General features: G+C 63.5%; 93 protein-coding genes (2 of these 93 cut by a window edge). 44 read left to right on the top strand and 49 right to left on the bottom strand.

Annotation, left to right across the window (positions count from 1 at the left end):
• Positions 1-773: the end of a TonB-dependent siderophore receptor gene (locus EXN22_RS15220; protein ID WP_130264839.1), read on the top strand. Its footprint begins 1,669 nt before the window's first position; only the last 773 of its 2,442 coding nucleotides appear in the window; its start codon lies off the left edge, out of view; the stop codon is at positions 771-773.
• 39 nt (positions 774-812) lie between these two features.
• Here EXN22_RS15220 and EXN22_RS15215 read toward each other — a convergent pair whose 3' ends face one another.
• Genes EXN22_RS15215 through EXN22_RS15205 form a run of 3 tightly spaced genes read right to left on the bottom strand, consistent with a single transcriptional unit; the run spans position 813 to position 2,567 of the window.
• Positions 813-1,361 carry a LysR substrate-binding domain-containing protein gene (locus tag EXN22_RS15215; protein WP_233281737.1) on the bottom strand — a complete coding sequence of 183 codons (549 nt, stop codon included), beginning with the start codon at positions 1,359-1,361 and terminating at the stop codon, positions 813-815.
• Positions 1,362-1,405: 44 nt separating this feature from the next.
• A complete protein-coding gene (locus EXN22_RS15210; RefSeq protein WP_130264838.1) occupies positions 1,406-1,792 on the bottom strand; it encodes a hypothetical protein in 387 nt (128 codons plus the stop codon).
• A 40-nt stretch (positions 1,793-1,832) separates the two neighbouring features.
• A complete protein-coding gene (locus EXN22_RS15205) occupies positions 1,833-2,567 on the bottom strand; it encodes a hypothetical protein (RefSeq protein WP_130264837.1) in 735 nt (244 codons plus the stop codon).
• 114 nt (positions 2,568-2,681) lie between these two features.
• Between EXN22_RS15205 and EXN22_RS15200 the strand changes: the two genes are divergently transcribed.
• From EXN22_RS15200 to EXN22_RS15190, 3 genes are all read left to right on the top strand, one after another.
• On the top strand, positions 2,682-3,242 hold the full coding sequence (locus EXN22_RS15200; protein WP_233281633.1) for a MarR family winged helix-turn-helix transcriptional regulator: 561 nt from the start codon (positions 2,682-2,684) through the stop codon (positions 3,240-3,242).
• Between the two features lie 7 nt (positions 3,243-3,249).
• Positions 3,250-3,948 carry an MOSC domain-containing protein gene (locus EXN22_RS15195; RefSeq protein WP_130264835.1) on the top strand — a complete coding sequence of 233 codons (699 nt, stop codon included), beginning with the start codon at positions 3,250-3,252 and terminating at the stop codon, positions 3,946-3,948.
• A 140-nt stretch (positions 3,949-4,088) separates the two neighbouring features.
• A complete protein-coding gene (locus EXN22_RS15190; protein ID WP_130264834.1) occupies positions 4,089-4,727 on the top strand; it encodes a hypothetical protein in 639 nt (212 codons plus the stop codon).
• Positions 4,728-4,854: 127 nt separating this feature from the next.
• Here EXN22_RS15190 and EXN22_RS15185 read toward each other — a convergent pair whose 3' ends face one another.
• Positions 4,855-5,670 (bottom strand): gamma-glutamyl-gamma-aminobutyrate hydrolase family protein, encoded by an 816-nt coding sequence (locus tag EXN22_RS15185; RefSeq protein WP_130264833.1) that lies wholly within the window; start codon positions 5,668-5,670, stop codon positions 4,855-4,857.
• A gap of 367 nt (positions 5,671-6,037) precedes the next feature.
• Between EXN22_RS15185 and hpaR the strand changes: the two genes are divergently transcribed.
• Entirely contained in the window at positions 6,038-6,460 is a 423-nt protein-coding gene (hpaR, locus tag EXN22_RS15180) for a homoprotocatechuate degradation operon regulator HpaR (protein ID WP_130264832.1), read from the top strand.
• A gap of 161 nt (positions 6,461-6,621) precedes the next feature.
• Positions 6,622-6,915, top strand: a complete 294-nt coding sequence (locus EXN22_RS15175) for a hypothetical protein (RefSeq protein WP_130264831.1) — start codon at positions 6,622-6,624, stop codon at positions 6,913-6,915.
• Positions 6,916-6,957: 42 nt separating this feature from the next.
• Here EXN22_RS15175 and EXN22_RS15170 read toward each other — a convergent pair whose 3' ends face one another.
• The 7 genes from EXN22_RS15170 to EXN22_RS15140 all read right to left on the bottom strand — a co-directional run bounded on the left by EXN22_RS15170 (position 6,958) and on the right by EXN22_RS15140 (position 13,513).
• A complete protein-coding gene (locus EXN22_RS15170; protein ID WP_130264830.1) occupies positions 6,958-8,103 on the bottom strand; it encodes a DUF1624 domain-containing protein in 1,146 nt (381 codons plus the stop codon).
• Between the two features lie 151 nt (positions 8,104-8,254).
• Positions 8,255-9,043 (bottom strand): amino acid ABC transporter ATP-binding protein, encoded by a 789-nt coding sequence (locus tag EXN22_RS15165; RefSeq protein ID WP_130264829.1) that lies wholly within the window; start codon positions 9,041-9,043, stop codon positions 8,255-8,257.
• 18 nt (positions 9,044-9,061) lie between these two features.
• Entirely contained in the window at positions 9,062-10,303 is a 1,242-nt protein-coding gene (locus EXN22_RS15160; protein ID WP_130264828.1) for an NAD(P)/FAD-dependent oxidoreductase, read from the bottom strand.
• A gap of 25 nt (positions 10,304-10,328) precedes the next feature.
• A complete protein-coding gene (locus EXN22_RS15155; RefSeq protein ID WP_130264827.1) occupies positions 10,329-11,039 on the bottom strand; it encodes an ABC transporter permease in 711 nt (236 codons plus the stop codon).
• Entirely contained in the window at positions 11,036-11,755 is a 720-nt protein-coding gene (locus EXN22_RS15150) for an ABC transporter permease (RefSeq protein ID WP_130264826.1), read from the bottom strand. Before EXN22_RS15150 ends, EXN22_RS15155 begins: the two co-directional genes overlap by 4 nt.
• 98 nt (positions 11,756-11,853) lie before the next feature.
• Entirely contained in the window at positions 11,854-12,612 is a 759-nt protein-coding gene (locus EXN22_RS15145; protein WP_130264825.1) for a transporter substrate-binding domain-containing protein, read from the bottom strand.
• Positions 12,613-12,643: 31 nt separating this feature from the next.
• A complete protein-coding gene (locus tag EXN22_RS15140; protein WP_130264824.1) occupies positions 12,644-13,513 on the bottom strand; it encodes a MurR/RpiR family transcriptional regulator in 870 nt (289 codons plus the stop codon).
• Positions 13,514-13,663: 150 nt separating this feature from the next.
• Between EXN22_RS15140 and EXN22_RS15135 the strand changes: the two genes are divergently transcribed.
• The 9 genes from EXN22_RS15135 to EXN22_RS15095 all read left to right on the top strand — a co-directional run bounded on the left by EXN22_RS15135 (position 13,664) and on the right by EXN22_RS15095 (position 29,700).
• Positions 13,664-14,689 (top strand): Ldh family oxidoreductase, encoded by a 1,026-nt coding sequence (locus tag EXN22_RS15135; RefSeq protein ID WP_130264823.1) that lies wholly within the window; start codon positions 13,664-13,666, stop codon positions 14,687-14,689.
• A gap of 127 nt (positions 14,690-14,816) precedes the next feature.
• Positions 14,817-16,010, top strand: coding sequence for an amino acid aminotransferase (locus tag EXN22_RS15130; protein WP_130264822.1), 1,194 nt, complete (start codon positions 14,817-14,819; stop codon positions 16,008-16,010).
• A 211-nt stretch (positions 16,011-16,221) separates the two neighbouring features.
• On the top strand, positions 16,222-17,499 hold the full coding sequence (locus EXN22_RS15125; protein WP_130264821.1) for a serine/threonine transporter: 1,278 nt from the start codon (positions 16,222-16,224) through the stop codon (positions 17,497-17,499).
• A gap of 160 nt (positions 17,500-17,659) precedes the next feature.
• Positions 17,660-18,160 (top strand): thiol peroxidase, encoded by a 501-nt coding sequence (gene tpx / locus EXN22_RS15120; protein WP_130264820.1) that lies wholly within the window; start codon positions 17,660-17,662, stop codon positions 18,158-18,160.
• Between the two features lie 203 nt (positions 18,161-18,363).
• Positions 18,364-19,641: an MdtA/MuxA family multidrug efflux RND transporter periplasmic adaptor subunit gene (locus tag EXN22_RS15115; RefSeq protein WP_130264819.1), complete on the top strand. Its 1,278-nt coding sequence runs from the start codon at positions 18,364-18,366 to the stop codon at positions 19,639-19,641.
• Positions 19,638-22,739, top strand: a complete 3,102-nt coding sequence (locus tag EXN22_RS15110) for an MdtB/MuxB family multidrug efflux RND transporter permease subunit (protein ID WP_130264818.1) — start codon at positions 19,638-19,640, stop codon at positions 22,737-22,739. Before EXN22_RS15115 ends, EXN22_RS15110 begins: the two co-directional genes overlap by 4 nt.
• On the top strand, positions 22,736-25,843 hold the full coding sequence (locus tag EXN22_RS15105) for an efflux RND transporter permease subunit (protein ID WP_130264817.1): 3,108 nt from the start codon (positions 22,736-22,738) through the stop codon (positions 25,841-25,843). Before EXN22_RS15110 ends, EXN22_RS15105 begins: the two co-directional genes overlap by 4 nt.
• A complete protein-coding gene (locus EXN22_RS15100) occupies positions 25,840-27,327 on the top strand; it encodes an efflux transporter outer membrane subunit (protein ID WP_130264816.1) in 1,488 nt (495 codons plus the stop codon). Before EXN22_RS15105 ends, EXN22_RS15100 begins: the two co-directional genes overlap by 4 nt.
• A 288-nt stretch (positions 27,328-27,615) precedes the next feature.
• On the top strand, positions 27,616-29,700 hold the full coding sequence (locus EXN22_RS15095) for a putative bifunctional diguanylate cyclase/phosphodiesterase (RefSeq protein WP_130264815.1): 2,085 nt from the start codon (positions 27,616-27,618) through the stop codon (positions 29,698-29,700).
• Here the strand turns inward: EXN22_RS15095 and EXN22_RS15090 are convergent, their stop codons facing one another.
• The gene (locus tag EXN22_RS15090) at positions 29,701-29,961 is read right to left on the bottom strand and encodes a DUF1652 domain-containing protein (protein WP_130264814.1); all 261 of its coding nucleotides are present in this window, start codon (positions 29,959-29,961) and stop codon (positions 29,701-29,703) included. It lies immediately after the preceding gene.
• 308 nt (positions 29,962-30,269) lie between these two features.
• Here EXN22_RS15090 and EXN22_RS15085 point away from each other — a divergent pair, with 308 nt between their 5' ends.
• Positions 30,270-31,526 carry a pyridoxal phosphate-dependent aminotransferase gene (locus EXN22_RS15085; protein WP_130264813.1) on the top strand — a complete coding sequence of 419 codons (1,257 nt, stop codon included), beginning with the start codon at positions 30,270-30,272 and terminating at the stop codon, positions 31,524-31,526.
• Here EXN22_RS15085 and EXN22_RS15080 read toward each other — a convergent pair.
• A complete protein-coding gene (locus EXN22_RS15080) occupies positions 31,452-32,099 on the bottom strand; it encodes a DUF1345 domain-containing protein (RefSeq protein WP_130264812.1) in 648 nt (215 codons plus the stop codon). The genes EXN22_RS15085 and EXN22_RS15080 overlap by 75 nt on opposite strands.
• A gap of 118 nt (positions 32,100-32,217) precedes the next feature.
• Between EXN22_RS15080 and EXN22_RS15075 the strand changes: the two genes are divergently transcribed.
• The gene (locus EXN22_RS15075) at positions 32,218-33,021 is read left to right on the top strand and encodes a hypothetical protein (protein WP_130264811.1); all 804 of its coding nucleotides are present in this window, start codon (positions 32,218-32,220) and stop codon (positions 33,019-33,021) included.
• Positions 33,022-33,203: 182 nt separating this feature from the next.
• A complete protein-coding gene (locus EXN22_RS15070) occupies positions 33,204-34,118 on the top strand; it encodes a site-specific integrase (RefSeq protein ID WP_130264810.1) in 915 nt (304 codons plus the stop codon).
• 182 nt (positions 34,119-34,300) lie between these two features.
• Here EXN22_RS15070 and EXN22_RS15065 read toward each other — a convergent pair whose 3' ends face one another.
• The 3 genes from EXN22_RS15065 to EXN22_RS15055 all read right to left on the bottom strand — a co-directional run bounded on the left by EXN22_RS15065 (position 34,301) and on the right by EXN22_RS15055 (position 37,783).
• On the bottom strand, positions 34,301-35,494 hold the full coding sequence (locus EXN22_RS15065; protein WP_130264809.1) for a hypothetical protein: 1,194 nt from the start codon (positions 35,492-35,494) through the stop codon (positions 34,301-34,303).
• Between the two features lie 92 nt (positions 35,495-35,586).
• Positions 35,587-36,054 carry a VOC family protein gene (locus tag EXN22_RS15060; RefSeq protein WP_130264808.1) on the bottom strand — a complete coding sequence of 156 codons (468 nt, stop codon included), beginning with the start codon at positions 36,052-36,054 and terminating at the stop codon, positions 35,587-35,589.
• A gap of 109 nt (positions 36,055-36,163) precedes the next feature.
• On the bottom strand, positions 36,164-37,783 hold the full coding sequence (locus EXN22_RS15055) for an NADP-dependent glyceraldehyde-3-phosphate dehydrogenase (RefSeq protein ID WP_130264807.1): 1,620 nt from the start codon (positions 37,781-37,783) through the stop codon (positions 36,164-36,166).
• 140 nt (positions 37,784-37,923) lie between these two features.
• Here EXN22_RS15055 and EXN22_RS15050 point away from each other — a divergent pair, with 140 nt between their 5' ends.
• On the top strand, positions 37,924-40,152 hold the full coding sequence (locus EXN22_RS15050; protein ID WP_130264806.1) for a putative bifunctional diguanylate cyclase/phosphodiesterase: 2,229 nt from the start codon (positions 37,924-37,926) through the stop codon (positions 40,150-40,152).
• A gap of 97 nt (positions 40,153-40,249) precedes the next feature.
• Here EXN22_RS15050 and EXN22_RS15045 read toward each other — a convergent pair whose 3' ends face one another.
• The 18 genes from EXN22_RS15045 to EXN22_RS14960 form a co-directional block, all read right to left on the bottom strand.
• Positions 40,250-40,612, bottom strand: a complete 363-nt coding sequence (locus EXN22_RS15045) for a profilin (protein ID WP_130264805.1) — start codon at positions 40,610-40,612, stop codon at positions 40,250-40,252.
• Between the two features lie 130 nt (positions 40,613-40,742).
• The gene (locus EXN22_RS15040; protein WP_130264804.1) at positions 40,743-44,558 is read right to left on the bottom strand and encodes a leucine-rich repeat domain-containing protein; all 3,816 of its coding nucleotides are present in this window, start codon (positions 44,556-44,558) and stop codon (positions 40,743-40,745) included.
• 416 nt (positions 44,559-44,974) lie between these two features.
• On the bottom strand, positions 44,975-45,763 hold the full coding sequence (locus tag EXN22_RS15035) for a ChbG/HpnK family deacetylase (RefSeq protein ID WP_130264803.1): 789 nt from the start codon (positions 45,761-45,763) through the stop codon (positions 44,975-44,977).
• The gene (locus EXN22_RS15030) at positions 45,735-46,907 is read right to left on the bottom strand and encodes a GNAT family N-acetyltransferase (protein ID WP_130264802.1); all 1,173 of its coding nucleotides are present in this window, start codon (positions 46,905-46,907) and stop codon (positions 45,735-45,737) included. The genes EXN22_RS15035 and EXN22_RS15030 overlap by 29 nt, the downstream gene beginning before the upstream one ends.
• A 4-nt stretch (positions 46,908-46,911) precedes the next feature.
• A complete protein-coding gene (locus EXN22_RS15025) occupies positions 46,912-47,601 on the bottom strand; it encodes a GNAT family N-acetyltransferase (protein ID WP_130264801.1) in 690 nt (229 codons plus the stop codon).
• Positions 47,602-47,635: 34 nt separating this feature from the next.
• Entirely contained in the window at positions 47,636-49,555 is a 1,920-nt protein-coding gene (locus EXN22_RS15020; RefSeq protein WP_130264800.1) for a hypothetical protein, read from the bottom strand.
• On the bottom strand, positions 49,552-50,856 hold the full coding sequence (locus EXN22_RS15015) for a lipopolysaccharide biosynthesis protein (RefSeq protein ID WP_130264799.1): 1,305 nt from the start codon (positions 50,854-50,856) through the stop codon (positions 49,552-49,554). The genes EXN22_RS15020 and EXN22_RS15015 overlap by 4 nt, the downstream gene beginning before the upstream one ends.
• Complete coding sequence (locus tag EXN22_RS15010) at positions 50,853-51,863, bottom strand: polysaccharide deacetylase family protein (RefSeq protein WP_130264798.1); 1,011 nt, start codon at positions 51,861-51,863, stop codon at positions 50,853-50,855. Before EXN22_RS15010 ends, EXN22_RS15015 begins: the two co-directional genes overlap by 4 nt.
• 9 nt (positions 51,864-51,872) lie before the next feature.
• Positions 51,873-53,009 (bottom strand): glycosyltransferase family 2 protein, encoded by a 1,137-nt coding sequence (locus tag EXN22_RS15005; RefSeq protein ID WP_130264797.1) that lies wholly within the window; start codon positions 53,007-53,009, stop codon positions 51,873-51,875.
• Positions 53,002-53,967, bottom strand: a complete 966-nt coding sequence (locus tag EXN22_RS15000; protein ID WP_130264796.1) for a glycosyltransferase — start codon at positions 53,965-53,967, stop codon at positions 53,002-53,004. Before EXN22_RS15000 ends, EXN22_RS15005 begins: the two co-directional genes overlap by 8 nt.
• A complete protein-coding gene (locus EXN22_RS14995) occupies positions 53,964-55,334 on the bottom strand; it encodes an O-antigen ligase family protein (protein ID WP_130264795.1) in 1,371 nt (456 codons plus the stop codon). Before EXN22_RS14995 ends, EXN22_RS15000 begins: the two co-directional genes overlap by 4 nt.
• Positions 55,331-56,419 carry a glycosyltransferase family 4 protein gene (locus tag EXN22_RS14990; RefSeq protein ID WP_407691929.1) on the bottom strand — a complete coding sequence of 363 codons (1,089 nt, stop codon included), beginning with the start codon at positions 56,417-56,419 and terminating at the stop codon, positions 55,331-55,333. The genes EXN22_RS14995 and EXN22_RS14990 overlap by 4 nt, the downstream gene beginning before the upstream one ends.
• Positions 56,416-58,005 carry a GumC family protein gene (locus EXN22_RS14985; RefSeq protein ID WP_130264794.1) on the bottom strand — a complete coding sequence of 530 codons (1,590 nt, stop codon included), beginning with the start codon at positions 58,003-58,005 and terminating at the stop codon, positions 56,416-56,418. The genes EXN22_RS14990 and EXN22_RS14985 overlap by 4 nt, the downstream gene beginning before the upstream one ends.
• Positions 58,006-58,025: 20 nt before the next feature.
• Complete coding sequence (locus EXN22_RS14980; RefSeq protein ID WP_130264793.1) at positions 58,026-59,048, bottom strand: polysaccharide biosynthesis/export family protein; 1,023 nt, start codon at positions 59,046-59,048, stop codon at positions 58,026-58,028.
• Between the two features lie 22 nt (positions 59,049-59,070).
• Positions 59,071-59,718, bottom strand: a complete 648-nt coding sequence (locus EXN22_RS14975) for a CpsD/CapB family tyrosine-protein kinase (RefSeq protein WP_130264792.1) — start codon at positions 59,716-59,718, stop codon at positions 59,071-59,073.
• Positions 59,719-60,465: a sugar transferase gene (locus EXN22_RS14970; protein ID WP_130264791.1), complete on the bottom strand. Its 747-nt coding sequence runs from the start codon at positions 60,463-60,465 to the stop codon at positions 59,719-59,721.
• Entirely contained in the window at positions 60,462-61,532 is a 1,071-nt protein-coding gene (locus EXN22_RS14965) for an NAD-dependent epimerase (RefSeq protein ID WP_130264790.1), read from the bottom strand. The genes EXN22_RS14970 and EXN22_RS14965 overlap by 4 nt, the downstream gene beginning before the upstream one ends.
• Positions 61,529-62,881, bottom strand: coding sequence for a UDP-glucose dehydrogenase family protein (locus EXN22_RS14960; protein ID WP_130264789.1), 1,353 nt, complete (start codon positions 62,879-62,881; stop codon positions 61,529-61,531). Before EXN22_RS14960 ends, EXN22_RS14965 begins: the two co-directional genes overlap by 4 nt.
• 402 nt (positions 62,882-63,283) lie before the next feature.
• On the opposite strand from EXN22_RS14960, the gene EXN22_RS14955 reads away from it, so the two are divergent.
• The gene (locus tag EXN22_RS14955; RefSeq protein WP_130264788.1) at positions 63,284-64,990 is read left to right on the top strand and encodes a sulfatase-like hydrolase/transferase; all 1,707 of its coding nucleotides are present in this window, start codon (positions 63,284-63,286) and stop codon (positions 64,988-64,990) included.
• Positions 64,991-65,002: 12 nt separating this feature from the next.
• Here the strand turns inward: EXN22_RS14955 and EXN22_RS14950 are convergent, their stop codons facing one another.
• Complete coding sequence (locus tag EXN22_RS14950; protein WP_130264787.1) at positions 65,003-65,938, bottom strand: LysR substrate-binding domain-containing protein; 936 nt, start codon at positions 65,936-65,938, stop codon at positions 65,003-65,005.
• Between the two features lie 146 nt (positions 65,939-66,084).
• Between EXN22_RS14950 and EXN22_RS14945 the strand changes: the two genes are divergently transcribed.
• A complete protein-coding gene (locus tag EXN22_RS14945) occupies positions 66,085-67,461 on the top strand; it encodes an L-serine ammonia-lyase (RefSeq protein ID WP_130264786.1) in 1,377 nt (458 codons plus the stop codon).
• A gap of 129 nt (positions 67,462-67,590) precedes the next feature.
• On the top strand, positions 67,591-68,889 hold the full coding sequence (locus tag EXN22_RS14940) for a serine/threonine transporter (RefSeq protein WP_177414020.1): 1,299 nt from the start codon (positions 67,591-67,593) through the stop codon (positions 68,887-68,889).
• Between the two features lie 185 nt (positions 68,890-69,074).
• Here the strand turns inward: EXN22_RS14940 and EXN22_RS14935 are convergent, their stop codons facing one another.
• The 5 genes from EXN22_RS14935 to EXN22_RS14915 form a co-directional block, all read right to left on the bottom strand.
• A complete protein-coding gene (locus tag EXN22_RS14935; protein WP_130264785.1) occupies positions 69,075-70,733 on the bottom strand; it encodes an alkaline phosphatase D family protein in 1,659 nt (552 codons plus the stop codon).
• Between the two features lie 89 nt (positions 70,734-70,822).
• Positions 70,823-71,500, bottom strand: a complete 678-nt coding sequence (locus EXN22_RS14930; protein ID WP_130264784.1) for a DUF3313 family protein — start codon at positions 71,498-71,500, stop codon at positions 70,823-70,825.
• A gap of 135 nt (positions 71,501-71,635) precedes the next feature.
• Positions 71,636-72,382: an enoyl-CoA hydratase gene (locus EXN22_RS14925; RefSeq protein ID WP_130264783.1), complete on the bottom strand. Its 747-nt coding sequence runs from the start codon at positions 72,380-72,382 to the stop codon at positions 71,636-71,638.
• Positions 72,383-72,406: 24 nt separating this feature from the next.
• Positions 72,407-73,009 carry a helix-turn-helix domain-containing protein gene (locus EXN22_RS14920; protein WP_130264782.1) on the bottom strand — a complete coding sequence of 201 codons (603 nt, stop codon included), beginning with the start codon at positions 73,007-73,009 and terminating at the stop codon, positions 72,407-72,409.
• A gap of 46 nt (positions 73,010-73,055) precedes the next feature.
• Positions 73,056-75,005, bottom strand: coding sequence for an oxidoreductase (locus EXN22_RS14915; protein WP_130264781.1), 1,950 nt, complete (start codon positions 75,003-75,005; stop codon positions 73,056-73,058).
• A gap of 184 nt (positions 75,006-75,189) precedes the next feature.
• Between EXN22_RS14915 and EXN22_RS14910 the strand changes: the two genes are divergently transcribed.
• The 17 genes from EXN22_RS14910 (at position 75,190) to EXN22_RS14830 (ending at position 101,931) form a co-directional block, all read left to right on the top strand.
• Positions 75,190-76,227 carry an ABC transporter substrate-binding protein gene (locus EXN22_RS14910; protein WP_130264780.1) on the top strand — a complete coding sequence of 346 codons (1,038 nt, stop codon included), beginning with the start codon at positions 75,190-75,192 and terminating at the stop codon, positions 76,225-76,227.
• 42 nt (positions 76,228-76,269) lie between these two features.
• Positions 76,270-77,046, top strand: coding sequence for a class II aldolase/adducin family protein (locus tag EXN22_RS14905; RefSeq protein WP_130264779.1), 777 nt, complete (start codon positions 76,270-76,272; stop codon positions 77,044-77,046).
• 124 nt (positions 77,047-77,170) lie between these two features.
• Positions 77,171-77,815, top strand: a complete 645-nt coding sequence (locus EXN22_RS14900; protein WP_130264778.1) for a TetR family transcriptional regulator C-terminal domain-containing protein — start codon at positions 77,171-77,173, stop codon at positions 77,813-77,815.
• Positions 77,816-77,887: 72 nt separating this feature from the next.
• Positions 77,888-78,604 (top strand): response regulator, encoded by a 717-nt coding sequence (locus EXN22_RS14895; RefSeq protein ID WP_130264777.1) that lies wholly within the window; start codon positions 77,888-77,890, stop codon positions 78,602-78,604.
• Positions 78,605-78,608: 4 nt separating this feature from the next.
• Complete coding sequence (locus EXN22_RS14890) at positions 78,609-79,376, top strand: substrate-binding periplasmic protein (protein ID WP_130266831.1); 768 nt, start codon at positions 78,609-78,611, stop codon at positions 79,374-79,376.
• Complete coding sequence (locus EXN22_RS14885) at positions 79,373-81,628, top strand: ATP-binding protein (protein ID WP_130264776.1); 2,256 nt, start codon at positions 79,373-79,375, stop codon at positions 81,626-81,628. Before EXN22_RS14890 ends, EXN22_RS14885 begins: the two co-directional genes overlap by 4 nt.
• 204 nt (positions 81,629-81,832) lie before the next feature.
• Positions 81,833-83,236 (top strand): amino acid permease, encoded by a 1,404-nt coding sequence (locus EXN22_RS14880; RefSeq protein ID WP_130264775.1) that lies wholly within the window; start codon positions 81,833-81,835, stop codon positions 83,234-83,236.
• Positions 83,237-83,400: 164 nt separating this feature from the next.
• Positions 83,401-89,673 (top strand): hypothetical protein, encoded by a 6,273-nt coding sequence (locus EXN22_RS14875; protein ID WP_130264774.1) that lies wholly within the window; start codon positions 83,401-83,403, stop codon positions 89,671-89,673.
• Between the two features lie 356 nt (positions 89,674-90,029).
• Positions 90,030-90,821, top strand: a complete 792-nt coding sequence (locus EXN22_RS14870; protein WP_130264773.1) for an enoyl-CoA hydratase/isomerase family protein — start codon at positions 90,030-90,032, stop codon at positions 90,819-90,821.
• Between the two features lie 31 nt (positions 90,822-90,852).
• Positions 90,853-92,013 carry an acyl-CoA dehydrogenase family protein gene (locus EXN22_RS14865; protein WP_130264772.1) on the top strand — a complete coding sequence of 387 codons (1,161 nt, stop codon included), beginning with the start codon at positions 90,853-90,855 and terminating at the stop codon, positions 92,011-92,013.
• Between the two features lie 14 nt (positions 92,014-92,027).
• Complete coding sequence (locus EXN22_RS14860) at positions 92,028-94,118, top strand: acetate--CoA ligase family protein (RefSeq protein ID WP_130264771.1); 2,091 nt, start codon at positions 92,028-92,030, stop codon at positions 94,116-94,118.
• A 4-nt stretch (positions 94,119-94,122) separates the two neighbouring features.
• The gene (locus EXN22_RS14855) at positions 94,123-95,739 is read left to right on the top strand and encodes a 5-guanidino-2-oxopentanoate decarboxylase (RefSeq protein WP_233281632.1); all 1,617 of its coding nucleotides are present in this window, start codon (positions 94,123-94,125) and stop codon (positions 95,737-95,739) included.
• A gap of 28 nt (positions 95,740-95,767) precedes the next feature.
• Positions 95,768-96,958: a pyridoxal phosphate-dependent aminotransferase gene (locus EXN22_RS14850; RefSeq protein WP_130264769.1), complete on the top strand. Its 1,191-nt coding sequence runs from the start codon at positions 95,768-95,770 to the stop codon at positions 96,956-96,958.
• Positions 96,951-98,366, top strand: a complete 1,416-nt coding sequence (locus EXN22_RS14845; RefSeq protein ID WP_130264768.1) for an aldehyde dehydrogenase family protein — start codon at positions 96,951-96,953, stop codon at positions 98,364-98,366. The genes EXN22_RS14850 and EXN22_RS14845 overlap by 8 nt, the downstream gene beginning before the upstream one ends.
• 36 nt (positions 98,367-98,402) lie before the next feature.
• Positions 98,403-99,104, top strand: a complete 702-nt coding sequence (locus tag EXN22_RS14840) for an NAD(P)H-dependent oxidoreductase (protein WP_130264767.1) — start codon at positions 98,403-98,405, stop codon at positions 99,102-99,104.
• A 273-nt stretch (positions 99,105-99,377) separates the two neighbouring features.
• Entirely contained in the window at positions 99,378-100,481 is a 1,104-nt protein-coding gene (locus tag EXN22_RS14835) for a polyamine ABC transporter substrate-binding protein (protein ID WP_130264766.1), read from the top strand.
• A 31-nt stretch (positions 100,482-100,512) separates the two neighbouring features.
• Positions 100,513-101,931 (top strand): aminotransferase, encoded by a 1,419-nt coding sequence (locus tag EXN22_RS14830; protein ID WP_130264765.1) that lies wholly within the window; start codon positions 100,513-100,515, stop codon positions 101,929-101,931.
• Positions 101,932-102,242: 311 nt separating this feature from the next.
• Here the strand turns inward: EXN22_RS14830 and EXN22_RS14820 are convergent, their stop codons facing one another.
• On the bottom strand, positions 102,243-102,560 hold the full coding sequence (locus EXN22_RS14820; protein ID WP_130264764.1) for a hypothetical protein: 318 nt from the start codon (positions 102,558-102,560) through the stop codon (positions 102,243-102,245).
• Between the two features lie 57 nt (positions 102,561-102,617).
• The gene (locus tag EXN22_RS14815) at positions 102,618-103,064 is read right to left on the bottom strand and encodes a hypothetical protein (RefSeq protein ID WP_130264763.1); all 447 of its coding nucleotides are present in this window, start codon (positions 103,062-103,064) and stop codon (positions 102,618-102,620) included.
• A gap of 305 nt (positions 103,065-103,369) precedes the next feature.
• On the opposite strand from EXN22_RS14815, the gene EXN22_RS14810 reads away from it, so the two are divergent.
• The 3 genes from EXN22_RS14810 to EXN22_RS14800 all read left to right on the top strand — a co-directional run bounded on the left by EXN22_RS14810 (position 103,370) and on the right by EXN22_RS14800 (position 108,296).
• Positions 103,370-106,465, top strand: a complete 3,096-nt coding sequence (locus tag EXN22_RS14810) for a TrlF family AAA-like ATPase (RefSeq protein ID WP_130264762.1) — start codon at positions 103,370-103,372, stop codon at positions 106,463-106,465.
• Between the two features lie 230 nt (positions 106,466-106,695).
• Complete coding sequence (locus EXN22_RS14805; protein WP_130264761.1) at positions 106,696-107,517, top strand: helix-turn-helix domain-containing protein; 822 nt, start codon at positions 106,696-106,698, stop codon at positions 107,515-107,517.
• 23 nt (positions 107,518-107,540) lie between these two features.
• Positions 107,541-108,296, top strand: coding sequence for a phytanoyl-CoA dioxygenase family protein (locus EXN22_RS14800; protein ID WP_130264760.1), 756 nt, complete (start codon positions 107,541-107,543; stop codon positions 108,294-108,296).
• 2 nt (positions 108,297-108,298) lie between these two features.
• Here EXN22_RS14800 and EXN22_RS14795 read toward each other — a convergent pair whose 3' ends face one another.
• From EXN22_RS14795 to EXN22_RS14770, 6 genes are read right to left on the bottom strand one after another with little or no spacing between them, the layout of a single operon-like run.
• Positions 108,299-109,195, bottom strand: a complete 897-nt coding sequence (locus EXN22_RS14795) for a universal stress protein (protein WP_130264759.1) — start codon at positions 109,193-109,195, stop codon at positions 108,299-108,301.
• 47 nt (positions 109,196-109,242) lie between these two features.
• Positions 109,243-110,367: an AI-2E family transporter gene (locus EXN22_RS14790; protein ID WP_130264758.1), complete on the bottom strand. Its 1,125-nt coding sequence runs from the start codon at positions 110,365-110,367 to the stop codon at positions 109,243-109,245.
• A 30-nt stretch (positions 110,368-110,397) separates the two neighbouring features.
• The gene (locus EXN22_RS14785; protein ID WP_130264757.1) at positions 110,398-110,949 is read right to left on the bottom strand and encodes a PqiC family protein; all 552 of its coding nucleotides are present in this window, start codon (positions 110,947-110,949) and stop codon (positions 110,398-110,400) included.
• Positions 110,950-110,965: 16 nt separating this feature from the next.
• Positions 110,966-112,618: a PqiB family protein gene (locus tag EXN22_RS14780; protein WP_130264756.1), complete on the bottom strand. Its 1,653-nt coding sequence runs from the start codon at positions 112,616-112,618 to the stop codon at positions 110,966-110,968.
• Positions 112,611-113,237: a paraquat-inducible protein A gene (locus tag EXN22_RS14775; RefSeq protein ID WP_130264755.1), complete on the bottom strand. Its 627-nt coding sequence runs from the start codon at positions 113,235-113,237 to the stop codon at positions 112,611-112,613. The genes EXN22_RS14780 and EXN22_RS14775 overlap by 8 nt, the downstream gene beginning before the upstream one ends.
• Complete coding sequence (locus EXN22_RS14770; RefSeq protein WP_130264754.1) at positions 113,234-113,833, bottom strand: paraquat-inducible protein A; 600 nt, start codon at positions 113,831-113,833, stop codon at positions 113,234-113,236. Before EXN22_RS14770 ends, EXN22_RS14775 begins: the two co-directional genes overlap by 4 nt.
• 142 nt (positions 113,834-113,975) lie before the next feature.
• On the opposite strand from EXN22_RS14770, the gene EXN22_RS14765 reads away from it, so the two are divergent.
• Together EXN22_RS14765 and EXN22_RS14760 are read left to right on the top strand one after the other, a co-directional pair.
• Complete coding sequence (locus tag EXN22_RS14765) at positions 113,976-114,725, top strand: DUF2092 domain-containing protein (RefSeq protein WP_130264753.1); 750 nt, start codon at positions 113,976-113,978, stop codon at positions 114,723-114,725.
• Between the two features lie 12 nt (positions 114,726-114,737).
• Positions 114,738-115,313, top strand: a complete 576-nt coding sequence (locus EXN22_RS14760) for a hypothetical protein (protein WP_130264752.1) — start codon at positions 114,738-114,740, stop codon at positions 115,311-115,313.
• A 15-nt stretch (positions 115,314-115,328) separates the two neighbouring features.
• Here the strand turns inward: EXN22_RS14760 and EXN22_RS14755 are convergent, their stop codons facing one another.
• On the bottom strand, positions 115,329-115,343 hold the 3' portion of the coding sequence (locus EXN22_RS14755; RefSeq protein ID WP_130264751.1) for a cytochrome c3 family protein. The gene runs 582 nt beyond the window's last position; 15 of the gene's 597 nt are visible here — the last part of the coding sequence; its start codon lies off the right edge, out of view — the gene reads right to left on this strand; it ends in the stop codon at positions 115,329-115,331.

The raw sequence follows: 115,343 nt of genomic DNA, 5'->3' as shown, positions 1-115,343 counted from the left end.
TTGCCGGCAATCACACCAACGTCAAGGACGAGAAGTTCACCGGCCGTGCAGGGCTTGGTTATGGCTTTGACAATGGCGTGACGCCGTATGTCAGTTACTCCGAGTCGTTCCTGCCGCTGAGCGGCGCCGACTATGCGGGCAAGGCGTTCGAACCCTCCACCGGCAAGCAGGTCGAGGCCGGTATCAAGTACCAGCCGCCTGGCCAGGACAGTTTCATTCAGTTGTCGGTGTATGAGATCAAGCAGCAGAACATCCTCACCGCCGACGTCGGCAACCCCGGCTTCAACAGCCAGGTTGGCGAACTGCGTTCACGCGGGGTCGAGCTTGAAGGCAAGGCCAACCTGACCGATAACCTGGGCCTGATTGCATCGGTGTCGCGTAACGATGTGGTCTACACCAAGGACAACGATGGCCGCGAGGGCCGCCACCCTTCCGGTACGCCGCCGATGACCGCCTCGCTGTGGCTGGATTATCACTTTACCGGCGACACGCCGCTTGCCGGCATCGGTATGGGCCTGGGCGCGCGTTACGTGCGCGGCAGTGACGGTACCGACTGGGCCGAGGATCACTTCAGCATTCCGTCCTACACCGTGTACGACGGTATGGTCTCCTACGACTTGCAGCAGTCGCCATTGCGCCTGAAAGGGGTGAAGTTGCAGGTCAATCTGCAGAACCTGGAAGACAAGGTGTATGTCAGCCGTTGCACCAGCGACGTGGATTGCTACTACGGCGAAGGGCGGACCATTACCACTGACCTGACCTATAACTGGTAAGACCGACTTGCCCGGCGATGGGCTGCAAAGCAATCCCTGCTAGCGACAAGCCAGCAACCACTGACGAAACCCGGCCACCTGCGGCCGTTCCAGTGCCGTCGCCGGGTACACCAGGTAATACGCCAGCTCACTGGCGATGCCCTGTGCAAAGGGCGTCACCAGCATGCCTTCATCCAGCTCCCGCTGCACAAAGCCGCGGCGCACCAGCGCCACGCCGAACCCCGCCTTGGCCGCTTCAATCGTGCCGTTGCTGTCTACGAACAAGGTACCGCCACTGGCCTGCACCTGTGGCGCCCCGGCTGCATCCAGCCACATCCGCCAGTCATGGCGGTGCTCATCGTGCAGCAGGTGTACGCTGGCAAGGTCGTTGGGGTGGTGCAGGGTGTGGATGGTGCGCAAGTGCGGGCTGCACACCGGCACCAGATCATCGTCCAGCAAGCGTTCGGCGACCAGTCCGTCATAGCGGCCATAGCCATGACGCACCGCCAGGTCGATGCCGTCGCGGGCGAAATCCACCAGGCGCTTGCAGGCACTGATGCGTACATCGACACCGCTCTGCTGCGCCTCGAAACCGCCTAGCCGTGGCAGCAGCCACTGTACGGCAAACCCGGGTGTTACCCCGCGCTGCTGTGTCAGGCATCGCGCAACAGGTCATGGGCATCGAGCAGCCGGTAGGCAATCTCCGGCTGCTTCTCCAGCGCCCGGCGGATAGCCGCCGGAATATTCTGTCGGGTCTTGCGGCACAAGCCCGGCAGCTCCTCGATCTGGATACTGATACCGCGCATGGTCCGCACCTCATTGAAGCTTGGGGTGATCTGCACACGAATCCCCAACTGCTCATACAAACGTTGCCGCATGTGCTCCAGGTCCGCCAGGCTCTGCACATTTTCCAGGCGCTGGAGCAGGCGCTTTTCTTCCTCGCGGGTCAGTCGCAGGATGCGCGGATCCTGCAGCGTTTCGCGGCCGCAGTCACAGGCGCCGGGCGGGCAGGGGGTGCGGGTGGGGAGGGTGGCGTTCATGCTGTGCAGCATAGCGAATCCACCACCCTCTGCCATAGGCTCACTCCTGCTTGAGCTTCCAGGTGCCCGGCAGCGACAGGTCGCCGGAGCTGATGTCCCACACGCTGCTGACGCACAGCAGCGGGTTGTGCAGGTCGGCATTGACCTTCAGCGCCGCGGTCACGCCGTCGTAGTTGAAACTTTGCGGGAAGCCCACGGCGGCCAGCGGCACGCTGATACGCGCGGCATTCTCATTGACGCGCAGGTCATAGCCGGGTGAGTCGATGTAGATCGGCGCGCCGGGCCAGGTAGCGGGCAGCTTGGGTTTGGCCCCCTCGGGAATGTCGCGCACCTTGAGCCCGCCCGGGCGGCAACTGTCATCCTTGCTCAACACCACCCAATGCGAATGCCAGAGGCCACCGTCGTTGTCTTTCTTGCCGTCGCGGTTTTCATCCAGTTGCGGGGTGTCGTCGAAGTCCGGGTGCGAGGTCAGGGCCAGGGCAAGAATCCCGGCCTTGGCCTCGAAGCCGACACTGCTGCTGTCCAGGCTGGTGGGCCAGACATAACTGTAGACCTCGGCGCCGGCAAAGCTGCCCTTGGCCGTGGGCAGGCGGCTGCCGGCCTGGCCATCGACCAGTTGTTCGAACACCAGGTTGTCGCCTTGCTTGAAGACCCGGGTCTGGACCAGGTCGAAGGCGGCCTCGGCATTGCCTTTGGCGCTGCTGATGCCGGGCGTTTCATGGGCCCAGGCCTGGGCGGCGATCAGGCTCAAGGTGAGGGCGAGGGTGCGTTTCATGGTTATCTCCTGTTGGTATCGGATCGATACCGTTTATCCTATGCCGCTGCTGCCCTTTGTCAATATAGTTTCTATCCGATACTATTTATCAACGTCATTGATCGAGGCTCACGCGTGCTATTCGACCTGTTGGAACGGCTCTCCAGCCTGACCCGCGTCTGGTTTCGCCAGCACCCGCTGCTGGCCGACCTGCAGCCGATACAGCTCAGTGCCTTGCTCTACCTGGCGCGCTGCAATCGCTACTCCAACACACCGTTGGCGGTCACCGAGTACCTGGGGTTGACCAAGGGCACGGTCTCGCAATCGCTCAAGGCCCTGGAAACCAAGGGCTTGCTGGTCAAAACCCAGGATGCGCGGGACAAGCGCAGCGTGCACCTGGCGCTGACGCCAGCGGCCCGGGAGCTGCTGGCTGCGGTGATGCCACCGGACTTTCTCGCGGCAGCAGCCCAGCGCATGGGCACACAGGCGCAGGCCCTCGAAGGCCTGCTCAGCGACTTGCTGCGCAACATCCAACGCCATGAAAACGTGCCGGGCTTTGGCCTGTGCAAGACCTGCCGTTTCCATCGCACCACCGCCAAGGGCGGCTTCTGTGAACTGACCCAGGAGCCGTTGACCGCGCCAGAGCGCGAGCTGATTTGCCGAGAGCATCAGCTGGCCGAACCTGTAGAGGAGTGAATCACCCATGCTGGGACAGCACCTGCAACTGCAAAGCGTATTGACCGGCCGCGCCGTGGCCTTTACCCGCCCCGGCTCCTCCAGCGCCATCGCCAAGACCCCGCGCGACGGTGAGGTTGCAGTCACCGCACTGGGCCTGGCTGGTGATGAGCAGGGCGACTTACGGGTGCATGGCGGGATCGAAAAGGCCATCCATCACTACCCGCGCGAACACTACGCGGCCTGGGCGGCAGAGTTGGGTGAGCTTGCACTGTTGCAAGCGCCGGGTGCCTTCGGTGAAAACCTCAGCACGGTTGGCCTGACCGAACAGAACGTATGCCTGGGCGACCGCTTTCGCGCAGGCACTGCGGTGCTGGAAATCTCTCAAGGGCGCATGCCGTGCTGGAAGCTCAATGATCGCTTTGGGGTAAAGGACATGTCGCTGCGTGTCCAGCAGAGCGGCCGCACCGGCTGGTACTACCGGGTGCTGAAAGAGGGCGTGCTGGCGGCAGGGAGGAACATCGAACTGATCGAGCGACCGCACCCGCAGTGGTCGGTGGCGCGTTTGTCGTCGGTGCTGTTCGACAAGCAGGTCGACCTTGAGGTGATTCGCCAGTGCCTGGAACTGCCGCTGGTTGAGTCCTGGCGCAGGACCTTGTCACGACGTCTGGAGAAGGTTGAGGTGGAGGACTGGGCGCCGCGTTTGCAGGGGCCTGGGCAGGGATAAGATTGCCCTCACGCTGGAAATGACTTGAAACAAGTCGGCGTATCAAATTGCCAGCACTCTTGGAATTTTTTCCATGGCTGTGGTCTTTAGAGAGTGCCGCCAGACGGTATCTCTCTATTCCACAGGATCTGGAATACCCCATGAAGAAAGTCATGCAAGTGTTGCTGGGTGCAGTCGTACTTGGCCTGGGCACCACCGTGTTTGCTGCAGGTGGTTATGTAGGTGCCGGGGCAAGCCTGGGCAGTGGTTACGAGCCAGACGGGCGTGGTGGTTTCAAAGGCACCGGCAGCAACACCGGTGGCGATTACGAGTTGCAGGCCGACGGCTCGCTCAAAGGCACCGGGCGCAACTGGGGAGGTGGTTACACGCCAGATGGCCAGGGTGGCCTGCGCGGTACTGGCAGTAACAGCTACAGCGATTTCAGGTCTGATGGCCGAGGCGGCTATGAAGGCACCGGGCGCAACTATGGCGAGCATTACAAGCCTGATGACAGCACGCGATACTCCGGCAGCCGTGAAGCCTTCGGGGGTGGCTGGCAGGCCGACGGCCAGGGCGGCTTCCAGGGTAACGGGTTGTACACCGGGCGCGGCTACAAGCCAGACGGCCGTGGTGGTTACGAAGGTACTGGCATGAACAAGGGGCGAGGCCTTGAGCCAGATGGACGCGGTGGTTACATCGGTACCGGCGACAATGCGGGCAGCGGCTGGCGCTCGGATGGCAAGGGCGGGTTCAAGGGGACTGGTGAGGCGAAGGGGGAGCGGTGGGGGCTGGGCAACTAAGTCGTCGCTTATCGCGGGTCAAGCACTGTTTATACACAGTGCATTGACTGGATAAAAGCATAGCTTTTTGCTTAATGGGACTTGAACTGGCTCCAACCAATCACGAAGGAACCAGGTCAATCAACAATCAGGCAGCAGTCCCCAACTTCCTGACCACCTGCCCCTTGGCCGCCTGCTTGCGGCACGCATCACCAAAGGCCTGGAACATCTTCACCGAGTCCGGGTTCTTTGCGGCTTGCCATTCCGGATGCCATTGCACGGCGAAAAGAAAAGACGACAGGCTCGGGGCGTGGATGGCTTCGACCAGGCCGTCTTCGGCGTGGGCCAGCGCTTCGATGCCTTCGCCAAGGTTTTTCAGGCCCTGGCCGTGCAACGAGTTGACGCGGATTTCATCGCTGCGCAGCAGTTTGTGCAACCAGCTGCCTTGCTCCAGCTTGACGCTGTGCACCGCGCTGTACTGGACATCGACCGGATCGTCGGGGTTTTCCCGGTGGTCGTTGTAGCCAGGCTCGGCGTAGACCTTTTGGTAGATGTCGCCACCCAGGGCCACGTTGATTTCCTGCATGCCACGGCAAATGCCAAAGATCGGCAGGCCACGGGCGATGGCCAGTTGCACAAGCGGCAGGTCGAACAGGTCGCGGTTACGGTCCTGGGACTTGCCCGGGGTTTCATTTTCCTGGCCGTACAGGGCCGGGTCGATGTTGCTGCCGGCGCCGGTCAGGTAAACACCGTCCGCCATGTCCAGGTAGGCTTCGAGGTCGTCGGTACCGCAGCAGGTTGGCACCAGTACAGGTACGCAGCCGGCGTGTTCTACCAGCGGTACGATGTATTTGTGGGTCATGACCTGGTAGTCGTGGCCTTTGCGCTCCTGGGAGCCCATGGTCATCAGCACGACAGGTTTGCGAGGGGTTTGATTCTTATTGCCAATGTTGCTGTTGGGCATATGTCACCTTGGGACAGGCGCAGCCTGTCATTATTGTGCAGGCGCGCAGTTGAAACCTTTGCGCTGCCTGAGGTTTCGAGCACTGCCGGTACGCCAAGCAAGGGGCTGTATCCGGTCGAAACCTGTCATCTAGCTTGCCAGAGCCGTTTAATATGTCAAACGACTTCAGATTGCACAGGCGAAGCTTGAGATTGCCTGAATGCAATTATGGGCGCGCAGCCCCCGGCAACCCGCGTACTGCCAGCTACGGCCAGTTCATTATATTTGACAAGCGTCCGACATATGGCCGAAGCAGCGCCCGCGCGGCTTTGCTGCATCGCGCGGTTTCTCTTAAGCTGGCTGTCACCGATGACTACCAGCCTGAACCATGCCCACTCCAAGACCGTCCCTGACCCTGACCCTGTTGCAAGCCCGCGAAGCCGCCATGGCGTTCTTCCGCCCCTCGCTCAATGCCCATGGCCTGACCGAACAGCAATGGCGGGTGATCCGCATCCTGCGCCAGCAAGGCGAACTGGAAAGCCATCAACTGGCCGAGCAGGCCTGTATCCTCAAACCGAGCATGACCGGCGTACTGGCGCGCCTGGAGCGCGACGGCCTGGTGCGGCGCAAGAAGTCCAGCCAGGACCAGCGTCGGGTGTTCGTCGGCCTGACCGAACAGGGCCAGCAGTGCTTCGTCGGCATGAGCGAAGACATGGAGCACAACTATCAGCGCATCCTCGAGCAGTTCGGCGAAGATAAGCTGCAAGAACTGCTGGGCTTGCTCAACAGCCTGAAAAACATCAAACCCTGAGCACCGTTTTGGCTTACTTGCGGTTGGCTACCTATACTGTGCCCATCCGCAACAGTGTGCCGTCGTTGACCGGAGCCAGGCGCCTCTGTTCCCGTGGTCGTGACTGTCTGAAGTAGCAGGACGCGAGTCGTCAATTCTCAACGCTACAAAGGGGTTGGATCATGGATATTGTCAGTCTGATCATTCAGATTGTTGCCGGTGTGGTGGGCGGTAACGCAGCCGGCATGAGCAAGCAAAGCATGGGGCCGCTACTCAACTCGATTTTCGGTGGGGTGGGCGGGGTTATCGTCGGGCAGATAATCGCGGCGGTTACCGGTGAGCCCGGCGCGGCGGTGGCAGCGGGTGGTTCACTGGACCTGCCGGCGCTGATCAGCAGTATTGTCGGCGGCGGTGCGGGTGGTGCGGTACTGACCTTCATCGCCGGGTTGATCAAGTCGAAAATGCAAAGCCAGTAAGCGCGGTTCGGGCCGCCCCTGGCTGCAGGGGCGTGCCTGTGCTCAGAAGTACTTGAGCCAGCCGATGTCCCGGCGCCGGGCCTTGAGCGCGGCGAACCAGCGTACCGGCGGGTAGAGCGCAACGCTCAAGACCATTGCCGTCAGCCATACCGCCCAGATTGCGTCGAAGCCAAAGTAGCTGCCCTGGTTCAGGCCAATGGCGGCGACGGCGATCAGGTACAGCAATTTCAGTATGTACAGGTGCAGCAGGTAGAAAAACATCGGCGCTGCACCGAACACGCTCAGCAGCTGGATCGCGCGGCTGCCCTGCAGCTGTTCGAACCTGCGCAATAGCAACAGGCCAACGCCCAGTGTCAGGGCCAGAAACAGCAACGACGGTGGGTACTTGGTGATATTGAAGAAACTCATCAGGGTGCGCAGCGTGGTTTCACCAACCTGCCAGGGCGCCTCGCCATAAGCGTTGAGCAGGCGTAGCAGCAAGAACACGCCAAGGGCGCCGACACTTGCCAGCAGCAGCTTGCGCTGACGTGTCAGTGCCTGCGTCCCCCGAGCAAACCATGGCCCCATGGCGTAGCCCAGGGCAATCACGCCGATCCATGGCAGCAGTGGGTAGGAGGTGCGCAGGCGCAGGCCGTCCGTAACCTCCAGCCAACCACGGTCATGCAGGATCGCCCAAGGGATGTGCATCGCCGACTCTTTTGCGAAATGCAGCGGGTCGAGCAGGTTGTGTGCGGCAACGATCAGTGCACCGAGTGCCAACAGCAATGGCCGAGGCAACCACACCAGGCCGGCCAGGGCGAGCATGCTCAGGCCGATGGCCCAGATCACCTGTAGGTAGATCACCTTGGGCGGCAGCTCAAGGGTCCAGGCCAGGCTGACCAGGGTGAACTCAAGCAGCACCAGCACCAGGCCGCGCTTGAACAAGAAGGCCGAGACCGCAGCTTTACCCTGGTGCTTTTCGCCATACAGGTAGGCCGACAATCCAGTCAGCAGCACGAACACCGGTGCGCACAAGTGAGCGAGGGTGCGGCTGAAGAACAACCAGGGGTCGGTGTTGGCGACGTCCATCGGGTCGCTTACCTGATGGTGCAGGAAGAAGGTTTCGCGCACGTGGTCGAGTAGCATGAAGACGATGACCAGGCCGCGCAGGGCGTCGATGTAGAGCAGGCGTTGGTGGGTGAGTGGCATGTTGGGAGTGGACGTGAGTTAGTTATTTGGATCGTTATAACATAACTGTGATGTTTTTGGAGAATCTGGGCTAATCGCGGGGCAAGCCCGCTCCCACAGGAGAAGTGCAGGGCCTGTAGGAGCGGGCTTGACCCGCGATCGTCATCCCGGATTAGTGCAGTATCTGCGCCAGAAAGCCCTTGGCCCGCGCACTCTGCGGGTTGTTGAAGAACGCCTCGGGGCTGGCGTCTTCGATGATCTGCCCGCCATCGAGAAACAGCACGCGCTCGGCCACCTGGCGGGCAAAGCCCATTTCATGGGTGACGCAGAGCATGGTCATGCCGGTGTCGGCCAGTTTCACCAGCACATCCAGCACTTCGGCCACCATCTCCGGGTCCAGCGCCGAGGTCGGCTCGTCGAACAGCATGATCTTTGGCTTCATGCACAGTGCCCGGGCAATCGCCACCCGTTGCTGCTGGCCGCCAGATAGCTGGCTGGGGTATTTGCCGGCCTGGCTCTCGATCCCCACCTTGCTCAGGTAAAAGCGCGCGCGGTCTTCGGCTTCCCTGCGCGACAGGCCGCGCACGCTCATGGGCGCCAGGGTGCAGTTGTCGAGCACACTCATGTGCGGGAACAGGTTGAAATGCTGGAACACCATGCCGATCTCGCTACGCACCTCGGCGGCCTGGCGGGTGGTCAGGGCCAGGTCGGTGTCGTTGACGCGGATGTTGCCCTGTTCGGCAATTTCCAGGCGGTTGATGCAGCGGATCAGCGTCGATTTACCCGAACCGGACGGCCCGCAGAGGACGATGCGCTCACCCTCGCGCACCTGCAGGTTGATGTCGCGCAGCACATGGAAGGCGCCATAGTGCTTGTTCAGGCCCTCGACGGTCACCACGACCTTGCGCGGGTCGGCCTGTGGGGCAGGGGTTGGGGTGGCAAGGCTCAAAGTAGCGGTCATATTGTTATTCTCCCGCGATCAGTCGAAGCGGCTCGCGCGGTAAGGCGCAGGGTCGGTGAATGGGGTTTGGCTGGTGATCATTTCCGCCAGCAGGCGGCCGGTGACCGGGCCCAGGGTCAGGCCGTGGTGGGCATGGCCGAAGTTGAACCACAGGCCCTTGTGGCGGGCGGCCGGGCCGATTACCGGGCGCATGTCCGGCAGGCACGGGCGGCGCCCCAGCCAGGGCTCGGCATCGACGCGTTCGCCGAGAGCAAAGACCTTGCGCGCCAGGGTTTCGCAGCGTTGCAGCTGGATCTGGTTGGCGGCATCGCTGCTGGCGGCAAACTCGATGCCGGTGGTCAGGCGAATGCCCATGGCCATGGGTGCGAGCACGTAACCGCCCTGGGCATCGCAGATCGAATGCGTGAGTTGGGCGCCGTCACGGCCACGGTAATGCATGTGATAGCCGCGCTTGATCTCCAGCGGAATGCGATAGCCCAGCGGCTTGAACAGCTCGGCCGACTGCGGGCCGAGGGCGATTACCACGTCGGGAGCGGTGATCGGCCCCTGGCGGCTGTCGACCTGCCAGTCGCTGGCGACCTGGCGCAAGGTGCGGGCGTCGCCATGAATGAACTGACCGCCGCGCTGGACGAACAGCTTGGCGTAGCCACGGGTCAGGCCGCCGGGGTTGCTGACGGTCTTGGGGTCGAGCCAGTGGATGCCGCCGACCACCGTGTCGCTGAGGTCGGCTTCACGTGCGTGCAACTGCTGGCGGTCGAGGATTTCGTACTTCAAGCCATAGGCTTGCAATGCATGGGCATCGGCCACGGCTTTTTGGTAGGCGCCCTCATTGCGGTACACCTCGATCCAGCCATTGGCCTTGACCAGCTCGCCGAGGCCTGCCGCGTCGATCAAGGCGTCGTGTTCTTCGACACAGCGCTGCACCAGCGGCAGCATGGCCTGGGTCGCCACGGCAATGCCGGCAGGCGAGGAGTTCTTCCAGTACTTGAACAGCCAGGGGCTGATCTTCGGCAAGTGGGTGAAGCTGTAGCGCACGTCGGGTTGGCGGTTCAGGCCATAGCGCAGCAGGCTCGACAACTCACGGGGGAAGGCATAGGGGATGACACTGGAGCGCTCGATCAGCCCGGCGTTGCCATGGCTGGTGCCACTGCCGGGCTCTTCGCGATCGATAAGGATGACCTTGCGCCCGCGCGCTTGCAGGTGCAGGGCGGTGCACACGCCGACGATACCGGCGCCCAGAACGATGGTTTGACAATGCATTGGAACGGTCCTCACAAGCAGGCGGTCAGCGCAGGTGGCGGCCCAGGCGGGCTTCGATGTGTTTCAGGCTGCGGCGCACTATCTCGACGATCAGCAGGTAAAGCACGGCGGCCCACAGGTAGATCTGGAAGTCGAAGCTGCGCGAGAAGGCAAGCTTGGTCACACCCATCAGGTCATAGATCGTTACCAGCGAGGCAATGGCGCTGGCCTTGATCATCAGGATCAGCTCGTTGCCCAGCGGGCCGATGGCAACGATCAGCGACTGCGGCAGGATCACCTTGAAGAAGGTGGTCGAGCGTTTCAGACTCAGGGCCCTGGCAGCTTCATATTGCCCCGGGGCGACCGCCAGCAGGCTGCCGCGAAAGATCTCGGCCTGGTAGGCGGCGGTGTTGAGGGTGAAGGCCAGTACCGTGCAGTACCAGGCATCCCGGAAGAACCACCACAGGCCGACCTCCTGCCAGAAGCCCTTGAGCGAACCCAGGCCGTAGTACAGCAGGAACAGCTGGGCCAGCAACGGCGAGCCGCGGAAGAAGTAGATGTAGCCGGCGCTCAGGCGTTGCAGCACCAGGTTGTTCGACAGCCTGGCCAGGGCCAGCAGCATGCCGAGCAGGGCGCCGAGGGTGAAGGACAACGCCACCAGCTTGCCGGTCACCAGTAGCCCGTCGATAAAGCGCGGGCCGTAGCGCTCCAGCAGGTCGGGGTCGAGCACCAGCGCCAGCAGTTGATCGAAGCTCATGTGCGTGCCCCCCGCAGATGGCGGCTGAAGTACTGTTCGATGAAGGTGAACACTCGCCCCGACAGCGCCGAGAACAGCAGGTAACCCAGGCAGGCAACGCCGTAGAAGAACATCGGCTCCTTGGTGACGCTGACTGCAAGGTTGGTCTGGCGCATCAGGTCGACCAGGGAGATGGTCGACACCAGCGAGGTGTCCTTGAGCAGCGACAGCCAGTTGTTCGACAGGCCCGGCAGGGCAATGCGCACCAGTTGCGGGAACACCACCTTGCCAAAGGTAGTGGCCCTGCTCAGGCCCAGCGCGGCCGAGGCTTCGTACTGGCCCTTGGCGACGGTCTTGAACGCGGCCAGCCAGATCTCGCTGGAGAACGCGGCGAACACCAGGCTGAAGGCAATCATCGCGGCCAGGAAGGTGTTGATCAGTACTTCGCCCTCATAGCCCATGGCCAGGAGGATTTTTTGTGCGGCGATCTGGCAGCCGTAATAAATGATCAGTAGCGTGAGCAGTTCCGGCAGGCCGCGAAACACGGTGGAGAACACCGTGGCGGCAGCGCGCGGAAAGCGCTTGGAGGAGCGGGCGGCGAGGGCCACGCCCAGGCCCAGCGGCAGGCCGATGGGCAGGCAGGCCAGGGCCAGGGAAATGGTCACCAGGGCGCCGGCCAGCAACGCCTGGCCCCAGCCGCCGCTGGCGAAGGAAAGCAGTGACAGTTGTTCGAGCATGGGCGAACCCTCTCGGTTCTAGAGTGATGGTGTTTTGCAGGGTGTCATCGCGGGGCAAGCCCGCTCCTACCGTGGGAGCGAGCTTGCCCCGCGATCAGTCACTGATAGATATCGAAGGCGAAGTAACGACTGGCGATCTTCTGGTAGGTGCCGTTGGCGACGATGGCGTCCAGGGCCGTGTTCAGGCGCTCGCGCAGGGCCTGGTCTTCCTTGCGCACGGCAATCGAGGCGTCTGCCTTGGTGTCGTTGACGTCGCCAAGGATCTTGCAGCAGTCCTTGCCGGCCTTGCCCAGCCATTCGGTCAGCGGGAATTTGTCGGCAATTACCCCATCCAGGCGGCCGGCGGCAAGGTCGGCGTTGGCTTCGTCGAGGGTCGGGTAGAGTTTGACGTCGGCACCGGCCTTGCCATAGACGTCTTCGGCATAGATGGCCTGGGTCGAGGACGCTTGCGCACCGACCGTGTAGCCCTTGAAGTCGGTCTGTGCGTCGGTGATTTCACTGTCCTTGGCCACGGCTACCGACAACGGGGTCTTGTAGTAGTGGTTGGTGAAGGCGATTTTCTTGCGCCGCTCTTCGGTGTTGATCATCGACGCCACCACCGCGTCGTACTTCTTGGCCATCAGCGCCGGAATGATGCCTTCCCAGTCCTGGGCGACCAGGGTGCACTCGACCTTCATCTGCTCGCACAGGGCATGGGTGATGTCGACGTCGAAGCCGTGCAGCTTGTTATCCGAATCGACGTAGTTGAACGGAGGGTAGGCGCCTTCGGTGGCGATCTTGAGGGTTTCGGCCTGGGCCATGGTCGAGCCGGCGAGCAGCAGGGCGCAAGCCCCTGCGAAGCGGATAACAGGTTTCATGACACACCTCGATCTGTTGTTTGCACTCTTGCTATTGTTTGCTCGTTGACGTGTAGCCAACGAATTCGTTGTGTAGAGCTGCAGTTGCTTCCAAGCGTTTTTCAACATCGGGTCCAAGCTTCTTGCAGACCTCGTTGACCATCAGGTGTACCCACGACAGCATCGTCGCGGTGGACTCCCAGAACAGATTGAATTCGGTGGGGATGCGAAACACCTCACTGGCGTTGCCATCAGCCCAGTCACAAAACGTGTCGGTCACCAGGGTGACGGCAATGCCAGCCGCCTGCGCCTTGCGGCACAGGGTCAGGGCATGGCGCGAGTAACGGCGTGCCTCGAACACCACCAGGGCGCAGTCGGCCGGGTCACTGAGCAGCACCTCGCCAAAATGCCCGGCACTGCCGTCGACCACCTGCACGCCGTCGCGCAGGTACTGCAGCAGGTGGACCATGCACTGGGCGATGCCGCGCTCGGTCTGAAAACCTGCGACGAACACCTTGCGCCGCTGCGCCAGGCGCTGGCTGACCACCTGCCAGGCCGGGGTACGGCTGTACTCGTAAACCCGCACCAGCGCACCGACTTCCTGCTCCAGGCTGCGGGCCAGGCCGGCGGCATCCTGGCCGTGCTGCTGGCGAAATTCTTGCAGACGATCACCGACCAGCCAGGGGCCTTCGCCCAGGTCGTCTTTAAGGTCGTGTTTGAGCGCCTTGAGGTGTTCGTAACCCAGTGAGCGGCAGAAGCGCCCGACGCTCGACTCGCTGACGCCGATTTTTGCTGCAAGGCTTGCGGAGGTTTCGAAGGGCAGGTCGGTGAGGTTGGCGAGCATGTGGCTGGCGATCTTGCGCCCGGACGCCGCTGCGTGCTGCAGGCTGTGTTCCAGGCGCTGTTTGATCGGTTGGCTCACAGGGCGATACTCGAAGGCAGTGGCACGTGGAAACAGAAAATGAATGTTTTCTGTCATCAAGTCAATATTTGACAGTTTGCTGTCACAAGAGGAAAGTCAAGCCATTGCCCATCGCTGTCGCCCATTCCAATTCCAATAAGGGAGCTTCAGATGTCCGCACGTCCCGACACTGCTGTCGCGCAGATTGCCTTTGCCGACTTGCAGGCCTTGTTGCAGCGCATTTTTCTCCGTCATGGTTGCAGCCAGGCGGTGGCCCAGGCCCTGGCGTTCAACTGCGCCAGCGCCCAACGCGATGGCGCCCACAGCCACGGCGTGTTCCGTATTCCCGGCTATGTTTCGACCCTGGCCAGCGGCTGGGTCAACGGCCAGGCCGTGCCTGAAGTGACCGACGTTGCCAGTGGCTATGTGCGCGTCGATGCCGGTGGCGGTTTTGCCCAACCGGCCCTGGCGGCGGCCCGCAGCTTGCTGGTAGAAAAGGCCCGCAGCGCCGGGATTGCCGTGCTGGCGATTCACAACTCGCACCACTTCGCCGCCTTGTGGCCGGACGTCGAGCCCTTCGCCGATGAAGGCCTGGTGGCCCTGAGCGTGGTCAACAGCATGACCTGCGTGGTACCCCACGGTGCCCATCAACCCTTGTTCGGTACCAACCCTATCGCCTTCGCCGCGCCGTGCGCCGGCAGCGACCCGATCGTCTTCGACATGGCCACCAGCGCCATCGCCCATGGCGATGTGCAGATCGCCGCGCGCAAGGGGGAGCGTTTGCCTGAAGGCATGGGCGTGGACAACAAGGGTGAGCCGACCTGCGATCCGCAGGCGATTCTCGACGGCGGCGCCTTGCTGCCGTTCGGCGGGCACAAGGGCTCGGCGCTGTCGATGATGGTCGAACTGCTGGCCGCGGCGCTGACCGGTGGCCACTTCTCCTTCGAGTTCGACTGGTCGCAGCACCCGGGGGCAAAAACGCCCTGGACCGGGCAGTTGATCATCGTCATCGACCCGAGCAAGGCCCAGGGCAACCGCTTTGCCGAGCGCAGCCGTGAACTGGTGCGGCAGATGCAGGCGGTGGGCTTGCAGCGTATGCCGGGTGATCGGCGTTACCGCGAGCGCGAGCAATCGGCGAAGGTCGGGGTGACCCTCACTGTGGCAGAGCTTGAGCAATTGCAGGCATTGGCCGGGTAGGGCGTGCAATCACTGTGCACCCATGCACTAATCAGTTGCACCCAGGGTAATGTTCCTCGGCCTCCGGTACAGGTATCCTCGACACAGCTTTTAGTCCGAATTGTCCTGACCCAAGGAGCTGTGCGCTGTGTTCAAACATGTCGATGCCTATGCCGGCGATCCGATTCTCTCCCTGATGGAGACCTTCAAGGCCGACCCACGTGCCGCCAAGGTCAACCTGAGTATCGGCCTGTATTACGATGCCGCAGGCGTTGTGCCACAGCTGGATGCGGTGCGCGAAGCCGAGCAGCGCTTTGCCGCCCAGCCTCACGAAGCCTCGATGTACTTGCCGATGGAAGGCCTGAACAGCTACCGCCAGGCGATCCAGGCACTGTTGTTCGGTGCAGGCCACCCAGCGGTTGAAAACGGCCGCGTGGCCACCGTGCAGACGGTGGGTGGCTCTGGCGCGCTGAAGGTCGGCGCCGACTTCCTCAAGCGTTACTTCCCCCAATCGCAAGTCTGGGTCAGCGATCCGACCTGGGATAACCACCGGGCGATCTTCGAAGGCGCAGGTTTTACGGTCAACACCTACCCGTACTTCGACCAGGCCACCCGCGGCCTGGACTTCGACGCCATGCTCGCCACCTTGCAGGGCCTGGCACCCAACAGCATCGTCCTGCTGCACCCGTGCTGCCACAACCCGACCGGGGTCGACCTGAGCCAGCAGCAATGGCAACAGGTGATCGAAGTGCTCAAGGCGCGCCAGTTGATCCCGTTCCTCGACATCGCCTACCAGGGCTTTGGCGAAGGCCTGGCGGACGACGCCTACGCCATTCGCGAAGTGGCCCGTGCCGGCGTGCCGTGCCTGGTGAGCAACTCGTTCTCGAAGATCTTCTCGCTGTATGGCGAGCGGGTCGGTGGCCTGTCGGTGGTCTGTGACGACGCCGACAGCGCGCAAAGCGTGCTCGGCCAGCTCAAGGCCACCGTGCGCCGCAACTACTCCAGCCCGCCAAATTTCGGTGCCCAACTGGTGGCGGCGGTGCTCGGCGATGTGCAACTGAACGCCCAGTGGCAAGTGGAAGTCGAGAAGATGCGCCTGCGCATCCTCGACATGCGCCAGGCCCTGGTCGATACCCTGGGCGAGCTGCTGCCGGGCCAGGACTTCCAGTTCTTCCTGCGCCAGCGCGGCATGTTCAGCTACACCGGCTTCAGCGTCGAGCAGGTGCGCCGGCTGCGTGACGAGTTCGGTGTGTACCTGATCGACAGTGGCCGGGTGTGCATGGCGGGCCTGCGTCCGGACAACCTGCAGCAGGTGGCCAAGGCGTTCGCTGCGGTTCAATAAGCAACATCTATCGCGGGGCAAGCTCGCTCTATGGGAGCGGGCTTGCCCCGCGATGCTTTTAGCCCAAGGTGCAACCACTCCTCGGCCAGGGCTTTGCAAGTGCAACCAAACGGCGCACAATCGCGCCCCTCTTTGTGTGGCTAAGAGGGGCGAAGCGTCTGTTTCGCCACTCTCAGCTCTGTTGCAGTCTTGCGAGTGGAGTTGCACCCGGATGAATGAGCAGGCCCCAAGCGTTGAACAACGCTTCGAATCGACCCCCGCCGCCCTCGGCAGCTGGGCCCGTCAGGACACGACCTGGATGCTGGGTCTGTTTGGCACGGCAATTGGTGCGGGGACCCTGTTCCTGCCGATCAACGCCGGTCTCGGCGGCTTCTGGCCGCTGCTGATCCTGGCGCTGCTGGCCTTCCCGATGACCTTCTACGCACACCGCGGCCTGACCCGCTTCGTGCTTTCCGGGCGCGATGGCGCCGATATCACCGAGGTGGTCGAAGAGCATTTCGGTATCAGTGCCGGTGCGCTGATCACCCTGCTGTACTTCTTCGCCATCTTCCCGATCCTGCTGATCTACAGCGTGGCCCTGACCAACACCGTCGGCAGCTTCATGGAGCACCAGTTGCACATCGAGCCACCACCGCGCGCGGTGTTGTCGTTCGTGCTGATCCTTGGCCTTTTGGCTATCGTGCGCTGCGGCGAACAGGCCACGGTCAAGGTCATGAGCTGGCTGGTCTATCCGTTCATCGTCGCCCTGGCGTTCCTCGCGGTGTTCCTGATCCCGCACTGGAGCGGTGGCATCCTCACCACCGCGACCCAGATGCCCTCGGGCTCGGCGTTCCTGCACACCTTGTGGCTGGCGATCCCGGTGATGGTCTTCTCGTTCAACCATTCGCCGATCATCTCGGCCTTTGCCGTTGACCAGAAACGCCGCTATGGCGTGCACGCCGATGAGCGCAGCGGGCAGATCCTGTGCCGCGCCCACCTGCTGATGGTGGCCATGGTGATGTTCTTCGTGTTCAGCTGCGTATTGACCCTGACCCCTGCGCAACTGGCCGAAGCCAAGGCGCAGAACCTGTCGATCCTGTCGTACCTGGCCAACCACTTCAGCAACCCGACCATCGCCTTTGCCGCGCCGCTGATCGCCTTCATCGCCATCGCCAAGTCGTTCCTGGGCCACTACATCGGTGCCAGCGAAGGCCTCAAGGGCCTGATCGTCAAGACCGGCAAGCGCCCGGGCGCCAAGGCCCTGGACCGCATGACCGCAGCCTTCATGCTGATCATTTGCTGGATCGTCGCCACCCTCAACCCGAGCATCCTCGGCATGATCGAGACCCTCGGCGGCCCGGTGATCGCTGCGATCCTGTTCCTGATGCCGATGTACGCCATCCGCAAGGTGCCGGCCATGAGCAAGTACCGCGGGCAGATGTCCAACGTCTTCGTCGTCGCCGTGGGCCTGGTGGCCATCTCGGCGCTGGTTTACTCGCTGCTGAGCTGAACCGCTTGATTCGGGAGCCGGCAATCGGCTCCCGAACAACTAAAGATTGTCCACAAAAGTTGTCTGGCAATTCAACAATTTAACACTGGCCCATAGGTAGACGGGCACTTTCATGGTTAACTCTGGTCCTTTACTTAACCCCCGCATAAGGACTTCGTTCATGGCTCAAGTGACTCTTAAAGGCAACCCGGTTCAGGTCAAAGGCGAACTGCCGAAAGTGGGCGCCCAGGCACCTGCATTTTCCCTGGTTGGTGCAGGCCTGGCCGACGTGACCCTGGCCTCCCTGGCCGGCAAGCGCAAAGTGCTGAACATCTTCCCAAGCGTCGACACCCCGACCTGCGCAACTTCCGTACGCAAGTTCAACGCCCAGGCCAATGATGTCGCCAACACTGTTGTGCTGTGCATCTCCGCCGACCTGCCATTCGCGCAAGCGCGTTTCTGCGGTGCTGAAGGCCTGGAAAACGTGCAGAACCTGTCGACCCTGCGTGGCCGTGAGTTCATCGAGAACTACGGCGTTGCCATCGCCGACGGTCCGCTGGCCGGTCTGACTGCCCGCGCCGTGGTGGTGCTGGATGAAAACGACAAGGTGCTGCACAGCGAGCTGGTTGGCGAAATCGCCGACGAGCCGAACTATGACGCTGCTCTGGCAGTGTTGAAATGATCTGATCGCGGGGCAAGCCCGCTCCCACATGCCCTGCGAAATTGCTAAGAGTTGTTGCGGCCTGGACATAGTTCAGGCCGTTTTTATTTATAGTTCATTACTTTAGCAACGTAAGCTCAAGGTAAAGTGCCGGTAAAGGCGCTTTGCTTATCCTTCATCAGTGCTTATCGTTCAGCCTCCTCAAAAGAATTCTTTCCCGCACAATGGTCGATCAACCCATGCTTTCTCGTTCCCGTTCCCCTCGTCGCTGGCTTGTCGGCCTGCTGATCCTGCTGCTGGCCGCGGCCCTGTGCTGGTGGCTGTGGCCGTCGTCGGCCGCGCCCAAGACCGGCGCAGCAGGCAAGGGCGGACGGCCGGGCTTTGGCGCCTTCGCCGGGCCCGTGCCGGTACGGGTCGAGCCTGCCATCGTGGGGGATTTTCCGGTCTACCTGAAAGCCCTCGGCACCGTTACCGCCACCAACACGGTCAACGTGCGCAGCCGGGTGGGCGGCGAGCTGGTCAAGGTCAACTTCCATGAAGGGCAGAAGGTCAAGGCCGGCGACCTGTTGGCCGAGATCGACCCGCGCAGCTACCAGATCGCCCTGCAGCAGGCCGAAGGCACCCTGGCGCAGAACCAGGCGCAACTCAAGAACGCCCAGCTCGACCTGCAGCGCTACAAAGGCCTGTACGCCGAAGACAGTATCGCCAAGCAGACCCTCGACACCCAGCAGGCGCTGGTCGGCCAGTACCAGGGCACGATCAAGACCAACCAGGCGGCGGTCGGTGACGCCAAGCTCAACCTCGACTTTACCCGCATCCGCGCGCCTATCAGCGGCCGCCTGGGCCTGCGCCAGCTCGACCTTGGCAACCTGGTGGCGGCCAACGACACCACCGCGCTGGTGGTCATCACCCAGACCCAGCCGATCACTGTGGCCTTCACCTTGCCCGAATCGGAGCTCAACACCGTGCTGGCCCGCTACCGCAGCGGTGCCCAGTTGCCCGTCGAGGCCTGGGACCGCAGCGACATCAAGCAACAGGCGCTCGGCGTGCTGCGCAGCCTCGACAACCAGATCGACACCACCACCGGCACCCTGAAGTTCAAGGCTTTCTTCGAAAACCAGGACGAGGCACTGTTCCCCAACCAGTTCGTCAACGTGCGGCTGCTGGCCGACACCTTGAAGGACGTGGTGCTGGCGCCTTCGGCGGCGATCCAGTTCGGCACCGACGGCTCGTTCGTCTATGTCATGGAAGGCGACAACAAGGTGCGTATCCGCAAGCTCAAGCTGGGTGCCAGTGATGGCGACCTCACCGTGGTCAGCGAAGGCCTGGCCAAGGGCGAGCGGGTGGTGCTCGAAGGCACCGACCGCCTGCGCGATGGCAGTGACGTCGAGGTGGTCAACGACAGCGCCGAAGTACCGGTCACCCCAGGCCAGCACCTGCAGGGCCAGGACAAGAAGGAAGCCTCGGCCGTTAATGGCGCACAGGGCAAGGCCGGCGCATGAACCTCTCGCGGCTGTTCATCCTGCGCCCGGTGGCGACCACCCTGAGCATGCTGGCCATCGTCCTGGCCGGCCTGATCGCCTACAAGATGCTGCCGGTGGCGGCCTTGCCCCAGGTCGATTACCCGACCATCCGGGTCATGACCCTGTACCCTGGCGCCAGCCCCCAGGTGATGACCAGTGCGGTCACCGCGCCCCTTGAGCGTCAGTTCGGGCAGATGCCCGGGCTGACCCAGATGGCCTCGACCAGCTCCGGCGGCGCCTCGGTGCTGACCCTGCGCTTTAGCCTGGACATGAACATGGACGTTGCCGAGCAACAGGTGCAGGCGGCGATCAACGCTGCCAGCAATCTGCTGCCCAGCGACCTGCCGGCACCGCCGGTGTACAACAAGGTCAACCCGGCCGACACCCCGGTGCTGACCCTGGCGATTGCCTCGCAAACCATGCCGCTGCCCAAGCTCAACGACCTGGTCGACACCCGGGTGGCGCAAAAAATCGCCCAGATCGGAGGCGTCGGCATGGTCAGCATCGCCGGCGGCCAGCGCCAGGCGGTGCGGATCAAGGTCAACCCCGATGCCCTGGCCTCGGCCGGGCTGAACCTGGCCGACGTGCGCAGCCTGATCGGCGCGTCCAACGTCAACCAGCCCAAAGGCAACTTCGACGGCCCGACCCGGGTCTCGATGCTCGATGCCAACGACCAGCTGCGCTCGCCCGAGGAGTACGCCAACCTCATCCTCGCCTACAACAACGGCGCGCCGCTGCGCCTCAAGGACGTCGCCGAGATCGTCGACGGCGCCGAGAACGAGCGCCTGGCGGCCTGGGCCAACCAGAATCAGGCGGTGCTGCTGAACATCCAGCGCCAACCCGGGGCCAACGTCATCGAGGTGGTCGACCGGATCAAGGCCATGTTGCCGTCGATCACCGACAACCTGCCGGCGGGCCTGGACGTCACGGTACTCACCGACCGCACCCAGACCATCCGCGCCTCGGTCAAGGACGTCCAGCACGAGCTGCTGATCGCCATTGCCCTGGTGGTGATGGTCACCTTCGTGTTCCTGCGCCGGGTCAGCGCCACGATCATTCCGTCGGTGGCGGTGCCGCTGTCGCTGATCGGCACCTTTGCGGTGATGCACCTGGCGGGCTTTTCGATCAACAACCTGACGCTGATGGCGCTGACCATCGCCACCGGCTTTGTGGTCGACGATGCCATCGTCATGCTGGAGAACATCTCGCGGCATATCGAGGAGGGCGAAACGCCGATGCAGGCAGCGCTCAAGGGCGCCCGGCAAATCGGTTTCACCCTGATCTCGCTGACCTTCTCGCTGATCGCGGTGCTGATCCCGCTGCTGTTCATGGCCGATGTGGTTGGCCGGCTGTTCCGCGAGTTCGCCATCACCCTGGCGGTGGCGATCCTGATTTCCCTGGTGGTGTCGCTGACCCTGACGCCAATGATGTGCGCGCGCTTGCTCAAGCGCGAGCCCAAGGAGCACGAGCAGGGCCGTTTCTACCGGGCCAGCGGCGCCTGGATCGACTGGATGATCGACTATTACGGCCGTGGCCTGCAGTGGGTGCTCCGGCACCAGCCGTTGACCCTGCTGGTGGCCGTGGCCACCCTGGGCCTGACCGTGCTGCTGTACCTGGTGGTGCCCAAGGGCTTCTTCCCGGTGCAGGACACCGGGGTGATCCAGGGCATCTCCGAGGCACCGCAGTCGGTGTCGTTCAGCGCCATGAGCCAGCGCCAGCAACAGCTCAGCGCGGTGATTCTCAAGGACCCGGCGGTGCAGAGCCTGTCGTCCTATATCGGCGTGGATGGCGACAACGCCACACTCAACAGCGGCCGCCTGCTGATTAACCTCAAGCCCCATGGCGAGCGCGACCTGACCGCCGCCCAGGTGATTGCCCGGTTGCAGCCGGAGGTCGACAAGCTGCTTGGCATTCGCCTGTTCATGCAGCCGGTGCAGGATTTGAGCATCGAAGACCGGGTCAGCCGGACCCAGTACCAGTTCAGCCTGTCATCGCCCGATGCCGAGCTGCTGGCACAGTGGAGCGGCAAGCTGGTCGATGCCCTGCAGCAGCGCCCGGAGCTGACCGATGTCGCCAGCGACCTGCAGGACAAGGGCCTGCAGGTGTACCTGGTGATCGACCGCGATGCAGCCAGCCGCCTGGGCATCAACGTCGCCGACATCACCAACGCCCTGTATGACGCCTTCGGCCAGCGGCAGATCTCGACTATCTACACCCAGGCCAGCCAGTACCGCGTGGTGCTGCAGGCCGAGGCGGCGTCGAGCATCGGCCCGCAGGTGCTGGAGCAGATTCACGTCAAGGCCAGCGACGGCGGCCAGGTGCGCCTGTCGAGCCTGGCACGCATCGAGCAGCGCCAGGCGCAACTGGCGATTGCCCATATCGGCCAGTTCCCGGCGGTGATGATGTCGTTCAACCTCGGTGACGGCGTCGCCCTGGGCGAGGCGGTCAAGGTCATCGAGCAGGTACAGCAGGACATCGGCATGCCGGTGGGCGTGCAAACCCGCTTCCAGGGCGCGGCCGAAGCCTTCCAGGCCTCGCTGTCGAGCACCTTGCTGCTGATCCTGGCGGCAGTGGTGACCATGTACATCGTGCTTGGCGTGCTCTACGAGAGCTATATCCACCCGGTGACCATCCTCTCGACCTTGCCGTCGGCAGCGGTCGGGGCCCTGCTGGCGCTGATCCTCTCCGGTAACGACTTGGGCATGATCGGCATCATCGGCATCATCCTGCTGATCGGCATCGTCAAGAAGAACGCGATCATGATGATCGACTTCGCCCTGGAGGCCGAACGCAACCAGGGCATGGCCCCAGAGGCGGCGATCTACCAGGCGGCGCTGCTGCGTTTTCGGCCGATCCTGATGACCACCCTGGCCGCCTTGTTCGGCGCCATCCCGTTGATGCTCGCCACCGGCTCCGGCGCCGAGTTGCGCCAGCCCCTGGGCCTGGTGATGGTCGGTGGGCTGCTGGTCAGCCAGGTACTGACGCTGTTCACCACACCGGTCATCTACCTGTACTTCGATCGCCTGGCGCGGCGCTGGCGCCGTGAGCCTGATGCCGTGGTGCAGGCCAAGCCATGAACCTGTCCGCACCGTTCATCCGCCGCCCGGTGGCGACCATGCTGTTGAGCCTGGCGATCATGCTGCTCGGTGGCGTCAGCTTCGGCCTGTTGCCGGTGGCACCGTTGCCGCAGATCGAGTTCCCGGTGATCGTGGTCCAGGCCAACCTGCCGGGTGCCAGCCCCGAGGTCATGGCGGCGACCGTGGCCACGCCGCTGGAGCGCTCGATGGGGGCGATCTCCGGGGTCACCACCCTGACCAGCAGCTCAAGCCAGGGTTCGACCCGGGTGATCCTGGCGTTCGACCAGGGACGCGACATCGATGCGGCCGCGCGCGAGGTACAGGCGGCGATCAACGCCTCGCGCAACCTGCTGCCCAGTGGCATGCGCAGCATGCCGACCTACAAGAAGTTCAACCCGTCCCAGGCGCCGATCATGGTCCTGGCGCTGACCTCCAGCGTGTTGCAGAAGGGCCAGCTGTACGACCTGGCCTCGACCATCCTGTCCCAGAGCCTGTCCCAGGTGCCAGGGGTAGGGGAGGTGCAGATCGGCGGCAGTTCGCTGCCGGCGGTGCGCGTCGAGCTCGAGCCGCAGTTGCTCAACCAGTATGGCGTGGCCCTGGATGACGTGCGCCAGACCATCGCCAACGCCAACCAGCGTCGACCCAAGGGCTTTATCGAAGACGGCCAGCGCAACTGGCAGGTGCAGGCCAACGATCAGTTGGAGAAAGCCAAGGACTACGAGCCGCTGGTGATTCGCTACCAGGACGGCGCGGTGCTGCGTCTGAGCCATGTGGCCAAGGTCAGCGACGCGGTGGAGAACCGCTACAACAGCGGTTTCTTCAACGACCAGGACGCGGTGTTGCTGGTAATCAACCGCCAGACCGGCGCCAACATTATCGAGACCGTGAACAAGATCAAGGAGCAGTTGCCGGCCCTGGAGTCGCTGATGCCTGCCAGCGTCAAACTGGACGTGGCCATGGACCGCTCGCCAGTGATCAAGGCGACCCTCGCGGAAGCCGAGCATACCCTGATCATCGCCGTGGTCCTGGTGATCCTGGTGGTATTTCTGTTTCTCGGCAACCTGCGAGCCTCGTTGATCCCGACCCTGGCGGTACCGGTGTCCCTGGTGGGCACCTTCGCCGCCATGTACCTGTGCGGCTTTTCGCTGAACAACCTGTCGCTGATGGCGCTGATTCTTGCCACGGGCCTGGTGGTCGATGACGCCATCGTGGTGCTGGAGAACATCTCCCGGCATATCGACGACGGCGTGCCGCCGATGCGCGCCGCCTACATGGGCTCCAAGGAAGTCGGCTTCACCTTGCTGTCGATGAACCTGTCGCTGGTGGTGGTGTTCGTCTCGATCCTGTTCATGGGCGGTATTGTCGGCTCGCTGTTCCGCGAGTTCTCCATCACCCTGGCGGTGGCGATCCTGGTGTCCTTGCTGGTGTCCCTGACCCTCACGCCGATGCTCTGCGCGCGCTGGCTCAAGGCCCAGCCAGAGGGTGAACAGACCCGCCTGCAGCGCTGGAGCGAGCAGCTCAACCAGCGCATGATGGCCGGCTACGGGCGCAGCCTGGACTGGGTCCTGCGTCATCGACGGCTGACCGTGCTGAGCCTGCTGGTGACCATCGCGGTCAATATCGCCCTGTACGTGGTGGTGCCCAAGACTTTCCTGCCGCAGCAGGATACCGGCCAACTGATGGGCTTTGTCCGCGGCGACGACGGCCTGTCGTTCCAGGTCATGCAGCCGAAGATGGAAATCTACCGCCGCGCCTTGCTGGCTGACCCGGCGGTGGAGAGCGTCGCCGGTTTCATCGGTGGCAACAGCGGCACCAACAACGCCATGGTGCTGGTGCGCCTCAAGCCGATCAGCGAGCGCAAGGTCTCGGCGCAGAAGATCATCGAGCGCCTGCGCAAAGAGATGCCCAAGGTACCGGGTGGCCGACTGTTCCTGATGGCCGACCAGGACCTGCAGTTCGGCGGCGGCCGCGACCAGAGCACCTCGCAGTTCCTCTACACCCTGCAAAGCAGCGAGTTGTCGGCCCTGCGTGAGTGGTACCCGAAAGTGGTCGCAGCGTTCAAGGCATTGCCGGAGCTGACCGCCATCGACGCCCGCGAAGGCGGCGGCACCCAGCAGATCACCCTGGTGGTCGACCGCGAGCAGGCCAAGCGCCTGGGCATCGACATGAGCATGGTCACCTCGGTGCTCAACAACGCCTATAGCCAGCGGCAGATCTCGACCATCTACGACAGCCTCAACCAGTACCAGGTGGTGATGGAGATCAACCCCAAGTACGCCCAGGACCCGCGCACCCTGGAGCAAGTCCAGGTAATCACCGCCGAGGGCGCCCGGGTACCGCTGGCGACCTTCGCCCACTACGAGAACAGCCTGGCCGACGACCGCGTCAGCCACGAAGGCCAGTTCGCCTCCGAGAGCATCAACTTCGACATCGCCGAAGGCTACAGCCAGGATCAGGCCATGGCCGCGGTGGAGCGGGCAGTGGCCAAGGTCGGCTTGCCCGAGGATGTGATCGCCAAGATCGGCGGCACCGGTGATGCCTTCGCCGAAAGCCAGAAGGGCCAGCCATTCATGATCCTTGGCGCCTTGCTGGCGGTGTACCTGGTGCTGGGCATCCTTTATGAAAGCTACATTCACCCACTGACCATCCTCTCGACCCTGCCATCGGCCGGGGTAGGGGCCTTGCTCACCTTGTACGTGGTCGGCAGCGAGTTCAGCCTGATCTCCCTGCTGGGCCTGTTCCTGCTGATCGGCGTGGTGAAGAAGAACGCGATCATGATGATCGACCTGGCCCTGCAACTGGAGCGCCACGATCAGTTGAGCCCGGAGGAGTCGATCCGCCGTGCCTGCCTGTTGCGCCTGCGGCCGATCCTGATGACTACTCTGGCGGCCATCCTCGGCGCCTTGCCGCTGCTGCTCAGCCACGCCGAAGGCGCCGAGATGCGCCAGCCCCTGGGCCTGACCATCATCGGCGGGCTGGTCTTCAGCCAGATCCTCACGCTCTACACCACCCCGGTGGTCTACCTCTATCTGGACCGCTTGCGCCATCGCTTCAACCGCTGGCGCGGCGTGCGTACCGACGCTGCTTTGGAAACCCCGCTATGACCCGACGTCCGCTTCTTTCCGACCGTTCGCTGCAGCCGCTGCTGGCTGCCCGTGGCTCGCGCCTGCTGGCCTCGGCCCTGTGTCTGGCGATGCTCAGCGCCTGTACCCTGAGCCCGGACTACCAACGGCCGCAAACCCCGGCGCCGGTGGCGTTCAAGCACGCCGAAGGCTGGACCCAGGCCAACCCCTCGGACGCCATCGCCCGCGGCGCCTGGTGGGAGTTGTACGGCGACGCCCAGCTCAATGGCCTGGTCGAGCAGCTCAATGCCGGCAACCAGACCGTTGCTCAATATGAAGCTCAGTACCGCCAGTCCCAGGCCCTGGTGCGCAGTGCCCGTGGCGCACTGTTCCCAAGCCTCGACCTGTCGGCCGGCAAGACCCGCTCAAGCCAGGGCACCGGCAGCTCCAGTTCGAGCCTGAGCAACAACAGCAGCGGCATCCGCAATACCTACAACACCCAGTTGGGGGTGAGCTGGGAGGCCGACCTGTGGGGCAAGCTGCGCGACGGCCTGGCCGCCAACCAGGCCAGCGCCCAGGCCAGCCTCGCCGACATGGCAGCGATCCGCCTGAGCCTGCAGTCGGAACTGGTGCAGAACTACCTGCAACTGCGGGTGATCGACGAACAGAAACGCCTGCTGGAGGCCACCGTCGAGGCTTATGAACGTTCGCTGAAAATGACCGAAAACCAGTACCGTGCCGGGGTGTCCGGCAAGGACGCGGTGGCCCAGGCGCAGACCCAGCTCAAAAGCACCCAGGCCGATCTGATCGACCTGGTGTGGCAGCGCGCGCAACTGGAAAACGCCATCGCCGTCCTGCTGGGCAAGGCCCCGGCCGAATTCGCCCTGGCCGACAGCCAGGCCATCCCGGCACTGCCGCAGGTGCCGCTGGCCTTGCCCTCGCAACTGCTCGAGCGCCGCCCGGACATCGCCAAGGCCGAACGCAACGTGATGTCGGCCAACGCCAGCATCGGCGTGGCCCGCGCCGCCTACTTTCCCGACCTGACCCTGAGCATGAGCGGCGGCTACAGCAGTAGCAGTTTCAGCGACTGGATCAGCCTGCCGAACCGCTTCTGGTCGGTTGGCCCGCAACTGGCCATGACCCTGTTCGACGGCGGCCAGCGCGCCGCCGAAATCGACCGCAGCGAAGCGGTCTATGACCAGACCGTGGCCCAGTACCGGCAGACCGTGCTCGACGGCTTCAAGGAAGTGGAAAACTACCTGGTGCAGCTCAAGGTCTACCAGGACGAAGCCCAGGTGCGCAGCGAGGCCCTGGCTGCGGCCCGCGAATCCCTGCGCCTGACCAACAACCAGTACAAGGCCGGGCTGATCGCCTACCTGGACGTGGTCAACGTGCAGACCACTGCGCTTAGCAACGAGCGCAGCGTGCTCAACCTGATGCAGGGGCGACTGGTGGCCAGCGTGCAGTTGATCGCGGCGTTGGGGGGCGGGTGGGATGCGCAGGCGGCGTTTGCTGAGCAGAAATAGAAATATAAAATCCTTATAAAACAGATATTTATGATTCTTTATTGATGTTTTTTAGCATAAATAGAAGCTGTTGATGCAGCCTGCATTGGTTTCTATCGAAGAACATTAATATATGCTCATAACATATTGTTTTTTAACGATTAATTTTAGTAGAAATGGCTTTAAGCGGTAGTGGTCCGGCATCGCCACCTGCCACCGAAACTCCGTGCGTTTCGCCAAAGGTTGAGTACAATCATCGGCTTTTCCCGGGCCTTGCCAGTGCCCGGCCTACGGGTTGTGGAAGGCCTCATGCTGATCGGTAGTTACTCGTCTTCGCTGGTATTGATTTCGCTGTGCGTGGCCATCCTTGCTTCCTATACCGCCCTTGACCTGACCGGCCGGATCACCACCGCCACGGGCCGTGCGGTGTACCTGTGGATCGGCGGCGGGGCCATGGCCATGGGCACCGGGATCTGGTCGATGCACTTTATCGGCATGCTCGCCCTGAACCTGCCGATCGAACTGGGCTATGACATCACCCTGACCTTGCTGTCGCTGCTGATCGCCGGGCTGTCGTCGGGCTTTGCCCTGTGGCTGGTCAGCCAGCCGACCTTGCCCTGGCTGCAATTGGGCTTTGGCGCGCTGATCATGGGTACCGGCATCAGCAGCATGCACTACACCGGCATGGCCGCGCTGCGCATGGCGCCGGGCATCGACTACGACCCGACACTGTTCAGTGCCTCATTGGTGATTGCCGTGGGGGCGTCGGCAGCGGCCTTGTGGATCGCCTTTCGCTTGCGCCAGCAAACCCTGTATGTACGCCAGATCCGTGGCGGCGCGGCAATCATCATGGGCCTGGCGATTGTCGGCATGCACTACACCGGCATGGCGGCAGCGAATTTCCCCGAAGGCAGCTACTGCGGCGCCTTGGGCAGCGGCCTGAGTGGCAACGGCCTGGACTACCTGGTGTTGATCACCACCCTGGCAGTACTGGCCGCCGCCTTGCTGACTTCGGTGCTGGATGCTCGCCTGGAGGCGCGTACCGCCGAACTTGCCCGTTCGTTGACCCTGGCCAACCAGGAGCTTACCCAGCTGGCCCTGCATGACACCCTCACCAGCTTGCCGAACCGTACGCTGCTGGCCGACCGCATCGACCAGGCGATCAACAAGGTGGCGGAGCAGGGCGGATGCTTTGCCTTGATGTTCATTGACCTGGACGGCTTCAAACCGGTCAACGATGCCTTCGGCCACCACACCGGCGACCTGCTGCTCAAGGAAGTCGCCCTGCGTCTGCGCGGCCATCTGCACAGCCAGGACACCCTGGCGCGGATCGGCGGCGATGAGTTCGTGCTGCTGGTCGAGTTGCAGGAGGCCGATGACGCTGTGGGCGTGGCGGCCAAGCAGGTCAACCTGATTTCGCGCAGCTTTCGTGTTGCCGAGCAAAACCTGCAGATTTCGGCCAGTATCGGCATCGTCCTGTACCCGGGCAATGGCATCGACCAGCAAGAGCTGCTGCGCAACGCCGATGCCGCCATGTACCACGCCAAGAGCGCCGGCAAGAACGGCTACAGCTTTTTCGACGTGTCGATGAACAGCAACGCGCGCTTGCAGTTGCAACTGCTGCAAGATTTGCGCATAGCACTGGAGCAGGGTCAGTTCCGCCTGTACTACCAGCCCAAGTTCGATGCCCACGACTGCCAGCCGATAGGCGCCGAGGCGCTGTTGCGCTGGGAACACCCGCAGCATGGCCTGCTGCTGCCGGACCGCTTCATCGTCCAGGCGGAAAAGACCGGGCTGATCATCCCCATCGGTGAGTGGGTGCTGGATGAAGCGTGCCGGCAGATGCGCCTGTGGATCGACCAGGGCCATAGCAACTGGCGCATCGCCGTGAACCTTTCGGCCATCCAGTTCTGCCACACCGGGCTGGTCGAGAGTGTGGCCAGGGTGTTGGCCCGGCACCGCTTGCCGGCCAACAGCCTGACCCTGGAAATCACCGAGACCACCGCCATGCGCGACGCCGACGCCAGCCTGCAGGTGCTGCAGCAGCTCTCGGACATGGGCGTGGACCTGTCCATCGATGACTTCGGTACCGGTTACTCGAGCCTGATGTACCTCAAGCGCCTGCCGGCCAATGAACTGAAGATCGACCGTGGCTTTGTTCGCGACCTGGAGCAGGACAGCGACGATGCCGCCATCGTCTCGGCCATCGTTGCACTGGGCCAGGCACTGGGGCTGCGGATTGTTGCCGAAGGAGTGGAAACCGATCGCCAGCAGACGTTCCTGACACGCTTGGGATGCGATTCGTTGCAGGGCTACCTGCTCGGTCAGCCGCAGCCGGCCGAGCGCTTCATTGCCGATATCGAACGAGGGCGCAAGGCCCGGGCCGCCAGCTGATCAGCCGACGGCGTGCAGGGTGCAAGACAGCTGGAAGGCATCGAGCTCGGCTTCTACCGCTTCGATGATGCGCTCGACATCGGCCGCCGGCATCACGGTTGCGCAGGGAATGCCAGCGATGGCCAGCAGGGTTTCGCCACTGGCCCGGTCGAACAGGCGCGCGACCATGCTGCGTGGCGCATCCATGCTGGCTTCGAAGCCCAGCGGATGAAAATGCCAGCGCATCATCTGGCAGGCGTTGGGGAACGTCAGCTTGTTCATGCCGGCCTCCTTGTACGGTGAACCTCACGCAAGAGTGGGCGGATCAGGGCGATCCGGACAGAAACCTAAACATAGCAGCACTGGCGCCAGTGTCCGGCGCCGACCATGACGGTTTTTCGATTGTTTGACCCAGGTCACGCCCGGTCGCGGAGCGCGCGAACTACAGCCTGTCTGGAGCAAACGTTTGCCCGCAACATTTACCTGCGTGCAACTTCGGCGTTCTGCTATTTTTACCGACAGTCGGCTGGGATGCTTGCCTGGGAGTTTCGGACCAATGGCACGTCCAGGTTCAGTCAAGGAGACCGTCCATGCGTTATTCCGCGCTTACCCAACGTATCGCCGGTGACGGTGCTGCGGCCTGGAACATCCACTACCGCGCCGTCGAGCTGCAGGCCCAGGGCCGGGATATCATCCTGCTGTCGATTGGCGACCCGGATTTCGATACGCCAGCGCCCATTGTCGACGCCGCCATCGCCAGCCTGCGCGCCGGTCACACCCACTATGCCGACGTACGCGGCAGCGAAGCCTTGCGCCGCGCCATCGCCCGCCACCACACCCGCCACAGCGGCCAGCCGGTCGACCCGCTGGAGGTGGTGGTGCTGGCCGGGGCCCAATGTGCGCTGTATGGCGTGGCCCAGTGCCTGTTCGATCCGGGTGACGAGGTGATCGTCGCCGAGCCGATGTACGTCACTTACGAAGCGGTGTTCGGCGCGTGTGCGACCAGGGTGATCCCCGTCCCTGTGCGCCCGGAGCAGGGTTTTCGGGTCGACCCGGACGACGTCGCCCGGTTGATCACGCCGCGCACCCGCGCTTTGCTGCTCAATAGCCCGCACAACCCCTCTGGCGCCAGCCTGCCCAAAGCGACCTGGCAGCGCCTGGCGCAGTTGTGCATCGACCACGACCTGTGGCTGATCTCCGATGAGGTCTACAGCGAGTTGTTGTACGACGGTGAGCACTTCAGCCCGGCCAGCCTGCCGGGTATGGCCCAACGCAGCGCGACCATCAACAGCCTGTCCAAGTCCCACGCCATGTCCGGCTGGCGGGTGGGCTGGGTGATCGGTCCGCAATTGCTCGCCGAGCACCTGAGCAACCTGGCCCTGTGCATGCTCTATGGTTTGCCCGATTTTATCCAGAACGCCGCCCAGGTAGCCCTGGAGCAGGAGCTGCCACAGGTACGGCAGATGCGCGATACCTACCGCCAGCGCCGCGACCGGGTCTGCGCCAGCCTTGAGGGCTGCCCCGGCATTCGCGTGCACAAGCCCGATGGCGGCATGTTCGTGATGATCGACATCCGCGAGACCGGCATCGGTGCCCAGGCCTTTGCCGAGCGCCTTCTGGAGGAACATGGGGTGTCGGTGCTCGCCGGTGATGCCTTCGGCCCCAGCGCCGCCGGGCACCTGCGCTTTGGCCTGGTGCTCGACAGCGAGCGCCTGGTGCAGGCCTGCCAGCGCATTGCCCGCTGTGCGGTGCAGGTGCTCGAGGGCGTGCCGTCAGTTCAGCAAGCCGGCGGCAATGTTGATGGTAAAGCCCAGAATCGCAGTGTTGAACACAAAGCCTACCAGTGAGTGGGCCAGTACGATGCGGCGCATCTGCCGGCCGGCAACGCCGACGTCCGAGGTTTGCACGGCGACGTTGAGGGTGAAGGAGAAGTACAGAAAGTCCCAGTAATCAGGGTTCAGTTCGCCGTCGGCAAAACGCAGCAACGGCGCTTTGCTGTCGGTGGTGTAGTACAGCCTGGCGTAATGCAGGCTGAAAATCATGCCAATCATCAACCACGAGCCGGCCACGGTGAAGCCGGTATAGAGGTAGTGCAGCAATTGCGGACCACCGCTAAGGTCGCGGCTGGCCGCCAGTTGCAAGGTCACCGCGGCAAGGCTGGCGATCGCCGCAATGCTGACAGTCAACAGTACCAGCCCGGCGTTTTCATCCTCGATGCAGGCGACTTCGCGTACCTTCTCGGGGCTGGCACGCAGGGTCAGCCACAGCACCAGCACCAGGTACAACCAGACACCGACGTTCCAGCCGGTGAGAATCTGCTGAACCAGGCCCTGGGCCGGGATCAGCCAGCCGGCCAGGGCGCCGACTACGGCAGAAAAACTCAAGCGCGGGTGAGTGCGGGTCAGTCGATGGAAAGCCATGGTGCCTCAGGTCAGGGGGTACCTGGGCAACTGTAGCCCATCAAATCGCCAGCAGGGCGCGGAAGTGCTTGCTGACCGGCCTTGGCTTGGGCATCCTGCGCGCCTTGCTCGCTCATGGATGACGCCTTCTTTGTTTGCCCCCTCTTTACGCCTGGCCGCTTGCGCCTTGGGTGCGGCCCTGTCGCTTGGCGGCTGCAGCCATGGCATTGACTCGATGCCGCTGGAATTCAGCTCGTTTACCTACAACAACGGTTCCTACTACCTGCGCTTTCGCAGCGACGAGGAGATTGTCAGCCTGTTCGAACGGCACACCGGCGACGGGCAGATTGGTGAGTGGCTAACGTGCGCCTTGGGTGATGACCAGGATTTCACCGTTGGCCATGCGATGAAGTACAACCTCGCCGGCGGTGTCGATTTCGAAGGTATCTCCGAGATCAAGGGCTACAACTATGTGGTCTGGGCGCGCTTCAACAAAACGCCGAAAAGCCGTAACAACAACGATGATTTGCTCAAGCCGGCCATCCAGCGCCTGTTGGCCGGCAAAAGCACCATCCCCTGCAAGCTGAGCATTACAGCCTTTGCCTACCAGGCCTACTACTCCAAGACCATGCAGGTACCGGTCGCCCAGTTGCTCGCCGAAGTGGCCAGGCATCGCGATCGCTTGCCTGATTGGGCGCCTGTTGAACTGAGCGCAGCGCACCCGGCGCCCTTGCTCGAACCCCTGCGGATGCCGCTGTACAGCAAGCGCATGCAAATCATCGATACAGAAACCGGCGAGCCGCGTGGCCATGTGGCGTATGTCATCAAGCGCCAGGATGGCTACCTGGAACGTGGCGAGACCGATTACTACGGGAACACCCATGAAGTCATGACGCTGACGCCAGAAACCCTGGACCTGTACCTGGACGAAGCGGTGCCATGATATTGCCCTCAATCGATTCCCGGGCCGCTGATGAGGTACTATCGGCGTTCTTGCCGTGGCTAAAAAGACTTGCCAATCAATGACCTGATTGTGATGCAGGTCAGTGGCCACGGTGTTGTCAGGCGTCAGACTGGCCCGTTGCAGGCCCACTGACCACTGTTGTGCCCTACAGGATTTCCGGTTTGTCCGATTCACTGCAAAACCCCTTGTTGCAATACCTCGCCCGTCTGGCGCCTTCGAGCCAGCTGACCATGAAGTACATCCTTCAGGACGCCGCCGACCGCCTGGATTTTGAGGATTGCGACATCGCCGAGGTGCCCTGGCACCAGCTCGAACCCGGGCATGTCACCGCCCTGGTGGCAGCCTTGCGCGCCGATGGCTTTGCCCCCAACACCTCGTCGCTGTATGTCAACGCGGTACGTGGGGTGATGAACGAAGCCTGGCGCCTGGGCCTGGTCAGCCAGGAGCAGTTGCTGAAAATACGCACGGTCAAGCCGATCCAGGGCACGCGCCTGGCGGTCGGGCGCAACCTCAAACGCAGCCTGATCCGCGAGCTGATGGAAGCCTGCGCCGCCGACCCAAGGCCCCAGGGTCTGCGTGATGCAGCGGTGATTGCCTTGCTGTACGGCACCGGCATGCGCAAGTCCGAGTCGGTCAACCTGAGCTTGAGCCAGGTAGATTTCGACGAGCGTAGCCTGCAGGTGCTGGGCAAGGGCAACAAGCAACTGATCAAGTACGCACCGCCCTGGGCTTTCGAGAAACTCAATGCCTGGCTTGCGTTTCGCCGCGAGCAACTGCCTGAAGGGCAGGCGGATGATGAGTTCCTGTTCAACCGCATCCGCCGTGGCAGCCACATCACCCGCGAACGCATCACCAAGCACGCGATCTACTACATCGCCCGCCAGCGCGGCACCCAGGTCGGGGTGAAGATCATGCCCCACGATTTTCGCCGCTCGTTCATTACCCGGGTGATCGAGGAGCATGACCTGTCGATTGCGCAGAAGCTGGCCCACCACAGCAACATCCAGACCACCGCCAATTACGACATGCGCGACGACAACGAACGGCGGCGGGCGGTGGATCGTTACGATTACTGACTGTCTGCATGTTTCTATGCCGGGGGCGGCGGTGGGAGTGGGCCTTGCCGCGCGATTCGTGCGCGCAGCGGTCTATTGCTTGTACTGGCCTCATCGCGGGGCAAGCCCGCTCCCACAAGGGATCTGTGTTGAGGCCTTTCCATGGAGCATAGAATCTCCCACAGGGCTGTCACCCAAAAGCGCTACTCGCGGCCGCGCATGAAGAACCCGGCCACGTACTTGCGGAAGGTGTCCAGACTCTTGAAGTCGGCGTAGCGCTTGAAGGTCTCGCCTTCAGGCTCCGGCCCCAGCGGTTGTTCGGTCAGCGAGACCGACAGCACCCGGTCCTGATCGGAGCTCAGTACCAGCGCATCCATGCCCTGGCCACCCAGCACCGGTCTGCGCATGATCACCTTGACGCCCTTGCTGGCCATCCAGTCGATCAGCGATACGAGCATCTTCAACGGCTCGCGCTCTTCGTCGCGATACACCGGGAACATCTGCCCACGGGACAACACCGGCACGCTGGCAACATGGATCAGTTCGTAGAAGTGACTGCCGGCACTGGCCGGTGAGTAGATCGCCAGGGCCAGCAACGGCCCCGGGGTCTTGCTGCCGCCCCAGAGCAGGTGATGGCCCTGAAAGTCGAAGCCGTCCGCACTGCGCTCGTTGAACACCTTGCGCGCCTTGATCTGGCTGACACAATCGAGCAGCAAGCCATGACGGCGATGGCTGCCAAAGGCACTGGACTCGCGCAGCCGCGCCTTGAGCATCATCATGTGCTTCATGTCCAGGCGGGTTTCCAGGTAGTTGCTGGCCGGTACCCGCTCGATCAGCGGGTAACGGCTGGCGACCCCGCGCAGTTCGGCGAACTGCCCGGTCAGGTCCTTTTTTAGCTGTGTGGCGTATACGTTAAGGCCGCTGGCCTCGATCAGTGTCAGTAGCAGCGACAGCAACCGCTGCTGTTCGCGCTTGTCGCCCGTGCCTGGCGACTCGCTGCTGGTGTCGCTGGCACGCCTGAAGTCGCCAATCAGGCGCAACGGCGCATCGGGCACAAGCCAGGCCGCAGGTGGCGCTTCGTGGTCGCTGTCGCGGTTGCCGCTCTCACGCTCATCCTTGATGAATGCGCAGTCAGGTGCATGCTCGGCGGTGCCGGGGTTGTTCTTGAGGAACAGGGTACCGGTATTGCCATTGAGGTTGACGTTGAGCACTGGCAGGGCCTTGGGCTGGCAATCGCAGGCCAGCCAGTGGCCATTGGCGCGCACTTTCATCAGCAACTGGTTGGCCTGCAGCAGGCGCGGGCCTTCGAGGTTGCCCTGGACAAAGCCGCGCAGCAGTTCGTCTTCGGCAGGGGTGAGCGTGCGCACCAGCGCGGTGTTTTTTTCGATGATTCGCATGGAAATCCTTAGCTACAAGCGGCAAGCCACAAGCTGCAAGCCAGAGCCGTACGTATTGGTACTGACGGTTGCAGCTTGCAGCTTAATGCTTGTTACTGGCCGCCGAACAGCTTGGCGGCGCGGGCGCGGATCTCTTCCACGCTGAGGTCTTCCTTGTGGGTTGAGACGTACCACAGGTTGCCGAACGGGTCTTCGAGGGTGCCGCTACGGTCGCCGTAGAACTGGTCCTTGACTTCGTGGACCTGGGTGGCGCCGGCGGCGATGGCCTGGGCGAACACTTTGTCGGCGTCCTCGACATACAGGTGCAAGCCGATGCCCACACCTTTGCCCGGCTGGTTACCCTTCAGGTTGCCAGACTCTGGGCACGGCTCGGCGAGCATCAGCGAGGAGTCGCCGATTTTCAGCTCGGCATGGCCGACGCGTCCATCAGGGCCGTCGAGGCGGAACATCTCGACCGCACCGAAGGCTTTTTTGTAGAACTCGATGGCCTTGGCGGCTTCCTTGATGCCCAGGTAGGGGGTAATGCTGTGCTGCCCTTCGGGGATTGGTTTGACTGCCATTTTATGGATCCTCCTTTAACGCGCCGCAGGGTGAATAGCGCGAAGCTGTATATTTGTACAGTTTCGGCCGTTGCGCAAATCAAAACCGGCGGCGCTGGACGAGCGGCAGTCAGAAAATGTAATCGGTGGTCAAAAAACTCGACTCGCGGTTGCGGATGATGTCGCTGATCAACTGCTTGTTGCTGTCCTGGAACCTGGTCGCCACCAGGGTGCGGATCGAGAACACCCGCAGCGCATCATGCACCGACAGGGTGCCTTCGGCGGAGTTCTTGCGGCCGTTGAACGGGTAGGTGTCCGGGCCACGCTGGCACTGGGCGTTGAGGTTGATGCGGCCGACCTGGTTGGCGAAGGTGTCGACCAGCCGACCGACCTCGGCTGAATTGTTGCCGAAGATACTCAACTGCTGGCCGAAATCGGAATCGAGCACGTAATCGATCACCGTCTGCAGGTCGCGGTAGGGCACCACCGGCACCAGCGGGCCGAACTGTTCTTCCTGGTACACGCGCATCCGTGCATTCACCGGGTACAGCAGGGCGGGGTAGAAGAACGAACCCCGGCTGGCGCCACCGCCTTCGTTGATGACCCTGGCACCGTGGTCCACGGCATCGGCCACCAGGCCATTGAGGTAGTCGATCTTGCCGGCTTCAGGCAGCGGCGTCAGGGCCACGCCCGGCTCCCAGGGCATGCCTGGCTTGAGCGCGGCCAGCTTGCGCTGGAATTTTTCCAGGAAGCTGTCGACCACGTCTTCATGCACGAACAGGATCTTCAGCGCCGTGCAGCGCTGGCCGTTGAACGACAGGGCGCCGGTCACCGACTCGTTCACCGCGTTGTCGAGGTCGACCTCGGGCAGCACGATCCCCGGGTTCTTCGCGTCCAGGCCCAGGGCCGCACGCAGGCGGTGCGGGCGCGGGTGGAGTTTTTTCAGGTCGCTGGCGGCCTTGTTGGTGCCGATGAAGGCGAACACGTCGATCTTGCCGCTGGCCATCAGCGCACTGACGGTCTCGCGGCCACGGCCATAGATGACGTTGATCACCCCGGCCGGGAAACTGTCGCGGAACGCTTCGAGCAACGGCCGGATCAGCAGCACGCCGAACTTGGCCGGCTTGAACACCACCGTATTGCCCATGATCAGCGCCGGGATCAAGGTGGTGAAGGTTTCGTTGAGCGGGTAGTTGTAGGGGCCCATGCACAGCGCCACGCCCAGTGGCGCGCGGCGGATCTGGCCGAGGGTGTCCTGCTCCAGTTCGAAGCGGCTGGAGCGCCGGTCCAGTTCCTTGAGCGCGCCGATGGTGTCGACGATGTAGTCGCAGGTGCGGTCGAACTCCTTTTCCGAGTCCTTGAGGTTCTTGCCGATCTCCCACATCAGCAGCTTGACCACTGCCTCGCGCTGCGCGCGCATCTTGCCCAGGAAGGTTTCGACATGCTGGATGCGCTCGGCCACGCGCATCGTCGGCCAGGCGCCGCGGCCCTTGTCGTAGGCCTGCACGGCGGCGTCCAGGGCAGTGAGGGCGGTGTCGGCATCCAGCAGCGGGGTGTTGCCCAGGATCACCTGGCGCTCGTCGTCGCCCTCCTTGAGCCACACCGGGCTGCGCACCGTGGCCAGCGGCCCGTCCCAGCGCTGCAACTGGCCGTTGACCAGGTACTCGCGTTGCTCCAGCGGTTCACCCAGGCGGTACGCCTCGGGAATCTCGTTGGCAGTGGGAAACAGCGAATCGAGCAGACGGTCCATGGGCGCAGCACCTCTTTTTCTGTGATGGGTGAAACGTTTCAGTCCGAGCATAACGCCAGCTTGCCAATAAAAGCCAGCCCGGCTCAACATTGCGCCCAAGACGCCGATAACGCAGTAATGCGCTGCGAAATAACGGACCCATGAGCACAAGAACCCTCGCCCTCGACGACCGCCTGGCCTTGCCCGCACACCTGCGCACCACCCTCAACCGCCTGTTACCGGTAGGCTTTGCCCTGGTCGGCATTGGCCTGTCGGTGGTGCTGGGGCGCCTGGATGTGCAGCGCCAGGAAGCCGAAGTGATCGCCAACGCCAGTGCTCGCCTTTCCGGTGTGCGCGCAAGCCTGGAGGCGCAGTTGCGCTCGGCCTTCGGTGAAACCGAGGGGATCGCCCAGCTGATCAGCACCGACGGCGAAATCAGCCCCGAACACTTTCATGACATGGCCCGCCAGGCGATTGCCTCGGTGCCGCATATTCGCCATGTGTCCCTGGCCCCGGGCGATGTGATCGCCGACGTCTACCCGCTGCACGGCAACCAGAGCGTGCTCGGCGTCGACTACCGCCACCTGCCTGACCAGTACCCGCTGCTGCAACGCGCCCGCGACAACTCCAGCGCGGTACTGGCCGGGCCGGTGCAGTTGTTTCAGGGCGGACGCGGGCTGATCTACCGCCGCCCGGTGTTCCTCAAGGGCCACAAGGGCGTGAAGCTGTACTGGGGTAATGTCTCGATCGTCGCCGATATCGACCGTTTGCTCAGCACCGCCGGCCTTGACCTGGACCCGGGCTTCGAACTGGCTCTGCGCGGCGCCGACGGCCAGGGTTCGGCGGGCGGCATGATCTGGGGCGACCCGGCGCTGTTTACCCAGCACCCGGTGACGGTCAATGTCGACGTGCCTGGCGGGCTCTGGCAATTGGCGGCGAGCCCCTTGGGCGGCTGGCCGTCGATGAGCCTGTTCGCTTCGCCGCTGTTCCTCTTCGCCCTGACCTGCACCGGGCTGTTCAGCGTGTTCGTCGCCCAGCTCAACCGCAGCAACCACCTGATCAACCTGCGCAACCATGAACTGAGGCAGTCCCAGGCCGAGCTTGAGCGCCTGGCCCATTACGACGGCATCACCGGCTTGCCCAATCGCCTGCGCTTTCACCAGCAGCTACTTGAGGCGATCAACGGTGGTGAGCGCCTGGCGGTGCTGGTGCTGGACATCGACGGCTTCAAGCAAGTCAACGACAGCCTCGGCCACGCCATGGGCGACTTGCTCCTGCAGCAGGCCACCGCACGCTTTGTGCAGGTCAACGAAGACCACGACAGCGTCTGCCGGCTGGGAGGCGACGAGTTCGCCTTTGTTCTCAAAGGCCCCGAGCCGCGTTGCCTGGCCCAGGTGCAGGCCCTGTTGCAGACCTTGCAGCAACCCTTCGACCTCAAGGGCAGCGCCGCCCTGGTCACCGGCAGTATCGGCCTGGCCTGGTGCCCCGAGCATGGCCAGAGCAGCGACCGCCTGCTGCGCCATGCCGACACCGCGATGTACGCGGCCAAGGAGAGCGGGCGCAACGCCTACCGCCTGTACCACCCGGACATGACCCTGCGCCTGCAGGCGCGCCTGGCCCTGGAGCACAACCTGCGCCGGGCCTTGCGCAACAACGAGTTCGAGTTGTGGTTCCAGCCCAAGGTCGACCTGTTCAGTGGTCAGGTGCAGGGCGCCGAGGCGCTGGTGCGCTGGCGCGACCCGGAGCATGGGCTGGTCTCGCCCGGCGAGTTCATCCCCCTGGCCGAGCAGACCGGCCTGATCATCCCCCTGGGCGAGAAGATCCTCGACCTTGCCTGCGCCCAGGTTGCCGCCTGGCGCGCCGCCGATTGCCTGCCGGGGCCGGTGGCGATCAACGTCGCAGCCGTGCAGATCGAGCGCAGCGACTATGTCGCCAGCCTGTCGCGAGCCTTGCAGCGCTACGACCTGCCGCCGACCCTGCTGGAAGTGGAAATCACCGAGAGTCTGCTGATGGAAAGCCAACAGCACGCCTGCGCGGTGCTGGCGCAGTTGCAGCAACTGGGGGTGACCACGGCGGTGGACGACTTCGGCACCGGCTATTCATCGCTGGCCTACCTGAAGATGCTGCCGATCAACCACCTGAAGATCGACCGTGCCTTTATCAAGGACCTGCCCGATGACGATGACGGCGTGGCGATCACCCGGGCGATCATCGACCTGGGCCATGCCCTGGGCTTTCGCATCACCGCCGAAGGCATCGAAACCCGCGAGCAGTACGCCTTCTTGCGCAATGCCGGCTGTGACCAGGGCCAGGGCTTTGTCATCGGCCGACCGATGCCGGCCGAGCAGTTCCAGCAGTGGCTTGCGCAGGAGCAGGTGTGCCTGGCGTAGAGGGGGTGGTGGGAGCGGGCTTGCCCCGCGATCGAGGCCTGGCAGCCACATCGCATCGCGGGGCAAGTCGGGTCGCCGCATCGCCGCTCCCACCGGGTCAGTCAGCAGATGCGCGCAACTGAGCGGCCAAACAGGTAATGGGCGATCGATGAATCGATCCTTCACCCAACGCGATCAGGATCACATCCCTGGCCTTTTCGCAGTAGGCGGTCAGCGACCCATTCGCCCCCCTGATGGACACTTCATTCTGATCAAGACAGTGGTACTCAGTATTGTTCAGGTAAAAGCGTGCTGGCAGTTCGCTTTGCCCGGCAAAGAACCGAGCGATTGAACGTAGTTCTGCTTGCGTCGCCGCAAAGCCTGAGGAGTGGCTGTGAATCCTGCCGTCCAGCCCCGCCACGGCAGCTTCGGATAGGTCAGCGCGGGTCATCTGGTCGACGTACAGTACCCAGTCCCACATGCTTGTCTCCTTACGCTAACTGACGCTGCTGCCGTTCATACAGGACGCTTGCTGTTTGCATTCTTCAGGCGGCGATCAAACTTGTCACCTGATAAAAATGACAGTCGTTAACAGCAAGCGCCTGTTCTGATTACGAACGTGGAGGTTCACCACCCCCCGGCAATGGCAGCTCCAGCAACTCACCCGCTGGCCGTCCCAGGGCCTGGGCAAGGAACGCCGGGTCCTGGTCCATGCGCTCGATCCGTTGCCACAGCCGCTGCTGGGCTTGCTGCGGATCGCGCGCGAAGGCATCGCCCAGGGTCAAAACCCGCAACGCGCGGCGGTAGGCCAGGGGCAAGCGGTTCCACAGCTGCCGTTGTTCGGGGGTAATACCGCTGAGCAACTCCTCGTAGTCGCCTTCGGCGACCAGCAGGTCGACGCCGTGTTCGAGGTAATAGGTTTCGATCTGCTCAAGCACCCGTGGGCTCAACCAGTTGCTTTCCAGGCACATGACCCGGGCCACCGGTTCGGGTATCTGCAAGGGCTCGGGCAACTGGGTGAACTGGTTATCGCCAAGGTCCAGGGAGACGGGATGGTCCAGCGATGCAAGGCCGGTCGGCAGCTCGGTCAGGCTGCAGTGGGTCAGGTTGATGACACGCAACGCCGGCAGTCCGCGGAGGTCCGGCGCCTGTAGCAGCGGGTTGTTCGACAGTTCGAGCAGGCGCAGGTGAGTGAAGCTGTGCAAGGTGGATTGCGCCCGGCCGTCCCAGGTCAGGCGGTTGTTTCCCATATCCAGGGCCTCCAGGCGTGCGGGGCGCACCAGATTGGGCAACTGGTCGAAGCGACAGCCGTCAAGGTACACCCGCTCAAGGTCAGGAAAACGCGCCAACAACCCGGCCGGCAGCTGGCTCAACTGACGATTGCCGCCCAGGTCGAGGTCGCGGATATGGAAAAAGCGATCCGGTAATACCAGGGTTTGCAGGTCGTGGTTCTCCAGCTCAAGGTTGGCCAGGCTCAGGCTCTGCAACTGCTCGCCACTGCCGAGCAGGCGCGCGGAGTTGTGGCGCCAGGCCTCGACCAACGGCTCGATTGCCCGTTGCCGGCGCGGGGTTTGCCCGGCCCAGGTCTGTAGGTCTTGGCGTAGCTGGCGCAGGGCTTGCTCGTGGGCGCGGACCTCACGGATCACATTGATGCCCTCTGCCCGCCATTGCTGCAGGGTGTGGGCGATGTCGCGCTCGGCAAAGCTGGGATACAGGCGGTGCATGCGCCGCGTCAGGTAGGCAGTGGGCAGCCGATGGCCCGAGTAGGGATTGTTTTCTCCGGACGGCGTGCCACCGAGCAAGCGGGCGCGGGCAGGCGCGGGGCGGGCATGGCCCCAGAGCCAGCGCGCGGCCTGCTCGCGCGAGGCTGTCGCCTTGGCCTGGATGGCCAGGCGCAAAGGCTCGGCGGAGCCCGCCATCAGGCCCAGGGCCTGGCGCTGGGTGGCAGGCAGGGCCTCCAGCAGGGCCGCGTACAGGTCGGCGTGGACAGTGCCCGGAGCCGGGCGGTCGAAGCGCCAGGCCTCATAGCCCAAGGCGCTCTTCAATACCATGCAGCGTTGCCGCGCGCTCGCGTCGCCGATACTGGCCAGCAGCGGACCCTCGGGGCTTGCACCGCGTAACTCCAGGCGCAGTGCTGGCGACCACCCCGGCAGGCGTTGCAGGCAGGCCAGCAGCAGATGCTCACTGTCGCTGCTCGCCAGGCCAGGCACGAACAACCCTTCCAGCGCCCTGCTCAGGGGCACCTCGTTATTGACCTGGCGCGCCAGCAGGCTGAACCAGGCGGGCAGCGGCTCGCCGGCTTGCCAGGCGCTGATTTCCCCGGGTTGCAAGTGCCGCAGCAAGCGTGCTGCCAGGGGCCGGTTCAGGTGTGGGTAGTCCGCGCGCAGCTGCAGTGAGGCGCTGCTTTCATGCGGGCTTGGCTCAATGGCGGGCGTCAGCCGTTGCAGGCTATCGGCCAGCAGTGGTGGGCAGGGCTCCCCGCGCAGGTGCACCTGGCGCAGCTGCGCGCGGTCGATGCCGCTGATCAGGCGGGCTGTCTGCAACTGAGCGTCGCTGTAGCCCTGGTAGGCCTCGTTCAGCCGGCGCACCAAGGTCGGGTAGGTCCAGTCCAGCGGTTGCTCATGCGCCGCGCGCCAGGCGCCTTCGTCGTTGTGCAGCAGCGGCGGCTGCCAGGCCTCCGGGCGCTGTGGGTGAACGATGCGCCATTGCTCGCCATCGGCGTCCAGGCGCTGCTCGTACAGTTGGCCCTCGATGCGGATGTAGTGCTTGCCGGCCAGCAGATACTGGCCCCGTTGATTGGCCTCGAGGCCCTCGGGCAGCTCGACGTCACTACGATAGGGTGCAAGGTCCGGCTGCCACAGCCGGTCGCTGCCGTCGGCCAGGGTCACCGGGTCCAGGCGTTCCATCAACGGACTGTTGAACAGGCGGGTGGCGACCTTGCCGGCCACCGCCAAGCCGGCGATCAGGCTAAGATTGATGCCCACCGAGGCGGCGTGCTGCAAGGCCGTGTCGCGGTCACCCAAGTACCAGTCCTCGACGCCATCGATGCACTCGTTGAGCAGTTGCCAGGCGGTGACCGCGAGCATGATTTCGCCCAACCCCGGAATGAAGAAACTGGCGAGGTTCAGCACGTTCAAGCCAAAGCTTTCCAGGCGTTGCTTGCGTGCATCGCTGGCCTGGACGTCGGCATCGGCGGTGGGCACCGCCAGCAACCGGGCCTCGGCCTTGAGGCGTTCCAGGTGGCGGTCCTGCAGGTAGCCGAACAGTGGCTCAACAAGGGTGCCGCGTGCGATCTGCAGCTTGGCGTCGGCCCGTGGCTGCCAGTGCGCCTCGGCGTTGCCGGTATCGCTGGCGTCCAGGCGCTGGCGGAGTTTATCCAGGACGCTGGCGCGTTGCTCCAGCGGCACCCGGCCGATCAACAGGCGGCGAAATCCAGGTGCCAATAAACGCGTTTGCAACGCCTGGCCCAGGCTGGCGAAGTCCGCATACTGCTGCAAGGACTCTGTATCGCCCGGCAGGTACAGCAGCACCCCTGCATCGTCGGCGTCGATGGCCAGAGCATCATGCAACGTGGCGCCCAGCAGGCCCAGCACCCAGCAACGGCGGGCCTTGCCGTCGAGCAACGCCTGGACCGCGCGGATCGCCGGGCGGTCCAGGTGGTGGTGCAGGTGGGCCAGGGCCAGGGCTACGCGCAACTGGTCGCGGTACACCGCCGCGCCTTGTTCGCGTACCTGGGTACGGTTGGCAGGTGCTTCGTACAGGGCCTGCAAGTGGTCCTGGTATTGGCGCCCCAGGTCCAGCTGGCGGCAGCTTTGGGCAAAGTCCGCGGGCGACAGGGGCAGGCGTTTGATGCGGTAGCGTTCCGACGGCAAGTGCAGCTCATGGGCGGGCAGGTCGGGGCTGATGGTGACGAAGCTCGAGACCATGATCGGCTCGACCTCGATGTCGGCGCTCAGGGCCAGCGCACTGTCGGCGCTGAAGCTCACGTCGTCGCCGAAGTTGTGCAAGGCCGCCTCCAGCAGCGATTGCCGGTCATGGCTGTTGAGGTAGCGGGCGCCGGTCCAGTGGTAGGTCTGGTACACCCGGATCAGCTCGCTGCCGGGTAATGAGGCGCTCAAGCCATGGTCGGCCAGCAAGCGTGCGCGCAGCAGCGGTTCGGCAAAACCGGCAATGCTTTGCAGGCCCTTGAGCGAGCGCGCCAGTGCCATTTGCGAACGGCGCAGCTGCGCCTGGCTGTCGAGCAGTGCCTCCCTGAGGTAGGGCGCGGCATTGGCGAACCAGTCCGCCTCGCTGCCGGGCAGGCCCTGGGCGGGGTGCAGACTGGTGCGCAGTGCGCTCCAGTGGTCGCTGGTGAAATGCTGGGCGTCGCTGGGCAGGCGTTGGCTGAGCAGGGCGTGATGAGGGTTGTCGGGGGAGAGAGTGGGCATGGCTGGGCTCCGGTTGGGGGAGCGCACAGGAGGCGATTTAGCGGGGTAGGCAGGGTGGTAGTTATTGCTGGTTTGTGGTGGCCATCTTGACGCGTACACCCAGGCTACCAACCCCGCTCTCACAGGCCATGGCACGTTGCAAAAAATGTGGGAGCGGGCTTGCCCCGCGATGCGCCGCGCGGGCGGCGCTCGATCTCAAGAACGCAACAAGCCTTGCGGCGGACACCCGGTGGGCATGCCCCCATCCCAAGCCCTGCACCTGGCCGCCATCACGCAACAGTGCGTCAAGGCTGGCCAGAGCAGCTCCTAAGAATTACCCTACACAATCTGTCGACTTCATCTGCTTGCCCGGAAAACAGCTGCGCACTAGGCTCGTTCGTTCACCTCCACTACAACCGCACTGTTGGGGTACTGCATCAGGTCACCATCACCCCATCCTTACTCACCCCCAAACTCCCATACCCCACCCGCGGCACCCCCGCCAATCGCTGCTCCACCAACGCCTTCAACGACTCCCCCGTGCCCAGGTAAGCATCGCCAAAATCATGCCCCCCCAACGCACTGGGATGCGCCACCAGCTCCAGCACGCCACTGTCCGGCGCCAATCCCGCCCGCAAGTCTACCGGCGTGCAAACGTAGTCCGCAGTCACCCCGCACAACTGCTTGATACGCCGGTTGAGCAACGCCTTGAACACCTGCTTTGCCGGGTTGATGTTGTGTCCCAGGTTGCGCGCCAGGCGCACCGGCACGCCTTCGCGGGCGGCGAAGCGGGCGACGATTTCGCCGATCGGCCAGATGTTGTGCACGTGCTGGTGCGAGTCCAGGTGGCTGGGCATCAGGCCCTGGTTCAGGCAGTGCTGCCATTGGGCGTGCAGTTCTTGCTCGATGGCTTCGCGCTCGGCCGGGCGCAGGCGCAGGGTGCGGCGCTTGAGGCGCAGGTCGAATTCGCCGCTGGGCGTGCACAAGCGTGGCTGTGTGCGTATGGCCTCGCTCAGGGGCCGGCCGTAGGTGAGGTTGAAGTGCAGGCCGATGCGTCCGTGCAAGGCCGGCAGTTGCGCCAGGCTGCAGGCGGCGTTGAAGGCCGGCATGTTGGCCATGGCCGTGGCCGAGCTGATCAGCCCGGCCTGGAAGCCATGGAGGATCACCGCGTTGGTATGGGCGCTGAGGCCGAAGTCGTCAGCGTTGACTATGACCAGGGAGGGCATCCACGTTCTCCTGCTTGGGGGGCGGTTTGGCGCCGGGCGCCGGTGTTGGTGTGCGCAAGCGTTGCAGTTGCGGCTTGAAGCGGCGCCACAGGCGCAACGCCAGGCCCAGGGCAATACCACTGGGGCGCCAGCTGTAGAAGCTCAGGCGCTGGTGCTCGAGCTGGCCGCTCATGCGTTCATGCAATTGGTGGCTGGAGTTGTTGAGGCTGACCCGCGAGGCATCGATCCACTCCCAGCCGTCGTCCAGGCCCCAGTGAATCCATTCTTCGAGCAGCACCCGGCCACTGCCCAGGTCAGCATGGGCGGGCACGAAGGCCAGGTTGTAGTCGTAGATCCGGCCCCGCTCGTACAGGCCCAGGCGGTAGCTGATGCAGCGGCCGCCCAGTTCCAGCAGCACCAGTCGCAGTAGGCCGCGTTCGGCCAGGGCGCTGAAGGCCTGGTACATCCACTGGCGGCGCTGGGGCCCGGAGAAGATGCCGACCTCGTCATCGCCTTTCCAGCTCAGGGTTTCGACCTCGGCCACGGCATCGAGCAGGGCATGAATGCTCTGGCCATCGGGCTCCACCCGGCGTACCTGGGCGCCGCAGGCGGCGATGCGCTTGCGTGCGCGGCGCAGTTTGTAGCGTGCATCGCCGCTGATTTCCTCGCGGTCCTGGGCGACGATGCGGTGTACCGGAACCTGGCAACTCAGGCGCTGCTCATAGGTCGAGCTGCGCCGCGCCCAACGTTGCAGCAGGCCTTGCGCGCTGGCGTGCGCCGGGACTTCATCCAGTTGCAGCAGGGCATGGGGCAGTTGCTTGCGGATCGCACGCAACACCTGTGCGTCGGCGCCGCTGGGCAGGTCGCTGAGCAGGGCGATGCGGTCGCTGAGCGGGTAGCCCAGGTGGCGCACCACTTGCGCCTTGAGCGGGCCGAAGCGCTCGCGGCTGCGCACCAGCGCCAGGCACAGGCACAACCGGCCCTGATCGCGGCCGACCAGCACCTGCAGTTGTTGATCGCCGGTCAGCACCGCTTCGGCCGCCTGCAGCCAGCCCAGGTGGTTGAACGGCGTGCTGTCGGCCAGTTGCTGGCGCAGGTGCTCGTACTCGGCGGCGGGGAAGTCCGCCGCCGCAAGCGACGGGTACCACTGCAGGTCTAGGCTCATGGGCTCAGGTCACCGTGGCCGGGGCCGGGCTGGTTTCAGGTTTGCGCAAGGGTTCCAGGCGCGAGGCGCTGTAGCGGGTCTCGCGGTAGAACTTCCAGCGCCCGAACAGGCAGTACACGTGCATGACCCGCCCTTGTTCCTGATAACCCATGCGCAGGTGCAGCTTGAGCGCCGGGATGTTGTGGCTCTCGCAGACATCCACCACGGTGTCGCAGCCCTGGGCGGCCATGGCCTTCCACAGCTCCAGTTGCAGGTCGACCGACAGCTCCGTGCCCCAGTACTTGCGCGCAAGCTCGCCGCCAAACTCGAAGAACTGCCCAGGCCCCACCGGGAACCAGCAGCCGTAGAAGTGGCGGTCGTGATAGTGGCGCGGGCTACCCCAGATAAACGCCACCACATCGCCCGCGTCATCGAGGAACATCAGCCCGGTGTGGCCTTCGGTGGCCAGTTCGCGCATGGTCTCGATACGGTCGCCAAAGTGCTTGGCAAAGGCCCGCACGTTGTTGACGGTGATGGTCTCGACCCGCAGCGGCGGGTAGGGTTTGAGTTTGTGTGGGGGCACGGGGCTGACCAGGTCGCGCTCCATCCACAGCAGTTCCCAGTGGTAGAACAGGTAACGTTTGACCCCGGCGTTGAAGGTGTTGCGCAGTCCCTTACGCTTTATGCGGTCCTGGATCTTGCTCAAAGCACTCATGGTGCCTCCTGTTTCTGGCAGGTGAGGTGCGCGCTCATGACGCGCTCCAGGTCAGGGCAAACAGGGTTTGCCCCGGTAATTGAAAGTGGATGCGGCCTTGTTCGCAGGCAAACGGCATGTCGCGTGCCTGGTTGTCAGGGCCGAACAGGCTCAGTGCCGCTTGTGGGCAGGCGTGTTGGGTGGCAAGGCTGACCTGCTGCAGGCGCTCGCCCTTGTTCACCCCAAGCAGACTGCGCTGCTTACCACGGGCCATGGCCAGGGCGTCGACTTCGAAGGCGTCGTTGTCCAGGGTCAGCACCTGGTCGAGCCAGTGCTGCTGGATGAACTGCTGGGCCAGGCCTACGGGTTTGAGTTCGAAGCGATCGTCACTGAGCACCCGCACCATGCCCTTGGGCCACTCGGGTTCGTCGGCGACATGGAACCAGTTGAGCATGTCGAGCAGGCCGTCCTGGGAGGCGTTGACCACCACCGAGGTCCACCACAGCGCAGCAAAGTGGGTGTCCTGGTCGTAGGGGCTCAGGCTCGAGCCACTGGACAGGTTGGTCTGGTCCAGCAGCAGCGCTTTGTTCGGCCGGCCCTGGGCATCGAGGCCGACCAGTTCGGCGGCCTGGCGCACCGAGTCGCGGTAGCTGCGGGTGGCCAGCAGGTCGCGGATCATCCATTCGTGCCAGGCCAGCGCGTCGATTTGTGCACCGTGCTCTTTGAGCAGGCGCCGGGCCCAGTCCAGGCCGATGCGCGTGCGGCTGTCTGCATGCAGCGGGCCGTTGACCAGGCGCGAGCTGGCCGGCACGGCGATGCGCACCCCGGCCTCGCGGGCTCCGGGGAAGCGCTGCACGCGGTCGAGCATGTGCCGGAAGTAGATGCTGAAGCTTGGGTAGTCGGGGTAGAACAGGTTCGGCTCGTCGGCGAAGGCCAGGTAGTGCAGGGTGTCGTCAGGCAAGGCGCGGGTGCTGGTGAGCCAGGCGTCGAGGCCGTCGTTGCTGGTGCGGTCGGCAGCCAGCACCGATTGCCTGGCGGTGCCGCCGAGCAGGGTGATGTCCTGCTTGATGCGGTAGCGCTGCTGGTAGAAGCGGCGGAAGGCGTCTTCGTAGCCGGGCTTGCGCGCCAGCAGGTCGGAGAAGCTGTAATAGCCTGCCGCCTGGGGTTGCAGGGCGTCGAGCACCGCGTAGCTGGACGGCGGCGGCAGCACATAGGGCAGGTTCACGCCCAGGCTCGGGGTCGGCCCCAGGACGCGCTCGCCCAGGCGCAAGCTGACCTGGCCGTCGGCGTTGTGCAGTGGCCCCAGGTGTTGCGCTTGCTGGGCAAACAGGTTGGCGCTGCCGTCGAGCCAGAACGCGACCTTGCCACGGCCGAGCAGGCGCAGGCGAAAGGTTTGCTCGCTGCTGGCCAGCGGCAGCGCCAGGCGGTCGAACTGCCAGTAGGCCGGGTAGGGCTTGAGCGCGAGATTCAGTTGCCGGCCATCGCCCAGGCGCTGCACCTGCAGGCCGTGCACGCCACCGTGGTACTTGCCGGCCAGGCTCGCCTGCTGGTTGGCTGGCACGCGGAAGTACAGCTCGACATGAGGCCCGACTTCGGCGCTGAAGTGCACCTTGGCCGGGGCGAACAGGGCACGGGTGCTGTCGGCATGCTCGATGCGGTAACGGCGGAAGCTGTAGCCGGGGATTTCCAGCTGATAGTCATTGCGGCTCGCTGCAAGCGGCCATTGCACCTGGCCACGGGTTTCTGCGGCCTGGATCGAGCGTTCGGCCTGCAAGTGGCCCTGGCCGTCGAGCAGGTACAGGCGTTCGGCGTTGGCGTCGGCCTGCCAGGCCGGTTGCCAGCTGATGGTCAGGGTGTCGGCCTTGGCGGCTTGCAGGTACAGGCTGCCGTCGCGGATATCCGCCCACTGCAAGGGCGCCGCCTGTACCGTGGCCGCAAGCAGCACGGCGGCAAACAGCAGGCCGGGGCGCTTCATGCCGGCCGCCGTTGCAGCATCTGGCGCAGCGGCGCCAGGTCGCTGGGCAGTACCAGCAAGGTTTGCCAGAAGGCCACGCCACTGAGCTTGCAGTACAGCAACAGCATCGCCAGGGTCACCGCCAGGTAAGCGATCGAGGAGGCCGCCGCCGCACCGACGATGCCGTAGGTAGGGATCAGCAGCACGTTGAGCAAAAGGTTCAAGGCGGCGCCCAGGCCCATCAGCAGCGACACCGTGCCGGGGCGGTTCTTGCCCAGCAGGTCCAGGCGCAGGATGCTGGCGTAGCACAGGCCGAACAGCCCGGGCAGCAGGGCCAGCAGCGCCGGGTAGGCCGGTTGGTACTCGGCGCCGAACAGGGTGACGATCAGCCACTCGCCAATCAGCGCCATGCTCAGGCAGGCGCCGAGCATCACCGTGGCGGTCAGGCGCAGGGCCAGGGGGGTGAGTTTGTCCATGCCGGCGTCCTGCTGCAGCAGGCGTTTCATCAGGGGCGTGGTCACCGCTTCCGGGACGATCAGCAACAGCTCGGCGGCAGCGCTGGCCATGGCGTAATGGCCCAAGGCGGCACTGCCGAGCATGGCGCTGATGAACAGGTAGTCCGAGCGCAAAATAACCTGCTGGAACAACAAATCCGGGTGGCTCTTGGCGCTGTAGGCGAGCAGCTCGCGCTGGCCGCTGCGGTCCCAGCACAGGCGGATCGAGTGCTGCCGGCCGAGCCAGTACAGGCCCAGCAGCACCACCAGGCTCAGGCCCAGCAACCAGCTGATCAGCGCCGCTTCCAGGGCATCGTTCTGCCACATCCAGAACAGGCCGACGAACAGCAGCAGCGGCACCAGCGATTCGGTCAGGCGCAGGGCATTGAAGGCGCCAACCCCGCCGGTGGCGTTGTGCAAGGTGAGCAGGCCGCTCTTGAGCACCGTCAATGGCACCGCCAGCAACAGTAGCCAGGCCAGCAGGCCGAGCTGGGTGGTCACTTCCAGTTCGGTGCCGAACTCGCGGGCCAGGGCCACGCAGATCAGGGTCAGGGCACCGGCCACCAGACAGCCGTAGATCAGTACCTGGCTGAGCAGCAGGCCCATGCTGCGCTGCTTGGCCGCCTGGTAGCCAACGGCGGTGTTGAGCCCGCCGCTGGTGGCGGCGCTGATCAGGTCGGGCAGAGTGCTGAGCAGGGCAAACAGGCCGCGCTCGCTGGGGCCGAGGATGCGCGCCAGCAGCACGTTGCGCATCAGCCGCAGGGCGATCATCGCCAGGCGCGTGCCCATGCTCAGCAGCAGGTGGCGCAGGTAGTGGCTGCGGCTCATGTGCGCCCTCCGCGGCTGATGCGCCAGGCCAGCAGCGACGGCCGGCTGGCGTTGCGCTGGCTGACGCCGATGCGCGGCAGGGCCAGAGGGTCGTCATGGCCCTGGCAGATGCCGGCGCGGGTGCTCAGGGCAAAGGGGTAGCGGTGCGCGGCCAGGCGTTCGCGCACCCGCGCATCGTGGTCGCCGTTGGGGTAGCAGTACACCGGCAGCGGTTGTTTGCAGCCTTGTTGCAGGGCGTAGTGGCTACGGCTCAGTTCTTCTTCCAGGCGCTGGTCGTCCAGGCCCGGCAACAGGGCATGGCTGGCGCCGTGGGGGCCGAAGCTGATCAGGCCGGTGTTCTCCAGATGGCGTACCTGGTTCCAGTCCAGCGCCTGGGGCAGCGATTCTGCCGGGCAGGTGTTGGTCAGGTGATGCAGGGCCACCGGGCTCAAGCTCTTGAGGCTTTGCAGGTACTTGGCCAGGGCCTGGCTGCGGGCATGGGCCCGGTCGCTCATGAAGTAGGCGGCGGGCAGTGGCCTGCCGATCTTGCGCAGCTGTTCGATCAAGGCCCGCCGCGCACTTTCGCCATGGCTGCCCCACAAGGTTTCGCCCAGGCTCTCCCACCAGAAGCGCTGGCGGCTGCCGATGTAGTCGGTGGACAGGAAGATGCTCGCCGGCACCTGGTACTGCTGCAGCAGCGGGAAGGCGTTGAGGGCGTTGTCGCGCCAGCCGTCGTCGAAGGTCAGCGCGACCTTGGGCCGGTTGCCGCTGCGAGGCTGTTCATGGGTTTTGAGCAGGTCCATCAGGTGCACACAGTCGAAGTGCCGCTGCAGCCAGCGCAGCAGGCGCTCGAAGGCCTGGGGGCCGACGCACAGTTCGTTGCGGTGGGGCAGGGCGGCGCTGCTGTCGTCGGCCAGGACCCGGTGCAGCATCAGGATCACCCCGGCGCCGCGCAGCTGGTTGCGGCCCTTGGGGGAGTTCAGGTACAGCCAACCGCTGGCACGCTTGATACTGGTTTTTATCGGCATGTCAGGTGCTCACCGGGTCTGGTCGGGGGTCCATTGGTTGTAGCTGTGCCCGCGCAAGAACTGCCACAGGCCGACGCTCATGCCGGCCAGGGTGACCAGCACGAAGGCGGCCAGGCGAAACGGTTTGGGCAGGCGCTGGCGGACATCCAGCAGGCCGGCGATGGCAACGGCATAGCCGAGCAGTTGCGCGGCCAGGCTCAGGCGATAGAAGCCGTGTTCATCGAGCAGGCACAGGTTCGCCAGCAGCAGCGGCACCAGCAGCACCGGGGCCAGGCGGCGGATCAGCTTGTGGCTGATCAGGGCAATGGCATACAGGCCGTGGTGGAGCGGGTTGAGCAGTTCGCGGCGGGCGACCAGGCTGATCAGGCCGCCGACGGTGACGCGCTGGCGGCGGCTGAACTGCCGCTCGGCCTCGTCCACGCCCTGGTCGAGCACCTGGGCCTGGTCGACGTAGACCACCCGCTTACCGGCCACCGGCGCGCAGGTATTGATATAGAAGTCATCGTTGACCCGCGCCGGGATCGGCTGGTACAGCTCGCGGCGCAGCGCCTGCAGGGCGCCATCGGCCGACACCGTGCAGCCGGTGCGGCTTTCCACCCGGCGCAGCCAGGCTTCGTAGTGGCGGTACAGGCGCTCGCCCACGCTCAGGCCCTTGCCGGCCACCGGGATGATCATCTTGCCCACCGTGCCGCCCACCTGCGGGTCGGCAAAGGGCGCCAGCAACGCGGCCAGGGCGCCGTCGATCCAGTGCACGTCGGCGTCGGTGAACACCAGGATATCGCCGCTGCACTGGCTGACGGCGACGTTGAGCACGCTGTTCTTGCCCATGCGCGGCAGGTCCAGGACCTTGATGCGCGGGTCGTCGAAGGCCCGTGCCAGGGCCACGGTGCGGTCAGTGGAGCCGTCGCTGGCGACAACAATCTGCAAGTGCTCGGCCGGGTAGTCCTGGGCCAGCAGGTTGCGCAGCTTGTTGTCGATGTTGCGCTCTTCGTTGTGCGCCGCCACCACCACGCTGACCCGTTGCGGGGCCAGCGGGGCAGGCAGGTGCCGGGGGAACAGCGGCCCCACCAGGGTCAGCAGCAGCGGGTAACCGAGCCAGGCATAGAAGGGCAGCAACAGGCACAACCAATAGATGAACTCAGCCACGGGCGGGCCTCCTTGCATTCCAGTTGAACAGGCTGAGCACGAAGGCCGCACCGGCCAGGTGCAGGCGGATCCAGTGCAGGCCCCAGAGCTGCAGGACGAACAGCAGGTCGCGGTGTTTCAAACTTTGGCGCAGGCTCAGGGCCAGGGCCGGGAGGCTTGTGACAAACAGCAGCAACACGGCCAGGTGCGGGAAACCGTCGAGCAAGGCCGACAAGGCCAGGGCATCGAGGCCCCAGGCGCCCAGCGAAAGCATGGGGAAACGCAGCAGGCGCAAGCTCGGGCCATTGCTGCGCAGCAGTTGCAGGTTGCTGCCCTGGCGCCACAGCTCTTTGCCCAGCCATTCGCTCCAGCTGCCTTCGAAGCCCCAGTGCAACACCACCGGCGAACGCAGGGCCAGCAAGCGCGCGCCGGCCTTGTTCAGGTGCCAGGTAAAGTCCTTGTCTTCGCCGGTGCGCAGGGTTTCGTTGAAGCCACCGACCTGGTCGAACCAGTGACGCTGCATCAACAGGTTGGGGGTCGGCAGCCACTGCATGGCGTGCAATTCCGGCACCCCGGCGCGCAGCGTGCGCCGTTGCCAGGCGCGGGCGAACCAGGGCGCCTGGCGCGGGGTGTCGCAGTCCAGGGCAAAGACATCGCCACGGCCTTCGGCATGCAGGTCGAGCAGCAGGCTCAACCAGTGTTCGGGAACTTCGATGTCGGCATCGAGAAACGCCAGCCATTCGCCGCTGCTGGCCTGTACGCCGCGGTTGCGCAGGGCGCCGATGGTCAGCCCGGGCAGGCTCAGCACCTGGGCACCGAGGCTGCGGGCGATCTGCGGGCCGTCGTCGCTGGAGCCGTTGTCGACCACGATCAGTTCGCAGTCAAGGCCGGCATCGGCGGCGGCGTTCATGGCCGACTGCAGGGTACGGGCAATGTGCCGGGCTTCGTTGAACATCGGTACCACGACACTGACCTTCATGCTTTCACCTGCGCAAGGCGTGCCTGTTCGGCTTTAAGGCGCAACACGCTGGACAGCGCCAGCATGATCCACAGGTATTTGTGGTTGGGCGCACTCAAGAACATCAGGAACAGGCTGATGGCGAGCATGCTCATGCACAGGTGGGTGAGCAGGTCGGCTTGCTGCTGATTACCCTGTTGCAACCACAGGCGCCGGGCGTACCAGACGTTGTACAGGGCCAGCAGCACCAGGCTGACGAACAGGATGCCGGCCGGTATGCCGACTTCGCTGAAGATTTCCAGGTAGGTGTTGTGTGCACGGCGGTAGAGGTCGCCGACCTTGCGGTTGGCTGAAAACGCCTTGGCGTAGCCGGTGGTGGCGTAGTGCAGGGGGAAGGTGCCGGGGCCGGTGCCGAGCACCGGGTGCTCGCGGATCATCTTGCTGCCCACCACAATGTACGAGGAACGCCGGCCCAGGGAGTCGTCCTTGAAGGCGTTGACCCCGGACTTGAGCAGCGCCAGGGACTGGATGCGCGCCACGTAGCTTTCCGGCATCAGCGCGACCAGGGTTGGCAGCAGGATCGCCAAACCCAGCATGGCAAAGCCCAGGTGCCGCGGGCGCAGGTGGGCGACCTGGGTGCGGTAGTGCACCAATACGATGCCCAGGCTGATCAGCAGTACCACCAGGCCCGAACGCGAGTTGGTCTTGGTCATGCCCGCCAGCAACAGGATGCAGCAGGCAATCCAGAACAGCTTGTAGGCCCGCTTGGGGCTGTTGAACACCAGCCACAGCGCCATTGGCACGGCGATGGCGATGAGCATGGCAAATACGTTGGGGTCTTCCAGCAGGCCGGCGGCGCGGCCCTCGTCCTGGTACTTGGTCGAGAGCATGGCCATGATGCAGGTCAGGCTGACGCTCAGGGTCACCAGCCGGCACATCATCGGCAGGTCGAGCTCGCGGCCGATCAACAGGGTGATGCCGAACAGCAGCAGGCCCACCGCCAGTTCACGAAAATGCCCCAGCGACATCTCGCTGCTGTCGCTGGCCAGAAAGCTCAGCAGGTACAGGGCCAGAAAGCCCAGCAGCAGCGGCCACATCGAACTGCGCAGGCGCTCGCCGGGCAGTTGCTTGACCGCCAGTTGCAGCAGCAGTACCAGGGCCAGGGCCGCACCGATCAGTTTGGTTGCGGTCAGTTCGCTGTCTTTGAACAGGCCTTCGAGCGGCACCAGGGTGATGATCGCCATCAGCCCCCAGGCCGGGCGCTTGTACAGGGCCAGCAGGCCGGCCAGGCCGATCACCGCGCCGGGGGCCAGGAACGGGTAGGGGCTGGCCAGCAGGGCCAGGCTGAGCAGCGCCACCAGGCCAATCAGCGACAGGGGAATGATCATGCGCAGGTCTCCTTGGCCGCGCCCAGGTAGACCCGGGCCCAGCGTTGTGCCAGCGTCGGCAGGTGATAACGTTCGCGTTGGGTGCGCCGGGCCTGGGTGATCAGCTCGGCGGCCTGGGCCGGGTCGAGCATCAGTGCTTCGAGCTGCGCGGCCAGCTCAGCCACCGCCAGGGGTTGGGCCAGCAGGCCACTGCGTCCGTGTTCGATCACATCCGGAATACCGCCGACGGCAAAGGCCACCACCGGTACGCCATCTTGCATGGCTTCGAGCAGGATCATCGGCGTACCCTCGGTGCGCGAGCTGATCACCAGCGCATCCAGGCGCGCCATCCACGTACGCATGTCGGCTTGAAAACCGGGCAGGCGAATGCGCTGTGTCAGGCCGGCGGCATCGATGCGCGCTTGCAGCGCGTCGCGTTCCGGGCCTTCGCCGAGCATCACCGCGTCGAGCTGGGGATGACGCTGGCACAGCGGGATCAAGGTATCGAGAAACAGGTCCGGGCCTTTCTCACTGCTTAAACGCCCAACATAACCGGCCAGCCAGCGGCCATCGCCATGCGGGCGCGCAGGCAGGGCGTCGGCCTCCGGCAAACCGTTGGGGATCACCTGCAACTTGTGCTCGACGACCCCGGCCTGGCGGTGAATGCGCTTGATGCTCTCGGCCACGCAGACGACCCGTTCGATGGTGCCGGTGCGGCACAGTTGCAGGCTGATCCAGGTGTACAGCCGCTGTTTGCGGCTGCTGGGGGTAAAGCCGTGCTGGGTGGCGACCATCGGCAGGCGCCACAGGCGGGCGCCCAGCCAGCCCAACACCAGTCCCTTGAAGTTGTGGCTGTTGATCAGCGGCTGCTGGTCGTGGTGCTTGCGCAGCTGGCCCAGCAGCTCGCCGACGCTGTCGCAGCTTTCACACGCCACGCCAGCGGCGCGAAAGCGCGCCAGCAGCGGCTGCGGGGCGCCGAGGAACAGCACCAGGTGCTGCCCCGGCGTGGCCTGGCAGTGGTCCAGCAGCATCCGCTCGGCGCCGTAGAAGCCGCCACTGCTGAGCAGGTGCAGGATCGGCCGTGGCGGGCTCTGGGTTGCGTTCAATTGCGCACCCAGTGCACCAGCCGCGGCAGCGACCAGCCCTTGTAAGGGTTGGGGGTTTCCGGGGTCAGGTCGTTGATCACCAGCAGCACCGGCAGGTCGAGCTGATGGGTGATCTGCGCCGGGTGCTTGAAGCGCCGGTCGAAGAACTCTTTGACGTAGACCAGGGCAATTGCGAGAAGCAAGCCGGTGAGCATGCCGAACGGCACGATCAGCAGCGGCTTGGGAAACGCCGCCTCGGCCGGCTCGTAGGGCGCGCTGAGGATCCGTGCATTGGACAGCCCGGCCAGCAGGTCGGCGCCGCGCGATTCTTCGTAGCGCTGGGTGTAGGTGAAGTAGGCCTTGTGCAGGGCGTCGATCTCGGTGTCGAGCTGGCGCGCCTTGCTCTGGGTTTGCTGCAACTGGTGCACGCGGCCTTTGAAGTCGGCGATGCGCTGGGTTTTCTGGGCGATCACGCCCTGCACCACGGCCAGGTCTTTCTCGCGCTCCTTGATACGGTTGGCGACGATCTTGAGGAACTGTTGGCGGGTCTTGGCGATCTGTTCACGCTGCAGCAGCATCTGCTCGCTGCCCGGCTGGAACACCGCCAGGTCGCTGACGTAGGTCAGCACCAGGGTGGTCAGCTGTTCACCGAGCTGCTTGATCTCGCGGTCTTCGAACGCCACGTTGTCGACCGTGGTGGTGAAGGTGTAGGGGAAGGCGAAATCGCGCATGTTGGCGTTGCTTGCCGCCGCCAGGCTGGTTTTCAGGTAGTCCAGCCATTGCTGGCTTTGCAGCAGGCGGTCGCGGTACTGATTGAGCGCCTGCTCCTCGGTGTTGATGGCGTTGAGGCGGAAGGTGATTTCTTCCTTGGGGTCCGAGGAGCCGATGCTTTCGAGCATGCCCAGGCGCTTGCCTTCCAGGTCATCCATGCGCACCTGGTACTGCATTTTCTTCTGCTCGTAGAACTGCTCGGGCAGCTCGTTGGATTGCAGGCTCTGGCGGTTGCGCAGGTAGTTGTCGAGCAGGCGGCTGACGAACAGGGTGCCCAGTTTCGGGTCAGGGAAGCTGTAGGTCACCGAGACCACGTTGGAGCCGGGCAGGGTCTCGACCTTCAGGTCCTTGATGGCGTCGTCGGTCAGTGCATCGAGCTGGGTGTCGCGCACCGGGTCGACCTCAAGGCCGAACAAGGTGCGCACGGGGTTGATCACCTGCTCGCGCAGCGGGTTGATGATCATCGTGCGCAGGGGCCCGGTGACCAGGCGTTGCATCAGGCTGGGCGGCACCTCGTACTGGCCTTCGGTGCGCAGCTGGCTGATGGTTTCGCGAATCAGCGTGGGCGAGCGCAGGATATTGCTCTCGGTCTCCATGTCGGCCAGCGACGGCGGGATGAACTTGTCGGTCTCCTGGGCCAGGGTGGTGTTGGTATCGCTCTGGGAGAGTTTCTTCGACTGCACGATCACCTCGGCGGTGATGTCGAAACTCTGCTTGAGCACCAGGGGTAACAGCAAGGCAATCACTGCGAAGACCAGGAACACCCGTTTGACCAACTGGCGGTTGGCAAAGAAGATCCTGAAGAATTCATGCAGGTAGTTTTCTTTTGTAGTCATGCTCGGATACCCGCCTGGAATTAGTTGTTGTCGCTGTCTTTGTTGTCAACGCGATAACCGAAGCTGAAACCGACCCCCTGGAACAGCACCACGTCAGCCAGTTGCCGGGCCAGGTCGCCGGCGCTGGCAAGCTTGGTCTTGGGCACGTAGAGCATGTCGTCCGGTTGCAGGTAGGCGACTTGCGCGGCGCTGGCATCCAGGGCGTCGTCGACGTTGTAGGGCACCGCCTGGACCTGGTTGCCGTTGCGCCGCATGATCACCACCGAGTCGAGCCGCGCCTTGACGTTCGGGCCACGGGCCAGGGTCAGGGCTTCGAGCACCGACACCGGCCGGCGGATCGGGTAGGCGCCGGGCTGGCCGACTTCACCGAGCACGTAGATCTCGTTGACTGCAGTGGACTTGAGCATCACGTCCACAGTCATCCGCCCCGGCAGGTCGGCGTAGCGTTTGTTCAGGTAGGTCTGCAACTGGGTCACGGTCATGCCTTGCAACGGCACGGTGCCGATTTCCGGGAAGCTGGCCTGGCCGTCACTGCCCACGGTGATTTCGCGGCTCATGCCGGTGGCCGGGTGGTTGAGGGCGCTCTTGAGGTTCTGCTCGTTGGTCAGCGGGCTGATCACCTGCACGGTGACGTTGTCGCGCCCCGGCTGGAACAGGCGCTTGTTGCGGTAGGCCTGCTGGATGGTGCGGCGAGCCTCGTCCGGGGTTTGCCCGGCGACGTTCACCGAGGTGTTGGCCCGCGGCAGTTCGATGGTGCCGTCGGGCAGCACCAATTGGTTGCCATTGAGCGAACTGGCGGCCGGGAAGGCCAGGCCCACGGTGTCGCCGGATTGGATACGGTACGACGCTGAGCCGCTGGTGCTGATATGGAAGATCACATCGAGCACGTCCTGCGGGCGCAGCACCTGCTCGCTGCGCGGCAGCTCGGCATCCTGGGCGTTGGCGGGGTTGGCGGTCATGATCTGCACCGGCATCTGCCGGGTGTCCTGATTGGCGCAGCCGGCCAGGGTCAGCAGGCACAGCGCGAACGTCGTGTATTTCATGTGAGGCTCCTGGGCTGCTGGCCTAAAGGTTGTTGTACAGCCACTTGGGCATGTAGTACTTGCGCTTGTTGAACACGCTGCCGATCACCTTTGCCCCGGCCTGGTCCAGGCGCTGCTTGGCGGCCTGGGCCACTTCCCAGCGGGTTTCCTCGGCGCGCACCACCAGGATCACACCGTCGACCAGGGGGCTGATGATCAGGCTGTCGGCGCTGGCGTAAACGGCTTCGCCATCGACCACCACAAAACGGTAGTGGTCGCTCATGTGCTTGAGCAGTACCCGCAGCAGGTCGGGGTTGAGGCGCTGCTTGCCGCGTTTGTAGGTGCCGGCCGGCAGCACGTCGAACGGCTGGTCGGACAGGCGCACGATGCAGTCCTGCATCAGCGGCGGGGTGTCCTGGTCGAACATCAGGTCGCTGAAGCCGCGCAGCTTGTGCAGGCTCAGTTGCTGGCTGAGGTTGTTGCCGCTGGGGCTGCTGTCCACCAACAGGACCGGGCCGCCGCTCATCAACGCCAACTGGCTGGCGAAGGCCAGGGCGCTGGTGCTGGTGCCGCTGCCGGTGTTGGCGGCGGTCAGCAACAGCACACGCTGTTCCTCGTCGAGTACCGTGGACGTAAGGTTGGTTTCGCTCGGGGTGGCGATGGTCAGACTTCTTGAAGTAGAACCGTCCATTCAACTTGCTCCGTGGCCGCTGAAGACTTTGAAGGGAGTCTTGAAGAGGATCTTCAGATCCAGCAACAAGCTCTGTTCGTTGATGTAGCTCAGGTCCAGTTCGACTCGCTGGTCGAAGTCTATGTCGCTGCGTCCGGAGATCTGCCACAGGCCGGTCATGCCGGGGTAGATGCTCAGGCGGGCGAGGTGGTTGTCCTTGTAGCGGTAAGCGTTGAACGAGGTGGGGCGAGGACCGACCAGGCGCATGTCGCCGAGCACCACGTTGAACAGGTTGGGTAACTCGTCCAGGCTGCTGCGCCGCAGCCAGTGGCCGATCGGGGTGACGCGCGGGTCTTTGTCGATCTTGAAATCGATGGCATCGGCGCCGTGTTTGTTCAGGTGGCGCACCGACTCCTTCAAGGCCTCGGCGTTGGCAACCATGGTGCGGAACTTGTACATGCCAAAGGCGCGGCCGCGGTAACCGGTGCGTTTTTGCACGAAGAACACCGGGCCCGGGCTGCTGAACTTGACCACTGCGGCGATGCCCAGCAGCAGCGGGGCAATGATCACCAGGATGCACAGGGCGCCGAAACAGGCCACCGCCCGGTTGGTGCGCGAGAGGGTCCAGGGCCGCCCGCCGGCGCGACCGGTCAGCCAGCCACGGCCTTGCATGTGAATCGCCGCGTCGATGCGCTGGCGATGCGCGGGGTCCATGCGCTTGTCTTGGTACAGTGCCTGCAGTTGCGCACTTTTAGGTTGTCCTGTCATACCGTTCTCCGTTGAGGCGCGGGCATGTGCCCGTTGACCCGCACCGCGTCCCGGTCAAGTTGCGGGTAGTACTGATGAAACCAGGCAATAAACCGCCTGAGCCCTTCATCCAGTGAAACCTGGGGGGTGAAGCCGGTGACCTGCTCCAGCGCGCTGGCATCGGCACAGGTGGCCAGCACATCGCCCGGTTGCAATGGCAGCAGCTCGATCTGGGCTTTGCGCTGGAGGTGTTTTTCCAGCAGTGCAACGTAATCGGTAAGCTCCACCGGGCGCTGGCCGCCGATGTTGAACAGCCGCCAGGGAGCATGGCTGCTGGCGGCGTCCGGATGGGCCCGGTCCCACTCGGAGTTGGCCTTGGGCGCCAGGGGGATCAGCCGGACCAGGCTTTCGACGATGTCGTCGATGTAGGTGAAGTCGCGCTGGTGCTGGCCGTAGTTGAACAGCTGGATCGGCCGGCCCTCGGCGATGGCCCGGGCGAACTGGATCGGCGACATGTCCGGGCGGCCCCAGGGGCCGTACACGGTGAAAAAGCGCAGGCCGCTGGCGGGGATGCCGAACAGGTGGCTGTAGCTGTGGGCCATGGCCTCGTTGGCTTTTTTGGTGGCGGCGTACAGCGACAGCGGGTGGTCGACAGCGTCCTCGACCCGGTACGGGGTGTGCTGGTTAGCGCCGTACACCGAGCTCGACGAGGCATACAGCAGGTGCTGCACCGGGTGGCGACGGCAGCCTTCGAGAATGTTCAAAAAGCCGCTGAGGTTGCTGTCGATATAGGCCCGCGGGTTCTCCAGCGAGTAGCGCACCCCGGCTTGCGCAGCCAGGTGGATCACCACCTCGGGCTGCTCGCTGGCGAACAGCTCGGCCATGCCGGCGGCATCGTTCAGGTCCAGGCGGTACAGGGTGAGCGGACCGCCTTCAGCTTCTATCCAGCGTACCCGCGCTTCTTTGAGCGCCGGGTCGTAATAGCTATTGAAGTTGTCCAGGCCAATCACCTGGTGGCCCTCGCGCAACAGGCGCAAGCTGCAGTGAGCACCGATGAATCCGGCGGCGCCGGTGACCAGGATCTTCATGGCGCCGGGTCCTCCGGCTGGACCTGGCGCAGGCCGATGCCGCTGTAGCTCAGGCCGAAGGTTGCCACCTGGTCGGGGTTGTACAGGTTGCGTCCGTCAATGATCAGGCGGCTGCGCAGTTTTTTGGCCAGCAAGGCGAAGTCGACCACGCGAAAGTTCTTCCACTCGGTGCAGATCACCAGGGCATCGGCGTCTTCCAGGGTGTCGTCGCGGGTGGCGCATAGCTGCAGGTCCTGGCGGTAGCCGTAGAGGCGCCGGCACTCGGCCATGGCCTCCGGATCGAAGGCACAGACCTTGGCGCCTTCGGCCCACAGCGCTTCCATCAGGTAGCGGCTGGGCGCTTCGCGCATGTCGTCGGTGTTGGGCTTGAAGGCCAGGCCCCAGAGGGCGATGGACTTGCCGGCCAGGCTGCCGGGCAGGCGCTGCTTGAGCTTGTTGAAGAGGATCTGGCGCTGGGCGTCGTTGACTTCGCTGACGCTTTGCAGCAAACGCAGCGGCATGCCGCTGTGTTCGGCGGTGTGCAGCAGGGCGCGCAGGTCCTTGGGGAAGCACGAGCCGCCAAAGCCGCAGCCGGGGTAGATGAAGTGGTAGCCGATGCGCGGGTCGGAGCCGATGCCCTTGCGCACCGCTTCGATATCGGCGCCCAGGTGTTCGGTAAGGTTGGCCAGTTCGTTCATGAAGCTGATGCGCGTGGCGAGCATGGCGTTGGCGGCGTACTTGGTCAGCTCGGCGCTGCGGTTGTCCATGAACATGAGCTTTTCATGGTTGCGGCAGAACGGCGCATAGAGCTCGGCAAGCTGGTCGTGGGCCTGGGCATCCAGGGTGCCGACGATGATCCGGTCCGGGCGCATGCAGTCGGCCAGGGCGCTGCCTTCCTTGAGAAACTCGGGGTTGGACACCACCCGGACCTTGAGCGCGACCTTGCCCAGGCGGTCAAGTTCTTCGCGTGCCAGCGCCGCCACCTTGTCGGCGGTGCCCACCGGTACCGTGGACTTGATGATCAGGGTGCGGTCGGCGTCCATCAGCTCGGCAATCTGCCGGGTCACGCCCAGCACATGGGAGAGGTCGGCCGAGCCGTCCTCGTCCGGTGGGGTGCCGACGGCAATGAAAATCAGCTCGGCATGGGCAACCGCGTCGCTGGCCTGGGTGCTGAACAGCAGGCGCGCTTGCTTGATGTTTTCTTCGAGCATGCCAGACAGGCCGGGCTCGCTGATCGGCGGTACGCCCTGACGCAGTTGACTGATCTTGTGCGCATCGACATCAACGCACAAAACCCGGTGGCCTACGTCTGCGAGGGCCGCAGCTTGCACAAGACCGACATAGCCGGTGCCAAATACGCTCACGTCCATGTCGGCTCGCCTCGTATGGAGTAAGAAGGATGAAACAGTGGTGTGATTTGGGTATAGCCCACCGGCGGCAAGTCGTGTCAATGAAATGGCATGTTTCGTCGGATTTACACTCATTACGATTTTGGCTTTTTGCCATCAAGCCGTTCTAAATCCGTGAGTTAGCGGGTGTAGGCACTGGCCAATTGCCGCATGGCAAAACGATGAACGGTCACAGGCCCTGTTAAACAAGGCGTTTACCGATATGAGCGTTTCACAATTGCAACGATTTCGCGTTATTTGAACTGTCAGATTTGGCGTCAATAAATAGGTCAGAAAATTGACGTTGTTCCGGTTTGCGCTTTGTTAGTGGCCTGCTAACGTGTCAATGTCCGAGTCACTTGCAGGGTGTTGCGCGGGGGAGTGATGCACAGATACCTCAAGGAATTGCTGCTCGCGCTGTACCTGTTGAGCAACTACCCGTACTACCTGGAGCGCTTTCAGGCCATTGGCCTGAGCCCGGCGTTGCTGCTGTACGTCGGCGTGCTGGTACTGCTGGTAGCAGCGCTGCTGCTGTGCGCGAACATTCGCCAGGGTTGGCTGCGCTGGGGCTTTGCCCTGGTGTTCAGCGCCAGCGCAGTGTTCTTCGATGCCTATACGCGCATCACCGCCGACTACCTGACCTACAGCGGCTTTATCTCGATGGTCTATTCCGGTGGCTTTATCGGTGAAGCCCTGGAGCAGTACCACAGCGTCATCCTTCAGGTATTGGGCCGCACAGTGCTGTTGTTGCTGGGCCTGGGGCTGCGGCCTCGGCACGGGCTAAAAGCTCCGGGCTTCTTGCCCTGGGCCGCGCCGCTGCTGGGTATCGCCTTGCTCACGGCCATCTTGTTTGTGCGGGCGGGCGAGGGCGCACGTGGCCTGCCGATCATGTTCACGCCGCTGGCCTATGCCAACCTGATGCTCTACGAGTCATTGCACGACAGCGTCGGCCCGCGCGAGCCGGTGACCCTGGCACGCAACGGCCCGGCCCTGGCCCGGGACATCGTGCTGATCATCGATGAAAGCGTCTCGGGCAATTACCTGGACCTGAACACCGCCCATGGCGTGCGCAGCCAGCTCAACCAGGCGCGTCCCGGGGTCGCCATCTTCAATTATGGCTATGCCGCCTCCATCGCCAACTGCAGTTCCGACACCAACGTCACCCTGCGTTATGGCGGCACCCGCGAAGACTACCTGCGCATCAATTCGACCCTGCCGTCGATCTGGCAATACGCCAAGGCGGCGGGGCTGGGCACCGTATACATCGACGCCCAGCGCACCGGCGGCAATCTGCAGAACCTGATGAACGCCGCCGAGCAGCGCGACATCGACCAGTTCATCCAGTTTGACAGCACCCCGGTGCGCGACCGTGACATGGCCGCCGCCAGCACGCTCATCGCGTTGCTGGCTGACGGCAAGCCTCAGTTGATCGTGGTCAACAAGGTCGGCGTGCATTTTCCGGTGCACGACAAATACCCCGACGACTTCATGACCTATCGCCCAGCCTTGCCGCGCGGGCAGTACGCCGACATCACCGACACGGGGCGGCGCGATGGTTTTGCCGGGCAGCCCGAAGACTGGGTGCTGTACCGCAATTCGTACATGAACAGCCTGTTGTGGAATGTCGGCGAGTTCTTCAACCGCATCTTGGCCAAGGCTGACCTAAGCCAGGCGGTGCTGATCTACACCTCCGACCACGGCCAGGACTTGCACGAGCGCGGCAACCCCGGGCTGAACACCCATTGCGACAGCAATCCAGTCGAGGAGGAGGGGCTGGTGCCGTTGGTGGTGATCCAGGGGCAGGCCCTGCGCACCCTTGACTGGCAGGCGCAACTGGCGACCAACAAAGACCGCTCCAGCCACTACAACATCTTCCCGACCCTGCTGCAGTTGCTCGGTTACGACCCCGCCGGGATTACCCCGGTGTACGGGCGTTCGCTGGTGGTACCGACCGAGGATGACTTCAGCTTCAACACCCGCTTCAATGCGCGGCTGGGGGCGAAGCCGGTGTTCAAACGCATTGACCTGGGCCAGGTGGTGGTACCCCCGGCGCCGATCCAGGAACAGATGCCGGTCGGCCAGACCGACTGAGCGACCGCTGGTTCAGTTTGGGGCGTGCAGGTTGCGGAAGCTTTCGGCTTCTTCCACCAGCCAGTCGTGCACCGCCCGCGCACCAGGGTGGGCCAGACCGCCGGGTGGGTACAGCAGCACATAGCGCTTGTGGTTGGCGATCGGCAAGCCGAAGGGCACGATCAAGGCGCCGCGTTCCAGTTCGTCGTTGAGCAGGGTGCGGCGGGCGATGGCCACGCCAATGCCGGCAATTGCCGCTTCGATGGTCAGGTGGTTGCGGTTGAAGGTATGCCCGCGGCGCACATCCAGGCCGCTGGCACCGATGCCCGCCAGGTAAAACTCCCATTCCGCGTACTCGGAACTGCCGCGCCAGGCGGTGATGTCGTGCAGCAGCGGATAATACGCAAGGTCCGCCGGGCCATGCAGCGGTGGCCGCCCGCGCAACAAGGCCGGGGCGCAGACGGGGAAGATCTGCTCGTCCAGCAGCGGTGTTGAATGCATGCCCGGATAGCTGCCGTCGTTGAGGTCGATGGCCAGGTCGAAATCGCCTTCGTGCAGGGCCTGGCTGCTGTCTTCGGCCACCAGGCGCAGCTGGATATCCGGGTAGCGTTGTTGCAGGCGCGGCAGGCGCGGGGTCAGCCATTTGGCCAAAAACGAGGGGATCGAGCGCAGGCGCAAGGTGCCGCGAATCTCGCCGGCATCCAGGCGGCGCAGTTCGGCATCGATGCTGCCATAGGCTTCGGCGACGGTTTGCGCCAGGCGCTGGCCTTCGGCAGTCAGCTCCACGCCCCGGGCGCGGCGCAGAAACAGGCGAAAGCCCAGGCGCTCTTCCAGTTGGCGGATCTGCTGGCTCACCGCGCCGGGGGTGATGTGCAGTTCTTCGGCGCAGCGGGTGAACGACAGGTGCCGCGCGGCGCAGGCAAACACGTGCAGCCAAACGTACATCTGGCCATTCATTTGTCGCTTCATCGTTTAGCTCTGCTAAAGGCTTGCTTAGAAAGTTTCGTTGGTAAAGGTGTTAGTGACCGGGCAGTATCGCGCAACTTTGCAACACCCATCAATTTTTTAACAGTGCCGTTGCGTGACATGGAATGTTGCCTCGGTCAGGCATTAGCATGGCTATCAGCGTTTTCGACCTCTTCAAGATTGGCATCGGGCCATCCAGCTCCCATACCGTAGGCCCCATGCGTGCGGCGGCAACCTTCGCCCAGGCCCTGCGTGAACAAGGCTTGCTGGCCCAGGTGAGCCGGGTCGAAGTACGCCTGTATGGCTCGCTGTCGGCCACCGGCGTTGGCCATGCCACTGATCGCGCTTGCTTGCTCGGGCTGATGGGCGAGTGGCCTGACCAGATCGACCCGCACAGCATCGAGCCGTTGATCGCGCAACTGCAACGCAGCCAGGTGTTGATGCTCGATGGCAAGCAGGCCATCCCCTTTGATTGCACGCGCGACTTGCTGCTGCTCGATGAAAGCCTGCCATATCATCCCAACGCCATGACTCTGGAGGCCAGCAGCGTCAGCGGCTCGTTGCTGCAGCAGACCTACTATTCGGTGGGTGGCGGTTTCATCGTGGAAGCCGCGCAAGTGGGCGAGGCGGGCAACAGCGCCGAGCAGGTGCAACTGCCTTATGATTTTGCCAGCGCCGCCCAGTTGCTGGCGCTGTGCAAGCAGCATGATTTGCGGATCAGCCAGTTGATGATGGCCAACGAACTGGCCTGGCGCGAAGAAGCCGAAGTGCGTAGCGGCCTGCTGAAGTTGTGGGCGGCCATGCGCGAGTGTGTCGACAACGGCCTGCGCAACGAGGGCGTCCTGCCTGGCGGGCTCAAGGTCAAGCGCCGCGCCGCCAAGCTGCACCGCAGCCTGCAGGAGCTGGGCAAACCCAACGTCATCGGCTCGACCCTGAGCGCCATGGAGTGGGTCAACCTGTTTGCCCTGGCAGTCAACGAAGAGAACGCCGCTGGCGGGCGCATGGTCACCGCGCCAACCAACGGCGCCGCCGGGATCATCCCGGCGGTGCTGCACTACTACATGAAGTTCAACCCCGATGCCTGCGACAACGATGTGGTCGACTTCCTGCTCGGCGCTGCCGCCGTGGGCATTTTGTGCAAGAAGAACGCGTCGATCTCCGGGGCTGAAGTCGGTTGCCAGGGGGAGGTCGGTTCGGCCTGCGCCATGGCCGCTGCCGGCCTTGCCGAAGTGCTCGGGGCCACGCCCATGCAGGTGGAAAACGCCGCTGAAATCGGCCTGGAACACAACCTCGGCCTGACCTGCGACCCGGTCGGCGGGCTGGTCCAGGTGCCGTGCATCGAGCGCAATGCGATTGCTGCGGTCAAGGCCATCAATGCCGCGCAGATGGCCTTGCGCGGCGACGGCGAGCATTTCATCTCCCTGGACCGGGCCATCCGCACCATGCGTGATACCGGCGCCGACATGCACGACAAGTACAAGGAGACTTCGCGCGGCGGCCTGGCGGTCGCGTTCGTCGAGTGTTGATCCCATCGCGGGGCAAGCCCGCTCCCACAGGTGGGAGCGGCGATGCGGCGCCCCGACTTGCCCCGCGATAGCTGTACCCCAGTTCCAAAGTTATTCATACGCAACAAAAACAACTACAAGGCAATATCGATGACTGATGTAAATAGCACCACGACCGTTCGTGTGGAATCGGCTGCGCCTGCGCAAAGCCGCGCCTGGAGCCGTCACGACACCACCTGGGTTCTGGGTTTGTATGGCACCGCCATCGGCGCCGGCACCCTGTTCCTGCCGATCAACGCCGGGGTAGGGGGCTTCTGGCCGCTGCTGGTGCTGGCGGTACTGGCATTCCCCATGACTTTCTACGCCCACCGCGGCCTGACCCGCTTCGTGCTGTCGGGCAAGCGCGGCGCCAGTGAAGACATCACCGAAGTGGTCGAAGAGCATTTCGGCATCGGTGCGGGCAAGCTGATCACCCTGTTGTACTTCCTGGCCATCTTTCCGATCCTGTTGGTTTACAGCGTTGCCCTGACCAACACCCTGGGCAACTTCATGGAGCACCAGTTGCACATGACCCCGCCACCGCGGGCGCTGCTGGCCTTGCTGTTGATCTGCGGCCTGATGATCGTGGTGCGTTGTGGCCAGGACATCATCGTCAAGGTCATGAGCGTGCTGGTCTATCCCTTTGTGGCCGCGCTGCTGTTGCTGGCCCTGAGCCTGATCCCCAACTGGAACGGCGCATTCTTCGCCCAGGCCGGCGAAGGCATGCCCCTGAGTCTGTTTTTCAAGACCTTGTGGCTGGCCATCCCGGTGATGGTGTTCTCTTTCAACCATTCGCCGATCATCTCGGCCTTTGCCGTTGAGCAGAAGCACCGCTACGGTGAGCAGGCCGACGCCAAGAGCGGCAAGATCCTCGCCAGTGCCCATGTGCTGATGGTGCTGACGGTGATGTTCTTCTGCTTCAGTTGCGTGCTGGCGCTGTCGCCGGCCGACCTGGCTGCGGCCAAGCAGCAGAACATCTCGATCCTTTCGTACCTGGCCAACCACTTCCAGACCCCGGTGATCGCTTTCGTGGCGCCCCTGATCGCCCTGGTGGCAATCACCAAGTCGTTCCTGGGCCACTACATCGGTGCCAGCGAAGGCTTCCAGGGCATGATCGTCAAGACCCTGCGCAGCCGCGGCAAACAGGTCTCGGCCAAGCGCCTGGAGCAGATGACCGCGCTGTTCATGGTTATCACCTGCTGGGCCGTGGCGACCCTGAACCCGAGCATCCTCGGCATGATCGAGAACCTCGGCGGGCCGATCATCGCCTGCCTGCTGTTCCTGATGCCGATGTACGCCATGCACAAGGTACCGTCGCTGCGTAAATACTCGGGCAAGGTCTCGAATGTGTTCGTGGTGCTGATCGGTTTGATTACCTTGTCGGCGATTTTTTACTCGTTCTTTGCCTGACGTCTGAAGCAGCACGTCAATCTATTCTGGGTTGACGTGCTGTGACCGCTTCCCACGTGAACAATATCTGTTTCCTGCGGTAGGGATGTGAAACGCGCACTACCTCGATTTGCTCGCAGCTACCACCCTTGGCAGCGTGAATCCTCTGGACGGGCGAGTCCTATGTTGCTGCACTGGCTGGCTGCCTAGCGCAGCACCACCCGTCGCTTGGTCAACTCGCCATCCTCGCCACTGGGCCAGTGCAGTTCCACCAGCACTTCGGTCTGCGTGCCGTCCAGGGACGGGCGCACGCTGAGCAGGGCGAAGTTCTTCGAACCGGCCATGGCGTACCAGCGTTCGCACAGCATGTTGGCCAGGCCCGGCATCTCGCCGCCGGTGCTGATGGCCAGTTTCAGCCCGCCCGGCGCCGGTATGCGCGAGATGGCGCTGGAGGTGACCTGGAACACCTTGGCCGCCGGGTACTGCTTGTGCAGCAGGCGGAACACCGCCGCACAGTGCACGTCGCCGCTGAGAAACACCACTGGCTTGGCGCTCTTGCCCAGCGCCGCGTAGACCTGGTCAAGCAGCACCTTGCGCTCGGCCTGGTTGCTCTTGTGGTCCCACTCATCCATGCAGTCGTCCTTGAACGACCCGACATCGGCGCCGTTGGTGACCGCGCTCTTCCAGTGCATCACCGGCACCGGCGAGACAATGAACACCGCCTTGGCGTTCTGCACCGCAGGGCTGCCGAGCCACTCCTTGAAACGCTTGATTTGCGCACTGCCAAGGATCTTGTGCGGATCCTTGGCCTCGACGTCGTGATGACCACGCATGTCCAGCACATAAAAGGCCGAGCCGCCTTGCTCGAAGGCGTAGTCCCAGTGGCAGTCGTCGGGTTTGTCGAGGTTGATCGAGGTGACCGGGTTGTGGCTGTGCTCGTACTCGTAATAAGCACGGCAGGCGGCGCGCCACATCAAGTCGACCAGCATCTGGTTGGTGGTGCTGTTGCTTGCGCTTTCGAACAACAGCGAGATGCGCTTCTTGCGCTCGGCTTTGGTCAGCGAGCCCCAGCCGTCCATGATCTCGTGGTCGTCCCAGATCATGTACTGGGGAAAGCGCTCGTACACCTCGAGCAGGCTGGGGATGTTCCAGTACACCCGGTAGTACCAGCGATAAATGTTCAGCAGGTACTTCTCGATGCCGGGTTTGTCGTAGCTGCTGCCTTGCTTGAACTGGGTCAGCAGCGCCTGCTTGTTGTCCTTGAGCCACTCCCAGATATCCAGAAAGCCGTTTTTCTTGTTGGTGTCGACATACATCTGGTCGCCACCACCGATGACGAACTGTGCACGCTGGTCGATCAATTGCTGATGCAACAGTGGCCAGGCACCAGCACTGCCGTCAGCGCTGATCGGGTCGTGGCAGCTGTAGAAGCCAAAGGTCAGGGTCTGGGGAGCGATTGCCGGAGTGATGAAGCTTTTGGGTGAGTCACCACCGATTTCGGTGCGCCGGCGGATGATCACCCGGTCGGTTTCACTGCTGATCAGCGCATAGTAATAGGTGCTTTGCGCCTTGAGGCCTGTGACCGCAAACACGCCGGTAAGGTCGCTGTCGAAGCTGAAGCGTTGCGCTTGCATGAACAGCGGTTTGATCTTCTGCTGCTTGAGGAAGTCGGCCACCGAGAGCTCATCGAGGCGCTGCAGGTCGCCGCTCAAGGGCTCGCCGCTGACCACCAGGACCCACTCGCCAGGCATGTACACGCGAAACCACACGCGCACGCTGGTTGGCGTGATCGCGCCCATGATCGTGGCACTGGCCAGCTTGGGGTATTTGCTTTCGTTGGAGGTAGGGTCCAGTAAGTGCGTCATGGTCGATGTCCCTATCTGCTGCTGTCCACAACCATCAAGCTCACACCGGGATCAGCTGTGCGTTGCATGCTGATCCCGGTGCCTGGTGCCTAGCGCGACTCGCTTTTGAGCTTGGCAAAACTTTTGCGCAGGTCACTGGCCCAACCGTCCAGCACGGGCTTGACGTTTTCCAGGGCCAGTTTGGAGGTGTCATTTTCCAGCGCCTCGCCCGTGCCCTTGCGTACCACCTGGGCCACCACCTTATTGTTGCCGCCATCGAGGAAGGCCGCTTCGGTGGCAATGTCCACTTCCTGGTCGCGGCCGCCGGCGGCGGTGTTGACGGCGGCGGCCACCAGGGCGATGGGAATCACCTCGTAGGGTTTGAGGCCTTCGGTCTTGGTCGAGACTGCGGTGATCGCCGGACGTACCACCAGCACACCGGGGCCCGGGCCCTGGGCCAGGGGCAATTCGGCGCCCAGTTCACGTTTGAGCGCGTTGGTGTAGTACTGGCTGATCTGCCCCAGAGCCTGGGCCGAGATCACTGCGGTGGGCTGTGGTTTGGGGTAGAACTGGCTGGGCTCGATGAACACCTGGGTGAAGCGCCCAGCCTTCACCTGCGGATCGATCCAGCGCATCACCGGCTGCCCGGAGATACTTTCGGCGGGCTTGAGGCGGCTGTAGTCCTTGAGGAATCCGGAGTACTGGCTGGGGTCGACCTGGTTACTGGAGCAACCGGCCAGAACGACCAGGGCGGAGCAGAGCAGGGTGGAGCGCAAGGTAGGCTTCATCGACTTTCGTATCCTTGGCAATGACCGCACGGGGCAGGGGAATGATCGCCAGAACAACGCTAGCAGCTCTTGGCCCGGCTGCCAGTTGCGGGCGATTAAACCTCGCTGTCCATGCCCCGCGATGAGGTCGCATTGTCAGTCCTTGACCAACGCCCGCAACGCCGCTTTTGCCTCAGGTGTATGCAGCCGTTCGATAAACAGCAAACCTTCACGCTCAACCGTCGTGGCCAACTCCTGCCGATGAGCATCCTTGAGCAAACGCTTGCTGATCCGCAATGCCTCCTGGGGCAAGGCTTGCAGCCGTTGGGCCAGCGTGCGCGCCGCCGCCAGGCACTGCTCGCCATCCTCATGCAGTTCGTTGGCCAGGCCCCATTCAACGGCCTGCTCGCCTGTGAGCAGTTCATTGCACAGCAACAACCGCGCTGCCCGTGCGTGCCCGAGCACGCGTGGCAGCAACAGGCTGGAGCCGAATTCAGGGCACAGGCCCAGGGGCACGAAGGGCATGCGCAGCCTGGCCGAACGGCTGACCAGCACCTGGTCGCAATGCAGCAGCAGGGTCGTGCCGATACCGATGGCGGGGCCCGCCACTGCAGCAATCAACGGCTTGTCCAGGGCCATCACCACCCGCATCAGGCGAAACACCGGGCTGTCCATGTCGCGGGGCGGGTGGTCGAGAAAGTCCTTGAGGTCGTTGCCGGCGCAAAAGCACTGCGCGCCGCCGGTCAACAGAATGACTTCGACCTGGGCATCTTCAGCTGCCGCCAGCAGTTGCTCGCCCAGTTGCGTATACATCGCCGTGTTCAGCGCATTGAGCTTGTCCGGGCGGTTGAAGGTCAGGGTCAGCAGGCCCTGGTGCAGGTCGCGGGTGATCAACTGATTCATGGCTGGCCTTTGTTGTTGTAGGTTTCAGAACGTCGGCGGGGTGATCACCCAGATCACTACCGCATCCACAGCGCCAGGGTTGCCGTAACGGTGCGGCTCCTGGCTGGAAAAGCTGAAACTGTCGCCTTCGTTGAGCTGGAAATAGCGCTCGCCAACCCACAGCTCGAAACTGCCGGACAGCAAATAGCCGGCTTCTTCACCATCGTGGCTGTAGCTTTGCTGGCTGTAGGTGCCCGGCGGAAAACGCGAGTGAAGAATCTCCAGCTGGCGGTTGGGTTGCGGGGTCAGCAACTGGTCGACGATGCCGTCTTCGTAGTGCACGCTCAGGCGGCTGTTCTTGCGCACCACATAGCCATTGTCTTCTGGCGCGGTGCTGGCTTCGCTGGCGAAGAACCACTGGATGGTCACGCCCAGGCTGCGGGCAATGTTGAACAGCGCCGGGATCGATGGGTAGGAGAGGTTGCGCTCCAGCTGGCTGATGTAGCCGGCGGTGAGTTCGCTCTGTTCGGCAAGCTCGGCCAGGGTCATGCCGCGACGCTTGCGCAGGCCGCGGATGCGGGTACCGAGAAAATGGGCGGCGGCGCCTTCCTGGCCGGCCGCAGGCGGCGTCTTGCTGCTGTTGCTCATGGCGTGCTCCGAACCGCACTGTCAAAGCCCCGGAGTATAAACAGGCTCACAAGCTCCAGGCGACCTTCAAGCCGTCGTAGACCGCCTCTTCGACGGTGCGTGGCGCCAGGCAGTCGCCAATGCGTTTGACCTGCACCAGGCCCTGCAACTCGGCCGCTAGCGTATCGACTGGCTGATGACCCTGGCACAGCACCAGGGTGTCGATGTTTTCGAAGATCATCGGCTCGCCGCTGGCGGTGTGCTGCAGGTACACACTGGTGTCGTCGCAACCGTACAGGCGCGCATAGGGGGTGATCGGGATGCCCAGCTTGTGCAGCTCGCCGGCCATCTGGTCACGCACGTACAGCGGCAGGCTTTCGCCGCAGTGAGTGCCGTTGACCGCCAGTTGCACCTGGTGGCCCTCACGTACCAGGCGCTCGGCGATGCCCGGGCCGATCCAGTCGCAGCGCCAGTCGACCACCAGCACCGAACGCCCGGGCTTGGCCTCGCCACGCAGGATTTGCCAGGCATCGACCACCTGCAACTCGCCGCCGCGTTCAAAGGCTGGCCAGTAGGGTTCGGCGCCGGTAGCAACGATCACCAGGTCCGGTTGTTCGCGTTCGACCAGGGCCCGGTCCACCCGGGTATTGCGCACGACCTTGACCCCGGCCAGGTGCATCTCGCGCTGCAGGTTGGTGCTGGCGCCACCGAACTCGGCGCGCCGTGGCAGCAGTTGCGCCAGCAACACCTGGCCGCCGAGCTGCGAGCCGGCCTCATACAGGGTCACCTCATGGCCACGTGCCGCGGCCACTGCCGCAGCCTTCATGCCCGCCGGGCCGCCGCCGGCGATCATCACCCGTTTGCGTGCGAGCGCTGGCTGCAGGGTGCCGAATTGCAGCTCGCGGCCGGTTTCCGGGTGCTGAATGCAAGAGATCGGCAGGCCTTTGTGAAAGTGGCCGATGCAAGCCTGGTTGCAGGCGATGCAGGCGCGCACGTCTTCAAGCTGATCGCTGCGGGTCTTGTTGGGCATCTGCGGGTCGCAGATCAGTGCGCGGGTCATGCCGCAGACATCGGCCTGGCCACGGGCGAGGATCAGTTCGGCTTCCTGGGGCTGGTTGATGCGCCCGGTGACGAACAGCGGGATGTCCAGTTGCGCCTTGAAAGTCCCGGCCTCGCGGGCCAGGTACGCAGCCTCGATCGCCATCGGTGGGACGATATGCACCGCACCGCCCAGCGACGCCGACGTACCGGCGACGATATGCACGTAGTCCAGCTCGGCCTGGAGCAGCTTCACCGCCGCCAGCGACTCATCCTCGGTCAGCCCCTGCGCATCGCGTTCATCGGCGCTGATGCGCAGGCCGATGATGAAATCGTCTGCCGTTGCCGCACGCACTGCGCCAATCACCTCGCGGACAAAGCGCAGGCGTTGTTCAAGTTCACCGTTGTAGCCATCGGTGCGCCGGTTGACCCTTGGGTTGATGAACTGCGCAGGCAGGTAGCCGTGGCTGGCAACCACTTCGACACCATCGATGCCGGCCTGGTGCAGGCGCCGGGCAGCCGCGGCGTAACCGGCGACGATCTCGTCGATCATGGCCTGGTCCAATGCGCGCGGCATCACCCGAAAGCGCTCGTTGGGCACCGCCGAGGCCGAGTAGGCCACCGCCAGCAAGCCATCGCTGGATTCCATGATCTCCCGCCCCGGGTGGAAGACCTGTGACAGCACCAGGGTGCCGTGGGCGTGGCAGGTCTCGGCCAGTTGGCGGTAGCCGGCGATGCAGGCGTCGTCGGTGGCCATCAGCACATGGGAGGTGTAGCGGGCGCTGTCGTGCACCCCGGCCACCTGCAGCACGATCAGGCCGACGCCGCCTTCGGCGCGGGCCCGGTGGTAGGCGACCAGGCGTTCGTTGACCAGGTTGTCGGTGGGCATCGAAGTGTCGTGACCGCTGGACATGATGCGGTTCTTCAGGCGTTTGCCACGGATCTGCAGCGGTTCGAACAGGTGCGCGAAGGTCGACATGGGGTCAGGCTCCAGCGGGGGTGTTGTTATTATTTTTCTATGAAAGTGTACCGATAGTAAAAAATCAACTTGTTTTTTTACTGACCTTTAACTAGCGTGCAATCACCCCCAGGTCCTGGGGCACACCTCACCACAACAAGAAAACGGGCCACACCTCACGTGGTACCGGCATGAGGAAGCACTGATGAAATCGAACCTGCTTAGCGTCTATCCCTGGCTGCTCGCCCTGAGCATTGGCAGCGCCCAGGCAGCACCGGACATGGTCGTGGTCGCCTATGGCGGCGCCGGCCAGAAAGCCCAGGATGCGGCGATCTTCAAGCCTTTCAGTGCCCAGGACGGCAGCAAGATGATCCAGAGCGAGTACAACGGCGAAATGGCCCGGATCAAGGTCATGGTCGATACCGGCAACGTCGACTGGGACCTGGTGCAGATCGAGGGCCCGGACCTGATGCGCGGCTGCGACGAGGGCATGTACGAACGCCTCGACTGGGCCCAGCTCGGGCGTGCCGAGCAGTTGATCCCCGATGCTGCCCAGGCGTGCGGATCGGCAGTGCTGGTGTGGAGCGTGGCGATCGCCTACGACCGCAACAAGCTGGCCCAGGCGCCGACCTCGTGGGCGGACTTCTGGGACGTGAAGAAAATCCCCGGCAAGCGCGGCCTGCGCAAGCGGGCGGTGTACAACCTGGAGTTCGCGCTGATGGCCGACGGGGTCAAGGTCGAGGACGTGTACAAGGTCCTGGCCACACCCGAGGGGGTTGATCGCGCTTTCAACAAACTCAGCGAGCTCAAGCCCTATATCCAGTGGTGGGAAGCGGGTGCGCAACCGGCGCAGTGGCTGAGCGCCGGTGACGTGGTCATGACCTCGACCTACAGCGGCCGGGTCGCCGTGGCCGCCCAGGAGGGCAGCCCGCTGGCCCTGGTGTGGCCGGGCAGCCTGTACGGCATGGATTACTGGGCAATCATCAAGGGTTCCCGGCACGTCGACCAGGCCAAGCGCCTGATCGCCTTCGCCAACCAGCCCGATACCCAGGTACGCTACGTCGAGCAAATCCCTTACGGGCCGACCAACACCCAGGCCGCCGCCGCGCTTGACCCGAAGCTGGCGAGCTGGGTGCCGACCTCGAAACAGAACCTTGAAGGCGCCTTGTCGATGAACGTCGAGTTCTGGGTCGATCACGGCGATGAACTTGAAGAGCGCTTCAACGCCTGGGCGAGTCGCTAACCCCAACCGCCTGGCCAGCCTAATTACCTGGGAACTACAACAATGAACTCGATCCCGCCTTCTACTGTTGCCGTCGAACAACGCCTGCGCCAGGAACTGGCCGCCTGTTATCGATTGATCGCGCACTTTCGCATGACCGACCTGATCTTCACCCATATCTCGGTGCGCATTCCCGGCCCCGAGCATCACTTTCTGATCAACCCCTACGGCTTGATGTTCGATGAAATCAGCGCCTCGAACCTGGTCAAGATCGACTTGCAGGGTAACGCGGTCGAGGCTTCGCAGTACCCGGTCAACCCGGCCGGCTTCGTCATTCACAGTGCCATCCATGGCGCCCGCGAGGACGCCCAGTGCGTGCTGCACACCCATACCAAGGCCGGTTGCGCGGTAGCGGCGCTCAAATGCGGGTTGTTGCCGGTCAACCAGATCTCCATGGAGTTTCATGGCAAGGTCGCTTACCACGACTACGAGGGTATCGCCCTGGATCTGGCCGAGCAGCAGCGCCTGGTGCACGACCTGGGCGACAAGGCGGTGCTGATCCTGCGCAACCATGGTTTGCTCAGTGTGGGCCGCAGTGTCAGCGAGGCGTTCCTGCGCATGTACTACCTGGAGAAAGCTTGCGAGATCCAGCTCACGGCGATGGCTGCCGGTGAACTGGTGCTGCCATCGCAAGAGGTCTGTGCACATACCGAACGCCAGTTCAACGAACCGGCGCGGGCCTTGAAGGACGGTGAGTTGAGCGACCCGGACGGCATGCAACTGGCCTGGTCGGCCTTGCTCCGATTGCTTGAGCGGGTGGCGCCGGGCTATCGTGACTGACACCCCCCCCTGTGGGAGCGGGCTTGCCCGGCGATTCAGGCAGTGCCTGATGTGCATTGGCCTCATCGCGGGGCAAGCCCGCTCCCACAGGGTTTTGAGCAACTCATTCGGTTCGAGAAAGCCCATGTCCCAGGAAGCCCGTTACAGCCGTATGGTCCCGGAGTTGCGCAAGGCCAACCTGGTCGAAGCGACCCTGGTGTGCCTCAAGCGCCACGGTTTCCAGGGCGCCTCGATCCGCAAGATCTCCGCCGAAGCCGGGGTTTCGGTGGGGCTGATCAGCCACCACTATTCGGGCAAGGACGAACTGGTCGCCGAGGCTTACCTGGCGGTCACCGGCCGGGTCATGGGCCTGATCCGCGAGGCCATGGCCCAGGCCGCACCCAATGCCCGCGAACGGCTGTCGGCGTTCTTTCGCGCCTCCTTCTGCGCCGAACTGCTCGACCCGCAGTTGCTCGATGCCTGGCTGGCGTTCTGGGGCGCGGTAAAAACCGCCGAGGCAATCAACCAGGTGCACGATCACTCCTACGGTGAATACCGCAACGAATTGCGCCGGCTGCTTGCCGCGCTGGCCGAGGAGGGTGGCTGGCCGGGCTTCAACGCCGACCTTGCGGCCATCAGCCTCAGCGCCTTGCTCGATGGCTTGTGGCTGGAGTCGGGGCTCAACCCCGGCACCTTTACCCCGGCGCAGGGCATTCAGATTTGCGAGGCCTGGGTCGATGGCCTGGAGGCCGGCGGCCGGCGGCGCTTCACCCTGACCGAGGGCTGTTGATCGATCGTTCAGTAATCGTTACGCTGCTGTCGCGGGTTTCACCACAACACTAATAACAAGAGACAACACGCCATGACTCCTCGGGTCCTGGTCGTCGACGACGATCCGCTCATTCGCGACTTGCTGCACGCCTACCTGTCCCAGGAAGGCTATGAGGTGCACTGCGCCGCCACGGCGGAGCAGGGCGAACACTTTCTTGCCGAGCAGGCCGTCGACCTGGTCATGCTCGATATCCGCCTGCCGGGCAAGGACGGCCTGACCCTGACCCGCGAACTGCGGGTGCGCTCGGAAGTCGGCATCATCCTCATCACCGGGCGCAACGACGACATCGACCGTATCGTCGGCCTGGAATGCGGCGCCGACGACTACGTGATCAAACCGCTGAACCCGCGCGAGCTGGTGTCGCGGGCCAAGAACCTGGTGCGCCGCGTGCGCCATGCCCAGGCCGGCAAAGTGCCCAGCGCCGCCCAGCATCCGCTCAAGCAGTTCGCCGGCTGGGCCCTGGATACCGACCGCCGACGCCTGATCGATGTACAGGGTGCTGAAACCCTGCTGACCCATGGCGAATTCCAGCTGCTCAGTGTGTTTTTGCGCAACAGCGGCCATACCCTGAGCCGCGACCAGTTGATGGACCAGATCCGCAACCGCGAATGGGTGCCAAACGATCGCTCCATCGACGTGCTGGTCGGCCGCCTGCGGCGCAAGCTGCACGACGACCCGGCCGAGCCGCAGCTGATCATCACCATTCACGGCGCCGGTTACCTGTTCACTGCCAGCGTGGCGGCCTGACGTGATGTGGCGGCTGCTCTGGCTCGCGTTATTGCTGCCGGGGGCCCAGGCGGCCGAGCGCGTGCGCTATTGCGATTACCCGGTGTACCCGCCGATTTCCTGGAGTGACGGCAAGCAGGTGCGCGGCCTGGCACCGACGGTGGTGCGCCAGCTGTTCGCGCGCCTGGGCTATGAGGTAGAGATCGTCGTGCTGGGCAACTGGAAGCGCTGCCTGCTCGATGCCGCGCAAGGGCGGGTCGATGTGGTGCTGGCCTACAACAGCGATCAGCGCGATCAGACCATGCGTTTTTCCACGGTGCCGGTGCTGCGCGAGGAAGTGGCGGTGTTCTACAACCGCCAGCGGCCGGTGCAGTTCGAGCGCCTGGAAGACCTGGCGCGCTACCGCGGCGGGCTGTTGTTCGGGGAAAGCTACGGGGCCGACTTCGACCGTTTCGTGGCCCGCCACCAGAACATCGAGTGGGTGTCTTCCAGCCAGCAGAATTTTGGCAAGTTGATTCGCGGACGCATCGACTTTGTCATCCAGGAACGGCGCACCGGCCAGTTGTTTGTCGAGCACCTGCCCGGCGCCGAGGCCATCCAGGCTTTGCCTACGGCGCTCAGCGTCGACTACCTGCGGGTCGCCGTGTCGCGGCATTCGCCACTGAGCCTGCACATGGCGCAGATCGACCGGCAACTGCAGCGGATGCACGACAGCGGTGAAATCCAGCGCTGGCTCGAGCAGAGCGAAGTCACCTACCGGGACATGGCCAGCCTGCCGGCAGACGCCCGATGATTCGCCTGCAACCCGGTGGCCTGCTGCGGCGCCTGCTGCTGTTCATTCTGTTGTTCAGCCTGTGCTTTACCGTGCTGGCCAGCACCGTGCAGCTGTATTTCGAGTACCGCCGCGAGATGCGTGACATCGACGCACGTATGGCGTTGGTTCGCGCCGGCTACCTGGCGAGCCTTGAGCGCAGCCTCTGGGACCTCGACCAGGAACAGCTGAATGTGCAGTTGCGCGGCCTGGTGGACTTCTCCGATGTGGCGCGGGTGCGCCTGAGCAGTAGCGATTTCGACTTGCTGCAGGGTGAGGCGCAACCCCAGGGGCCGCTGCGCATCGAGCGCTTTGCCCTGGACTACCAACCGCCTTCGGGGCCGTTGCGCCATCTTGGCGAGCTGGAAGTCAGCATCGACCTGGGCGCGGTGCACCGGCGCCTGTTCGCCACCGGTTTGACCAGCCTGCTGTGGATGAGCGTGTTTCTCTGCGGCCTGGCGGTGGCGCTGTCGGGGCTGTTCTATCGGCTGGTCACCCGCCACTTGCAGGTGATGGCCGAATTCGCCCGCCGGGTAGGGGCCGGCGACTGGCAGGAGCCGCTGCGCCTGGATAAGCGCCGCTCGGCCCGCGACGATGAAATCGACACCGTGGCCCACGCCCTGGACGACATGCGCCGAGCGATCCTCAGTGACATCGACCGCCGCGAAATCGACCGCCTGGCTTTGCAGGACAAGCGTGATGAGTTGCAGAGCAAGGTCGAGCGGCGTACCGCCAGCCTGATGCGCGCCAAGGATGAAGCCGAAGCGGCAAACCTTGCCAAATCGCGTTTTCTGGCAACCATGAGCCACGAGCTGCGCACCCCGCTCAATGGCATTCTGGGCATGGCCGAGCTGCTGCGCGAGGCCAATCTCGATGCCCGCGACAGCAAGCGCCTGGATGCCCTGTACAAAGCTGGCGAAGGCTTGCTGAGCATTCTCAACGAGGTGCTGTACTTTGCGCGCCTGGAGGAGGGCGAAAGCCACCCCGAAGCCGTGGACTTCTCCCTGCGCCAGTTGTGCGAGGAGGTCATGACCCTGCTCGAGCCCCGGGCGCAGGCTAACGACAGCGTGCTGCTGTGCCGTATCGATCCGCGCCTGGCCGCGCGTCATCACGGCGCCGAACAGTTCCTGCGCCAGGTGCTCAGCAACCTGCTGGCCAATGCCATCAAGTTCACCGAGGCCGGTGAAGTCAGTGTCGAGGTCCAGGTGCTGGAGCCGCAGCAGAGCCGCCAGCACGTGCGGATCAGTGTCCACGACAACGGCATCGGCATCGCCCCGGCAGTGCAAGGGCGGATTTTCGAGCGTTTCGTCCAGGCCAGCGAAGCCGTGGCCCGCCGCTACGGCGGCACCGGCCTGGGCCTGGCGATCTGCAAGCACCTGGTGGAGTTGCTCGGCGGGCGCATCGGTCTTGACAGCGTCGAGGGTCAGGGCAGTTGCTTCTGGTTCGAGCTGAGCCTGCAAACGGCGACGGCAACCCCTGCCGAGCAGACGCCGGTCCCGGCCATCCGCGCCCTGGAGATCCTGGTGGTCGAAGACGTCGAGCTCAACCGAGAAGTGATCCGCGGCCTGCTGGCGCGTGATGGTCATCGGTTGTGGCTGGCCGAAGACGGTGAACAGGCCATGGGCCTGTGCGGGCAACGTCGTTTCGACTTGATCCTGCTCGATGTGCACCTGCCGGGTATCAACGGTGTCGAACTGTGCCGGCACATTCGGCAAACCCCGGGGCCAAACCGCGAGTGTCGGGTCCTGGCTCTGACCGCCAGCGTGCAGCCAGCGCTGGTGCGCAGCTACCTTGCGGCGGGTATGCAGGGCATCCTGGCCAAGCCGCTCAAGCTCGACAGCTTGCGCCAGGCATTGGCGCAGCAGGTGCCGCGGGTCGAGGCCGTGGTGGCCGGGCAGGGCATGGACTGGGCGTTGCTCGATACCCATCGCAGCTTGCTCGGCGAACAGAAAGTCCAGGGTTTGCTGGCGGTGCTGCGTGACGCCATCGAACAGCAGCGCGGCGCCTTGGCCGAGGCGCTCAAGGCCGAGGATTGCACCGATGTCGCCCACCTGGCGCATCGCCTGGCGGGGAGCTGTGACTCCCTGGGCTTTCGTGGCCTGGCGACGGTTCTGCGCGAGGTGGAAGAGGCGGCGCTGAGCAAGAACCAGGCGGCCTTGCATGCCCTGCAAGCGCCCTTGACCGAGCAAATGCGCCTGGCCTGCGACACCCTGAAACAGCTGATCCAGGGCTGACGTACAAAAACCTTACGACTTTTTACATCTTCGATCTTTACGTACAACGCCAGCTTACATCGCTTTCCAATAATCGACTTCAACCGCACTGCACGCGGTCTTCGAAGCTTATTGGAGATAATAATAATGAACTGCCGTAAAGCTCAGCCGTCCCTGCACCATCGCCTGTCCCTCCCGCGCTTCAACCACTGTTGAGGTGCTGCCATGATTGATTCTACTGACCGTAAAGGCATCCACCTGACCCGTGCGCTGAAAAGCCGGCATATCTTCATGCTGTCGTTGGGCGGGGTGATCGGCACCGGGCTGTTCATGGGCTCGGGGGTAACCATCAACCAGGGCGGCCCGGTGGGGGCGATCCTGGCCTACCTGGTGGCGGGTTTTCTCATGTACCTGGTGATGGTCTGCCTGGGCGAGCTGTCGGTGCAGATGCCGGTGTCCGGCTCGTTCCAGGCGCACGCCACCAAATTCATCGGCCCGGCCACGGGTTTCATGATCGGCTGGGTGTACTGGATGAGCTGGGCCACCACCGTGGGCCTGGAGTTCACCGCTGCCGGCATGCTGATGGTGCGCTGGTTCCCCGAGGTGCCGATCTGGTACTGGTCGGCGTTGTTCGTGGTGGTGCTGTTCGGCCTCAACGCCCTGGCCACCCGCGCCTTTGGCGAAGCCGAGTACTGGTTCTCGGGGATCAAGGTGGCGGCGATCCTGGGCTTTATCATCGTTGGCGTGCTGGTGATCTTCGGCGCGATCCCGCTGACCAGCGGCGAGCCTGCGCCGATGATGAACAACCTGATCGGCGACTCGCTGTTCCCCAATGGCCTGTCAGCGGTGTTCGCAGTGATGATGACCGTGGTCTATGCCTTTCAGGGCTGCGAGATCATGGGCGTGGCCGCTGGCGAAACCGACCAGCCGCACAAGAGCATCCCGCGGGCAGTGCGCAACGTGGTGTTCCGCGTGCTGATCTTCTACGTCCTGGCCATTGTCGTGCTCTCGGCGATCGTGCCGTGGCAGCAGGCCGGCCTGATGGAAAGCCCGTTCGTGCAGGTGTTCGACATGGTCGGCATTCCTTACGCGGCGGACCTGATGAACTTCGTCATCCTCACCGCCATTCTCTCGGTGGGCAACTCCGGGCTGTATGCCTCCACGCGCATCCTCTGGGCCATGTCCAAGACCGGTATGGCGCCCAAGAGCCTGTCGCCGTTGAGCAAACGCGGGGTGCCGCTGCGGGCCCTGAGCATCACCCTGTGCTTTGCCCTGGTGTCGCTGATGACCAGCTTCGTTGCTGCCGACACCTTGTTCATGGTGCTGATGGCGGTGAGCGGTATGTCCGGCACCGTGACCTGGATCGTCATCGCCCTGGCCCAGTACAAGTTCCGCCGCGCCTACCTGCGTGAGGGCGGCAAGCTCAGCGAGCTGAAGTACCGCGCGCCGCTGTACCCGCTGGTGCCGCTGCTGTGCATCACCCTGTGCAGTTCGCTGTTCGTGTTTTTGGCAATGGATGCGACCCAGCGGCCGTCGTTGTACTGGGGTTTTGGTTTCATTGCCGTGTGTTACGCGGCGTACTTCATCATCAATCGCAAGCGGCAGGGGGTGTTGGCACCGTCGGTGTAGGCCTATCGCGGGGCAAGCCCGCTCCTACTGCCACCTGGTATTTCTGTCAGTTGTGGCCTTTGATATCGAGGTATTGAATAAGGGCCGACCTGCCATGCGGGTCGGCCCCGCCTTGTTGGCGAGCCGTCCGATGGCCCCTGCGATCCAGACCTTCCGAGGCCATCATGAGTGACTTGAAAGCCGATGCAGCACAAAGCAACACCAACGAACTGCACCCCAGTGCACTGGACACCCCGGTGAGCGAACTCAGTCCGTTGTCGATCTTCGCCAGCGTGGCGCCGGTCAGTGGGTATGACGCCGGGGTCAACCTTGACACCCTGCAGCGCAGCGAGCAGGGCGTGCTGACCACGGTGCCGGCGTTTCGCGAAGCACGTCAAGGCGATACCCTGGAGTTTTACTTCGCCGCCACTGGCGAGCGCATTGGCCAACCTGTGACGTTGCGGGCTGAGCAGGTCAATCAGCCTGTTTCCCACTTCCTGCCCAAGGCCTTGTTTACGGCCGGTGCGGTGGGTTTTTTCTATCGGTTCTTTCGCCAGGGTGCGCTGCTGGCACGCTCCAGGACTTTAACCCTGTGGGTCAAGCTCGATCGCCCGGGGGGTAATGATTCCGGCCATCAGGGGCTGGTGCCAGTGGATGTTGCGGTTAACCCGGTCACTGCCGAGCACCTGCTGGACGGCGTCCAGGTGAGGATTGCCTTCTACCAGAACAAGGCCATCGGTGATGTGATCCGCTTGAGCTGGGGTGGGGTGATGCTCAGCCGTACCCTGCAAACCCAGCAAGAGGTTGACAACCCGGTGCTGTTTACCGTGCCGGGCAGTATCATTCGCGAGGCGGGCGACAGCGCCAACCTGGTGGTCAGTTACGAGGTCCACGACCTGGTGCATAACACCAGCCTGACCTGGGCACCGCATGTGTCGGTGGTGGTCGACACCGGCTATGCCAACCTGCCCGCCGTCACCGTGCCGGACCTTCCTGGTGACGGTTATATCGACCTCGATGCCTTGGGCGATGCCGATCTGCAACTGCAGGTCCTGGCCACTGCCGACGAGTTCAGCCCGGGTGACCGGGTACGGCTGCGTTTTACCGGCTACATCGATTCAGGGTTGCCGACGCATACCGACCTGGAGCAGTTCATTCGCGGCACGCTGCCGCAAACGCTGACGTTCAGCATTGCCAATGACCGCGTCCGCGCCTTGGCCGGCGGTTTGGTGGTGGTCGCCTATACCTTGCTGACGTCGGCGGGCGAGTTGCGTTCGGCGCACCTGACCCTGGGCGTGCGCGGTACCGTGCAGCCCTTGCAGGAGCCGAGCGTGAATCAGGCTGATGACGAGTTGGCATACGATGTGACGCGTGCCACGGTGTTGATCCCCCCTTACATTGGACGGGTGGCCGGGCATGAGATCCAGCTGGTCTGGCAGGGGACCCAATTTGACGGCCGGCCGACCTTGCACGAGCAGTGGCGCACCGTGACCGTCGGTCAGGCCGCGGGCAATGCAGCGATCCCGATCAACGTTGGCAGCGAGCATATCCGCTTGCTCGAGTCGGGCGCGGTGACGCTGTACTACCGGGTACGCATGAGCAATGCTCGTGCGGTCGGCTTGCGCGAGTCGGCGCCGCTGACGTTGCGGGTCAGCGTGGCGCCGCTATTGCCGCTGGTGCAGCTTGACGAGCCCGACGACCAGCTCGATCCGTATTTTTATCCTGAGGGGGTTGTGGTCACGGTTGCCTATCCCGGGTCGCGTGCCGGTGATCAGGTGCGTTTCACGTGGCAGGGGGCGAGCAGTGAGTCCAGCTATGGTGAGGTGGCGGTGGTACAGGCCAATGGCGCTGCGCTGAGCTTCAGGGTGCCGCAGGCAGTGGTCCAGACGGGGTTGGCCAGTGACGTGCGGCTCAGTTATGAGCTTGAACCGGTTGGCGGTGGCCGGCCGTTGCCCTCGCAGGAACGCGTGTTGACGCTGCGCTCGATCGCCCCACAGCCGACAGAGCCGACCTTGACCGGGGCACAGAATGGGCAGTATGACGCGATGCTCGGCTTGCACGGTGCGCAAGTGCTGATCAGCTACCCAGGCATGCGTGCCAGCGACCGTATCCAGTTGCATTGGTTGGGTCTGCCCGGTGCCGGCACGCCGAGTTTGAACGAGCGCCCCGGCAGCGACAGTGGCAGCGTGACGATCAGTGTGCCGCCGGCGGCGGTGGGGGCCAATATCAACACGCCGGTGCGCTGCTTCTACAGCGTGCTGCGTAACGAGCTTGCGGCGGTGCCCTCACCTGAACTGCAGGTGCACATTATTGCGCCCGCGGCCGCTGTGTTGCCACAGCCGCGTATCACCCAGGCCAGTGAGCTGGATCAGCAACTGGACCTGGACAGTTTCGCGGGCGATGCGCAGGTTACCGTGCAGCCTTGGCCTTTCATCGCCCTGGGCCAGCGGGTGTGGTTGGAGGTGCGCGGTGCAGGCCAGAGCCTGGCGTTGCTCTCTGAGCACGTGCTGGAACAGCTTGACGGGCTGTCGGTGGCCTTGCCCAGAAGCTTTTTGCAAGCCCTGGCCGATAGCACCGCGCTCAGCCTGCACCTGCGAGTCGACTTCAGCCGTGCCAGCGGCGGACCGGCCCTGGACTTTCCCGTGCGCGAGTACCAACTGCGCCAGGGCCGGCTGCAACTGGTGGTATCCGATATGGGCCTTGCCGGTGTCGCGTTGCCTGACACCTGGCAGTCGGACCGTCACACCTGCGCCCTGACCCTGCAAGGGTGGCCTGGTGGGCGCGGCAGCTTGGAGGTCAACGGCTCGGCGCGCTTTGCCAATGGCACCCAGGCCATGGATTTTGAATTGGACGCCCATGGCGAGTGCGAGGTGCTATTGGCCGACGCCCTGGCCGAAACGGTGCTGGTCAGCGGCCGATTGGAACACGGTCCGCTGCGACATGTACGGGTGCGGTTCACCTCGGTGTTCCCCTTTGACGCGCAGCAAGAGGGCGATGACGAGCAGGTGTATGGCGTACGTGCCCGCGCCGCCAGCGGCGCGCTGGCCAACGGGCGTTCGGCCAACCGGGTGGCGTTCAGTGCCGAAGGTTTCAGCGCAGTCGACTATGTGCAGGTCCAGCTCAGCGGCAGTGCCCGGATTCGTGGCCATGAAGGTCCGATTGTCAGTGTGCCGCTCAGTGCCAGCGGCGATTGCCTGTTCGAGGTGATTGACCCGCTGGTCGAGTCGGTGACTGTGGACTTTCACCTGCCCCAGGCCGGCGAATGGACCCGCTTCAGCAAGACCCTGTATTTCACCACGGTGCAGGCCCAGCAGGGCCGTGCCGAGGTCGACCCCGACCCGCGGCCGTGGTTCATGCGCGTGAGCGAGGTCGAGGCGATTAAGGACAGCCATGTGCGTATTCCGCACATGCGCCTGTTCACTGATCATCCCGCCGGGTTCCATGGCGGTATTGCCAAGCGAGCCCTGTTGGCAGACAGGCAAGGCTTGCTGGTACTGGTTGAGCCCTACCTGAATATGGCCGTCGGTGACGCAATCCACATTCATTTCGGCGACGAGGACGAACCGGCCACGCCCTTGCCGCGGGTGGTGCTGCAAGGCGAAGTGGGCGAGCTGATCAGCCTGTTCGTGCCCGAGGCGCGCGTGCCCCGGGGAGAGAACGAGGTGTGGTTCACTGTCGCGGCCTTGAGCGGTGACAATAGTGATGCCTCGGCGCGGCTGAAGGTCAAGGTCAAGGAGAGCCTGCCAGGCGGGCCCAACCCGACCCCGGGCGACCCGCACCATGGCCGCTTGATGGCCCCCAGCGTGCCCTTCGGCTTGATCGATGAGGACGTCGCCGAAGAAGGGGTGACCGTGTATGTGCAGCCCTGGCGCAACATGGAAGTGGGCGATGTCCTCAACCTGTTCTGGGGTGGGGTCAAGGTGTCCCATGAAGTCCAGGAAGGCGAGGTGCGCCAGATCATCCCGGTGTTCATCGACTTCGCCACCATCCAGGCCGGTGGCGATGCCGAGGACCTGCTGGTGATCTACCGCCTGGAAGATGAGGTGGGCAACGAGTCTGACGGGGCGTCGTTACCCAGCTATGCCTTTGTTGAGGTCAGTACCTTCCTGTTGCCACGGCCGGTGGTCGCCGATCTCGACGAGGAAGGCTATCTCGATCTGGGCGCCATGAGCGGGGCCGATGCCCAGGTGACGGTGGTGGCCGATCGTCCGCTGGGTTTCGAGACGGGCGACCAGGTCGTCATCACCTGGCGTGGTTTTACCGAGGATGCGGTGGTGGCGCCCCCTCACGTGTCGCCGGCCTATACCGTGCGCATCATTCCGCCGCCGCACCCGATTGTGCATGCCATTCCCAACCGTGAGTTGCAGGCGGTTGCCGGGGGCCTGGCCTATGTCAACTACAAGGTGACCCGGCGCGGTTATGTGATGCAGTCGCGTACCACGGTGATCGGCATCCGCGGGCGGGCGGCGGGCCTGCTGGAACCGGATGTCGACGGCCGGGATGAAGATTTCCTGCCCGATACCCTGAGCCGTGCGGTGGTACGGATTCAACCCTGGACCGGCATGTTCGCCGGCCAGCGGATCAGGCTGGTGTGGCAGGGCCGTCGCGGCAATGGCCAGAACTACGCTCACATGCAGGACTGGACGCTGTCCAATAGCCAGGTCGACAAGGTGGTGATTTTCAACCTGGGGGCCGAGCATATCGTCGCCTTGGCTGGCGGCGATCTGGAACTGTTCTACCTGGTGTTCAACGGTGGACCGGAGCCGTGGGTGTCCGAGAGCCGCACCCTGTGGGTCGGCGAGCCGGCCCCGGAGTTGATCAGCCCGCAGGTACTGGAAGCCGAGGGCGACGTGCTCGACCCGGACGACCTGTTCGTGGCCACTGTCGAGGCGCCGATCTACACCGGTATGGCACCCGGGCAAGTGGTGCACCTGGAATGGCTGAGCCCGGTACCGGCGGGTAATGTGTACGACTCGATTCCGGTGACCGAGGCCCGCGACCTGCAATTTGCCGTGTACGAGGATGACGTACGGCAAAGCCTGGGGCACCAGGTGCGGGTTCGCTACATTGCTCGCGAGACCGGGCAGCGCAGCCGCTACTCGCACTTTCGCTACCTGACCATTGGCGCGGTGCTGGTCAACCCGCCACGCCCCTTTATTGAAGAGGCCAGCGGCAATGTGCTGGACCTGATCAGCTTTGACGGCGATGCCCGGGTGCGGGTGCCCGTTTGGCAGGGGATCAGTACCTCTCATCACTACTGGTTGCGCTGTGAAGGCGTCGATGCTGACGATCGACCGCTGAGCGTGGTGCTGGCCCGTCAGCAACAGGTCAGTGCGATCGAAGTGATTCATGGGGTCGAGCACTACGTGGCGCGGGATGCGCTGAGCCGTTTTGCCGACAACAGTACTTTGCGGGTGATCATGGCGGTGGCACTCAACGGCAACACCGCCGAAGAAAATGCCGTGCCCTTCCCGCAGCGCGAGTATCAGATCCGCCAGGTACCGGTGGACCGCACGCCGTTCTTCCTGGACGACGCCGTCGGCAAGCTGCTGATCCTCAATACCTTTACCGGTAATGTGCGGTTCAGGGCCGCGCACTGGCATGGCATGGCGGTGGGGCAGTTGGTCAACCTTGGCCTGACGGCGCGGGTGGGGGGCGTCATCCGCCGTTGGCCCCTGCTGGAGAATGAGCGGGTCACCCAAGGCGATATGGACGGTGGCATGCGGCGAAACATCCCACGTTCATTTTTTGCCAATCTTGCTCACAATACCGCGTTCACGCTGACCATGTGGGTTGACCTGAACGATGGCAACGCCCCGGTGCATTTCCCTGACCAGGAATTTTTGCTGTTTCACAGCCCGGTTCGCTTGACGTGTTCGTCAGGCGGTATGCAGGTCCGTTCTTTCCCTGAACGCTGGCCTCACACCAAGGCGATGAATCAACTGTTTGTCATAGGGGTGCCAGGTACCACAGTCATGCTGACGGCACCGTTCTGGGTGACATTCGATAATGAACAGTCCTATAAAACAGTGGTACTGGATAACCTCGGGGAAGCTCAGGAGCCCTTGTTGGGTCATGAGTATGGCACTGCCACCATCAGGGCCAACGTGGCGGAGTTGGGAACCGCTGCAACGACTGTGGGTTTTACGCAGGCATTCCCCGCTACAATCAGGCACTTAAACGTAGTCGCAACAAACAACGCAATAGCTAATGGCAGGCATAAAAATACAGTAATTATAGAGTACCCTTATTATCTTAGTCAACCCTCCCATAGCATTACATGCCATGTTAATGGTCAGGCAAGGTTTTTGGCTAATAATTCGAATCGGATAGTTTTTAATATTGGGCAGTCCAGGGGGGTTATTTATCTAGAGGTCACCAATACAGTTCCGCAAACTGTAACATTAACTGTTAACGGGCCTTACGGTGGAATGGACCGAAAATTAAAATTTTCTTGAGTATGTTAACTGCTCCGGTGAGCAGATAGCGCGAACCATAAGGGGTGCTATCTGAGGTTTTTCTCACGTGTTAGCACTCCGTAACGAAATGCTGGTGAGGGTCGACTGTCGTTAGTCGACCCTTTTTCTTTTGATCGCTTAGGGCTTCATGAAGCCGTGGGTGTGTACTCAGTTGTTCGAAGTTGTAACGCTTTCGAGCGATTCTTTGAAAAAAATAAATATTTCCGTTAATAAACATATACTTACAATTATAAATTTATGTAATTTATAGATTTTTAGTTGGTTTGCCGCTCTGTTGAACGATCGTTTAGTATGGCCTCACACCTCACACCAACCACAATAATTCGAGGCCACCCATGACCACTCCTGCGTCGCTGTTCAGCCAGGTCGAAGCCGGCATTGCCTGGATCACCCTCAACCGCCCGGATCAGCGCAACGCGCTGGACATCCCCAGCCTGAGAAACCTCCACGCCCTGCTCGAAGCCCACAACGCCGATCCGGCTGTGCGCGTGGTGGTACTGACCGGCACTGGCCGCAGCTTCTGCGCCGGGGCGGATCTGGCCGAATGGGCCGAGGCGCAGGCTCGTGGCGCCCTGGAAAGCTACGGTTGGACCGAAACCGCCCACGCCCTGATGCAGCGCCTGCACAGCCTCGACAAGCCCACCATTGCCGCCATCAACGGCACCGCCGTCGGCGCCGGCATGGACCTGAGCCTGTGCTGCGACCTGCGTGTGGCGGCAGCCTCGGCACGTTTCAAGGCCGGCTACACCAGCATGGCCTACAGCCCGGATGCCGGCGCCAGCTGGCACCTGCCACGGCTGATCGGCAGCGAACAGGCCAAGCGTCTGCTGTTTCTTGATGAGCTATGGGGCGCCGAGCGCGCCCTGGCGGCTGGGTTGGTAGGCCAGGTGTGCGCCGATGACCAGTTGCTGGCGGTGACGGCCGAGCTGGCCGGGCGCCTGGCCACTGGTCCGACCTTCGCGTTTGCGCAAACCAAACGCCTGCTCCGCGATGGCGCTCAGCGCACCTTGGCCGAACAGCTGCAGGCCGAACTGGCTGCCGGCCTGCTCTGCGGGCGTAGCGCCGATGGCGCTGAAGCCTTGCGCGCAGCAGTCGAGAAACGTGCCGCTAAATTCGTTGGTAAATAAACACTTACACGAACTTCCTCAGGATCGACTCATGAATTTCCAACTGACCCAAGAACAACAAATGTTGGTGGAAGCAGTACGCAGTTTTGTCGCCAAGGAGTTACTGCCCCATGAAGAGGCGGTCGACCGCGCCGACGAGGTCTCGCCAGAGCTCGCCGCGCAGATTCGCGGCAAAGCCATTGCCGCAGGCTTCTATGCCTTCAACATGCCCGAGGACGTCGGCGGCGGTGGCCTGGACTACCTGTCCCAGGCGCTGATCGAGCGTGAGCTGTCCAAGGTGTCCTGGGCCTTGCATGTGTTCGTCGCGCGGCCGTCGAAGATCCTCATGGCCTGCAAGGATGAACAGATCAACGATTACCTGCTGCCGTGCATCCAGGGCGAGAAGACCGACTGCTTTGCGCTGACCGAGCCTGGAGCGGGCTCCGACGCCAATGCAATCAAGACCCGCGCGGTGCGTGAGGGCGACAACTTCGTGCTCAACGGCAGCAAGCACTTCATCAGCCACGCCGGGCATGCCGATTTCGCCATTGTCTTTGCCGTCACCGACACCTACGAGCACAACGGCAAGCAGCGCAACGCGGTGACGGCGTTCCTGGTCGATCGCGGTACTCCGGGCATGACCATCCGCCGTGGGCCCAAGTGCGTGAGCAACCGTGGTTACCACACCTTCGAGCTGTTCTTCGACGACTGCAAGGTGCCGGCCAGCAAAGTGCTGGGTGAAATCGGCAAGGGCTGGGAAGTGGCCAACGCCTGGCTCACCGCCGGGCGGGTGATGGTCGCTGCCAACTGTGTCGGCCAGGCCCAGCGCGCCCTGGAGGTGTCGTTGCAGTGGGCAGCCGACCGCAAGCAGTTCGGCCAGCCGATCGGTACCTACCAGGGCATCTCGTTCAAGCTCGCCGACATGGCCACGCAGATTCGCGCGGCCGAACTGTTGACCCTGCACACCGCCTGGAAGATGGACCAGGGCAGCATGAGCGACGGCGAGGCGGGCATGGCCAAGCTGTTTGCCAGTGAAGTGCTGGGCAAGGTCGCCGACGAGGCGGTGCAAATCTACGGCGGCATGGGCCTGATGGACGAAGGGCCGGTCGAGCGGATCTGGCGCAACGCGCGGATCGAGCGGGTCTGGGAGGGCACCTCGGAGATCCAGCGGCACATCATTTCCCGTGAACTGCTGCGCTCGCTGTTGCGCTGATCAGGAGCCAGCTCATGTTACCAGACAACCTCAAACGCCTGCTTGCCCCGCGCCACCTGGCGTTCGTCGGCGGGCGCAGTATGGCCCGGGCGCTCAAGCGCTGCGCCGAAGGTGGATACCAAGGGCAGATGTGGCTGGTCAATCCGCAGCACGACAGCCTCGACGGTGTGCCCTGCGTGGCCAGTGTCGCCCAGTTGCCCTGTGCGCCGGATGCGGTGTTCATCGCCACCAACCGCGAGCTGACCCTGGCCTGCGTGGCGGAGCTTGCCGCCAAGGGCGCCGGCGGGGCGATCTGTTATGCCTCGGGTTTTGCCGAAACCGGCGCTCAAGGCCAGGCCCTGCAACAACAGCTGCTCGAAGCGGCTGGCGACATGGCATTGCTCGGCCCCAACTGCTACGGCCTGCTCGATTACCTGCACAGCGCCGCGCTGTGGCCGGTGGCCCACGGCGGCAAGGCGGTGGAGAAGGGCGTGGCGGTGCTGACCCAGAGCGGCAACTTTGCCTACAACCTGTCGATGAGCGACCGCTCGCTGCCGGTGGCCTACATGGCCTCGGTGGGCAACCAGGCGCAAATCGGCATTGCCGAGCTGATGGATGCGCTGCTCGATGAGCCACGGGTGACCGCCATCGGCCTGCACCTGGAAGGCCTGAAGAACGTACCGGGCTTTGCCCGCGCCGCGCACAAGGCGCTGGAAAAGGGCATCCCGATCATCGCCCTGAAAACCGGGGTGTCGCAGATCGGCGCCGAGCTGGCGCTGAGTCACACCAGCTCGTTGTCTGGCTCCGACACCCTCTACGACAGCCTGTTCGAGCGCCTGGGGGTGATTCGCGTCAGCGGCCCGGTGAGCTTTGTCGAAACCCTCAAGGCCGCAGCCTGCGGTGAATTGCCCAAGGGTGGCAGGCTGATTGCCCTGGCGTGTTCCGGTGGTGATGCCGGGCTGATTGCCGACTATGCCGAATGCAACGACCTGAGCCTGCCTGCGCTGGATGACAGCCAGGTCGGCGAACTGGCACAGGTGCTGCCAAGTTACGCCAACCTGGTCAACCCGCTGGACTTCACCACGGCGATCTGGGGCGACGCTGCAGCGCTTGAGTCCATGCTCGACAGCGCCCTGCGCAGCGAGGCCGATGCGGCGATGCTGGTGCTCGACTACCCGGCCGAGTTTACCGGCGAGCGCAAGGAGTGCGACCTGCTGCTGGAGCTGTACTGCGCGGCGCTCAAGCGTCACGGCAAGACCGGTTTTGTCACCTCGGCCTTGCCCGAACTGCTGCCGGCCTTTGCCCGTGAGCGTTTGCATGCCCATGGCATTGCTGCGTTGCAGGGTGTCGAGGATGGTTTGGCAGCCTGGGGGCGGATTGCCGCTTACCAGGCCAGGCGCCAGGCGCTGCTCGAGCTCGGCGAGTCGGCGCTGCCGCCATTGTGTCCGCAGGCACTGCAAGGCGAGGGCGAGTTGCTCAACGAGTGGCAGTCCAAGCAAGCCTTGCAGGCGTTTGGCCTGCCGGTGCCCAAGGGCGTGTCGAGCACCCCTGAGCAAGCGGTAAAGGATGCTGAGACCGTTGGTTACCCATTGGTGCTCAAGGCAGTCAGTGCGCACCTGCCGCACAAGACCGAAGCCGGCGCCGTGGCCCTCAACCTGCGCGACGCCCAGGCCCTGGGCGCGGCGCTGGAGCAGATGCGCACGCGGATTGCGGCCTATGCGCCAGGGGTAGCTTTCGATCAGGTGCTGCTCGAACCCATGGCCAGCGCGCCGCTGGCCGAGCTGATCGTCGGCATCAAGCGTGAGAACGACTTTGGCCTGGCCCTGGTGATCGGCGCTGGCGGCATCCTCGTCGAATTGCTCAAGGACAGTAAAAGCCTGCTGCTGCCGACCACCGACGGCGCCATCCGCAACGCCGTGCTTGGCCTGCGCAGCGCCGCCTTGCTCCAGGGCTTTCGTGGCCGTGAAGCGGCAGACCTCGAAGCGTTGGTGGCGGCGATCCGCGCGGTTGCCGACTACGCCTGCGAAAACGCCGCGCAGCTGCTGGAGCTGGATGTAAACCCATTAATGGTCGGTGCCCGGGGCACCACTGCGGTCGATGCGTTGATTCGCCTCGGCCAGGTGTAAGGAGATGAACATGCACAACAACAGCCCATTGACCGGCGGCCAGGCCCTGGTGCGCCTGTTGGCCAACTACGGGGTCGACACCGTGTTCGGCATTCCCGGGGTGCACACCCTGGAGCTGTACCGTGGCCTGCCCGGCAGCGGCATCCGCCACGTGCTGACCCGCCATGAGCAGGGCGCAGGCTTCATGGCCGACGGTTACGCGCGGGTCAGCGGCAAGCCGGGGGTGTGTTTCGTCATCACCGGCCCTGGCGTGACCAACGCCGCCACTGCCATCGGCCAGGCTTATGCCGACTCGATCCCGATGCTGGTGATCTCCAGCGTCAACCACACGGCAAGCCTTGGCAAAGGTTGGGGCTGCCTGCACGAAACCCAGGACCAGCGCGCCATGACCGCGCCGATCACCGCGTTTTCCGCCGTGGCCTTGAGCGCCGAGGACCTGCCCGAGCTGATCGCCCGTGCCTACGCGGTGTTCGACAGCGAACGCCCGCGCCCGGTGCATATCTCGGTGCCGCTGGATGTGCTGGCGGCGCCAGTGGCACGCGACTGGAGCCATGAAGTGGTGCGTCGCCCGGGCCGTGGCGTGCCGGCCAGCAGCGTGCTGGATCAGGCCGCCGGCAAACTGGCAGGCGCCAAGCGGCCGATGATTATCGCCGGTGGTGGCGCCCTGGGCGCAGCGCAGGAGCTGCAACAACTGAGTACCCGCCTGGCCGCGCCGCTGTTCACCAGCGTTGCCGGCAAGGGCCTGCTGCCACCTGATGCGCCGCTCAATGCCGGTGCGTCGTTGTGCGTGGAGGCGGGCTGGCAACTGATCGCCCAGGCCGATGTGATCCTTGCGGTGGGCAGCGAAATGGCCGACACCGATTTCTGGCGTGAACGGCTGCCGCTCAACGGCGAGCTGCTGCGGGTGGATATCGACCCACGCAAGTTCAACGACTTCTATCCCTGCGCCGTGGCCCTGCAGGGCGATGCCCAGCAGACCGTCGCCGCACTGCTCGCACGCGTACCGCAAGCCCCGCGCGATGCCGGCGCCGCCAGCGACGTGGTGGCCAGCCTGCGCCAGGCGGTCAAGGCCAGCCATGGCCCGTTGCAGGCGCTTCATCAGGCAATTCTCGACCGGGTGGCTGCCGAGCTGCCCGCCAATGCCTTTATCAGCACCGACATGACCCAGCTGGCCTACACCGGCAACTACGTTTTCGCAAGCCAGGCGCCGCGCAGCTGGCTGCACCCGACCGGCTACGGCACCTTGGGCTACGGCTTGCCCGCCGGCATTGGCGGCATGTTCGCCACCGATCATCGCCCGGGCCTGGTACTGGTGGGCGACGGCGGCTTCCTCTACACCGCCCAGGAGCTGGCCACGGCGGTCGAAGAGCTGGATCGGCCCTTGGTGGTGCTGCTGTGGAACAACGACGCCCTGGGGCAGATTCGCGACGACATGATCGGCCTGGATATCGAGCCGATCGGCGTGCTGCCGCGCAACCCGGACTTTATCGGCCTGGCCCGGGCCTTTGGTTGTGCTGTGGCGCAGCCGCAAAGCCTGGACGACCTGCAACGGGAACTGCGCAGCGGCTTTGCCCGCCCTGGCGTGACCCTGATCGAGCTCAAGCACGCCTGCGCGCGCTGAGTTCCAACCGCTATTTTGGGAGACTGCCATGCGTTTTTCCGATCTGACCCAACGTATTGCCGGTGACGGCGCCGCGGCCTGGGACATTCACTACCGCGCCCTGGAACTGCTGGAAAAGGGCGAAGACGTGCTGCTGCTGTCGGTCGGCGACCCGGATTTCGACACCCCGGCGCCGATCGTCCAGGCCGCGGTCGACAGCCTGCACAACGGCCACACCCATTACGCCGACGTACGCGGCAAACTGGCCCTGCGCCAGGCCATCGCCCGCCGCCATCAGCAGCGCAGCGGCCAGCCCACCAGTGGCGACCAGGTCACGGTGCTGGCCGGCGCCCAGTGCGCGTTGTTCTGCGTGGCCCAGTGCGTGCTCAACCCCGGCGATGAAGTGATCGTCGCCGAGCCCATGTACGTCACCTATGAGGCGGTGTTCGGTGCCTGTGGCGCCACGGTGATCCCGGTGCCGGTGCGCCCGGAGCACGGCTTTCGGGTCCAGGCCGAGGAGGTTGCCGCGCGGATCACCGCCAAGACCCGCGCCCTGGTGCTCAACAGCCCGCACAACCCCTCCGGCGCCAGCCTGCCGCGCAGCACCTGGGAGGCCCTGGCCGGGTTGTGTATTGCCCATGACCTGTGGCTGATCTGCGATGAGGTCTACAGCGAATTGCTGTACGACGGCGAGCACATCAGCCCCGGCAGCCTGCCGGGCATGGCCGAGCGCACGGCGACCTTGAACAGCCTGTCCAAGTCCCATGCCATGACCGGTTGGCGGGTCGGTTGGGTGGTCGGCTCGCCTGCGTTGGCCGCGCACCTGGAAAACCTGGCGCTGTGCATGCTCTACGGCTCGCCGGATTTCATCCAGGACGCTGCGGTGGTCGCCTTGGAGCAACAACTGCCGGAGCTGGCGGCCATGCGTGAAGCCTACCGTCAGCGCCGCGACCTGGTCTGCGAATGCCTGGCCGATTGCCCCGGCTTGCGGGCCCTCAAGCCTGATGGCGGCATGTTCGTGATGGTCGATATCCGCGAAACCGGCCTCAGCGCCCAGGCGTTCTCCTATCGCCTGCTGGACCGTCACGGCGTCTCGGTGCTCGCCGGCGAAGCCTTCGGCCCGAGCGCCGCGGGGCATATCCGCCTGGGCCTGGTGCTCGGCGCCGAGGCGCTGCGCGAGGCTTGCCAGCGCATTGCCCGCTGCGCTGGCGAACTGATGGAGGCCAAGGCCGATGCGTGACTATTCGCGGTTGTACATCGATGGCGGCTGGCAGAAACCGTTCGGCCAGGGCCTGGCTGAAGTGATCAACCCGGCCACTGAAGCGCTGGCCGGCAGGGTGCCGCTGGGCGATGAGCACGATGTAAATAGGGCGGTGGCCGCGGCTCGCCATGCCTTTGGCAGTTGGTCGACAACGCCGTCCAGCGTGCGCGCCGGCTACATCCGCGCCCTGGCCGACCAGCTAAAGACCCGCGCCGATGAGATGGCGGCGGTCATCACCGACGAGCTGGGCATGCCGGTGCAGTGGTGCCGGGCGGTGCAGGTCGACGGGCCGATCGTCGGTCTTGAGCAGTACATCGAACTGGCCGGGTTGATGGATGAGGTGCGCGAGGTTGGCAACTCGTTGGTGGTGCGCGAGGCGGTGGGCGTCTGTGCCTTTATCAACCCCTGGAACTATCCGCTGCACCAGTTGATCGGCAAGCTCGCCCCGGCATTGGCCGCCGGCTGCACAGTGGTGGTCAAGCCGAGCCAGGAAACCCCGCTGCATGCATTTTTGCTGGCCGAGATGATCGAGGCCATCGGCTTGCCGGCCGGCGTCTTCAACCTGGTCAGCGGGCCGGGTTCCAAGGTCGGTGAGGCCCTGGCGCGCCACCCGCAAGTGGACATGGTCTCGTTCACCGGCTCCACCGGCGCCGGCGTGCGCGTGGCCCAGGCGGCGGCGCCGTCGGTCAAGCGCGTGTGCCTGGAACTGGGCGGCAAGTCGCCGCTGCTGATCACCGCCGATGCCGACCTTGATGCGGCGGTGCGCTATGGCGTGCAGGATGTGATGATCAATTCCGGGCAGACCTGCACGGCCCTGACCCGCATGCTGCTGCCTGCCAGCCGCTATGAAGAGGCCTTGGCCATTGCCGTGGACGAGACCCGCAAGTTGGTCATGGGCGACCCGCAAGACCCCAACAGCTTTCTCGGCCCGATGTGCTCGGCAGCGCAGCGGCGCACCGTGCTCGACTACATTCGCATCGGCCAGGAGGAGGGTGCCCGACTGTTGTGTGGCGGCGACACGGCGCCAGGTTTCGCGCGTGGCTTCTATGTAACGCCGACGCTGTTCGCCGACGTCGACAACCGTATGCGCATCGCCCAGGAAGAGATCTTCGGCCCGGTGCTGTGCCTGATTCCCTATGCCGATGAGGCCCAGGGGCTGGCCCTGGCCAACGACTCGCCGTTCGGTTTATCCAGCGCGGTGTGGGCGGCGGACCGCGAGCAGGCCTTGCAACTGGCCCGGCAACTGCGGGCTGGGCAGTGCTTCGTCAATGGCGCGGCGTTCAACTACCAGGCGCCCTTCGGCGGCTACAAACAGTCGGGCAATGGTCGCGAGTGGGGCGAGGAAGGCCTGGCCGAGTTCGTCGAGACCAAGGCCATTCAACTTTGAAGCTTCACGAGATAGCAACCGTTCAAGGAACTCTCAATGAATGTACTGATCGTTCACGCTCACCCCGAGCCGCAATCCTTCACCGCCGCCCTGCGTGACCAGGCTGTCGACACCTTCACCGCCCAGGGCCATCAGGTGCAGGTCAGCGACCTGTACGCGATGAACTGGAACCCGGTGGCCAGCGCCAATGACTTCGTCAGTCGCGAAAACCCCGATTACCTGGTGTATGCCCTGGAGCAGCGCCTGGGCGTGAAAAGTCAGTCGATTGCCGCTGACATCCAGCAAGAGCTGGACAAGCTGCTGTGGGCGGACCTGGTGGTGCTGAACTTCCCGATCTTCTGGTTCTCGGCGCCGGCCATGCTCAAGGGCTGGATCGACCGGGTACTGGTGTCGGGGGTGTGCTACGGCGGCAAGCGTTTCTATGACCAGGGCGGGTTGGCGGGCAAGCGGGCGCTGGTGAGCGTGACCCTGGGCGGGCGCGAGCACATGTTCGGCGAGGGTGCGATCCACGGGCCGCTGGAGGACATGCTGCGGCCGATCTTGCGCGGCACCCTGGCGTATGTCGGTTTCGAGGTGCTGGAGCCGTTCGTGGCCTGGCATGTGCCGTACATCAGCGATGAGGCGCGCAAGGACTTTTTGCGCAGCTACCAGCAGCGCCTGACGCATTTGTCCGATGACCAGCCGTTGGTGTTTCCTCGCCTGGCGCAGTTTGACGAGCAGCTGTACCCATTGGCTTGAAGGTTCTATTGCCATGCACCAAGACTAACAACGCCGCTCTAACAGGCCATGGCACGTTGCAACAAATGTGGGAGCCGGCCTTGCCGGCGATGCGCCGCGCGGGCGGCGCTCGATCTCAAGAGCACTACAACCCTTGTGGCGTACACCTGACAGGCTTGCCCCGCAACAAACCAGACACCTACCCATTCAGGGTATGGTCCCGCACAGCCTCTGCCTCGATAGTAACCCGGTCGGCTCACACCGAGCAGATCCTGGCGATACAAGGGAGTGGCTATGCGAAAGACACTGAAGGTGATTTCCAGTCTGTTGCTCGCGCCCCTGGCCACGGCGGCGCTTGCCGCCGACGGGGAGGCGGGCAATACACTCAGGCTGTACAACTGGACGGATTACATCGGCGAAACGACCCTCGCCGACTTTGAGAAAACCACCGGCATCCAGGTGGTCTATGACACCTTCGACGGCTACGAAACGGTGCAGACCAAGCTGCTGACCGGGCGCTCGGGCTACGACCTGGTGGTGCTCAACGCCTCCCTGGTACCACCGCTGATCCAGGCCAAGGTGTTCCAGCCGCTGGACAAGAAACAGCTGCCCAGCTGGCACAACCTCGACCCGCAAGTGCTGAATACCCTGCAAGGCTACGACCCTGGCCTGGCGTATTCTGCGCCCTACACTTGGGGCAGCTCCGGGGTGACCTACAACGTCGACAAGATCAAGGCGCGCATGGTCGATGCACCGATTGGCTCGCTGGCCATGCTGTTCGACCCGAAGATCGTCTCGCGCTTTGCCGACTGCGGTGTGACCCTGATGGATGCGCCCAGCGAAGTCATCCCGCTGGCCCTCAAGTACCTGGGCCGCGATCCCAACAGCGCCAAGCCGGATGATCTGAAAGCCGCCCAGGAGCTGCTGCTCGGGGTACGGCCCTTCATCAAGAAATTCGACTCGGTCAACTACCTGACCAGCCTGCCCAATGGCGATACTTGCCTGGCCCTGACCTGGTCCGGCGACTACGCCACCGCCCAGGCGCGGGCGGAGGAGGCGAAGAAGAACATCAAGTTGTCGTTCTTCATCCCGCAGGAAGGCTCGCTGATCTGGTTCGACAACTTCTACCTGCCCAGCGATGCGCCGCACGCGGCCAATGCCCACCGCTTTATCGAATTTCTCCTGCAGCCGCAGAACATCGCCAAGGTCAGCAACTACATCCATTACGCCAACAGCAACGCCGCCGCCACGCCCTTGGTGCAGGCCGAGATTCGCGACGACCCGGCGATCTACCCGGACGCCGCCACCCGCCAGCGGCTGTTTGCGCAGAAGACCCAGAGTAGCAAGGACATGCGCGCCATTACCCGGGTCTGGAGCACGATCAAGAGCGGTAGCTGATTTCCCGTATTCCCCAGCCAAGGACACTACTATGGCCACGCCAAACAAAGCCTTCGTAACACCCGCCACCGATGATGCCCTGGTGGCAGCCGACAAAGCCCACTACATGCACGGGTACCACGTGTTCGACGAGCACGCCGAGCAAGGCGCGTTGAACATCGTCGAGGGTGAGGGCGTCTATATCTACGACACCGATGGCCAGCGCTTTCTCGATGCCGTCGGCGGCATGTGGTGCACCAATATCGGCCTGGGCCGCGAAGAGATGGCCCTGGCCATCGCCGACCAGGTGCGCCAGCTGGCCTATTCCAACCCGTTCTCGGACATGGCCAACAACGTCGCCATCCAGTTGTGCGCAAAACTTGCCAGCCTCGCCCCGGGTGACCTCAACCATGTGTTTCTCACCACCGGTGGATCGACCGCGGTCGACACCGCCTACCGGCTGATCCAGTACTACCAGAACTGCCGTGGCAAACCGCACAAGAAGCACGTGATCGCCCGCTACAACGCCTACCACGGCTCCACCTGCCTGACCATGTCGATCGGCAACAAGGCCGCCGACCGGGTGCCCGAGTTTGACTATGGCCATGAGCTGATCCACCACGTGTCCAACCCCAACCCGTACCGGGCGCCGGATGACATGGACGAGGCGGAGTTTCTCGACTTTCTGGTGGCCGAGTTCGAAGACAAGATTCTGTCGCTGGGCGCCGACAATGTCGCGGCGTTCTTTGCAGAACCGATCATGGGCTCGGGCGGGGTGATCATCCCGCCCAAGGATTACTTCCTGCGCATGTGGCAGGTATGCCAGACCTACGACATCCTCTTCGTCGCCGACGAGGTGGTGACCTCGTTCGGGCGGCTGGGCAAGTTCTTCGCCTCCGAAGCGCTGTTCGGCGTGCAGCCGGACATCATCACCACCGCCAAGGGCCTGACCTCGGCCTACTTGCCGCTGGGGGCGTGCATCTTCTCCGAGCGCATGTGGAAGGTCATCGCCGAGCCGGGCAAGGGCCGCTGCTTCACCCATGGTTTTACCTACAGCGGCCACCCGGTGTGCTGCACCGCGGCGCTGAAGAACATCGAGATCATCGAGCGGGAGAACCTGCTGGCCCATGTCGACGAAGTCGGCGGCTACCTGGAGCAGTGCCTGCAGACCTTGGCCGCGCTGCCGCTGGTGGGCCAAGTGCGCTGCATGAAGCTGATGGCCTGTGTCGAGTTCGTCGCCGACAAGGGGAGCAAGGCGCTGTTTGCCGATGAGGTGAACATCGGCGAACGCATCCATCGCCGGGCCCAGGCCAAAGGCTTGCTGGTACGGCCGATCATGCACCTGAACGTGATGTCGCCGCCGCTGATCATCACCCGTGCGCAGGTGGACGAAATCGTCGAGACCTTGCGCCAGTGCATTGTCGAAACCGCCGAAGAGCTGCGCCATGAAGGGTTGTACGAGGGTGCATGAGAAGCCATCGCTGGCAAGGCCAGCTCCCACAGGTTCGGTGCACACTGGTCCATTGTGGGAGATTCTATGGTTCACAGGAAGGCCTCAAATAGCCTTTGATCGGTATTCGTCCTGATTCTTCATCAGGGCGAATGCCACCCTTGCCAGCTTGCGTGCGAGCATCACCAGTGCTTGTGTGGTGCTAGGCTACCATCATGGGGATTGGTGTAGGAACGCGTCCCCGGCATGGTCGACGCGCTGAGCAAGGAGAACAGAGTGTTCGAGCCTTCCTTGGTGAGAAAAATGGACGCCGCGAGGCGCCCATTACATAACTAACGCGGATCCTGGTTTTTTATATAATCATTAATCACGCCAATGAAACGCTCACAAAGATAGTCGTGACCAAAGTAGGTGCTGTCGCGGTACCACACTTTGTTGTTATGATGAAAGACGAAGGTGTACCCATATTCCCCTTCAAAAAACTCTTGGAGTTCGAGCCAGACAAAGCGATCTAAGGTCAGAGTGCAACCATAAGGAATTGATACCATTTCAACTGCAGCCAAACTCCTGGCCGGCAGCAGCCACTCTTCTGGGCCAAGTACGGTGTTGAGCGTAGCGGTGTAAAACGAAGCATGCATGTGAGCAGTCATGAACTGAATCTCTCGAGTATAGTCAAACCAATATTTAAATTTCCGGCATTCGAGGTTTCAGCGGAAGCGGTGACGGTACTCGCAGAGTTCGGCTCCATATTCGAAAAGAGGCACACGGCTGCAGGCAAGGTGTGCTAAGAAGTTTCTAATTCTAGTCAACAGGGCATAAAGATCAAAATGTTCAAGATGAGAAAGTATAAATAGTGAGCATCGAATCTTGTTGGTGATCTTGAGGAAGTCGGCCATTTGCTGCTTGGAGCGCCTTGCCATCTCCTTCGCAACACTCACCCAGCCCCGGATCCTCTCTACGATCTCCTGGTTACTGAGCTTGCTTTCGACGAAATCTAGAAAGCCTGCAGCCTCATCGCCAACCGGCGCATCCGCACCTTTCGCGCATACATCGTCCCCCAAGAGGGCTTGAAGCCTCTCGTAGGTACGCGAAAGCGAGATATCAGCGGGGCTGTCCAAAATCGCACCTGGAAACGGGACGTCAGAGGTCAGCATACAAAACTCTTTTCAGAGCGAGGTCAAGTGCTTGGTAGCGCCACGCCCCCTTCGGCCATCCCGGTGTTACCTAGGTTCTGTATGAAAACCTCTAAAATTTCGTCATGGCCCGTGGCGATCTGCGCGTCGAGGGATTCGATAGGCCTGTTGCGGCTGAGTCCGTCTGACTGAAGAAAGTAGTTAGCCGTTCAAGCAGCGTTGCCATCACGGTCGACTTGTCGGTTATAGCAACGCGACATAACATCTGACAATCCCCGCTGCAATGGCGAAGGGAAGGGCGGTTCCGGACAATGGAAGGTGACGCGATGACGATTCAGAGCGGCAGCGTACGCGGTTCAGAGTGGCGGCAATGGGATTTGCATATTCATACCCCTGCATCATTCGAGTGGAAGGGGGCAAAATTCGATCGAAAAAATCCCACTTCGCCTGCTAACACGGCCCTGGTTGATCAGATGATCAAGGCGCTGAATGAGGCAGAACCTGCTGTTTACGCATTGATGGATTACTGGACGTTTGATGGCTGGTTCGCCCTGAAGAGACGGCTTGCCGAGCCTGATGCCCCGAAGCTTACCAAGACAGTTTTTCCGGGTATCGAGCTGAGGTTGGCGGCGCCAATGAAAGGGCGCCTGAACGCGCACGTCCTGTTTTCGAATGAGCTGGACGATCAGATTTTAAAGGATTTCCTTTCTCACCTTCGCATCGCGCTGAATGATAGGCCTCTATCGGATGCAGCCATCATTGATTACGCTCGTCAGTTGCCTGAGGCAATGCTGAGCAAGCACGGGAGCAAATTAGATCAGGTTACTGCCGATGATGAGCAAGCGTACATAGCGGGTGCGAAGACTGTTGAGCTGACGTGCGAAAGCTACAAGGAAGCAATTGCGAAGGTTCCTGATGACCAGGCCATCGGTTTCATGCCTTATGACACCAATGATGGCTTGAACGATGTGAAATGGATGGAGCATTACTCCTATTTCCTTGGCCTAGTGAAGTGTTCACCAATCTTCGAGAGTCGAAATGCCGACATTCGCTCCGCGTTTGTGGGCGAGGAGACAACAGGCAATACCCGGTTTTATGCGGGTATCCGGCGCGGATTGAACGACATCTCCCGGCTGGTTGTGGCAGGTAGTGATGCGCACTGTTTTGTCGGTAAGCCTGGGGACAATGAGCGTCGAGGTTACGGTGATTTTCCGTCAGACAAGAAAACTTGGATCAAAGCCGACCCTACCTTCCGTGGGTTGCAGCAAGCTATTCGAGAGCCCGCGAAGCGCTCATACATAGGTCTGAAGCCACCCAAGCTCGAAGAGATTGCTGCCAATAAAATCTATTTCATTGACCATGTGGTGATCAGCAAGGTGCACGGGTCGCCACTAGCGTCACATTGGTTAGGCGACGTCCAGCTTCCCCTGAACTCCGATCTTGTCGCGATCATTGGCAACAAGGGGAGCGGCAAAAGCGCTCTAGCTGACGTCCTGGCGTTGTTGGGCCATTCGCGTCAGTCCAGTCACTTTTCTTTCTTGCGAAAAGAGCGGTTTCGAGGAAAGGCGGGAGAACCTGCTCGTCAATTTGAGGGCTCTCTCTCTTGGCATGACGGGAACACTAACACCTGCAACCTTAACACTGATCCTCCCGCTGAGAAGGTTGAGATGGTGAAGTACATCCCCCAAGGCCACTTTGAGGATCTGTGCAATGCGCATGTCACCGGTCAATCTCACGCCTTCGAGAATGAGCTTAGGGCGGTCATCTTCTCTCATGCTGATGAATCGATCCGTTTAGGGGCGCTAGATTTCGACCAGTTGATTGAGCGTCAGGAAAGCACGTTCCGCCTTCGGTTGAACGAGTTCCGGAAAGACCTCAAACGGATCAACCTTGAGATCGCAAATTTCGAAAGCCAGCTCCACCCACTGATCAAGAAAAACTTGAATGAGCAGCTGGAACTCAAGCGCCGTCAGCTCGAAGAGCATGAGGCGCTGAAGCCTGCTGAAATGGAGAAACCCGCAGCTGAGTTGTCCCCTGAGCAAAGAGAGACCGCAGAGGCCCTTGAGGCGATCGCTGAGCAGCTGAAACTCTTGGATGAGCAACGAACTCACGCCACAGAAACAACTGCTCAGCTTGCTGCCAAAACCAAAGCCGTTAGGGATGTGAGGGAACAAGTGCGCTTGCTCCAGCGTACCTACGAGCAGTTTTTGAACGACACCAAAAAAGATCTCGACCTCTTGGGGGTGGCCGCTACTGATCTCGCCAAGCTCGATGTGAATCTTGAACCTTTGGTCAAGCTTGAAGAGTCTGTTCAGGCGGAGCAATCTGCCCTTGGAGCGAGTTCCACTGCTGCGGATGCTCAGCGCCAAGAACTAGTTGGCAAGCAGACAGAAGCAAAGACGAAATTGGATCAACCGCAGTTGTTCTACCAAAACCATCTGCACGCGGTCGAGGAGTGGGAACAGAAGTACCAAGACCTGGTTGGCTCCGATGACTCTCCAGAAACGGTGAAAGGGCTGGAGGCCAGGATCGCTCAGATAGATGTCGTGCCTGAGCTGTTGGAAGCGCACAGGAGCCTTCGAAAGGCTCTGGCTGGTGATATCTACGACATCCTCGACGCGCAGCGCCAGGCCAGGGAGGCTCTATTCAAACCTGTCCAAGATCTAATCCAAGGAAATAGCCTGATTCGCGAAGAGTACAAGCTCCAGTTCAAGGCCATGCTTGGTGGCGCGATCGACGCTTTCGCTGGCAACCTTTTCACGCTGCTGAAGCAAAGCGTTGGGGAGTTCCGTGGCGAAGACGACAGCTTCAACACTGTTCGTCGTCTGGGCGAGGTTGCTGATTTTGACAAGCGAGAAGAGGCGATAGGCTTTGCCCAAGCATTGCATGACAAGATCGCAGCGGCGGCGGCCACCATCGGCGACAAGGTCGATTACGGTATCGAATCGATGCTGCGCAAGGACAAGAATGCAAACGAGGTTTACGACCTACTGTTCGACCTATCGTATCTCGAGCCTCGCTACTCGCTGTTGTTCCAGGATGCGCAGATTGAGCAGTTATCGCCAGGCCAGCGAGGCGCGTTGCTCCTGATTTTCTATCTGTTGGTCGACAAGGGGCGTAACCCCATCATCCTCGATCAGCCTGAAGAAAACCTGGACAACGAAACCGTCGTCAGTCTCTTGGTGCCAGTACTCACTGAGGCCAAAAAACGCCGGCAGATCATCATGGTGACGCACAACCCGAACCTAGCTGTTGTCTGTGATGCTGAGCAAATCATCTGGTCTCACTTTGATCGGGCCAACGGCCAGAAAATTTCCTACAGTGCTGGGGCCATCGAGAACCCGTCAATCAACAGCCATGCAGTGAAGGTGCTGGAAGGGACGAAGCCAGCATTCGACAATCGTCGGATCAAATATCACTGACGAGCGACACGCGTCAGACGGGCTGGCTGGTTCCCCTGAGCTGTGGTGAGAAGGGTAAGTCGACAAGACTACCTCCCGCCTCAGCAAGGCAACCCTTGCTGGAGGAGTGCATGTTGCTGGGAGTCAGAATCCGTTTTTGTCCCTCCTCCTCCCTTCAAGTATTACCATACAAGTCGGACTTGCCGGCGATGGGCTGCATGGCAGCCCCCAGGCGGGTTAAACTGCCAGGCATGACCCGAGCCTGCGCCGACACCCCGATCTGCCTGTCGTTCTCCGCCCTGCAGCAATGGCATGCCGCGCTGCAGCATGCCTTTGCCCGCAGTGACGAGGCCGACGCACTGGCCAGCCTCGCCGCCGCCCTGTGCCAGTTGGTGGCGGTGGAGTCGGTGATGATCAGCCTCGAGCGCCATGGCCAGCCGCCGCGCCTGCTCTACCAGCAAGGCATCCCCGAGCGCTACCGCGACGCCATCCTCAACCGCTACTTCAGCGCCGGCTACCTGCTCGACCCGTTCTGCCTGGCGGTGGAAAAGGGCCTGGCCCAGGGCTTCTACCACCTGCAGGACATAGCCCCGGACCACTTCTTCGACAGCGACTACTACAAGACCTACTACCTGGGCACCGGTTGCAGCGAAGACAGCTACTACATTGTCGATATCGACCCCCACAGCAAGATCTCCCTGAGCCTGTTCCAGGGCCGCGGCGGCCGCAGCCTGAGCGTTACGCAACTGAACCTGCTGCAGGCCGTCGAGCCGATGGTTCGCGAGCTGATCAGCCGCTTTGCCCGCCACGGCCTCGAGCCAGGCGGCGAAGTGCACAGCCGGGGTGGCGTGCAGGCGGCGTTCGACAGCTTTGGCTGCGCGCTGCTGACCGAGCGCGAACGGCAAGTGGCGCAGATGATCCTGCGCGGCCACTCGGTGAAATCCACCGCCAGCGAGCTGGGCATTTCGCCGGAAACCGTGCGCATGCACCGCAAGAACCTCTATCTCAAACTGCAGATCAACTCCCAGTCCGAACTGTTCGCGCGCTTTATCGACTGGTTGCGCCAAGGCTGACCATCGGCCTTGTGGAGGCCCTGATGAACCGCTCTACCGAGCAACACTTGCAGGCCTTGGGCAACGACGGCTTCGCGTTGTTGCCGGGCGTGCTCGACAGTGCCCAGGTGCAGCTGTTGCGCCTGGCCATCGACCGGCTCCAGGCGCTTCACTGGGACTACAGCGGCGGCCTGATCGAGCACTACAAATGCGTGTTCAACCGCGATCCGCTGTGGCTGCCGTTCCTTGACCTGCCCGGGATCATCGAACTGGCCGAGGCCGCCCTGGGCGATGACTGCCACGTCATCGGCCAGACTGCCTGGCGTTGCCATCCGGGCTATCAGGGCCTGCCGCTGCACCTGGACTACCTGATAATGGAAGTGGCGCCTGCGCTGATGGCGGATCCTGGCTTTGCATTGCCCATGCAGATCTGCACCGTTCAGCTGTACCTGGATGACATCGACGCCGAGCTGGGCCCGACCCGGGTGGTCGTGGGCAGCCACCGGGCAGGGCGAGCGCCGTTCAAGGGCGAGCAAGACTGGCAGGGCCGTCAGCCCCAGGCGGTGCTGTGTCAGGCCGGCGATGCCCTGGTGTTTCGCAGCGAGCTGTGGCATGCCGGCAGTGACAACCGCAGCGCCAAGCGCAGCCGCTATATGCTGCAGGTGCACTACGGCCGGCGCATGGTCGCGCAGAAGTTCTCACCCTACCTGCACTTTCACTTCAACGAGGCGGTGCTGGCCGCCGCCACGCCGCGCCAGCGCCGCTTGCTGGGTGAACACGCCGAAGCCGAGTACGACTAAGCTCAGGCGGCACCCTTGATCGCCAGTACGTTGCACAGGCGGTGTTCGAGCACATGCTCGGTGGTGCTGCCGGTCAGGCGTTCGAGCAGTTTGCGTGGGTGATTGCCCATCACCAGTACGTCGGCGCGGCTGTGGGCGATGAACTCGGCGATGCTGCGGGTGATCGGCGCCGACAGCAAGTGCTGGCGTTCCTCCGGGACCGCGTGACGCAGGGCCATCTGCTCGAAGGCCTTGCGGATCGACTTGCGTACGCCGCCTTCAAAGCCCGGCATGGTCACGGCACCTGCGCCGAAATCGGCCATGTGGGTGTGGGCGCCGTCACACACGTGCAACAGGTGCAGCTCGGCGTTGCACTGGTGGGCGAGGTCGGCGGCCGCGGCGATCACGCTGTCGTTGAGGTCACTGTGCGGGTGCTCGGGGTGGGTGGGGTCGACGGCGGCGACCACGATGCGCGGCAGCGGGCAATGCACGTCGGTAACCAGGTGCACCGGGCACGGGCACTCGCGCAGCAGTTGCCAGTCCAGGGGCGCGACCACCAGGCGCTTGAACAGCGGCTCGTGCTGCACCTCCTTGATCAGCAGGTCGGGGTCGATCTCGGCTACCTGGGCCAGCGCCGCATGCAGCACGTCACGGGCCAGGATCACTTCGGTGCTGACGTGTATGCCGTTTTCGTGCAACAAGGTCGCTTCATCGGCCAGCCACCGGCGGTTGTCCTGCATCAGGGTGTCGAGGCGGTGTTCGTCGCCGCTCATCAGCCCGAGGGTGTCGATTTCGTCGATAAAGGCGCAAATGTGCAAGGCCGCGCCCGTGGCACGGGCGAGGGCGGCGGCGCGTTCCAGCGCAGGGGTGTGACGCAGGTCGGACCCGACCATCAGCAACAGGCATTGGTACTGGCTCATGGGGCACCTCCGGTAACGTTTTGCTGCCAGCCCCCCGTGCTTGAAGTCTAGTCTATGGTGCTGTCCGACGCGTCAGGCTGACTGCGTGCAGGTTCCTCGGCTGGGAGCGGTTGCGCCACCCAGCTCATGAACAGCTCGTAGCCCACGGCCAGTACCACCGGGCCGATGAACAGGCCGATGATGCCGTTGGTCAGCATGCCGCCCAGGGCGCCGATCAACACCACCGGCATCGGCACGGCCACGCCACGGCCCAGCAGCATGGGCTTGAGGACGTTGTCGGAGAGCCCGGCAAGCAACATCCAGATGGCGAAGATCACCGTGCTGGCACCCACGCCGTCATGGGCAAACACGTAGATCACCACCGGCAAGGTGATCAACAGCACTGGCAGCTGGGTGATGCCCAACAGCAGTACCAGCAAGGCCAGCACACCGGCTGCCGGAACGCCCATGACCACCAGGGCGACGCCGACCAGCAGCATCTGGATGAAGGCGATACCGACCACGCCCTGGGCCACGGCGCGGATGGTCGAGGTGCACAGCTCGGCCAGTTGTTCGCCGCGTTGCGGGCCGGCGATGCGGGTGGCAATCGCCACCGCCGTGCGCTGGCCGATCTCACCTTTGGCCATGATCACGCCAGCGACGATCAGGGCGACGACGAACACCAGGATCCCCGAACCGATGCCCGCCAGTTGCGCCAGCAGGGTCTTGCTCAGGCCTTTGAGGTGCGGGGCGAGCTGGGTGGCAGCCCAGCTCAGGTCATTGCTGGCATGGGCCCAGATGCCGTACAGCGGCGCGCCGATCAGCGGCCAGTCGCGGACGTTGTCCGGTGGCGGCGGGATTTCGATGTGCTGGTCCTCGAAGCCGACGATGCCTTGCTGCACGGTGTCGGCGACCGAAGCGGCCAACAGGCTCAAGGGCCCGATCAGGCAGGCTAGGCCGATGATCACCAGGAGGACCGCAGCCCAGCCCGGGCGCCCACCGAGCCAGCCGCCCAGGCGCTGGCACACGGGGTAGAGGGTGATCGCCAGGATCACCGACCAGAGCATCAGGCTCAGGAACGGCTTGAAGATGTCGAAGCAGGCGATCACCAGCACGGCGATCAGCCCGGCACGGATCAGCACGTCGAGCAGTTCCCGGGCGGTGCCCAGGTGAATCGGGCGATTGTTGGCCATGAGCGAGCCCTCCGGCAGGCGAGCGGGTTTTTAGTGAACAGCCGGGCAACGGCTAGCTGCACCGCTGGCGGCCTGGCTGACCAGTTCGGTGAAGCGCTTGAGGTTGTGCTGGTGGGCCAGCACCAGTTCATCGATGCTGGCCCCGGCCGGGGTCTGGATCACGCTGCGACAGTCAAGGTTGGCGCCGCCATTGCCATTGGCCGAGCGCAAGCGCCAGCGCGCATCGAACAGCGCGTACTGCCCGGGCACCGAGTCAAAACGCTGCACATCCACGCGCAGGCCCAGGCGTGGCGCGGCGCTGGTGCCGGAGAACTGGTTGGCCAGGGCATTGCGCAACTCGTCGACCAGGGTCGCCCCCCACCATTCGGTCTCCAGGATCGCCAGGCCGCTGTTGCCCTGGCGGATCACCACCTGCGGGCGGTCGACCTGCGGCGGCACGCTGACCTGCTCCAGTTGCACCGCTGCGGCACTGGCCGGCACCGGTTGCTGCGGGATCAGCGTGTGGTAGTGGATCGGGTCGCTGCGGCAGGCGGCCAGCAACAGGGCCAGGCCCAACACGGCAAATCTTGAGGCATGCGCCATGGCGGTGCTCCTGGGGTCAATTGCGCGACGAAGGTTTCAGTGAGTCGGCCGGGGCATCCTTGGGCCTGCCCCGCAGCAGCGATTCGGGGTTGCGGCCCAGGTAGTCGGCCAGGTCCCGCAGCGAGCGCGACATGCGCCCCAGCTCATCCAGGGTCTGGGTCAACTGCTCACGCTGGGGAGAGTCTTCGGCCAGGGTCGAATTGGCTGACTGCAGGGTCTTGCTGACTTCCTGCAAGGTGCCCTGAACACCCGGCAAGGTGCGGCTGTTGAACTGTTGCAAGCCCTTGCGCAACTCCACCAGGTTGGCGTCCAGGTTGTTGGCGATGCGCTCCACCGGCAGGCGGTTGAGGCGCTCGACCATGGCCTGGAACTGTTCCTGCAGTTGCTCAAGGCTGCCTGGTACGGTGGGAATGCTGATCGGCCGGGCCGTGGGGTCGAACACCACCTTGGGTGCCTTGGGGTCGAAATCCAGGGCGATGTACAACTGCCCGGTGATCAGGTTGCCGCTGCGGGCCTGGGCACGCAGGCCGTTGTCGATGAAGGTGCCGAGCAACTGTGCGGCGGCCTTTTCATCGTCGGGGTCGTGGTTGAATGCCTTGAGCAGCTTGGTATGGGCGCGGCCCAGGCGTTGCGGGTAGATGACGATGCCGACGTTGACCGGGAAGGTGCGTTTTTCCACGTCGAAGTCCAGGTTGATCGACACCACCCGGCCAATCTCGACGCCGAGGAACTCCACCGGTGCGCCGGTCTTCAGGCCGCGCAGGGCCTGCTCGAAGCGCAGGGCCAGGTACTGGGCCTTGCCGCTGGGTGGGGCGAGGGCGGTTTGCTCGTTGTCGAACAGCTCGAAGACCTTGTCCTCGCTGGCCACCTGGTCCTCGGGGTTGTACTGCGGGGCGCGGAAGGCAATGCCGCCGACCAGGATCGACGACAGCGATTCGGTGCGCACGGCAAAGCCGTTGGCGCCGGCCTCGACATCGATGCCGCTGGCGTTCCAGAAACGGGTGTTGTCGGTGATGAACGCATCATTCGGGGCGTTGACGAACACCTCGATGTCCACGCCCTTGCCGTCCTTGGACAGCTCATAGGCCACCACCTGCCCGACCGGGATCTTGCGGTAGTAAAGCGGCGAACCGACCCCCAGCGAGCCGAGGTCGCCGGCGTGCAGGATAAAGCGCTTGCCCGGCTCGCCATAGGTGATCGGCGGCGGCGACTCAAGGCCGGTGAACACTTTGGCACGGCGGCTCGACTCGCCGGAGTCGGCGCCAATGAAGTCGCCGGACAGCAGCGTATCGATACCCGACACGCCGCCGGCGCCGATGCGTGCGCGCACCACCCAGAACTTGGCGTCTTCGCGGGTGAAATTTTCCGCCTGCTTGACCAGCTTGACCGTGGCGGTGACGCTTTTCTGGTCCTGGCTCAGCTCCACCGCCGTCACCTGGCCGATCACCACGTTGCGGTACTTGACCGCCGTCTTGTTGGCCTCCAGGCCCTGGCCGGTCTTGAAGGTGATCTCGATGACCGGCCCTTGCTGCATGACGTTGTGCACCACCAGCGACAAGCCCACCAGCACCGCGACAATCGGCACGATCCACACCAGCGAAATGCTGAAGCGTCGGCTCTTGACCCCGGGCGCGCCCGGTTGTGGCCTGTCTTCGCGGGTTTCAGTCATCGGCCTGCTCCTTGTCGTGCTGCCAGATCAGTCGTGGGTCGAAGCTCATTGCCGCAAGCATGGTCAGCACCACGACCATGCCGAAAAACAGGATGCCAGCGCGTGGTTCGATGTCGCCCAGGGCCTGGAACTTGACCAGTGCCGCCACCAGGGCGACCACCAGCACATCGAGCATCGACCAGTAACCGATCAGCTCGACAAAACGGAACAGCCGCGAGCGCTGGGTCTGGGCCCAGGTGCTGCGGCGCTGTACGGTGATCAGCAGCAGGCCGAGGGCGACGAACTTGGTGGCCGGTACGGCGATGCTGGCGATGAAGATGATCAGGGCAATGTCCCAGGCACCGTGTTCCCAGAACTCCATGACCCCGCTCATGATGGTGCTGTCGGCGCCGCTGCCGAACAGTGTGGTGTTCATCACTGGCAGCAGGTTGGCGGGAATGTAGAACACCAGGGCGGCGACCAGGTAGGCCCAGGTGCGGGCCAGGGAGTCGGGCTTGTGGGCATGCAGCGGCGCGCCGCAGCGTTCGCAAGTGTGCGCATGGTGGCTGTTATCGCAGGCCATGCCGCAGGCATGACAGAGCACCAGGTTGAGCTCGGCGGCTCGCGGCGGGCGGCTCATGGCAACAGCTCCCAGAGTTCACGAATATCGCGCCCGGCGATACGCAGGATCAGCAGGCTCAGCACCGCCAGGGCAAACAGGCCGATGCCGGGCAACACATCGAGCATGCCGGCCAGCTTGAACACCGCGACCATGGCGCCGAGCAGGCATACCTCGAGCATGCTCCAGGGCCGCAGGGTTTCCAGCCAGCGCATGCACAGGATAAACCCTGGGGCGCGGCCGCCAGCCAGGGCAAAGCCCAGGACCCAGATCAGCAGCAGCAACTGGAACACCGGGGCGATGATGATCGAAATTGCTGCCACCAGGGCGATGAAGGTGATCGGCCCGGTGGCCAGCGCCCGCACCGAGTCCCATAGCGTGGCGCTGTTGTGCAGGCCTTTGAGGCTGATGCTCATGATCGGGTAGAAGTTGGCGAACACCCAGAGGATCAGCGCGGTGACGCTCAAGGCCAGGCGTTGCTGCACGCTCAGGCCGTTATAGCGCTGCAGCACGGCGCCACAGCACTGGCACAGGGCTTTCTGGTGCTTGCCGAGGCTGACCTTCTGGTACACGCAATCGCAATGTTCGCAGATGATCAGCTGATGAGTATCCAGCATGGCGCACGCTCTGGCTGCGGGCGGGGACTAGCTCAATATAGACGGGGTGTGCGGATCGTCGCGGTTTTTTCCACCGGCGGCCGAGCACCGATGAACATGGGCTATACCTAGTGGGTTCGCCCCTAAGGTACGGAGTGCGCCGATGAAACCGCTCGACTGTGTTCTGGGCCTGCTGCTGGCGGTCCAGCCGCTGTATGCCCTGGCCGAACAAACCACGCCCGGGCAGACGGTGCGCAACCCGCGGGTGATCGACAAGGTCATCGACATGGGCGAGTACCTGCGCAGCCTCAAGGCCTTCAAGGTCAGTGCCCAGGTCACGCGCGACACGGTGCTGGACTCGGGGCAGAAGATCAAAAGCCAGTCGCTCAATGTCTTGCAGGTGGCCGGCAAGGATCGGCTGTATGCCCGCAGCGAAGGCGATACCCGCACCCTTGAGTTCTTCTATGACGGCAAGCAACTGACCCAGTATTCGCCGTACCTCAAGTACTACACCACGGTCGAGGCGCCGCCGAGCCTGACCGAGACCTTGCACCGCCTGGAAAACTACTACGGTATTCAGGTGCCCCTTGAAGACCTGTTCCTGTTCGGCAGCGACCAGGCCCAGATCGATGCCGTGCAAAGCGCGCTGTACATCGGCCCTGCAACCATCAACGGCCAGTTGTGCGACCACCTGGCGTTTCGCCAGGCCGATGTCGACTGGCAACTGTGGCTGACCCGCGCCGAGCAGCCGCTGCCCTGCAAGCTGGTGATCACCACCACCAGTGAGGCCAGCGCACCGGAATACAGCGCCGAGTACAGCTGGAACCTTGCACCCGACAGCAAGCAGGTGAAGTTCCGCTTCGTGCCGGGCAAGGGCGATGTCGCCATCCCATTGAAAAAAGCCAGCGAGTAGGGGAGCGCCACCATGTTCAGGATCGCCGCCAATACCGCACTGCTGTCACTGTTGAGTGTGTCCTTGCTGACCCTGCTGCCGCTGCCGGCGGTCGAGGCCGGCCCGCGGGCCATGGGCCACGCCCGGGCCTCGGTGAACCGCGCGCCGCCGGCCGGCGCGCAACGGGCCCAACGCATCAATGCGCGGCAGAACGTGGCCGGCAACCGGGTCAATAACAACCGCCAGGTCGCTGACAACCGGCAAGTCAACAGCAACCGCCAGGTCAATGCCGGCAACCGCGCCAACATCAACAACGGCACGCGCAACGTCAATATCGACAACCACCGCGACGTTGATATCGATGTCGATGGCGGCGGCCGCTGGGGTTATGACGATGACTACCACCCGATTGCCACCGCGGCAGCGGTTACCGCCACGGTGGTGGCCACTTCGGCGGTGGTCGGGGCGATCTTCCGGCCAGCGCAGTTGCCCCCCGACTGTGTGCAGGTGATGCGCTACAACACCCCCTACCTGCAGTGCGGCTCGACCTGGTTCCAGCCGCAGTACCAGGGCAGTAATGTCACTTATGTGGTGGTCAACGCGCCTTGAGCCCGGCGCTGCCGGCTACCAGCCCGGGAC

Origin of the sequence: Pseudomonas tructae, assembly GCF_004214895.1 — a bacterium.
In the GTDB taxonomy this organism is placed as follows: domain Bacteria; phylum Pseudomonadota; class Gammaproteobacteria; order Pseudomonadales; family Pseudomonadaceae; genus Aquipseudomonas; species Aquipseudomonas tructae.
This window is presented reverse-complemented; position numbering and strand designations above follow the sequence as displayed.

Bases quoted from the DNA above. Each gene is read 5' to 3' on its own strand.
- EXN22_RS15135 (WP_130264823.1), top strand. From the start codon at position 13,664: ATGTCCGCACGTCCCGACACTGCTGTCGCGCAGATTGCCTTTGCCGAC.
- EXN22_RS15040 (WP_130264804.1), bottom strand. From the start codon at position 44,558: ATGCCCACTCTCTCCCCCGACAACCCTCATCACGCCCTGCTCAGCCAA.
- EXN22_RS15185 (WP_130264833.1), bottom strand. From the start codon at position 5,670: ATGCCCAACAGCAACATTGGCAATAAGAATCAAACCCCTCGCAAACCT.
- EXN22_RS14975 (WP_130264792.1), bottom strand. From the start codon at position 59,718: ATGGACGGTTCTACTTCAAGAAGTCTGACCATCGCCACCCCGAGCGAA.
- EXN22_RS14785 (WP_130264757.1), bottom strand. From the start codon at position 110,949: ATGGCGCATGCCTCAAGATTTGCCGTGTTGGGCCTGGCCCTGTTGCTG.
- EXN22_RS15210 (WP_130264838.1), bottom strand. From the start codon at position 1,792: ATGAACGCCACCCTCCCCACCCGCACCCCCTGCCCGCCCGGCGCCTGT.
- EXN22_RS14850 (WP_130264769.1), top strand. From the start codon at position 95,768: ATGCGTTTTTCCGATCTGACCCAACGTATTGCCGGTGACGGCGCCGCG.
- EXN22_RS15125 (WP_130264821.1), top strand. From the start codon at position 16,222: ATGAATGAGCAGGCCCCAAGCGTTGAACAACGCTTCGAATCGACCCCC.
- EXN22_RS15165 (WP_130264829.1), bottom strand. From the start codon at position 9,043: ATGACCGCTACTTTGAGCCTTGCCACCCCAACCCCTGCCCCACAGGCC.
- EXN22_RS14930 (WP_130264784.1), bottom strand. From the start codon at position 71,500: ATGAAGCCTACCTTGCGCTCCACCCTGCTCTGCTCCGCCCTGGTCGTT.
- EXN22_RS14790 (WP_130264758.1), bottom strand. From the start codon at position 110,367: ATGGCCAACAATCGCCCGATTCACCTGGGCACCGCCCGGGAACTGCTC.
- EXN22_RS14875 (WP_130264774.1), top strand. From the start codon at position 83,401: ATGAGTGACTTGAAAGCCGATGCAGCACAAAGCAACACCAACGAACTG.
- EXN22_RS15075 (WP_130264811.1), top strand. From the start codon at position 32,218: ATGACGCCTTCTTTGTTTGCCCCCTCTTTACGCCTGGCCGCTTGCGCC.
- EXN22_RS14995 (WP_130264795.1), bottom strand. From the start codon at position 55,334: ATGATCATTCCCCTGTCGCTGATTGGCCTGGTGGCGCTGCTCAGCCTG.
- EXN22_RS14925 (WP_130264783.1), bottom strand. From the start codon at position 72,382: ATGAATCAGTTGATCACCCGCGACCTGCACCAGGGCCTGCTGACCCTG.
- hpaR (WP_130264832.1), top strand. From the start codon at position 6,038: ATGCCCACTCCAAGACCGTCCCTGACCCTGACCCTGTTGCAAGCCCGC.
- EXN22_RS15105 (WP_130264817.1), top strand. From the start codon at position 22,736: ATGAACCTGTCCGCACCGTTCATCCGCCGCCCGGTGGCGACCATGCTG.
- EXN22_RS14890 (WP_130266831.1), top strand. From the start codon at position 78,609: ATGTGGCGGCTGCTCTGGCTCGCGTTATTGCTGCCGGGGGCCCAGGCG.
- EXN22_RS15205 (WP_130264837.1), bottom strand. From the start codon at position 2,567: ATGAAACGCACCCTCGCCCTCACCTTGAGCCTGATCGCCGCCCAGGCC.
- EXN22_RS14900 (WP_130264778.1), top strand. From the start codon at position 77,171: ATGTCCCAGGAAGCCCGTTACAGCCGTATGGTCCCGGAGTTGCGCAAG.
- EXN22_RS14820 (WP_130264764.1), bottom strand. From the start codon at position 102,560: ATGACTGCTCACATGCATGCTTCGTTTTACACCGCTACGCTCAACACC.
- EXN22_RS14910 (WP_130264780.1), top strand. From the start codon at position 75,190: ATGAAATCGAACCTGCTTAGCGTCTATCCCTGGCTGCTCGCCCTGAGC.
- EXN22_RS15085 (WP_130264813.1), top strand. From the start codon at position 30,270: ATGCGTTATTCCGCGCTTACCCAACGTATCGCCGGTGACGGTGCTGCG.
- EXN22_RS14980 (WP_130264793.1), bottom strand. From the start codon at position 59,048: ATGAAATACACGACGTTCGCGCTGTGCCTGCTGACCCTGGCCGGCTGC.
- EXN22_RS15080 (WP_130264812.1), bottom strand. From the start codon at position 32,099: ATGGCTTTCCATCGACTGACCCGCACTCACCCGCGCTTGAGTTTTTCT.
- EXN22_RS14775 (WP_130264755.1), bottom strand. From the start codon at position 113,237: ATGAGCCGCCCGCCGCGAGCCGCCGAGCTCAACCTGGTGCTCTGTCAT.
- EXN22_RS15095 (WP_130264815.1), top strand. From the start codon at position 27,616: ATGCTGATCGGTAGTTACTCGTCTTCGCTGGTATTGATTTCGCTGTGC.
- EXN22_RS14835 (WP_130264766.1), top strand. From the start codon at position 99,378: ATGCGAAAGACACTGAAGGTGATTTCCAGTCTGTTGCTCGCGCCCCTG.
- EXN22_RS14845 (WP_130264768.1), top strand. From the start codon at position 96,951: ATGCGTGACTATTCGCGGTTGTACATCGATGGCGGCTGGCAGAAACCG.
- EXN22_RS15100 (WP_130264816.1), top strand. From the start codon at position 25,840: ATGACCCGACGTCCGCTTCTTTCCGACCGTTCGCTGCAGCCGCTGCTG.
- EXN22_RS15050 (WP_130264806.1), top strand. From the start codon at position 37,924: ATGAGCACAAGAACCCTCGCCCTCGACGACCGCCTGGCCTTGCCCGCA.
- EXN22_RS14840 (WP_130264767.1), top strand. From the start codon at position 98,403: ATGAATGTACTGATCGTTCACGCTCACCCCGAGCCGCAATCCTTCACC.
- EXN22_RS15195 (WP_130264835.1), top strand. From the start codon at position 3,250: ATGCTGGGACAGCACCTGCAACTGCAAAGCGTATTGACCGGCCGCGCC.
- EXN22_RS14970 (WP_130264791.1), bottom strand. From the start codon at position 60,465: ATGACAGGACAACCTAAAAGTGCGCAACTGCAGGCACTGTACCAAGAC.
- EXN22_RS15110 (WP_130264818.1), top strand. From the start codon at position 19,638: ATGAACCTCTCGCGGCTGTTCATCCTGCGCCCGGTGGCGACCACCCTG.
- tpx (WP_130264820.1), top strand. From the start codon at position 17,660: ATGGCTCAAGTGACTCTTAAAGGCAACCCGGTTCAGGTCAAAGGCGAA.
- EXN22_RS14935 (WP_130264785.1), bottom strand. From the start codon at position 70,733: ATGACGCACTTACTGGACCCTACCTCCAACGAAAGCAAATACCCCAAG.
- EXN22_RS14865 (WP_130264772.1), top strand. From the start codon at position 90,853: ATGAATTTCCAACTGACCCAAGAACAACAAATGTTGGTGGAAGCAGTA.
- EXN22_RS14895 (WP_130264777.1), top strand. From the start codon at position 77,888: ATGACTCCTCGGGTCCTGGTCGTCGACGACGATCCGCTCATTCGCGAC.
- EXN22_RS14770 (WP_130264754.1), bottom strand. From the start codon at position 113,833: ATGCTGGATACTCATCAGCTGATCATCTGCGAACATTGCGATTGCGTG.
- EXN22_RS14810 (WP_130264762.1), top strand. From the start codon at position 103,370: ATGACGATTCAGAGCGGCAGCGTACGCGGTTCAGAGTGGCGGCAATGG.
- EXN22_RS14760 (WP_130264752.1), top strand. From the start codon at position 114,738: ATGTTCAGGATCGCCGCCAATACCGCACTGCTGTCACTGTTGAGTGTG.
- EXN22_RS15175 (WP_130264831.1), top strand. From the start codon at position 6,622: ATGGATATTGTCAGTCTGATCATTCAGATTGTTGCCGGTGTGGTGGGC.
- EXN22_RS15035 (WP_130264803.1), bottom strand. From the start codon at position 45,763: ATGCCCTCCCTGGTCATAGTCAACGCTGACGACTTCGGCCTCAGCGCC.
- EXN22_RS14795 (WP_130264759.1), bottom strand. From the start codon at position 109,195: ATGAGCCAGTACCAATGCCTGTTGCTGATGGTCGGGTCCGACCTGCGT.
- EXN22_RS15015 (WP_130264799.1), bottom strand. From the start codon at position 50,856: ATGAGCCGCAGCCACTACCTGCGCCACCTGCTGCTGAGCATGGGCACG.
- EXN22_RS15000 (WP_130264796.1), bottom strand. From the start codon at position 53,967: ATGAAGGTCAGTGTCGTGGTACCGATGTTCAACGAAGCCCGGCACATT.
- EXN22_RS15155 (WP_130264827.1), bottom strand. From the start codon at position 11,039: ATGAGCTTCGATCAACTGCTGGCGCTGGTGCTCGACCCCGACCTGCTG.
- EXN22_RS14780 (WP_130264756.1), bottom strand. From the start codon at position 112,618: ATGACTGAAACCCGCGAAGACAGGCCACAACCGGGCGCGCCCGGGGTC.
- EXN22_RS14805 (WP_130264761.1), top strand. From the start codon at position 106,696: ATGACCCGAGCCTGCGCCGACACCCCGATCTGCCTGTCGTTCTCCGCC.
- EXN22_RS15090 (WP_130264814.1), bottom strand. From the start codon at position 29,961: ATGAACAAGCTGACGTTCCCCAACGCCTGCCAGATGATGCGCTGGCAT.
- EXN22_RS14940 (WP_177414020.1), top strand. From the start codon at position 67,591: ATGACTGATGTAAATAGCACCACGACCGTTCGTGTGGAATCGGCTGCG.
- EXN22_RS14905 (WP_130264779.1), top strand. From the start codon at position 76,270: ATGAACTCGATCCCGCCTTCTACTGTTGCCGTCGAACAACGCCTGCGC.
- EXN22_RS15170 (WP_130264830.1), bottom strand. From the start codon at position 8,103: ATGCCACTCACCCACCAACGCCTGCTCTACATCGACGCCCTGCGCGGC.
- EXN22_RS15010 (WP_130264798.1), bottom strand. From the start codon at position 51,863: ATGCCGATAAAAACCAGTATCAAGCGTGCCAGCGGTTGGCTGTACCTG.
- EXN22_RS15030 (WP_130264802.1), bottom strand. From the start codon at position 46,907: ATGAGCCTAGACCTGCAGTGGTACCCGTCGCTTGCGGCGGCGGACTTC.
- EXN22_RS15045 (WP_130264805.1), bottom strand. From the start codon at position 40,612: ATGTGGGACTGGGTACTGTACGTCGACCAGATGACCCGCGCTGACCTA.
- EXN22_RS15145 (WP_130264825.1), bottom strand. From the start codon at position 12,612: ATGAAACCTGTTATCCGCTTCGCAGGGGCTTGCGCCCTGCTGCTCGCC.
- EXN22_RS14800 (WP_130264760.1), top strand. From the start codon at position 107,541: ATGAACCGCTCTACCGAGCAACACTTGCAGGCCTTGGGCAACGACGGC.
- EXN22_RS14920 (WP_130264782.1), bottom strand. From the start codon at position 73,009: ATGAGCAACAGCAGCAAGACGCCGCCTGCGGCCGGCCAGGAAGGCGCC.
- EXN22_RS15020 (WP_130264800.1), bottom strand. From the start codon at position 49,555: ATGAAGCGCCCCGGCCTGCTGTTTGCCGCCGTGCTGCTTGCGGCCACG.
- EXN22_RS14885 (WP_130264776.1), top strand. From the start codon at position 79,373: ATGATTCGCCTGCAACCCGGTGGCCTGCTGCGGCGCCTGCTGCTGTTC.
- EXN22_RS15115 (WP_130264819.1), top strand. From the start codon at position 18,364: ATGGTCGATCAACCCATGCTTTCTCGTTCCCGTTCCCCTCGTCGCTGG.
- EXN22_RS14765 (WP_130264753.1), top strand. From the start codon at position 113,976: ATGAAACCGCTCGACTGTGTTCTGGGCCTGCTGCTGGCGGTCCAGCCG.
- EXN22_RS15190 (WP_130264834.1), top strand. From the start codon at position 4,089: ATGAAGAAAGTCATGCAAGTGTTGCTGGGTGCAGTCGTACTTGGCCTG.
- EXN22_RS14960 (WP_130264789.1), bottom strand. From the start codon at position 62,881: ATGGACGTGAGCGTATTTGGCACCGGCTATGTCGGTCTTGTGCAAGCT.
- EXN22_RS14830 (WP_130264765.1), top strand. From the start codon at position 100,513: ATGGCCACGCCAAACAAAGCCTTCGTAACACCCGCCACCGATGATGCC.
- EXN22_RS14915 (WP_130264781.1), bottom strand. From the start codon at position 75,005: ATGTCGACCTTCGCGCACCTGTTCGAACCGCTGCAGATCCGTGGCAAA.
- EXN22_RS15025 (WP_130264801.1), bottom strand. From the start codon at position 47,601: ATGAGTGCTTTGAGCAAGATCCAGGACCGCATAAAGCGTAAGGGACTG.
- EXN22_RS14880 (WP_130264775.1), top strand. From the start codon at position 81,833: ATGATTGATTCTACTGACCGTAAAGGCATCCACCTGACCCGTGCGCTG.
- EXN22_RS14950 (WP_130264787.1), bottom strand. From the start codon at position 65,938: ATGAAGCGACAAATGAATGGCCAGATGTACGTTTGGCTGCACGTGTTT.
- EXN22_RS15055 (WP_130264807.1), bottom strand. From the start codon at position 37,783: ATGGACCGTCTGCTCGATTCGCTGTTTCCCACTGCCAACGAGATTCCC.
- EXN22_RS14965 (WP_130264790.1), bottom strand. From the start codon at position 61,532: ATGAAGATCCTGGTCACCGGCGCCGCCGGATTCATCGGTGCTCACTGC.
- EXN22_RS14855 (WP_233281632.1), top strand. From the start codon at position 94,123: ATGAACATGCACAACAACAGCCCATTGACCGGCGGCCAGGCCCTGGTG.
- EXN22_RS15150 (WP_130264826.1), bottom strand. From the start codon at position 11,755: ATGCTCGAACAACTGTCACTGCTTTCCTTCGCCAGCGGCGGCTGGGGC.
- EXN22_RS14870 (WP_130264773.1), top strand. From the start codon at position 90,030: ATGACCACTCCTGCGTCGCTGTTCAGCCAGGTCGAAGCCGGCATTGCC.
- EXN22_RS15060 (WP_130264808.1), bottom strand. From the start codon at position 36,054: ATGGCAGTCAAACCAATCCCCGAAGGGCAGCACAGCATTACCCCCTAC.
- EXN22_RS14815 (WP_130264763.1), bottom strand. From the start codon at position 103,064: ATGCTGACCTCTGACGTCCCGTTTCCAGGTGCGATTTTGGACAGCCCC.
- EXN22_RS15065 (WP_130264809.1), bottom strand. From the start codon at position 35,494: ATGCGAATCATCGAAAAAAACACCGCGCTGGTGCGCACGCTCACCCCT.
- EXN22_RS14860 (WP_130264771.1), top strand. From the start codon at position 92,028: ATGTTACCAGACAACCTCAAACGCCTGCTTGCCCCGCGCCACCTGGCG.
- EXN22_RS15160 (WP_130264828.1), bottom strand. From the start codon at position 10,303: ATGCATTGTCAAACCATCGTTCTGGGCGCCGGTATCGTCGGCGTGTGC.
- EXN22_RS14955 (WP_130264788.1), top strand. From the start codon at position 63,284: ATGCACAGATACCTCAAGGAATTGCTGCTCGCGCTGTACCTGTTGAGC.
- EXN22_RS14985 (WP_130264794.1), bottom strand. From the start codon at position 58,005: ATGACTACAAAAGAAAACTACCTGCATGAATTCTTCAGGATCTTCTTT.
- EXN22_RS14945 (WP_130264786.1), top strand. From the start codon at position 66,085: ATGGCTATCAGCGTTTTCGACCTCTTCAAGATTGGCATCGGGCCATCC.